This is a genomic window from Streptomyces sp. NPDC032721, from assembly GCF_055579625.1.
The window spans coordinates 95579-204231 of record NZ_JBVIMX010000015.1 but is presented as its reverse complement, the minus strand read 5'-3'; the positions used below and the strand labels follow the sequence as shown (position 1 = coordinate 204231).

The 108653-nt window shown below is 70.4% G+C and carries 116 protein-coding genes and 2 tRNA genes (2 of these 118 running past the window's edge); 79 read left to right on the top strand and 39 right to left on the bottom strand.

The genetic code is table 11. The features are described 5' to 3' along the window. From ACZ5PB_RS29510 to ACZ5PB_RS29480, 7 genes are all read left to right on the top strand, one after another. Positions 1 to 98 carry the 3' portion of a hypothetical protein gene (locus ACZ5PB_RS29510; RefSeq protein ID WP_468695238.1) on the top strand. Its footprint begins 58 nt before the window's first position, so 98 of the gene's 156 nt are visible here — the last part of the coding sequence; its start codon lies off the left edge, out of view; it ends in the stop codon at positions 96 to 98. Positions 99 to 123: 25 nt separating this feature from the next. Further along, the gene (locus tag ACZ5PB_RS29505) at positions 124 to 435 is read left to right on the top strand and encodes a SpdD protein (RefSeq protein ID WP_468695236.1); all 312 of its coding nucleotides are present in this window, start codon (positions 124 to 126) and stop codon (positions 433 to 435) included. 90 nt (positions 436 to 525) lie between these two features. Beyond that, positions 526 to 720, top strand: a complete 195-nt coding sequence (locus ACZ5PB_RS29500) for a hypothetical protein (RefSeq protein ID WP_468695234.1) — start codon at positions 526 to 528, stop codon at positions 718 to 720. Positions 721 to 725: 5 nt separating this feature from the next. Next, positions 726 to 971: a hypothetical protein gene (locus ACZ5PB_RS29495; protein ID WP_468695232.1), complete on the top strand. Its 246-nt coding sequence runs from the start codon at positions 726 to 728 to the stop codon at positions 969 to 971. Positions 972 to 1018: 47 nt separating this feature from the next. After that, positions 1019 to 2353 carry a replication initiator protein RepSA gene (repSA, locus tag ACZ5PB_RS29490; RefSeq protein WP_468695318.1) on the top strand — a complete coding sequence of 445 codons (1335 nt, stop codon included), beginning with the start codon at positions 1019 to 1021 and terminating at the stop codon, positions 2351 to 2353. A 2-nt stretch (positions 2354 to 2355) separates the two neighbouring features. Continuing rightward, on the top strand, positions 2356 to 2580 hold the full coding sequence (locus tag ACZ5PB_RS29485; protein ID WP_468695231.1) for an excisionase family DNA-binding protein: 225 nt from the start codon (positions 2356 to 2358) through the stop codon (positions 2578 to 2580). Then, complete coding sequence (locus tag ACZ5PB_RS29480; RefSeq protein ID WP_468695229.1) at positions 2580 to 3761, top strand: tyrosine-type recombinase/integrase; 1182 nt, start codon at positions 2580 to 2582, stop codon at positions 3759 to 3761. The genes ACZ5PB_RS29485 and ACZ5PB_RS29480 overlap by 1 nt, the downstream gene beginning before the upstream one ends. Positions 3762 to 3812: 51 nt before the next feature. On the opposite strand, the gene ACZ5PB_RS29475 is transcribed toward ACZ5PB_RS29480, so the two are convergent. Continuing rightward, positions 3813 to 3886 (bottom strand) — tRNA-Gly (locus ACZ5PB_RS29475). 124 nt (positions 3887 to 4010) lie between these two features. Between ACZ5PB_RS29475 and ACZ5PB_RS29470 the strand changes: the two genes are divergently transcribed. From ACZ5PB_RS29470 to ACZ5PB_RS29460, 3 genes are all read left to right on the top strand, one after another. Beyond that, positions 4011 to 4217 carry a hypothetical protein gene (locus tag ACZ5PB_RS29470; RefSeq protein WP_468695227.1) on the top strand — a complete coding sequence of 69 codons (207 nt, stop codon included), beginning with the start codon at positions 4011 to 4013 and terminating at the stop codon, positions 4215 to 4217. 88 nt (positions 4218 to 4305) lie between these two features. After that, positions 4306 to 4881, top strand: coding sequence for a dCTP deaminase (gene dcd, locus ACZ5PB_RS29465; protein WP_468695226.1), 576 nt, complete (start codon positions 4306 to 4308; stop codon positions 4879 to 4881). Positions 4882 to 4888: 7 nt separating this feature from the next. Then, on the top strand, positions 4889 to 5386 hold the full coding sequence (locus ACZ5PB_RS29460; protein ID WP_468695224.1) for a phosphoribosyltransferase: 498 nt from the start codon (positions 4889 to 4891) through the stop codon (positions 5384 to 5386). An 84-nt stretch (positions 5387 to 5470) separates the two neighbouring features. On the opposite strand, the gene ACZ5PB_RS29455 is transcribed toward ACZ5PB_RS29460, so the two are convergent. The 3 genes from ACZ5PB_RS29455 to ACZ5PB_RS29445 form a co-directional block, all read right to left on the bottom strand. Beyond that, entirely contained in the window at positions 5471 to 6406 is a 936-nt protein-coding gene (locus ACZ5PB_RS29455) for a Yip1 family protein (protein ID WP_468695223.1), read from the bottom strand. Positions 6407 to 6646: 240 nt separating this feature from the next. Next, positions 6647 to 8914 (bottom strand): (Fe-S)-binding protein, encoded by a 2268-nt coding sequence (locus tag ACZ5PB_RS29450; protein ID WP_468695221.1) that lies wholly within the window; start codon positions 8912 to 8914, stop codon positions 6647 to 6649. A gap of 230 nt (positions 8915 to 9144) precedes the next feature. Continuing rightward, positions 9145 to 9690 (bottom strand): sugar transferase, encoded by a 546-nt coding sequence (locus ACZ5PB_RS29445; protein ID WP_468695220.1) that lies wholly within the window; start codon positions 9688 to 9690, stop codon positions 9145 to 9147. Positions 9691 to 9940: 250 nt separating this feature from the next. Here ACZ5PB_RS29445 and ACZ5PB_RS29440 point away from each other — a divergent pair, with 250 nt between their 5' ends. From ACZ5PB_RS29440 to ACZ5PB_RS29420, 5 genes are all read left to right on the top strand, one after another. Beyond that, positions 9941 to 11035, top strand: coding sequence for an LCP family protein (locus tag ACZ5PB_RS29440; RefSeq protein WP_468695218.1), 1095 nt, complete (start codon positions 9941 to 9943; stop codon positions 11033 to 11035). Between the two features lie 206 nt (positions 11036 to 11241). After that, positions 11242 to 13101: a molecular chaperone DnaK gene (gene dnaK, locus ACZ5PB_RS29435; RefSeq protein ID WP_468695217.1), complete on the top strand. Its 1860-nt coding sequence runs from the start codon at positions 11242 to 11244 to the stop codon at positions 13099 to 13101. Then, complete coding sequence (gene grpE / locus ACZ5PB_RS29430) at positions 13101 to 13751, top strand: nucleotide exchange factor GrpE (protein ID WP_468695215.1); 651 nt, start codon at positions 13101 to 13103, stop codon at positions 13749 to 13751. The genes dnaK and grpE overlap by 1 nt, the downstream gene beginning before the upstream one ends. 45 nt (positions 13752 to 13796) lie before the next feature. Further along, a complete protein-coding gene (gene dnaJ, locus ACZ5PB_RS29425; RefSeq protein WP_468695213.1) occupies positions 13797 to 14975 on the top strand; it encodes a molecular chaperone DnaJ in 1179 nt (392 codons plus the stop codon). Between the two features lie 7 nt (positions 14976 to 14982). Beyond that, the gene (locus tag ACZ5PB_RS29420) at positions 14983 to 15432 is read left to right on the top strand and encodes a heat shock protein transcriptional repressor HspR (RefSeq protein ID WP_468695211.1); all 450 of its coding nucleotides are present in this window, start codon (positions 14983 to 14985) and stop codon (positions 15430 to 15432) included. Between the two features lie 68 nt (positions 15433 to 15500). On the opposite strand, the gene ACZ5PB_RS29415 is transcribed toward ACZ5PB_RS29420, so the two are convergent. Continuing rightward, positions 15501 to 15806 carry an SH3 domain-containing protein gene (locus ACZ5PB_RS29415; protein WP_468695209.1) on the bottom strand — a complete coding sequence of 102 codons (306 nt, stop codon included), beginning with the start codon at positions 15804 to 15806 and terminating at the stop codon, positions 15501 to 15503. 169 nt (positions 15807 to 15975) lie between these two features. On the opposite strand from ACZ5PB_RS29415, the gene ACZ5PB_RS29410 reads away from it, so the two are divergent. Then, positions 15976 to 16323, top strand: coding sequence for a PadR family transcriptional regulator (locus tag ACZ5PB_RS29410; RefSeq protein ID WP_468695207.1), 348 nt, complete (start codon positions 15976 to 15978; stop codon positions 16321 to 16323). 58 nt (positions 16324 to 16381) lie between these two features. Further along, positions 16382 to 17002: an HAAS signaling domain-containing protein gene (locus tag ACZ5PB_RS29405; protein WP_468695206.1), complete on the top strand. Its 621-nt coding sequence runs from the start codon at positions 16382 to 16384 to the stop codon at positions 17000 to 17002. A gap of 3 nt (positions 17003 to 17005) precedes the next feature. Here the strand turns inward: ACZ5PB_RS29405 and ACZ5PB_RS29400 are convergent, their stop codons facing one another. Next, a complete protein-coding gene (locus ACZ5PB_RS29400; RefSeq protein WP_468695204.1) occupies positions 17006 to 17503 on the bottom strand; it encodes a hypothetical protein in 498 nt (165 codons plus the stop codon). Between the two features lie 24 nt (positions 17504 to 17527). Then, positions 17528 to 18505, bottom strand: a complete 978-nt coding sequence (locus tag ACZ5PB_RS29395) for a helix-turn-helix transcriptional regulator (protein ID WP_468695202.1) — start codon at positions 18503 to 18505, stop codon at positions 17528 to 17530. A gap of 356 nt (positions 18506 to 18861) precedes the next feature. On the opposite strand from ACZ5PB_RS29395, the gene ACZ5PB_RS29390 reads away from it, so the two are divergent. Next, entirely contained in the window at positions 18862 to 19224 is a 363-nt protein-coding gene (locus tag ACZ5PB_RS29390; RefSeq protein ID WP_468695200.1) for a (2Fe-2S)-binding protein, read from the top strand. Positions 19225 to 19326: 102 nt separating this feature from the next. On the opposite strand, the gene ACZ5PB_RS29385 is transcribed toward ACZ5PB_RS29390, so the two are convergent. Further along, on the bottom strand, positions 19327 to 19752 hold the full coding sequence (locus ACZ5PB_RS29385; protein WP_468695198.1) for a pyridoxamine 5'-phosphate oxidase family protein: 426 nt from the start codon (positions 19750 to 19752) through the stop codon (positions 19327 to 19329). A gap of 165 nt (positions 19753 to 19917) precedes the next feature. Here ACZ5PB_RS29385 and clpB point away from each other — a divergent pair, with 165 nt between their 5' ends. The 3 genes from clpB (at position 19918) to ACZ5PB_RS29370 (ending at position 23625) form a co-directional block, all read left to right on the top strand. Continuing rightward, positions 19918 to 22518, top strand: a complete 2601-nt coding sequence (clpB, locus tag ACZ5PB_RS29380) for an ATP-dependent chaperone ClpB (protein WP_468695196.1) — start codon at positions 19918 to 19920, stop codon at positions 22516 to 22518. Positions 22519 to 22662: 144 nt separating this feature from the next. Next, a complete protein-coding gene (locus ACZ5PB_RS29375; RefSeq protein WP_468695194.1) occupies positions 22663 to 23199 on the top strand; it encodes a type III secretion system chaperone family protein in 537 nt (178 codons plus the stop codon). A 237-nt stretch (positions 23200 to 23436) separates the two neighbouring features. Further along, positions 23437 to 23625 (top strand): hypothetical protein, encoded by a 189-nt coding sequence (locus tag ACZ5PB_RS29370; RefSeq protein ID WP_468695192.1) that lies wholly within the window; start codon positions 23437 to 23439, stop codon positions 23623 to 23625. Between the two features lie 10 nt (positions 23626 to 23635). On the opposite strand, the gene ACZ5PB_RS29365 is transcribed toward ACZ5PB_RS29370, so the two are convergent. Continuing rightward, positions 23636 to 24856, bottom strand: a complete 1221-nt coding sequence (locus tag ACZ5PB_RS29365) for a pyridoxal phosphate-dependent aminotransferase (RefSeq protein ID WP_468695190.1) — start codon at positions 24854 to 24856, stop codon at positions 23636 to 23638. A gap of 154 nt (positions 24857 to 25010) precedes the next feature. Between ACZ5PB_RS29365 and ACZ5PB_RS29360 the strand changes: the two genes are divergently transcribed. The 16 genes from ACZ5PB_RS29360 (at position 25011) to ACZ5PB_RS29285 (ending at position 41294) form a co-directional block, all read left to right on the top strand. Next, a complete protein-coding gene (locus ACZ5PB_RS29360; RefSeq protein WP_468695189.1) occupies positions 25011 to 25313 on the top strand; it encodes a hypothetical protein in 303 nt (100 codons plus the stop codon). A gap of 333 nt (positions 25314 to 25646) precedes the next feature. Further along, positions 25647 to 26228: a DUF2617 family protein gene (locus tag ACZ5PB_RS29355; RefSeq protein ID WP_468695187.1), complete on the top strand. Its 582-nt coding sequence runs from the start codon at positions 25647 to 25649 to the stop codon at positions 26226 to 26228. A gap of 105 nt (positions 26229 to 26333) precedes the next feature. Then, positions 26334 to 28193, top strand: coding sequence for a polyamine aminopropyltransferase (locus tag ACZ5PB_RS29350; protein WP_468695185.1), 1860 nt, complete (start codon positions 26334 to 26336; stop codon positions 28191 to 28193). A gap of 64 nt (positions 28194 to 28257) precedes the next feature. Further along, on the top strand, positions 28258 to 29193 hold the full coding sequence (locus ACZ5PB_RS29345; RefSeq protein WP_468695183.1) for an SRPBCC domain-containing protein: 936 nt from the start codon (positions 28258 to 28260) through the stop codon (positions 29191 to 29193). Between the two features lie 31 nt (positions 29194 to 29224). After that, on the top strand, positions 29225 to 30058 hold the full coding sequence (locus tag ACZ5PB_RS29340) for an aldose epimerase family protein (protein WP_468695181.1): 834 nt from the start codon (positions 29225 to 29227) through the stop codon (positions 30056 to 30058). Between the two features lie 21 nt (positions 30059 to 30079). Next, positions 30080 to 30619 (top strand): orotate phosphoribosyltransferase, encoded by a 540-nt coding sequence (gene pyrE, locus ACZ5PB_RS29335; RefSeq protein ID WP_468695179.1) that lies wholly within the window; start codon positions 30080 to 30082, stop codon positions 30617 to 30619. Between the two features lie 258 nt (positions 30620 to 30877). Further along, the gene (fbaA, locus tag ACZ5PB_RS29330; RefSeq protein WP_468695177.1) at positions 30878 to 31900 is read left to right on the top strand and encodes a class II fructose-bisphosphate aldolase; all 1023 of its coding nucleotides are present in this window, start codon (positions 30878 to 30880) and stop codon (positions 31898 to 31900) included. A gap of 181 nt (positions 31901 to 32081) precedes the next feature. Then, positions 32082 to 33593: an MFS transporter gene (locus ACZ5PB_RS29325; protein ID WP_468695175.1), complete on the top strand. Its 1512-nt coding sequence runs from the start codon at positions 32082 to 32084 to the stop codon at positions 33591 to 33593. 4 nt (positions 33594 to 33597) lie between these two features. After that, the gene (locus tag ACZ5PB_RS29320; protein ID WP_468695173.1) at positions 33598 to 34011 is read left to right on the top strand and encodes a DUF3151 domain-containing protein; all 414 of its coding nucleotides are present in this window, start codon (positions 33598 to 33600) and stop codon (positions 34009 to 34011) included. A 389-nt stretch (positions 34012 to 34400) separates the two neighbouring features. Next, complete coding sequence (locus ACZ5PB_RS29315) at positions 34401 to 35243, top strand: DUF3152 domain-containing protein (protein WP_468695171.1); 843 nt, start codon at positions 34401 to 34403, stop codon at positions 35241 to 35243. A 120-nt stretch (positions 35244 to 35363) separates the two neighbouring features. Continuing rightward, on the top strand, positions 35364 to 36221 hold the full coding sequence (locus ACZ5PB_RS29310; protein ID WP_468695169.1) for a tryptophan 2,3-dioxygenase family protein: 858 nt from the start codon (positions 35364 to 35366) through the stop codon (positions 36219 to 36221). Beyond that, the gene (gene kynU / locus ACZ5PB_RS29305; RefSeq protein WP_468695167.1) at positions 36214 to 37437 is read left to right on the top strand and encodes a kynureninase; all 1224 of its coding nucleotides are present in this window, start codon (positions 36214 to 36216) and stop codon (positions 37435 to 37437) included. Before ACZ5PB_RS29310 ends, kynU begins: the two co-directional genes overlap by 8 nt. A gap of 193 nt (positions 37438 to 37630) precedes the next feature. Further along, positions 37631 to 38527, top strand: coding sequence for an alpha/beta hydrolase family protein (locus ACZ5PB_RS29300; RefSeq protein ID WP_468695166.1), 897 nt, complete (start codon positions 37631 to 37633; stop codon positions 38525 to 38527). 102 nt (positions 38528 to 38629) lie between these two features. Next, positions 38630 to 40048 carry a sensor histidine kinase gene (locus ACZ5PB_RS29295; RefSeq protein ID WP_468695164.1) on the top strand — a complete coding sequence of 473 codons (1419 nt, stop codon included), beginning with the start codon at positions 38630 to 38632 and terminating at the stop codon, positions 40046 to 40048. Then, a complete protein-coding gene (locus ACZ5PB_RS29290; RefSeq protein WP_468695163.1) occupies positions 40045 to 40707 on the top strand; it encodes a response regulator in 663 nt (220 codons plus the stop codon). The genes ACZ5PB_RS29295 and ACZ5PB_RS29290 overlap by 4 nt, the downstream gene beginning before the upstream one ends. Before the next feature lie 62 nt (positions 40708 to 40769). Further along, on the top strand, positions 40770 to 41294 hold the full coding sequence (locus tag ACZ5PB_RS29285; protein WP_468695161.1) for a tetratricopeptide repeat protein: 525 nt from the start codon (positions 40770 to 40772) through the stop codon (positions 41292 to 41294). Between the two features lie 54 nt (positions 41295 to 41348). On the opposite strand, the gene ACZ5PB_RS29280 is transcribed toward ACZ5PB_RS29285, so the two are convergent. After that, complete coding sequence (locus ACZ5PB_RS29280) at positions 41349 to 42632, bottom strand: adenylosuccinate synthase (protein WP_468695159.1); 1284 nt, start codon at positions 42630 to 42632, stop codon at positions 41349 to 41351. A gap of 217 nt (positions 42633 to 42849) precedes the next feature. On the opposite strand from ACZ5PB_RS29280, the gene ACZ5PB_RS29275 reads away from it, so the two are divergent. The 3 genes from ACZ5PB_RS29275 to ACZ5PB_RS29265 all read left to right on the top strand — a co-directional run bounded on the left by ACZ5PB_RS29275 (position 42850) and on the right by ACZ5PB_RS29265 (position 45776). Next, positions 42850 to 43710, top strand: coding sequence for a diacylglycerol kinase family protein (locus ACZ5PB_RS29275; protein WP_468695316.1), 861 nt, complete (start codon positions 42850 to 42852; stop codon positions 43708 to 43710). A gap of 72 nt (positions 43711 to 43782) precedes the next feature. Beyond that, complete coding sequence (locus tag ACZ5PB_RS29270) at positions 43783 to 44373, top strand: Uma2 family endonuclease (RefSeq protein WP_468695157.1); 591 nt, start codon at positions 43783 to 43785, stop codon at positions 44371 to 44373. A 179-nt stretch (positions 44374 to 44552) separates the two neighbouring features. Then, positions 44553 to 45776 (top strand): serine hydrolase domain-containing protein, encoded by a 1224-nt coding sequence (locus ACZ5PB_RS29265; protein ID WP_468695155.1) that lies wholly within the window; start codon positions 44553 to 44555, stop codon positions 45774 to 45776. Positions 45777 to 45834: 58 nt separating this feature from the next. Here the strand turns inward: ACZ5PB_RS29265 and ACZ5PB_RS29260 are convergent, their stop codons facing one another. Further along, on the bottom strand, positions 45835 to 46269 hold the full coding sequence (locus tag ACZ5PB_RS29260) for an OsmC family protein (RefSeq protein WP_468695153.1): 435 nt from the start codon (positions 46267 to 46269) through the stop codon (positions 45835 to 45837). Between the two features lie 95 nt (positions 46270 to 46364). Next, a complete protein-coding gene (locus ACZ5PB_RS29255; RefSeq protein ID WP_468695151.1) occupies positions 46365 to 46889 on the bottom strand; it encodes a GbsR/MarR family transcriptional regulator in 525 nt (174 codons plus the stop codon). A gap of 92 nt (positions 46890 to 46981) precedes the next feature. Here ACZ5PB_RS29255 and ACZ5PB_RS29250 point away from each other — a divergent pair, with 92 nt between their 5' ends. Beyond that, positions 46982 to 47917, top strand: a complete 936-nt coding sequence (locus ACZ5PB_RS29250) for an ABC transporter ATP-binding protein (RefSeq protein ID WP_468695150.1) — start codon at positions 46982 to 46984, stop codon at positions 47915 to 47917. Then, a complete protein-coding gene (locus ACZ5PB_RS29245; RefSeq protein WP_468695148.1) occupies positions 47914 to 49554 on the top strand; it encodes an ABC transporter permease in 1641 nt (546 codons plus the stop codon). Before ACZ5PB_RS29250 ends, ACZ5PB_RS29245 begins: the two co-directional genes overlap by 4 nt. A gap of 189 nt (positions 49555 to 49743) precedes the next feature. On the opposite strand, the gene ACZ5PB_RS29240 is transcribed toward ACZ5PB_RS29245, so the two are convergent. Together ACZ5PB_RS29240 and ACZ5PB_RS29235 are read right to left on the bottom strand one after the other, a co-directional pair. Continuing rightward, on the bottom strand, positions 49744 to 50418 hold the full coding sequence (locus ACZ5PB_RS29240) for a DUF4232 domain-containing protein (protein WP_468695146.1): 675 nt from the start codon (positions 50416 to 50418) through the stop codon (positions 49744 to 49746). A 194-nt stretch (positions 50419 to 50612) separates the two neighbouring features. Continuing rightward, positions 50613 to 50837 carry a hypothetical protein gene (locus tag ACZ5PB_RS29235; RefSeq protein WP_468695144.1) on the bottom strand — a complete coding sequence of 75 codons (225 nt, stop codon included), beginning with the start codon at positions 50835 to 50837 and terminating at the stop codon, positions 50613 to 50615. A gap of 138 nt (positions 50838 to 50975) precedes the next feature. Between ACZ5PB_RS29235 and ACZ5PB_RS29230 the strand changes: the two genes are divergently transcribed. The 8 genes from ACZ5PB_RS29230 (at position 50976) to ACZ5PB_RS29195 (ending at position 55921) form a co-directional block, all read left to right on the top strand. Further along, on the top strand, positions 50976 to 51599 hold the full coding sequence (locus ACZ5PB_RS29230; RefSeq protein WP_468695142.1) for a TetR/AcrR family transcriptional regulator: 624 nt from the start codon (positions 50976 to 50978) through the stop codon (positions 51597 to 51599). Between the two features lie 70 nt (positions 51600 to 51669). Next, positions 51670 to 52320 (top strand): LysE family translocator, encoded by a 651-nt coding sequence (locus tag ACZ5PB_RS29225; RefSeq protein WP_468695315.1) that lies wholly within the window; start codon positions 51670 to 51672, stop codon positions 52318 to 52320. Between the two features lie 19 nt (positions 52321 to 52339). After that, positions 52340 to 52882: a GNAT family N-acetyltransferase gene (locus ACZ5PB_RS29220; protein WP_468695141.1), complete on the top strand. Its 543-nt coding sequence runs from the start codon at positions 52340 to 52342 to the stop codon at positions 52880 to 52882. A 99-nt stretch (positions 52883 to 52981) separates the two neighbouring features. After that, the gene (locus tag ACZ5PB_RS29215) at positions 52982 to 53410 is read left to right on the top strand and encodes a hypothetical protein (RefSeq protein WP_468695140.1); all 429 of its coding nucleotides are present in this window, start codon (positions 52982 to 52984) and stop codon (positions 53408 to 53410) included. Positions 53411 to 53493: 83 nt separating this feature from the next. Further along, positions 53494 to 54129, top strand: coding sequence for an ADP-ribosyltransferase (locus ACZ5PB_RS29210; RefSeq protein WP_468695138.1), 636 nt, complete (start codon positions 53494 to 53496; stop codon positions 54127 to 54129). A 51-nt stretch (positions 54130 to 54180) separates the two neighbouring features. Further along, positions 54181 to 54621, top strand: coding sequence for a VOC family protein (locus tag ACZ5PB_RS29205; RefSeq protein WP_468695137.1), 441 nt, complete (start codon positions 54181 to 54183; stop codon positions 54619 to 54621). 131 nt (positions 54622 to 54752) lie between these two features. After that, positions 54753 to 55286 carry a cupin domain-containing protein gene (locus tag ACZ5PB_RS29200; RefSeq protein WP_468695135.1) on the top strand — a complete coding sequence of 178 codons (534 nt, stop codon included), beginning with the start codon at positions 54753 to 54755 and terminating at the stop codon, positions 55284 to 55286. A gap of 17 nt (positions 55287 to 55303) precedes the next feature. Then, positions 55304 to 55921: a hypothetical protein gene (locus ACZ5PB_RS29195; protein WP_468695134.1), complete on the top strand. Its 618-nt coding sequence runs from the start codon at positions 55304 to 55306 to the stop codon at positions 55919 to 55921. On the opposite strand, the gene ACZ5PB_RS29190 is transcribed toward ACZ5PB_RS29195, so the two are convergent. Genes ACZ5PB_RS29190 through ACZ5PB_RS29180 form a run of 3 tightly spaced genes read right to left on the bottom strand, consistent with a single transcriptional unit; the run spans position 55864 to position 57484 of the window. Then, on the bottom strand, positions 55864 to 56406 hold the full coding sequence (locus ACZ5PB_RS29190; RefSeq protein WP_468695132.1) for a GNAT family N-acetyltransferase: 543 nt from the start codon (positions 56404 to 56406) through the stop codon (positions 55864 to 55866). The genes ACZ5PB_RS29195 and ACZ5PB_RS29190 overlap by 58 nt on opposite strands. 2 nt (positions 56407 to 56408) lie before the next feature. Continuing rightward, entirely contained in the window at positions 56409 to 56651 is a 243-nt protein-coding gene (locus ACZ5PB_RS29185) for a DUF397 domain-containing protein (protein WP_468695130.1), read from the bottom strand. Next, positions 56648 to 57484 carry a helix-turn-helix domain-containing protein gene (locus ACZ5PB_RS29180; protein ID WP_468695128.1) on the bottom strand — a complete coding sequence of 279 codons (837 nt, stop codon included), beginning with the start codon at positions 57482 to 57484 and terminating at the stop codon, positions 56648 to 56650. The genes ACZ5PB_RS29185 and ACZ5PB_RS29180 overlap by 4 nt, the downstream gene beginning before the upstream one ends. Positions 57485 to 57702: 218 nt before the next feature. Here ACZ5PB_RS29180 and ACZ5PB_RS29175 point away from each other — a divergent pair, with 218 nt between their 5' ends. The 4 genes from ACZ5PB_RS29175 to ACZ5PB_RS29160 all read left to right on the top strand — a co-directional run bounded on the left by ACZ5PB_RS29175 (position 57703) and on the right by ACZ5PB_RS29160 (position 59939). Then, positions 57703 to 58047: a hypothetical protein gene (locus ACZ5PB_RS29175; protein WP_468695127.1), complete on the top strand. Its 345-nt coding sequence runs from the start codon at positions 57703 to 57705 to the stop codon at positions 58045 to 58047. 161 nt (positions 58048 to 58208) lie between these two features. Then, complete coding sequence (locus tag ACZ5PB_RS29170) at positions 58209 to 59138, top strand: hypothetical protein (protein WP_468695125.1); 930 nt, start codon at positions 58209 to 58211, stop codon at positions 59136 to 59138. Positions 59139 to 59286: 148 nt separating this feature from the next. Then, positions 59287 to 59550 (top strand): hypothetical protein, encoded by a 264-nt coding sequence (locus ACZ5PB_RS29165; RefSeq protein WP_468695123.1) that lies wholly within the window; start codon positions 59287 to 59289, stop codon positions 59548 to 59550. Next, positions 59547 to 59939 (top strand): PIN domain-containing protein, encoded by a 393-nt coding sequence (locus ACZ5PB_RS29160; protein WP_468695121.1) that lies wholly within the window; start codon positions 59547 to 59549, stop codon positions 59937 to 59939. The genes ACZ5PB_RS29165 and ACZ5PB_RS29160 overlap by 4 nt, the downstream gene beginning before the upstream one ends. A gap of 83 nt (positions 59940 to 60022) precedes the next feature. On the opposite strand, the gene ACZ5PB_RS29155 is transcribed toward ACZ5PB_RS29160, so the two are convergent. From ACZ5PB_RS29155 to ACZ5PB_RS29140, 4 genes are all read right to left on the bottom strand, one after another. Beyond that, positions 60023 to 60559 (bottom strand): hypothetical protein, encoded by a 537-nt coding sequence (locus tag ACZ5PB_RS29155; RefSeq protein WP_468695120.1) that lies wholly within the window; start codon positions 60557 to 60559, stop codon positions 60023 to 60025. 108 nt (positions 60560 to 60667) lie between these two features. Then, positions 60668 to 62893: a serine/threonine-protein kinase gene (locus ACZ5PB_RS29150; RefSeq protein ID WP_468695314.1), complete on the bottom strand. Its 2226-nt coding sequence runs from the start codon at positions 62891 to 62893 to the stop codon at positions 60668 to 60670. A gap of 114 nt (positions 62894 to 63007) precedes the next feature. Next, positions 63008 to 63532, bottom strand: coding sequence for a MarR family winged helix-turn-helix transcriptional regulator (locus tag ACZ5PB_RS29145; protein ID WP_468695118.1), 525 nt, complete (start codon positions 63530 to 63532; stop codon positions 63008 to 63010). Further along, a complete protein-coding gene (locus ACZ5PB_RS29140; RefSeq protein WP_468695116.1) occupies positions 63529 to 64131 on the bottom strand; it encodes a DJ-1/PfpI family protein in 603 nt (200 codons plus the stop codon). Before ACZ5PB_RS29140 ends, ACZ5PB_RS29145 begins: the two co-directional genes overlap by 4 nt. A gap of 190 nt (positions 64132 to 64321) precedes the next feature. Here ACZ5PB_RS29140 and ACZ5PB_RS29135 point away from each other — a divergent pair, with 190 nt between their 5' ends. The 3 genes from ACZ5PB_RS29135 to ACZ5PB_RS29125 all read left to right on the top strand — a co-directional run bounded on the left by ACZ5PB_RS29135 (position 64322) and on the right by ACZ5PB_RS29125 (position 67272). Next, a complete protein-coding gene (locus tag ACZ5PB_RS29135; protein ID WP_468695114.1) occupies positions 64322 to 65683 on the top strand; it encodes an aminotransferase class III-fold pyridoxal phosphate-dependent enzyme in 1362 nt (453 codons plus the stop codon). 137 nt (positions 65684 to 65820) lie between these two features. Next, on the top strand, positions 65821 to 66510 hold the full coding sequence (locus ACZ5PB_RS29130) for a GntR family transcriptional regulator (protein WP_468695112.1): 690 nt from the start codon (positions 65821 to 65823) through the stop codon (positions 66508 to 66510). 114 nt (positions 66511 to 66624) lie between these two features. After that, positions 66625 to 67272 (top strand): hypothetical protein, encoded by a 648-nt coding sequence (locus tag ACZ5PB_RS29125; RefSeq protein WP_468695110.1) that lies wholly within the window; start codon positions 66625 to 66627, stop codon positions 67270 to 67272. Positions 67273 to 67835: 563 nt separating this feature from the next. Here ACZ5PB_RS29125 and ACZ5PB_RS29120 read toward each other — a convergent pair. Then, positions 67836 to 68639: an SLATT domain-containing protein gene (locus ACZ5PB_RS29120; protein ID WP_468695108.1), complete on the bottom strand. Its 804-nt coding sequence runs from the start codon at positions 68637 to 68639 to the stop codon at positions 67836 to 67838. A 293-nt stretch (positions 68640 to 68932) separates the two neighbouring features. Between ACZ5PB_RS29120 and ACZ5PB_RS29115 the strand changes: the two genes are divergently transcribed. The 3 genes from ACZ5PB_RS29115 to ACZ5PB_RS29105 all read left to right on the top strand — a co-directional run bounded on the left by ACZ5PB_RS29115 (position 68933) and on the right by ACZ5PB_RS29105 (position 70675). Then, entirely contained in the window at positions 68933 to 69268 is a 336-nt protein-coding gene (locus ACZ5PB_RS29115) for a YbaB/EbfC family nucleoid-associated protein (protein ID WP_389249682.1), read from the top strand. A 104-nt stretch (positions 69269 to 69372) separates the two neighbouring features. Next, positions 69373 to 69972 (top strand): recombination mediator RecR, encoded by a 600-nt coding sequence (gene recR / locus ACZ5PB_RS29110; protein ID WP_468695106.1) that lies wholly within the window; start codon positions 69373 to 69375, stop codon positions 69970 to 69972. Then, the gene (locus tag ACZ5PB_RS29105; protein WP_468695104.1) at positions 69965 to 70675 is read left to right on the top strand and encodes a DUF5063 domain-containing protein; all 711 of its coding nucleotides are present in this window, start codon (positions 69965 to 69967) and stop codon (positions 70673 to 70675) included. The genes recR and ACZ5PB_RS29105 overlap by 8 nt, the downstream gene beginning before the upstream one ends. Positions 70676 to 70767: 92 nt before the next feature. Here ACZ5PB_RS29105 and ACZ5PB_RS29100 read toward each other — a convergent pair whose 3' ends face one another. After that, a complete protein-coding gene (locus ACZ5PB_RS29100; protein ID WP_468695103.1) occupies positions 70768 to 71409 on the bottom strand; it encodes a hypothetical protein in 642 nt (213 codons plus the stop codon). A 271-nt stretch (positions 71410 to 71680) separates the two neighbouring features. Here ACZ5PB_RS29100 and ACZ5PB_RS29095 point away from each other — a divergent pair, with 271 nt between their 5' ends. From ACZ5PB_RS29095 to ACZ5PB_RS29080, 4 genes are all read left to right on the top strand, one after another. Then, positions 71681 to 72952, top strand: coding sequence for an aspartate kinase (locus ACZ5PB_RS29095; protein ID WP_468695101.1), 1272 nt, complete (start codon positions 71681 to 71683; stop codon positions 72950 to 72952). Continuing rightward, the gene (locus tag ACZ5PB_RS29090; RefSeq protein WP_468695100.1) at positions 72949 to 74010 is read left to right on the top strand and encodes an aspartate-semialdehyde dehydrogenase; all 1062 of its coding nucleotides are present in this window, start codon (positions 72949 to 72951) and stop codon (positions 74008 to 74010) included. The genes ACZ5PB_RS29095 and ACZ5PB_RS29090 overlap by 4 nt, the downstream gene beginning before the upstream one ends. 289 nt (positions 74011 to 74299) lie before the next feature. Continuing rightward, complete coding sequence (locus ACZ5PB_RS29085; RefSeq protein ID WP_468695099.1) at positions 74300 to 75031, top strand: SigE family RNA polymerase sigma factor; 732 nt, start codon at positions 74300 to 74302, stop codon at positions 75029 to 75031. A gap of 140 nt (positions 75032 to 75171) precedes the next feature. Next, positions 75172 to 76488, top strand: a complete 1317-nt coding sequence (locus ACZ5PB_RS29080; RefSeq protein ID WP_468695098.1) for a hypothetical protein — start codon at positions 75172 to 75174, stop codon at positions 76486 to 76488. On the opposite strand, the gene ACZ5PB_RS29075 is transcribed toward ACZ5PB_RS29080, so the two are convergent. The 3 genes from ACZ5PB_RS29075 to ACZ5PB_RS29065 form a co-directional block, all read right to left on the bottom strand. Further along, entirely contained in the window at positions 76458 to 77360 is a 903-nt protein-coding gene (locus ACZ5PB_RS29075; RefSeq protein ID WP_468695096.1) for an SURF1 family protein, read from the bottom strand. The two genes, ACZ5PB_RS29080 and ACZ5PB_RS29075, sit on opposite strands and share 31 nt — an antisense overlap. Positions 77361 to 77426: 66 nt before the next feature. Next, a complete protein-coding gene (locus ACZ5PB_RS29070; RefSeq protein ID WP_468695095.1) occupies positions 77427 to 79244 on the bottom strand; it encodes a prolyl oligopeptidase family serine peptidase in 1818 nt (605 codons plus the stop codon). A gap of 461 nt (positions 79245 to 79705) precedes the next feature. Beyond that, positions 79706 to 80176 (bottom strand): hypothetical protein, encoded by a 471-nt coding sequence (locus tag ACZ5PB_RS29065; protein ID WP_468695093.1) that lies wholly within the window; start codon positions 80174 to 80176, stop codon positions 79706 to 79708. A gap of 89 nt (positions 80177 to 80265) precedes the next feature. Here ACZ5PB_RS29065 and ACZ5PB_RS29060 point away from each other — a divergent pair, with 89 nt between their 5' ends. The 3 genes from ACZ5PB_RS29060 (at position 80266) to ACZ5PB_RS29050 (ending at position 81923) form a co-directional block, all read left to right on the top strand. Beyond that, the gene (locus ACZ5PB_RS29060; RefSeq protein ID WP_468695092.1) at positions 80266 to 80613 is read left to right on the top strand and encodes a helix-turn-helix transcriptional regulator; all 348 of its coding nucleotides are present in this window, start codon (positions 80266 to 80268) and stop codon (positions 80611 to 80613) included. Further along, entirely contained in the window at positions 80610 to 81293 is a 684-nt protein-coding gene (locus tag ACZ5PB_RS29055) for a permease prefix domain 1-containing protein (protein WP_468695090.1), read from the top strand. The genes ACZ5PB_RS29060 and ACZ5PB_RS29055 overlap by 4 nt, the downstream gene beginning before the upstream one ends. A 63-nt stretch (positions 81294 to 81356) precedes the next feature. Beyond that, on the top strand, positions 81357 to 81923 hold the full coding sequence (locus ACZ5PB_RS29050; protein ID WP_468695089.1) for an EF-hand domain-containing protein: 567 nt from the start codon (positions 81357 to 81359) through the stop codon (positions 81921 to 81923). A 99-nt stretch (positions 81924 to 82022) separates the two neighbouring features. Here the strand turns inward: ACZ5PB_RS29050 and ACZ5PB_RS29045 are convergent. The 3 genes from ACZ5PB_RS29045 to ACZ5PB_RS29035 all read right to left on the bottom strand — a co-directional run bounded on the left by ACZ5PB_RS29045 (position 82023) and on the right by ACZ5PB_RS29035 (position 83905). Further along, a tRNA-Pro gene (locus tag ACZ5PB_RS29045) sits at positions 82023 to 82096 on the bottom strand. Positions 82097 to 82126: 30 nt separating this feature from the next. Continuing rightward, positions 82127 to 82864, bottom strand: a complete 738-nt coding sequence (locus tag ACZ5PB_RS29040) for a Pr6Pr family membrane protein (RefSeq protein WP_468695087.1) — start codon at positions 82862 to 82864, stop codon at positions 82127 to 82129. Positions 82865 to 82966: 102 nt separating this feature from the next. After that, a complete protein-coding gene (locus ACZ5PB_RS29035; protein ID WP_468695085.1) occupies positions 82967 to 83905 on the bottom strand; it encodes a metallophosphoesterase in 939 nt (312 codons plus the stop codon). 88 nt (positions 83906 to 83993) lie between these two features. On the opposite strand from ACZ5PB_RS29035, the gene ACZ5PB_RS29030 reads away from it, so the two are divergent. Continuing rightward, positions 83994 to 84458, top strand: a complete 465-nt coding sequence (locus ACZ5PB_RS29030) for a GatB/YqeY domain-containing protein (RefSeq protein ID WP_468695084.1) — start codon at positions 83994 to 83996, stop codon at positions 84456 to 84458. 225 nt (positions 84459 to 84683) lie between these two features. On the opposite strand, the gene ACZ5PB_RS29025 is transcribed toward ACZ5PB_RS29030, so the two are convergent. Continuing rightward, on the bottom strand, positions 84684 to 86957 hold the full coding sequence (locus ACZ5PB_RS29025; RefSeq protein ID WP_468695082.1) for a transglycosylase domain-containing protein: 2274 nt from the start codon (positions 86955 to 86957) through the stop codon (positions 84684 to 84686). A 364-nt stretch (positions 86958 to 87321) separates the two neighbouring features. Here ACZ5PB_RS29025 and wblA point away from each other — a divergent pair, with 364 nt between their 5' ends. Then, a complete protein-coding gene (gene wblA, locus ACZ5PB_RS29020) occupies positions 87322 to 87669 on the top strand; it encodes a transcriptional regulator WblA (RefSeq protein ID WP_384353923.1) in 348 nt (115 codons plus the stop codon). Between the two features lie 81 nt (positions 87670 to 87750). On the opposite strand, the gene bagB is transcribed toward wblA, so the two are convergent. Then, positions 87751 to 89064: an ATPase BagB gene (bagB, locus tag ACZ5PB_RS29015; RefSeq protein WP_468695313.1), complete on the bottom strand. Its 1314-nt coding sequence runs from the start codon at positions 89062 to 89064 to the stop codon at positions 87751 to 87753. A 137-nt stretch (positions 89065 to 89201) separates the two neighbouring features. Further along, the gene (bagA, locus tag ACZ5PB_RS29010; RefSeq protein ID WP_468695080.1) at positions 89202 to 90287 is read right to left on the bottom strand and encodes an ATPase BagA; all 1086 of its coding nucleotides are present in this window, start codon (positions 90285 to 90287) and stop codon (positions 89202 to 89204) included. Here bagA and ACZ5PB_RS29005 point away from each other — a divergent pair. The 5 genes from ACZ5PB_RS29005 to ACZ5PB_RS28985 all read left to right on the top strand — a co-directional run bounded on the left by ACZ5PB_RS29005 (position 90286) and on the right by ACZ5PB_RS28985 (position 93880). Beyond that, positions 90286 to 90447, top strand: coding sequence for a DUF4177 domain-containing protein (locus ACZ5PB_RS29005; protein ID WP_143608830.1), 162 nt, complete (start codon positions 90286 to 90288; stop codon positions 90445 to 90447). The genes bagA and ACZ5PB_RS29005 overlap by 2 nt on opposite strands. Next, positions 90444 to 90911 (top strand): RidA family protein, encoded by a 468-nt coding sequence (locus tag ACZ5PB_RS29000; protein ID WP_468695078.1) that lies wholly within the window; start codon positions 90444 to 90446, stop codon positions 90909 to 90911. Before ACZ5PB_RS29005 ends, ACZ5PB_RS29000 begins: the two co-directional genes overlap by 4 nt. Before the next feature lie 127 nt (positions 90912 to 91038). Continuing rightward, on the top strand, positions 91039 to 91941 hold the full coding sequence (locus ACZ5PB_RS28995) for an NUDIX hydrolase (protein WP_468695076.1): 903 nt from the start codon (positions 91039 to 91041) through the stop codon (positions 91939 to 91941). Then, positions 91938 to 92768 (top strand): MBL fold metallo-hydrolase, encoded by an 831-nt coding sequence (locus ACZ5PB_RS28990; protein WP_468695074.1) that lies wholly within the window; start codon positions 91938 to 91940, stop codon positions 92766 to 92768. The genes ACZ5PB_RS28995 and ACZ5PB_RS28990 overlap by 4 nt, the downstream gene beginning before the upstream one ends. A 233-nt stretch (positions 92769 to 93001) precedes the next feature. Beyond that, positions 93002 to 93880: a prohibitin family protein gene (locus ACZ5PB_RS28985; protein ID WP_468695072.1), complete on the top strand. Its 879-nt coding sequence runs from the start codon at positions 93002 to 93004 to the stop codon at positions 93878 to 93880. Between the two features lie 84 nt (positions 93881 to 93964). On the opposite strand, the gene ACZ5PB_RS28980 is transcribed toward ACZ5PB_RS28985, so the two are convergent. Beyond that, entirely contained in the window at positions 93965 to 94639 is a 675-nt protein-coding gene (locus ACZ5PB_RS28980; protein ID WP_185033934.1) for a Crp/Fnr family transcriptional regulator, read from the bottom strand. 251 nt (positions 94640 to 94890) lie between these two features. Here ACZ5PB_RS28980 and nth point away from each other — a divergent pair, with 251 nt between their 5' ends. The 4 genes from nth (at position 94891) to ACZ5PB_RS28960 (ending at position 99487) form a co-directional block, all read left to right on the top strand. Further along, entirely contained in the window at positions 94891 to 95718 is an 828-nt protein-coding gene (gene nth / locus ACZ5PB_RS28975) for an endonuclease III (RefSeq protein WP_468695311.1), read from the top strand. A gap of 92 nt (positions 95719 to 95810) precedes the next feature. After that, on the top strand, positions 95811 to 96656 hold the full coding sequence (locus ACZ5PB_RS28970) for an NUDIX hydrolase (protein WP_468695071.1): 846 nt from the start codon (positions 95811 to 95813) through the stop codon (positions 96654 to 96656). Positions 96657 to 96678: 22 nt separating this feature from the next. After that, on the top strand, positions 96679 to 97884 hold the full coding sequence (locus tag ACZ5PB_RS28965) for a MarP family serine protease (protein ID WP_468695069.1): 1206 nt from the start codon (positions 96679 to 96681) through the stop codon (positions 97882 to 97884). A gap of 154 nt (positions 97885 to 98038) precedes the next feature. Next, positions 98039 to 99487, top strand: a complete 1449-nt coding sequence (locus ACZ5PB_RS28960) for a 6-phospho-beta-glucosidase (protein WP_468695067.1) — start codon at positions 98039 to 98041, stop codon at positions 99485 to 99487. A gap of 20 nt (positions 99488 to 99507) precedes the next feature. Here the strand turns inward: ACZ5PB_RS28960 and ACZ5PB_RS28955 are convergent, their stop codons facing one another. From ACZ5PB_RS28955 to ACZ5PB_RS28930, 6 genes are all read right to left on the bottom strand, one after another. Beyond that, entirely contained in the window at positions 99508 to 99696 is a 189-nt protein-coding gene (locus tag ACZ5PB_RS28955; RefSeq protein ID WP_468695066.1) for a hypothetical protein, read from the bottom strand. Between the two features lie 120 nt (positions 99697 to 99816). Further along, complete coding sequence (locus ACZ5PB_RS28950) at positions 99817 to 100797, bottom strand: alpha/beta fold hydrolase (protein WP_468695064.1); 981 nt, start codon at positions 100795 to 100797, stop codon at positions 99817 to 99819. Then, the gene (locus ACZ5PB_RS28945; protein ID WP_468695062.1) at positions 100794 to 101285 is read right to left on the bottom strand and encodes a phage holin family protein; all 492 of its coding nucleotides are present in this window, start codon (positions 101283 to 101285) and stop codon (positions 100794 to 100796) included. Before ACZ5PB_RS28945 ends, ACZ5PB_RS28950 begins: the two co-directional genes overlap by 4 nt. Positions 101286 to 101428: 143 nt before the next feature. After that, positions 101429 to 102922 (bottom strand): Na+/H+ antiporter NhaA, encoded by a 1494-nt coding sequence (gene nhaA / locus ACZ5PB_RS28940; RefSeq protein ID WP_468695310.1) that lies wholly within the window; start codon positions 102920 to 102922, stop codon positions 101429 to 101431. 235 nt (positions 102923 to 103157) lie between these two features. Next, positions 103158 to 105128, bottom strand: coding sequence for an acetate--CoA ligase (gene acs / locus ACZ5PB_RS28935; protein WP_468695060.1), 1971 nt, complete (start codon positions 105126 to 105128; stop codon positions 103158 to 103160). Positions 105129 to 105390: 262 nt separating this feature from the next. Next, positions 105391 to 107784 (bottom strand): bifunctional SulP family inorganic anion transporter/carbonic anhydrase, encoded by a 2394-nt coding sequence (locus tag ACZ5PB_RS28930; protein WP_468695058.1) that lies wholly within the window; start codon positions 107782 to 107784, stop codon positions 105391 to 105393. A gap of 289 nt (positions 107785 to 108073) precedes the next feature. Here ACZ5PB_RS28930 and ACZ5PB_RS28925 point away from each other — a divergent pair, with 289 nt between their 5' ends. Further along, a protein-coding gene (locus tag ACZ5PB_RS28925; RefSeq protein WP_468695056.1) for a polysaccharide deacetylase family protein crosses the window boundary here: on the top strand, positions 108074 to 108653 show its beginning. 719 nt of this gene lie beyond the right edge of the window; only the first 580 of its 1299 coding nucleotides appear in the window; the start codon lies at positions 108074 to 108076; its stop codon lies beyond the right edge, outside the window.

Below are 108653 nucleotides of genomic sequence, written 5' to 3'. Positions count from 1 at the left end.
CCCGCCCGCCGCTCTGGCTCATCGCCCTGCTCCTGCTCGGCGGCTTCCTCCTCGCGGACAGCTTCCTCGCCCCCGCGATCACCCCGTTCACCAAGTAACACCCACTTGAGAAGGAGAAGACCCGTGTTCAAGCCCCGCTACCCCACCCCGGACACCCCCGCCCTGACCGCCCACACCCCTGCCACACCCCCGGACACCACGGACCCGGCCCCTGCGCCGGTGGTGTCCGGTCCGGGACTGGCCGCGCATCTGCCGCGTTCGACCGGTGCCGTGATCGCTCTCGTCACCGGGGGCATCGGCGGGACTCTCGCGCTGGCCTCGGTTGCCGTCTCGCTGCTGCTGGCCGTCGCCGTGACCGCCGTCGCCCTGTCGGTATCTGGGCTGGTCGTGCTCTTCCTCGTCCGCACTCTCCGCAACGAGATCAACCACCACTGAACAGCCCCCGGGGCGGCCTCAACCGCCAAGTTTCCGCCGCCCCGGGCGCCTTCCACCTCCCAGATCACTGACCCGAAAGGCAGTCTCATCATGACGCACCGCCCCGGCCCCGTGGCACGACTCTGCCCGGACTGCGACGGCTTCTCTGTAGTCGCCATCACCACCGGCATCCGCCACCGCGACGGCACCCGTCACGTCGTCCCCGCCATCTGCCGGTCCTGCCACGGCACCGGCACTCGCTCCCACAGCACCGTTCGCCACGTGCACGTACCGGCCGGGAGGTGACGGTCATGGGACTCCTGAACTGGCGCTCGGGTGAGCACTACGACCACATCGGCGACTGCGCTTGTACCCAGTGCGGCAAGCCCACCCCACTGCGCTCGCACCGGGGCGAACCCGTTCACAAGGTCTGCGCAGAGAACTGGAACGACCACAACCCCGGCGCCCCGCGCACCGAGCACGAGGGCCGCGACCTGGGCACTGCGCGCAACCACTCCGACCGCCCGCACAAGAAGCGGACGGAGGACCACGCGTGAACGACACCAGCACCCTGGCGGGCCTGGACCCGATCACCCTGGGCGACATGCTCCGGGTGACCGGGGATCCGGGCTTCGACCGCTGGCAAGACCAGATCCGCCGCACCAGTGGATGCGCCGACCCGGTCCACCTGACTGGCTGGACGCTCACCAAGGACAAGGTGTCCGGAGAGACCCTGCACCACTACACGACCGAGGGTGAACCCGGCGGACGGTTACGGATCGCGTGCGGCAACCGGCGGGCCTCCCGCTGCCCCTCCTGCGCCTGGACCTACGCCGGGGACACCTACCACCTGATCCGCGCCGGACTCGTCGGCAACCCGGCCAAGGACATCCCCGCCACCGTCCGCGACCACCCCCGAGTCTTCGCCACTCTCACCGCCCCGTCTTTCGGCCCGGTCCACAACCGGCCCGGCCCCCGGCCCTGCCGCTGCGGCGTACGCCATGCCGATGACGACCCGGCCCTGGGCACGGCACTCAACCCGGGCACGTACGACTACGCCGGGGCCGTGCTCTTCAACAACCATGCTGGGAACCTGTGGCAGCGCTTCACCAACCGGCTGCGCCGCGAACTCGCTGCCCGTGGCGGCCTGACCCAACGAGAACTCTCCGAGCAACTGCGGCTCTCCTTCGGCAAGGTAGCTGAATTCCAGAAGCGCGGCGCCGTCCACTTTCACGCCGTAATCCGCCTCGACGGACCCAACGGGCCTGACTCCCCGCCGCCGTCCTGGGCCACCGTCGGCGTGCTGGACGACGCGATCCGGGCGGCTGCCGTGCACAGGTACACCTCCGTGTCCATACCGGCTGCCGACGACAACCCCGCCCGCACCTTCCGATGGGGCACCCAACTCGACGTACGCCCGATCCGCGCCTTCGACTCCGGGCAGGACCTCACAGAACAGGCGGTGGCCTCGTACGTCGCCAAGTACGCCACCAAGGCAGCCGAGACCACCGGCACCCTGGACCGCCGGATCGGCGAACTATCCGAACTTGACCGCCACGGTGTCCCGGACCATGCCCGCCGGCTGATCCAAGCCTGCAAGATTCTTGACCCGCTCTACCCGGACCGGCGGCTCTGGGCCTGGGCACACATGCTCGGTTTCCGCGGCCACTTCTCCTCGAAATCCCGCCACTACTCCACCACCCTCGGCGCCCTCCGACAGACCCGCGCCGACTACCGCGCCACCCAAGAGCACGCCGCACTCGGCCTCGACGAACGCGAGCCGGACACCGTGCTCGTCCTCGCCGACTGGCAGTACGCCGGCCATGGCCACACCCCTGGCGAATCCACCCTCGCCGCCACCATCGCCCGGACCATCCAGCTCAACCGCGACACCGCCCGCGAAGCACTCGCCGTACTACCCAACGAACAGGAGTGGTGACCATGGCTGAAGGAATGTTGACGGTGGCGGAGGCGGCCGTCCTGCTCGGTACCTGGAAGACCAGCGGCGAGCGGTTTCCCCGCCGCCTCGTTGCTGAGCGGCGCATCCGCTACGTCAAGGTCGGCTCACACGTGCGTATCCCGGAAAGCGCCATTGAGGAATTCCTCACGGCCCATACCGTCGAACCGGTCCGGCGCCGGCGTTCGGGCTACCGGAGGGCTGCTTGATGGCTAACAAGAAGGGAAAGCGCCGCCTCTTTGGATCGGTACGCAAGCTGCGGTCCGGGCGCTACCAGGCGCGCTATCTCGGGCCTGACGGACTTCTGCGCCCCGCGCCGCAGACCTTCGAAACAGCTCGGGACGCCGACGATTGGCTGTCAGAGACCCGCACGGAGATCCGACACGACCAGTGGATCGACCCGGACGCGGGAGCAGTGAACTTCGAGAAGTACGCCCGGACCTGGGTGGCCGAACGCGAGATCAGCGCGACCACCGAGGAGCTGTACTTGCGGTTGCTACGGCTGCATCTCGTACCCACCTTCGGGGACGCGGACTTGGACGAGATCACCGCGCCCGCGGTCCGTACCTGGCGGGCTGAGAGGAAGGGCGCCACTGGGGCCACCACAGTGGCCAAGACGTACAGGCTCTTGAAGGCCATCATGGAAACGGCTGTGGACGATGAGCTCATCCGCCGGAACCCCTGCCGCATCAAGGGCGCGGGCAAGGAATCAGCAGATGAGCGTCCCATCGCCACCGTGGCCCAGGTGGATGCTCTCGCGACTGCTCTGGGCGCGCGCTGGCGGCTGATGGTCTACATCGCTGCGTACGGTCCGGCTCGCCCCGAGGAGCAAGCCGGGATGCGGCGCTCGGACGTCGACCTGGACACGGTGGGCATCTGGGTACGGCGAGCTGAGCCGGAGCTGACCACCGGCCGGCGCGCCCCAGGGAAGACCAAGTCGAGGGCCGGTATGAGGTTTCTCGCTCTGCCCACCTTCTTGAGGCCGGAGCTGAAGGTGCATCTAGAGCTGTACGCGGAGAAGGCACCCGATGGGCTGCTGTTCGTGGGGGAGCGGGGCAAGCCGTTTCGGCGCTCCACCTTCGGGCGGAAGTGGCGCAAGGCCCGTGCGGACGTCGGGTTGCCGGAGGGTTTCCGCTTCTACGATCTCCGGCACACCGGGCACACCCTGTCTACCCGGGCCGGGGCGACGCTGAAAGACACGATGGTCCGCGCCGGCCAGTCCTCGGAGAAGGCCGCGATGATCTACCAGCACTCGGACCTGGAGCGGCAACGCGAGGTGGCCAAGAAGTTGGAGAAGGCGATTCGCAAGGCCCGCAAGAAGGCGGCACGCGAGGCAGCTCGCCAGGAAGGTGATCAAGCATCTGGCACGGATCTGGCGCGAGAGCCTTGATCCGGTCTAGACAACAACAAAGCCCCGGGCCGCTGGCCTGGGGCTTTCGTGTGGAGCGGGTGACGAGAATCGAACTCGCGCTCTGAGCTTGGGAAGCTCATGTTCTACCATTAAACTACACCCGCTTGAGCGGCCGTTGAGCTGTTGCCGCATCGTCGGACACTGTACCCCATGTCGGGATCCAGTTGTCCGGTGGTGGGGAAGTGGAGTGCGGAGTGCCGCTTGGAGTGAGGTCCTGTTTATCCCCTAATGTGGCAGCTTCGTCCACGCGTGGTTTGGGGAAGGGACTTGATGGATCGCACCGTCGTCCGCTGTGCCGAGGGGCACGTGTTCAGCACCTCTTCGTTCCCGTTGCAGCAGCTCGGAGCGGAGCGGATCGGGCCCGGGCGGCTCATTCGCTGTCCGCGATGTGCTCGGTTGAGGCATGCCGTGCCGGTGGGAGCGCCTAAGCAGTAGTAGGAAGTAGGCAGTAGCAGGGAGTGGTTTTTGGTGCGTGGGGCCGTCCGATTGGGGCGGGCCCACGCGCTCTGCGTATCCTCGGTGGGTGCTTCTCTCAGACAAGGACATCCGGGCCGAGATCGACGCCGGACGAGTACGTATTGATCCGTACGACGAATCCATGGTGCAGCCGTCGAGCATCGATGTGCGGCTGGACCGCTACTTCCGGGTGTTCGAGAACCACCGGTATCCGCACATCGACCCCGCCGTGGAGCAGGCCGACCTCACGCGGCTCGTCGAGCCGGAGGGGGACGAGGCGTTCATCCTGCACCCGGGTGAGTTCGTGCTCGCCTCGACGTACGAGACCATCACCCTGCCCGACAACCTCGCTTCGAGGCTGGAGGGAAAGAGCTCGCTGGGGCGGCTCGGGCTGGTGACGCATTCGACCGCGGGGTTTATCGACCCCGGGTTTTCCGGGCATGTGACGCTGGAGTTGTCGAATCTGGCGACCCTGCCCATCAAGCTGTGGCCCGGGATGAAGATCGGGCAGCTGTGTCTGTTCCAGCTCAGCTCGTCGGCGGAGTTTCCTTATGGATCCGAGCGGTACGGGTCCCGTTACCAGGGGCAGCGCGGGCCGACGGCCTCGCGGTCCTTCCTCAACTTCCATCGGACGCAGGTGTAACAGCGGTATGAGTGACGTACGAGAGAACCTGACGTACGACGGTTTCGGGCATGCGGTGCGCGAGCTGGCGCAGACGATCGCCGACGACGGTTACGAGCCGGACATCGTGCTCAGCATCGCGCGCGGCGGCGTCTTCGTGGCCGGTGGGCTGGCTTATGCGCTGGATGTGAAGAACATTCATCTGGTGAATGTGGAGTTCTACACCGGGGTCGGTACGACCCTGGAAATGCCCGTCATGCTCGCGCCGGTGCCGAATGTCATCGACTTCAGCAATAAGAAGGTGCTTATTGCTGATGACGTCGCCGATACCGGCAAGACGCTGAAGCTGGTGCACGACTTCTGCCTGGAGCACGTTGCCGAGGTGCGCAGCGCCGTCGTCTACGAGAAGTCGCATTCGCTCGTGAAGTGCGAGTACGTGTGGAAGCGGACCGACGAGTGGATCAATTTCCCCTGGTCCGTGGAGAAGCCGGTCGTGCGGCGCGCGGGGCAGGTTCTCGACTCCTGAGTGCTGAGTGCTGAGTGCTGAGTGGTCAGCGAGAAGGGCCCGGGTGAGTGGTTCTCGCCCGGGCCCTTCCGTGTGCCGTCAGCGCTAGATCGTGCCCAGCTTGATCAGCGACAGCAGTGCGACCAGCTGGATCGCCGACGCGCCCAGCGCCTTCGGCCACGGCAGGTCGTGGGACTTGCTGATCATCGAGGTGAACAGGGCGCCTGCGGCCAGCCAGGTCGCCCAGCCGATGATCTGGACCAGGTTGTTGTCACCGCCCAGGAAGAGCGCGAAGAGCAGGCGCGGGGCGTCCGTCATCGACATGATCAGCATCGACAGGCCGACGGTCGGCTGCCAGGAGCCGTCGCCGCCCAGCTGGCGGGCCAGCGTGTGGGTCACCACGCCGAGGACCAGGCCGCAGATGATCATCGCCACGGACGTGGTGAGCACATACGGAATGGCACTCGCGAAGGTCGAGTTGATCGTCTCCTCGCGTGCCTTGTCGAAGCCGAAGACCGCGAGCAGGCCGTAGAGGAACGTGATGATCAGGGCCGGGGCCCAGACCTGGTGGTCGCGCATCTGCAGGAACGTCGCGCCCGGGCGCAGCACGATCCCCGAGAGCAGCTGCTTCCAGTGCAGGCGGGGGCCCGGCGGCGGCGCCGGGGAGTTGCCGGCCCGGTAGGTGTTGCCGTCGCCGTACGGGTCCTCGTTGATGCTGAAGGCCTGGGTGTGACCCGGGTTGTTGGCGTACGGGTCGTGCTGCGGGCTCTGGCCGTACGGGGCCTGGCCGCCGCCCTGCGGGCCGTAGCCGCCCTGGTGGGGGTGCGGGTCGCCGAAGTACTCCGGTTCGTCGGAGCCGCCACCTCCGTATCCCCCTTGGCCACCGTGGCCGCCACCTCCGTACTGGGGGGCCTGCGGCCACTGCTGCTGGCCGTACGGGGGTGGAGGCGATGCCTGCTGTCCCCCGTACGGCTGCTGCTGCCGCTGCGGTTGCTGCTGCGTGCGGTTGTCCCGGCCGCGTCCGATCCTGAATCCAGCCACGCGAACGAACGTACCCGCTCCGGGTGGGCCCGTGGTCGGGGGACGGCGGAGCGGGGGCCTTTGCGGCCGACCTGTGACATCCCCTAGGGGAACCCCGGGGGGCTGTCAGGAGCGGGGTGAGGGGCCGACAACAGCCCGGAACGGCGAGAGCGGCCGGGCCCGCCCCGAAGGGAAGGTCCGGCCGCTCACGCGGCACGCGTGCGTGCGTACCTGCGTACCTGCGTACCTGCGTACGTACTTCTACTTCGCCGGCTCCGGCTCCGGCGCGTCCTCCGACGCCTCCTCGGCCGCCGGGTCCGCCGGGGTCTTGACCGAGTCGAGCAGCAGCTGCGCCACGTCGACCACCGTCAGCGACTCCTTGGCCTTGCCGTCGTTCTTCTTGCCGTTGACCGAGTCCGTGAGCATCACGAGGCAGAAGGGGCAGGCGGTGGAGACGATGTCCGGGTTCAACGAAAGGGCCTCGTCGACGCGCTCCGTGTTGATGCGCTTGCCGATCCGCTCCTCCATCCACATGCGCGCACCACCGGCGCCGCAGCAGAAGCCGCGCTCCTTGTGGCGGTGCATCTCCTGCTGGCGCAGGCCGGGGACGGCGGACATGATCTCGCGCGGGGGCGTGTAGACCTTGTTGTGCCGGCCCAGGTAGCAGGGGTCGTGGTACGTGATGAGGCCCTCGACCGGGGTCACCGGGACCAGCTTGCCCTCGTCGATGAGGTGCTGGAGCAGCTGCGTGTGGTGGATGACCTCGAACTCGCCGCCCAGCTGCGGGTACTCGTTCGCGATCGTGTTGAAGCAGTGCGGGCAGGTCGCGACGATCTTCTTCGACGACTTGGGCTTCTTGGTCGCCGGGTCGTCGTCGTCCTCGCCGTACGCCATGTTCAGCATCGCCACGTTCTCCGCGCCGAGCTGCTGGAAGAGCGGCTCGTTGCCGAGGCGGCGGGCCGAGTCACCGGTGCACTTCTCGTCGCCGCCCATGATCGCGAACTTGACGCCCGCCATGTGCAGCAGCTCCGCGAAGGCCTTGGTGGTCTTCTTGGCGCGGTCTTCGAGGGCGCCGGCGCAGCCGACCCAGTACAGGTACTCCACCTCGGTGAGGTCCTCGATCGTCTTGCCGACGATCGGCACCTCGAAGTCGACCTCCTTGGTCCACTCGACGCGCGCCTTCTTGGCGAGCCCCCAGGGGTTGCCCTTCTTCTCCAGGTTCTTGAGCATCGTCCCGGCCTCGGACGGGAAGGCGCTCTCGATCATCACCTGGTAGCGGCGCATGTCGACGATGTGGTCGATGTGCTCGATGTCCACCGGGCACTGCTCGACGCAGGCGCCGCAGGAGGTGCAGGACCACAGGACGTCGGGGTCGATGACGCCGTTCTCCTCGACGGTGCCGATGAGCGGACGCTCGGCCTCCGCGAGGGCTGCCGCCGGGACGTCCTTGAGCTGCTCGGGCGTGGCCTTCTCGTTGCCCTCCATGTCCTTGCCGCCGCCGGCCAGCAGGTACGGGGCCTTGGCGTGCGCGTGGTCGCGCAGGGACATGATCAGGAGCTTGGGGGAGAGCGGCTTGCCCGTGTTCCAGGCGGGGCACTGCGACTGGCAGCGGCCGCACTCGGTGCAGGTGGAGAAGTCGAGGATGCCTTTCCAGCTGAACTGCTCGACCTGGCTGACACCGAAGACGGCGTCCTCGGCCGGGTCCTCCCAGTCGATCTCCTTGCCGCCGCTGGTCATCGGCAGCAGTGCGCCGAGCGCGACGTCGCCGTCCGCCTTGCGCTTGAAGAAGATGTTCGGGAAGGCCAGGAAGCGGTGCCAGGCGACGCCCATGTCGGTCTTCAGCGCGACCGTGATCATCCAGGTGAAGGAGGTCGCGATCTTCACGCCCGCGAAGAGGTACGTGAGGTTCTGGAGCGTGGCGAGGTCCATGCCGCGGAACCAGGCCAGGACCGGGTACGAGATGAAGAACGACGCCTCGTAGGAGTCCACGTGGTGCTGGGCGCCCTCCAGGGCGTGCAGCGTGAAGATGCAGACGCCGACGATCAGGATGACCGTCTCGACGAAGTACGCCTGGCCGGTGTTGGAGCCCGCGAAACGGGACTTGCGGCCCGCCCCGCCGGGACGGTTCAGCTGCCGGATGACGATCAGGACCAGGATGCCGAGCACGGTCATCGTGCCCATGAACTCCACGTACATGTTGTACGGGGCCCAGTCGCCGATGACCGGCAGGATCCAGTCGGCCTTGAACAGCTGGCCGATGGCGTTGACGATCGTCAGCAGCAGCGTGAGGAAGCCCACCGCCACGAACCAGTGCGCGACTCCGACGACGCCCCACTTGTTCATCCGGGTGTGGCCGAGGAACTCCTTGGCCACGGTGACCGCGCGCTGCCACGGGTAGTCGGTGCGGGTACCGGCGGGTACGGGCTGGCCGAGCGTGACGAATCGGTAGATCTGGAAGATCGCACGGCCGAACAGCGCGACGCCGACTGCGATGAGGACAAGCGACACGATGATCGCGGCGAGTTGCATTTGGGGGCTCCTCGGGCCTGCGAGGGTGGGTATCGGGGGGCCTGGGGCGGGCCCGGGAGTCCCGGAACCTCAGGCTGATTACTAAGCGGTAACTTATCCAGTCGAGCTGAGAGTACCCACTTATGCCGTCGCACAGTATCTACGCGGGCGGTGATCTGCGTCGCTCAGGCAACCCTCAGTGACGATCATTACGTCGCCCCGATGTCCGCCCCGGGTGCGGTGCGGTGCGGTCAGCGGGGCGCCCGCGCGGTCAGGGCCGCGGGGACCGTGCGGGCCAGGATGCCCAGGTCGACGGCGAGGCAGTGCGTGTCCACGTACTCCAGATCGAGCAGCACCATCTCGTCCCAGGGGAGATCGGAGCGTCCGCCGACCTGCCACAGGCCCGTGATGCCGGGGCGGACCTCCAGCCGGCCCCGGGCCAGGCCCGTGCGGCCGGAGTCCTCGACGGGCAGCGGGCGGGGGCCGACGAGGGACATCTCGCCGCGGACGACGTTGACCAGCTGGGGGAGTTCGTCGAGGGCGAGGCGGCGGAGCAGGCGGCCGACCGGGGTGACGCGGTCGGCAGTGGCCGTGTGCGCGACGGTGCGGAAGCTGAGCATGCCGAAGGGCTCGCCGCCCAGACCTGCCCGGGGCCGGCGGAGGATCGGGTCGCCGGGGGAGGTGAGGGCGACGGCTGCGAAGGCTGTTGCCAGTACCGGTGAGAGGAGGGCCAGGAGCAGCAGGCCGCCCGCCAGATCCAGGGCGCGTTTCGTGGACAGGTAGCGCATCTCCCGCATGTGCCGCATCCTTTCGTGGGATCTTTGTCCGACTTCGTACAAATAGTCGGGTTTGTGGATAGGACTCTCGCACGATGAGTGCCGGTCGAGGGGTGTGCCACGCGTGCTGCTCGGCCGTGCGGCGTTCCGTCGGACAGTGCAGGGCAGAGGTCGGAGAGGTGGTTGTGGCATGCGTGCCGTGGTGACAGGAGGGGCCGGACTCATCGGCTCCCACGACGCGCTGGTACGGGGGGCCTGAGGGGTGGGGAAGATGCCGAAACCGTCCGTGCCCGCCCCGCTGGCCGCGTTCGCCGCCCGGTTGTGGGCCCGGCGCACCCTCAAGCTGATCGGTGCCGGCCTCGCCGTGATCGTCGGGCTCACCGCCGTCGCGGGCTGGCTCGCGTACCGGAAGATCGACGGCAACATCCGTACCGACGAGGCGACCGCCGCCGCCCTCGCCAGGTTCGGCGCCGAGCGGCCGACCCGGGCCCCCGGCCGGGCCCAGAACATCCTGCTGCTCGGCTCCGACTACCGGGAGGCGGCGGGCAGCGAGCGCTCGGACACCGTGATGCTCCTGCACCTGGCCGCCGACCGGAAGCGCGCCGAGGTGCTGAGCGTGCCGCGCGACCTGCGGGTGGACATGCCGAGCTGTCTGCGGCCCGACGGCAGCCACAGCCTGGAGCAGAACGCCCAGTTCAACTGGGCGTTCCAGTTCGGCGGCGCGGCCTGCACCATCCGTACGCTGGAGAAGCTCACCGGCATCCGGATCGACCACCACCTGACCGTCGACTTCAAGGGCTTCACGAAGATCATCAACGCGGTGGGCGGCGTCGAGGTCGACCTCAAGAAGCCCGAGCACGACCCCAACGTCGGACTCGACCTCTCCGCCGGACGCCACGTCCTCAAGGGCGAGACCGCACTGAGCTACGTCCGGGCCAGGCAGTACGTCGGCGACGGCAGCGACCTCAACCGGATCAGCCGCCAGCAGGACTTCGTCAACCGGCTCGCCACCAAGATCCGCAGCGACGGCACCCTCACCAACCCGGCCCGGCTCTACCCCGTGCTCGACGCGGCCACGTCCGCACTGACCGCCGACTCCGGACTCGACTCGCTCGGCGAGCTGTACGACGTCGTGCACAGCCTCCAGGAACTGCCGCCCGGGGCACTCACCTTCACGACGCTGCCGCACCACCAGGCGCCGGACCACTGGTACCGGCTCGACCTCGAACAGCCGGAAGCGCGGCGGGTGTTCGACGCGGTGAAGAAGGACGAGCCGGTGCTCGCCGCCCTCAAGGCGGCCGAGAAGGAGCCGGAGGAAGAGCCGGCGGCTCCCGAGTTCGAGCCGGTCCACGACGAGTACGAGTAGCTGCGAGTGGCTGGCGACGACTGGGTACTGGCGACGAGTGGCGGCCAGGCGCGCACGTAAGTGCAGGTCAGGGCCTCGATGCGCAGTGTATGAGCGAGATAAGAGCCGAAGAGTTGAGTCCCCTCCACTCAGCTCTGTTGACGGAGTGGGCCATGTGATGCATCCTTGAGCCAGTTCCACTCAAGTACGTATCTGGAGGATTTGAAATGGCACGTGCGGTCGGCATCGACCTGGGCACGACTAACTCCGTCGTCAGCGTTCTCGAAGGCGGCGAGCCCACCGTCATCACCAACGCCGAAGGCGCCAGGACCACGCCGTCCGTCGTCGCCTTCGCGAAGAACGGCGAGGTCCTCGTAGGTGAGGTCGCCAAGCGCCAGGCGGTCACCAACGTCGACAGGACGATCCGTTCGGTCAAGCGCCACATGGGCACTGACTGGAACATCGAGATCGACGGCAAGAAGTTCAACCCGCAGCAGATGAGCGCCTTCATCCTGCAGAAGCTGAAGCGGGACGCCGAGTCCTACCTGGGCGAGAAGGTGGCCGACGCGGTCATCACCGTCCCGGCGTACTTCAACGACTCCGAGCGTCAGGCGACCAAGGAGGCCGGTGAGATCGCGGGCCTCAACGTCCTGCGCATCGTCAACGAGCCGACCGCCGCAGCCCTGGCGTACGGCCTCGACAAGGACGACCAGACCATCCTGGTCTTCGACCTCGGTGGCGGTACGTTCGACGTTTCGCTCCTTGAGATCGGTGACGGCGTCGTCGAGGTCAAGGCGACCAACGGTGACAACCACCTCGGTGGTGACGACTGGGACCAGCGCGTCGTCGACTACCTGGTGAAGCAGTTCCAGGGCAACCACGGTGTGGACCTGGGCAAGGACAAGATGGCTCTCCAGCGTCTCCGCGAGGCCGCGGAGAAGGCGAAGATCGAGCTGTCGTCCTCCACCGAGACGTCGATCAACCTCCCGTACATCACGGCGTCCGCCGAGGGCCCGCTGCACCTGGACGAGAAGCTCACGCGCTCGCAGTTCCAGCAGCTGACCAGTGACCTGCTGGAGCGCTGCAAGACGCCGTTCCACAACGTCATCAAGGACGCGGGCATCGCGCTCTCCGAGATCGACCACGTCGTTCTCGTCGGTGGCTCGACCCGTATGCCGGCCGTGGCCGAGCTCGTCAAGGAGCTCACCGGCGGCCGTGACGCCAACAAGGGCGTCAACCCGGACGAGGTCGTCGCCATCGGCGCCTCGCTCCAGGCGGGTGTCCTGAAGGGCGAGGTCAAGGACGTACTGCTCCTTGACGTCACCCCGCTGTCCCTGGGTATCGAGACCAAGGGAGGGATCATGACCAAGCTCATCGAGCGCAACACCACGATCCCGACCAAGCGCTCCGAGATCTTCACGACGGCCGAGGACAACCAGCCGTCCGTGCAGATCCAGGTCTACCAGGGCGAGCGCGAGATCGCGGCGTACAACAAGAAGCTCGGGATGTTCGAGCTGACCGGTCTGCCGCCGGCCCCGCGCGGCGTGCCGCAGATCGAGGTCGCCTTCGACATCGACGCCAACGGCATCATGCACGTGGCCGCGAAGGACCTCGGCACCGGCAAGGAGCAGAAGATGACCGTCACCGGTGGCTCCTCGCTGCCGAAGGACGAGGTCAACCGGATGCGCGAAGAGGCCGAGCAGTACGCGGACGAGGACCACAAGCGCCGCGAGGCCGCCGAGACCCGCAACCAGGCCGAGCAGCTCGTGTACCAGACGGAGAAGTTCCTGAAGGACAACGAGGAGAAGGTCCCGGCCGACGTCAAGACCGAGGTCGAGACCGCCGTCACCGAGCTGAAGGAAAAGCTCAAGGGCGAGGACACCGCTGAGATCCGTACGGCCACCGAGAAGGTCGCCGCCGTTTCCCAGAAGCTCGGCCAGGCCATGTACGCCGACGCCCAGGGCGCGCAGGCCGCGGGCGAGGGTGCCCCGGGTGCCGAGGGTGCGGCCCAGGGCCAGCCCGAGGACGACGTCGTCGACGCCGAGATCGTCGACGACGAGAAGGACAAGAAGGGCGGCGCTGCCTGATGCCCGAGGAGACACCGGGCTTCGACGAGAAGCCCGACGTCTCTCCCGGCACGGACGACGCCGAGCCGAAGGCTGCTGAGTCCTCCTCCAAGGAGGAGGGCTCGGCAGCCCCGGCCGGGGACGCGAGTGCCGCGGAGGACGTCGCACTGACGGCCCAGCTGGACCAGGCCAAGATGGCGCTCGCCGAGCGCACGGCCGACCTCCAGCGGCTCCAGGCCGAGTACCAGAACTACCGTCGCCGCGTGGAGCGGGACCGGGTCACGGTCAAGGAGATCGCCGCGGCGAACCTCGTGACCGAGCTCCTCCCGACGCTCGACGACATCGGCCGCGCCCGGGAGCACGGCGAGCTGGTCGGCGGCTTCAAGTCGGTGGCCGAATCGCTGGAGACGGTGGCCGCGAAGATGGGCCTCATGCAGTTCGGCAAGGAGGGCGAGCCCTTCGACCCGACGATCCACGAAGCCCTGATGCACTCGTACGCGCCGGACGTCACCGAGACGACCTGCGTGGCGATCCTGCAGCCCGGCTACCGGATCGGCGAGCGTACGATCCGCCCCGCCAGGGTCGCGGTGGCCGAGCCCCAGCCGGGGGCCGCGGCCGAGAAGTCGGAAGACTCCGATGACAAGGAGAGCGGTGACCCCGAGAAGGGGTAGTGCCGCACTCGGGATCATGGGTCCGAGAGGAGGGACGTCGAGGAAATGAGCACGAAGGACTTCGTCGAGAAGGACTACTACAAGGTTCTCGGCGTCCCCAAGGACGCCACCGAGGCCGAGATCAAGAAGGCGTACCGGAAGCTCGCCCGCGAGTTCCACCCGGACGCGAACAAGGGCAACACCGAGGCCGAGGAGCGCTTCAAGGAGATCTCCGAGGCGAACGACGTCCTCGGTGACGCCAAGAAGCGCAAGGAGTACGACGAGGCCCGCGCGCTCTTCGGGAACGGCGGCTTCCGCCCCGGTCCCGGTGCGGCGGGCGGCGGCTCGTTCAACTTCGACCTGGGCGACCTCTTCGGCGGCGCCCAGGGCGGCTCCACCCAGACCGGCGGCTTCGGCGGCGGCATAGGGGACGTCTTCGGCGGCCTCTTCAACCGGGGCGGTACGGGTGCGCGCACCCAGCCCCGGCGCGGCCAGGACATCGAGTCCGAGGTCACCCTCAGCTTCACCGAGGCGGTCGACGGCGCGACGGTACCCCTGCGCATGTCCTCCCAGGCAGCTTGCAAGGCCTGCTCCGGCACCGGCGACAAGAACGGCACGCCCCGCGTGTGCCCGACCTGCGTCGGCACGGGACAGGTCTCGCGGGGCGGCGGCGGAGGCTTCTCCCTCACCGACCCCTGCGTCGACTGCAAGGGCCGCGGCCTCATCGCCGAGACCCCCTGCGACATCTGCAAGGGTTCGGGCCGCGCCAAGTCGTCCCGCACCATGCAGGTCCGCATCCCGGCCGGGGTGACGGACGGCCAGCGCATCCGCCTCCGCGGCAAGGGCACCCCGGGCGAGCGCGGCGGCCCGGCCGGCGACCTCTACGTCGTCGTCCATGTCGACGCCCACCCGGTCTTCGGCCGCAAGGGCGACAACCTCACCGTCACGGTCCCCGTCACCTTCGTGGAGGCGGCCCTCGGCGGCGAGGTGAAGGTGCCCACCCTGGGCGGCCCTGCGGTCACCCTGAAGGTGCCCGCGGGAACGGCCAACGGCCTCACCATGCGGGCCCGCGGCAAGGGAGCCGTGCGCAAGGACGGCACCCGGGGCGATCTGCTCGTCACGATCGCGGTCGACGTACCGAAGCAGCTCAACGACAAGGCCAGGGAAGCCCTGGAGAACTACCGTGCGGCCACCGAGGACGAGAATCCGCGGGCCGCACTCTTCCAGGACGCGAAGGGAGCGTAGGAGAGCGATGGACGGCCGACGACGCACCAATCCTTATGAGTTGACCGACGAGTCTCCGGTGTACGTCATCTCGGTCGCCGCTCAGCTCTCCGGTCTGCACCCGCAGACCCTCCGCCAGTACGACCGCCTCGGCCTGGTCTCCCCGGACCGCACGGCCGGGCGCGGCCGGCGCTACTCGGCCCGCGACATCGAACTGCTGCGCACCGTCCAGCAGTTGTCGCAGGACGAGGGCATCAACCTGGCCGGCATCAAGCGCATCATCGAGCTGGAGAACCAGGTCGCCGCTCTCCAGTCCCGCGTCGCCGAACTCGCGGCGGCCGTGGACGGCGCGGCGGCCCAGCTCCAGCAACGCGAGGCCCAGGTCCACGCCTCGTACCGCCGCGACCTGGTCCCGTACCAGGACGTCCACCAGGCGAGCGCGCTGGTGGTGTGGCGGCCGAGGAAGGCGGGGGAGTAGGCCAGTTGTACCGAAGGGGCCGGGAGGACGTGACGTCCTCCCGGCCCCTTCGCGTGTGCGCGGTGTGCCTAGCAGTAGTCGAGGTACGCGGTGTGGATCCAGACGCCGGTGGGGCCGCCCCAGAGGTCGCCCATGACCCAGTTGCCCTGCGTGCCGCGGTACTCCAGGTTCTGGCCTCGGTTGACCTTGCCGAGGACCGGGTACTCGGGGCCGGGGCCGCCGCGGAAGTTGACGTCGTTGTCGTTCACGGTGCAGACGTGGTTGATCTTCTGTGCGGCGGGGGCGGCGGCCGGTGCGGCAGTCGCGCTGGTGGCTCCCGTGAGTGCGCACAGGGCGGCGGCGGTGACGACGGCGACGCCGATCTTTCGAATCATTCGGACAGCTCCTTCGGGTACAGCCATTCGGGCATGACTGAAGGTAGTCGAGTGATTGCCATGAGTGATGAGCTCCTGGTCGGATGCCACTCCACCGAGTGAGCGGCGGTCTCTCAAACCCTGGAACCCCCTCTTCCATCTCCTTGCCGCACCAGGTATCTTGCATCGCATGGAACCTGGTGATGCGGCCAAGCAGGCCCGAGCAGCCACCCAACTGCGCAAGGGCGTGCTGGAGTACTGCGTACTCGCCCTGATGCGGGACCGGCCCCGTTACGGCGTGGAGCTCCTCCACGCCCTGGAGCAGTCCGGCGCGCTGGCCACGAGCCAGGGCACGGTCTACCCGCTGCTCTCCAGGCTCCGTCGCGACGACCTGGTCACCACCACGTGGCAGGAGTCCGCGTCCGGACCGCCGCGTCGCTACTACGCGCTCACCGAAAGCGGCCGGGCCGCGCTCGACGAGTTCACCCACGTCTGGCCGGGCTTCCGCGACGCGGTCGACACGTTCCTGACCACCTGACGTCCCCCCCCCCACGCTGCACCTCGCGTCAGCCCAATCCCCCCACCGGAGATCTCGAATGAAGAGCACTGCCGACCCCGTACGCGACTACCTCGCCGCCGTCGAGCGCGAGGGTTCCGCGCTTCCCGCCGACCGCCGCCAGGAGCTCCTCGCCGACCTCGCCGAGCACATCGAGGTGACCCGCGCCGAGCGCCCCGAGGCGGCGGTGGCCGAGATCCTGGCGGAGCTGGGCGACCCCCGTACGATCGCGGCGACCGCGCTGGCCGAGACGGGCGTCGGGGCGGTCGGAGCCCCGGCGGGCAGTGGTGCGGGCGCCGGTGCGACCGGCAAGCGCGGCAAGGTGCACCCGCTGGTGCCGCTGCTGATGCTGGGGGTCTCGATGCCCTTCACGATGATCTTCAACCTGGGGGCGGACGCGGCGTTCAACCCCGGTCCGGTGTTCGGCTTCCTGTTCCGCGTCGTCGGTGCGGTGCTGCTGTGCACCTCGGTGCACTGGACGGCCGTCCAGAAGACCACCGGTGTGCTGCTCGCCGCCGTGGTGCCGATCGTCTTCTTCGTCACCTGGAACGTGATCAGCGGCTGGTCGTCGGGCGACATCCAGGCCCTGCTGGGCAACCTGGGCGGCTTCGCCCTCATCGCCGGCACGTGCGTCTGGCTGTGGCGGGTCCGTCGCGTCTGAGCCCTACGGGAGGGCCTCGCTGACCGTCTCGACCAGCATCATCCAGAACGGCTGGCCGCCGGTGCCGAAGGCGGCGGCGAGGGCGTAGCCGAGGGCGGCGTCCTCGGGGGTGGGGGTGGCGCCCTCGTGCCATTCGGCGATGACGGTCTCGTCGCCGTCGGACGAGAAGTCGCCGACGTGGCTGCCGTTACGGGTGAGACGGCTGGAGGGTACGGAGTCGGGCTGCAGCCGGTAGTGCGCGCCCGCGTGCCGGACGTCGACGCGGTACGTCCGGCGGCGGAGCTTGCCCTTGGCGGGGGTGATGCCGGCCGGGGCGCCGTCGACGGTCAGGACGAGGGCGGCGGGGTCGCGGGTGCCGATGGCGACCAGGGGATCGGGCTCGGCGGAGCCCGGGGTGCGCTCCAGCACCACGGTGGGAATCTGCTCACCCGCCACGGTCACGCGGTCCTGGCCCTCCAGAGTCACGGTGATCTCGCCGAAGTGGGTGTCGGTGGTGCGCATGGGGCGTGTGGGTCCTTCGATGGTTCAGGCGTCGAGGATGTTGGACCGGGCGATCAGGTAACCGAGCTGGGCCCTGCTGCCGCTGCCCAATGAAGTGGCGAGTTTGGCGATGTGGGCGCGGCAGGTGCGGACGTTCATCCCGAGGCGGCGGGCGATGGCTTCGTCCACGTACCCCTCGATGAGGAGCTTGGCGATGGAGCGCTGGACGCCGGAGATGCCCACGGGGGTGGGGTCGTAGGAGACTGGTTCCAGGAGGGGGACGGCATGCTGCCAGAACTGCTCGAAGACCTGGGCCAGATACCCGACCAGGGCGGGGTGCCGGAGTTCCAGGGCGATTTCCTGGTCGTCGCTCACGGGAATGAAGGCAACCGAGCGGTCGAAGATGAACAGCCGGTCGACGAGCTCTTCGAGGGTACGGATCTCGACCTTGGCCTCCGCCATCCGCTCCGCGTAGGCGAGCGTGCCCTGGCTGTGGCGAACCGTGTGCTGGTACAGCGTGCGCATCGAGACGCCCCGCTCGACGAGGGGCCGCCCACGCTCCAGCCCTTGTTCGAGGATGTCCTCGCGGCGCCCGCCCCCCGGCTGGATCGTCAGTACTTCGGTCTGGCACTCCGCCGCCGCGATGTCGAGCGTGGCGTTGATCCGGTTGAGACCCTCAAGGACCGTGATGGCATGGGTGGTTGCCGAGGTTTGCGCGCTCAGCGCGAGGAACGGCTCAAATGCATCGGAGAGTTGAACCGTCAAACGTCTGCGATCCTGTATCTCTCGTTCCAGGGGGTGCAGAAGCTGGCCAAGTGCGGTGGACGGCGGAACCGGGCGGAGCCAGTTCGCGTCGTCCGGATCGGGATGCAACAGCGCGAAGTCCATGAGACAGGGCGCCGGTTCGACCTCGGCACGGCCTATGTGCCCGATGCGTAGAGCCGTGGCGTAAAGCCGTGTTCCGGCTTCACACAAGTCGCTCACGGAGTGTGGATGTGCCGGTATCGCACCTTTTTCAGCCATTTGCCCACCCCCCAGGGTCCTGTACGTACAGGAACATGATGCATCGCTCCGGTGGTGTTGACGTGCCTGTATGGGCGATCGTCTTGTTCACGGGGTCGAGGGAAACCACCAAGTGAGGACGAAGCCGACTATGCGTAAGAGAATGCTTCGCTCAGTGCTTGTCGCCGCTGCTGGTGCGGCGCTCGCACTCGGAGTGGGTGCTGGCTTGAGCAGCGCGCAGTCTGTAACGCCGGATCTCGGCTGGGGCAGTGCGCAGGCCCACAGCGCCGACCTCGGTTGGGGCGTCGCTCCCGTGGCAGGTAATCGTGGATCGGACCTCGGCTGGGGCTTTGTGCCCCGGGGCATGGGTGTTTGACATGGCTTCGGACGATTCTTCCTTCAGACGTGAGGTGGCCCGGGTCATCCGGAGCGGCTGGCATCTCATCGACCTCGTCTCGGCCGTCCCCGAGGCCGGCGACTCGTTGATGGTGACGCTGTTCGGCGATCCGATCCTGATCGTCCGCGAGCAGGACGAGGATGTCCGGGCCTACCGGTGTCTTCGCAAGCCCCGGGGGGCGCCGCAGCCCATCCGGTGCGAGATCAGGTACGGCAATATCTTCGTGAACCTCGACAAGTCCGACCACCAGCTCTTCGAGACGGAAAGCGTTCCGCGCTCCGCCTCGCGCACCACCCGCCGGACCGCCCCGCGGACCGCACAAGCCACCCCCCGCAGTGCCTGAAGCGATTCCCCCGTCGTTGACAATCGCTCAGGCGCTTCCCCCACACAGCGGCGTCCTCGTGAACCTGAACACGAGGGCGCCGCTGTGCTGTCCCCGTATGGATCATGAAGTGGCTCTCGGAGGGTTTCCCGCGTTGCCCATCGCGCGGGTGAGCGTGATCTCGATCAGTACGCGGTCCGGGTTGACCCGGGCCGGTTTGTAGCGCGCGCTGTAGCGGCGTACCGCTTCCGCGATGATCTCGGGTTCCGTACGGACCCGGGCCCGGCCCTCCAGCGTCGCCCATTTCGCGCCGATCACCTGGCACACCGCCGCGAGTGCCCCCTCCTCGCCCGCGGCCAGGACGTTGCGCACCTTGCGGCTGTTCTTGTCGGCCGTCACCCAGGCCGTGCCCGCCCCCGGGTCGTAGGTCACGCCCACGGGCACCACGTGCGGGGTGCCGTTCGGGCGAGGTGTCGTCAGAGTGGAGAAGTGGTACCCGCTCCAGAAGGTCAGGTACTCCGGGTTCGGGTTGCGTACGTCGATGGCCATGGACGGCAGGTTAGCCAGTGGCCGGCGCTCGGATGACCGGGTCCCGGGCTGCCGTGAAGTTGAGTGGAATAGACTCAACTTTGTGCCCGTTGGAAGAGTCATAGAGATGGGTTAGTCGTTGTAGCTGGCTGTATCAGTGTGTGTGCACAGGAGGAGAGAGCGGACGTGGAAGCCGAGCTGACCAACAGGAGCCGGGACGCGATCAACGCGGCCACCAACCGGGCCGTCACCGACGGCCACCCCGATCTGACCCCGGCACATCTGCTGCTGGCGCTGCTGGAGGGCCAGGACAACGAGAACATCGTCGATCTGCTCGTCGCCGTGGAGGCGGACCAGGCCGCGGTGCGCTCCGGGGCCGAGCGGCTGCTCGCGGCGCTGCCCAGCGTGACCGGGTCCACCGTCTCGCCACCGCAGCCCAACCGGGAGATGCTGGCGGTCGTCGCCGACGCGTCGCAGCGCGCCAAGGAGCTCGGCGACGAATACCTCTCCACCGAGCACCTGCTCATCGGCCTCGCGGCCAAGGGCGGCCAGGCCGGTGACGTACTGAAGAACCAGGGCGCGAGCGCGCAGAAGCTGCTCGACGCATTCGAGAAGAGCAGGGGAGGGCGCCGGGTGACCACTCCGGACCCGGAGGGCCAGTACAAGGCCCTGGAGAAGTTCGGCACCGACCTCACGGCGGCGGCGCGCGAAGGCAGGCTGGACCCGGTCATCGGCCGTGACCAGGAGATCCGCCGCGTGGTGCAGGTGCTGTCGCGCAGGACCAAGAACAACCCCGTGCTCATCGGTGAGCCCGGTGTCGGCAAGACCGCCGTGGTCGAGGGGCTGGCGCAGCGCATCGTGAAGGGGGACGTGCCCGAGTCGCTCAAGAACAAGCGCCTGGTCTCGCTGGACCTCGGCGCGATGGTGGCCGGTGCGAAGTACCGGGGCGAGTTCGAGGAGCGGCTGAAGACCGTCCTCTCCGAGATCAAGGAGAGCGACGGGCAGGTCATCACCTTCATCGACGAGCTGCACACGGTGGTCGGCGCGGGCGCCGGCGGCGATTCCGCGATGGACGCCGGGAACATGCTCAAGCCCATGCTGGCCCGCGGCGAGCTGCGCATGGTCGGCGCGACGACGCTGGACGAGTACCGCGAGCGGATCGAGAAGGACCCGGCGCTGGAGCGGCGCTTCCAGCAGGTGCTGGTCGCCGAGCCGACCGTAGAGGACACGATTGCCATCCTGCGCGGGCTCAAGGGGCGGTACGAGGCGCACCACAAGGTGCAGATCGCGGACTCCGCGCTGGTCGCCGCGGCGACGCTGTCCGACCGGTACATCACCTCGCGCTTCCTGCCCGACAAGGCCATCGACCTCGTCGACGAAGCCGCTTCGCGGCTGCGGATGGAGATCGACTCGTCCCCGGTCGAGATCGACGAGCTCCAGCGCTCGGTGGACCGGCTCAAGATGGAGGAGCTGGCGCTGAAGAATGAGACCGACGCCGGTTCCGTACAGCGGCTGGAGAAGCTGCGCCGCGACCTCGCCGACAAGGAGGAGGAGCTGCGGGGGCTGAATGCCCGCTGGGAGAAGGAGAAGCAGGGCCTCAACCGGGTCGGTGAGCTGAAGGAGAAGCTCGACGAGCTGCGCGGCACCGCCGAACGCGCCCAGCGCGACGGCGACTTCGACACCGCCTCCAAGCTGCTGTACGGGGAGATCCCCGGCCTGGAGCGCGAGCTGGAGGAGGCCGCGAAGGCGGAGGCCGAGGTCCGCGAGGTCGACACCATGGTCAAGGAGGAGGTCGGCCCGGACGACATCGCGGACGTGGTCGGCTCCTGGACCGGCATCCCGGCGGGCAGGCTGCTGGAGGGCGAGACGCAGAAGCTGCTGCGGATGGAGTCCGAGCTGGGCAAGCGGCTGATCGGGCAGACCGAGGCCGTGCAGGCGGTCTCCGACGCGGTACGCCGCACCAGGGCGGGCATCGCCGACCCCGACCGGCCGACCGGCTCCTTCCTCTTCCTCGGCCCGACCGGCGTCGGCAAGACCGAGCTGGCGAAGGCGCTCGCGGACTTCCTCTTCGACGACGAGCGCGCCATGGTCCGCATCGACATGAGCGAGTACGGCGAGAAGCACAGCGTCGCGCGCCTGGTCGGCGCCCCGCCCGGTTACGTCGGGTACGAGGAGGGCGGCCAGCTCACCGAGGCGGTACGCCGCCGCCCGTACAGCGTCGTACTCCTCGACGAGGTCGAGAAGGCGCACCCGGAGGTCTTCGACGTACTGCTCCAGGTCCTCGACGACGGCCGGCTCACCGACGGCCAGGGGCGGACGGTCGACTTCCGCAACACCATCCTGATCCTGACCTCCAACCTCGGCAGTCAGTACCTGATGGACCCGACGACCCCCGCAGAGGTGAAGAAGCAGCAGGTCCTGGACGTGGTCCGGGCCTCCTTCAAGCCGGAGTTCCTGAACCGGCTGGACGACCTGGTGGTCTTCTCGGCGCTCTCCCAGGACGAACTGGCGCACATCGCCGAGCTCCAGATCGGCCGCCTGGCCAAGCGCCTCGCCGACCGCAGGCTCACCCTGGACGTCACCCCCGGCGCCCTGGCCTGGCTGTCCGAGGAGGGCAACGACCCGGCGTACGGCGCCCGGCCGCTGCGCCGCCTCATCCAGACGGCGATCGGCGACCTGCTCGCCAAGGAGATCCTGGCGGGCGAGATCAAGGACGGCGACACGGTGCGGGTCGAGCGGGTCGGCGACGGGCTCATCGTGGGCCCGGCCACGGAGAAGAAGTTGTAAGGGGTACGAGGTGCGCCAAGGGGTGCGGTAAGGGGTGCGATTCGCGGCGATTAGTCAGCTCGCAGCGGATCGCCCCCTGTGGGGGTTGCCATCACCCGCCCGGGATGGGAGAGGATGACAGGAACCGTACGAAGGGAAATCACGGTGTCCATCGACCCCTCCTCGATCCCCAATTTCGGGGGTCAGCCCGAACCGCAGTCCGACGGTCCGGCGGGCCCCGTCGTCCCCGACCAGGATCTGGTCAAGCAGCTTCTCGACCAGATGGAGCTGAAGTACGTCGTCGACGACGAGGGCGACCTCGCCGCGCCGTGGGAGGAATTCCGCACGTACTTCATGTTCCGCGGCGAGGACGACCAGCAGGTCTTCTCGGTACGGACGTTCTACGACCGGCCGCACAGCATCGACGACAAGCTCCAGCTCCTGGAGCTCCTCGACGACTGGAACCGCCGCACCCTGTGGCCGAAGGTCTACAGCCACACCCACGACGACGGCTCCGTCCGTCTCATCGGTGAGGCGCAGATGCTGATCGGCACCGGCGTCTCCCTGGAGCACTTCGTGTCCTCCACGGTGAGCTGGGTCCGCGCCTCCATCGAGTTCGACAAGTGGGTCGTCGAGCAGCTCGGCCTGGAGAAGGACGTCGACTCCGCGGTGGAGGACAACGACAAGGGCGACGAGGCCTGAGCCTCCCGCCCCCTGCCCCCGCTCCTTGCGGAACGCATGACGAAAGCCCGGCCCCCGCGGCCGGGCTTTCGTCATGCCGGGCGCCCATCCACTGACGTCGTACCTGGTCAGCCGGGGTGCGTTGCAGCAAGCTGCAGCCCGATCCGCAGGATGTTGCAGCCCTCGGCGGGCGGCCGGACGGCACGGCGATGGCACCGTGGGAGCTCACACGCACACGCTCGACCCAGGGGGAAAACCATGTCCGCACCCGACAACCAGGCCGTCGCCAAGCCCGTGCTGGCCCTCGCTCTGCTGGCCGTCTTCCTCGGCGTCGGGATGAACGTCTTCGAGGGCGGTACGCGCACGGCCGTCGGCATCGTGCTGGGGATCGGGGTCCTGGTCGCCGCCGGATTCGCCGGTGCGGCGATCAAGCGCGCCAAGCAGTGACCCCGCTGCCTCAGCCCAGCGCCAGCGCCTTCAGGCGTCCCACCGCCTCCTCCAGCACCTCGCGCTTCTTGCAGAACGCGAAGCGGACGAAGGGCGCGCCCTCCTCGCGGTGGTCGTAGAAGACCGCGTTCGGGATGGCGACGATCCCGGCGCGGCCCGGCAGCTCCCGGCAGAACTCGAAGCCGTCCGAGGTGCCGCCCAGCGGGCGGATGTCGGTGGTGACGAAGTAGGTCCCGGCCGGGCGGTACACCTCGAAGCCCGCCAGGGCCAGACCGTCCGCCAGCAGGTCGCGCTTGAGCCGCAGTTCGGCCCGCAGACGGTCGAAGTACGTGTCGGGCAGGGCGAGCGCCTCGGCGACGGCGTACTGGAAGGGCCCGGCCGAGACGTACGTCAGGAACTGCTTCGCGGAGCGGATCGCCGCGACCATCTCCCGGCTGCCGGTCACCCAGCCGACCTTCCAGCCGGTGAACGAGAAGGTCTTCCCGCTCGATCCGATCGTCGCCGTGCGCCCGCGCATGCCGGGGAAGGACGCGAGCGGGATGTGCTCGCCGTCGTACACCAGGTGCTCGTAGACCTCGTCCGTGACCACCAGCAGGTCCCGTTCCACCGCGAGTTCGGCGATGGCGGCCAGTTCGGCGCGGGTGAGGACGGTGCCGGTGGGGTTGTGCGGGGTGTTGAGGAGGAGCAGGCGGGTGCGCGGGGTGACCGCGTCGCGCAGCTCGTCGAGATCGAGGTGGTACGCGCCCTCGCGCGGGCGGAGCGTGACCGGCACCCGGCGCCCGCCCGCCATCGCGATGCAGGCCGCGTAGCTGTCGTAGTACGGCTCCAGGGCGATCACCTCGTCGCCCGGCTCGACCAGGGCGAGCAGGGCGGCGGCGATGGCCTCGGTGGCGCCGGCGGTGACCAGGACCTCGGTGTCCGGGTCGTACGGCAGGCCGTACCGCTTCTGCTGGTGTACGGAGACGGCCCGGCGCAGTTCGGGGACGCCGGGGCCCGGCGGGTACTGGTTGCCCCGGCCGTCGCGCAGCGCCCGTACCGCCGCCTCGCGCACCTCCTCGGGCCCGTCCTCGTCGGGGAAGCCCTGGCCGAGGTTGATGGCGCCGGTACGGGCGGCCAGCGCCGACATCTCGGCGAAGATCGTCGTGCCGAACTCGGCGAGACTGCGGTTGAGGAGCGGGCGGGGCGCGTCGGCGGGGTGGGCCTGGCCTGAACTGCCGGAGGTCGGGGTCATGGCGCCATCCTGCGCGGAACCTCTGGACTTGCTCAAGTGTGCTTTGGGCGGGTCGGCGTCCGGGAATCCCCTGTTCACGTCAAGCCCGTGCGAGAAGCGAAACACCTCGCTTCGGGGGAACGGGCTTCGGGGGAACGGAAGGACGGTGCGACCCATGAGCATCATCGGGATCGTGATTCTGATCGGATTCGTGTTCTGTGTGTTCGCCGCGGTGACCGGGGCGCTGGTGATGCGTCACGGACAGGACCGCCGCAAGACGTCGCTCAGCAAGACCTCGCGCAGCAGGCCCGCAGCGCGCCGCAGCAAGAGCCGCAGCAAGGCCGGCAGCGGCAGTTGGTGGGCGGGCGGCTCCGGGGGCGGCGGCGGTGGCTGCGGGGGCGGCTCGTCCTGCGGCAGCTCCTCCTGCGGTGGTGGCGGCGGTGGTGGTGGCGGCGGTGGCTGCGGCGGCGGCAGCTGACACCTGGATACCGCACGCCCGGCGGGATGGAGGACGGTTGCACGACCGCCCTTAACTCCTGCCGGGCGTCCTTTTGTTGAACAGATGAACCGTGTGGCCCCCGGGGGGATGGAAACCACGCCAAGTTGGGTAAAAACGCTAGGTGCGCCGCACACTTCGTGATTCCCTCGCTGTTGAAAATTCCCAGCACCCCAAGGGGTCACCCACCGACCCCTAGACCACGGAAGATCCCTCGGTCCCCGGCGGACCCGAGCGGGCGGTCGCCGGCCCCACCCCGTACCCCTCCGGCGTGCCCCTGGTCCATCCCCCACTGCGTGTTTGCGGAGCCCCCACATGCTCACGACCCTCAAGACCGACTACACCGACACGTGTGCCGCCGATCTGGCCTGGGCACTCGGCCGTCAGCCGTTGCCGGCCCTCGCCGTACTGGACCTCGAACTTGCCGGAGTCACACTCCAGTTGCGTCTGCTCGGCGCCTCCCACCAGGTGATCCTCGACGACGGCGACGGCTGCTGTTCGGAGACGGTGGCCTGCATCCCCGGGAGCAGGACCCCGCTGCCGCTGGGCGTCGCCAAGCAAGTGGGCGAGTGGGACTACGAGTTCGCGGCCCGGGTGGAGACGCTCTCCGACGCGGCCTTCGCGGGGCGCGCGCAGGAGCTCCTCGCCCTGGTCGCCGACCACCCCAACGGCCTTGCCGGTACGTTTCCCGGCTCCCCGCACGCCTTCACCGCGCTGCTTGCCCAGCGCGAGGGCGACGGTCGGTACAGCTGGCGCACCTGGCACGCGTACCCGCAGGAGGGGCAGTTGGTGGTGACCAGGACGCGCGTGCTGACGCGGGCCAGAGCGGGAGCGGTCGCGGGGGCGGCTGCCGCCTCGGTCCCGGCACCCGGGGTGCGGGTGCCTGCCGCGCTCTGAAGCGCCGTGCGCCGGATCGAGAGGGGGAGTTGTATGCCGGTCGCACTCCAGTTGCACCCTTGTGGGTGACAGATAGCGAGCATGTGGTGACGTAGCGTTCCCGTCATGATCCAACCGGCCTCCGCCTCAGCCGGCCCCAACTCCTCCGGCTCCGCCGCCCCGGGCGCCTCCGGCGTTCCCGGCGTTCCGGGGGCGCCGGGTGCTTCCGGCGCTCTCGGTGCGCTCGGCGGCGGACCGGTGCCGTCCGCGCGCGGTGCCGTCGCGGTGCCGCGCGGCCGCAAACCGGCGCCGCTGCCGGTGAGTCCGAGGGCGGCCCGGTTCCTGGTGCTCGGCGTGGTGTTCGTCTGCGCCGCCTGCGGTCTCGTCTACGAACTCGAACTCGTCGCCCTTGCCTCGTACTTGATCGGCGACTCGGTCACCCAGGCGTCCGTCGTGCTGTCCACGATGGTCTTCGCGATGGGCGTCGGCTCACTGCTCGCGAAACGGCTGCGGTGCCGGGCGGCGGTCGGATTCGGGCTGCTGGAGGCGGGGCTGGCGGCGGTCGGCGGGAGTTCGGCGCTGGTGCTGTACGCGTCGTTCGCCTGGTTCGGCGGCGCGCGGTACGTACTGGTGGCGTTCTCGCTGGCCATCGGGCTGCTCATCGGCGCGGAGATCCCGCTGCTGATGACGCTGATCCAGTGGATCGGACGGCAGGACCGCGCGCGCCGCCGCAGACAGGCGGCGGGTGCGGACGACGCCGAGGGCGACGACACCAGCGGCGACGTGGCCGATCTGTTCGCCGCGGACTACGTGGGCGCGCTGGTCGGCGGGCTGGCCTTCCCGTTCTTCCTGCTGCCGATGCTGGGCCAGTTGACGGGCGCGCTGGTCACCGGGGCGGTCAACACCGTGGCCGGGGGCACCCTCGTCCTGTGGCTCTTCCGGCGCGACCTCACGCGCCGGGGGCGCTGGCTGCTGATCGTGGTCAATCTGGCCGTACTCGCCTTCCTCGCCACCGCCACCGTCCTCGTCGACGACTTCGAACGGGCGGCCAGGCGCGCGGTGTACGGGGACCGGGTGCGGGTCGCCGTCCAGACCGACGTGCAGGAAGTGGTCATCACCGGGGGGCCGCAGGGTCCGCTCGACCTCTTCCTCGACGGCCGGCTGCGCGTCTCGGGCCGCGACGAGTACCGCTACCACGAGGCCCTGGTGCACCCCGCGATGCGCGGACCGCACACCCGCGTACTGATCCTCGGCGGCGGCGACGGGCTGGCCGCCCGCGAGGTGCTGCGGTACGGGGACGTCCGCTCGGTGACCCTGGTCGACCTGGACCCGGGCGTGGCCCGGCTCGCCCGCACCGATCCCGCGCTGGTCGCCCTCAACGGCGATGTCCACCGGGATCCCCGGCTGCACTTCGTACAGGGCGACGCGTTCCAGTGGCTGCGCCACGCGCCGCTCGGCGCCCCTCCGTACGACGTGGTGATCTCCGACCTGCCCGATCCCGGCATCACGGCGGCCACCAAGCTCTACTCGCAGGAGTTCTACGGGCTCGCGTCGGCCGTGCTCGCCAGGAACGGGCGGATCGCCGTGCACGCGGGACCGATCGACGCCCGCCCCCGGGTGTTCTGGACCGTCGAGACCACGCTGCGCGCGGCGGGCCTCGCCACCACCCCGTACCGCGCGTCCGGCCGGCTCTCCGGCTTCAGCGCGGGCCCCGACCGCTCCTCGGGGAACACCGCGGCGCCCCGCGACTGGGGCCTCATCCTGGCTTCCCGCGAGCTCCCGGCGGGGCAGGGCGGAGCGGGGCAGGGCGGAGCGGGGCAAGGCGGTCCCGCACGGGCCGGGCCGCCCCTGGGCCTCGCCCCGGACGCGCCCGCCCTGCGCTCGCTCACCGCACCCGTGCTGGCCGCCGACGCCCGCTCGGCGGAGGCCTCCCGCATCGCCGGGCTGCCGGCCTCGACGCTGGTCCATCCTCGGTACGCGCAGTGAGCCGCGTACATCTATCTCGCAGAGTCGGGTGTGAACGCCGCATGCGTGAGTAGGCTCGGGAACCATGGAGCATGAGGTGTTCGTTCCGGTTCTGCCCGCGGCCGTACGGCAGACGCTCGCCGACCCCGCCCGGGTCGCGCGCTGCGTGCCCGGCCTCCAGCAGGACGCCGACAAGACGTCCCCGCCGCTGACCGGCCGGATGAAGGTCCGGGCAGGCGGCCACACCATCACCTACCGGGGTGCCCTGAGCATCACCGCCGCCGAGGGCGCCGACTCCGCCGCCGCGGCCTCCGACCCCACGGCCGCGGCCCCCGCGGTCTTCACCGTCGAGGGCGAAGGCACCGAGGCGCGCGGCAACGGCTCGGTCAAACTCACCCTGACCGTACGTACCGAAGAAGCCGAGGGCGGTACGACGCTGCACTTCAGCGGTACCGCGCACGGCGACGGCCGGATCGCCGAACTCGACGCGCCCGCCGTGGAGTCGGCGGTGCACCGGCTGCTCGACCGGTTCGCCGACAAGCTGGCGACGGCGGCCGGAGCGTTGCCCGAGGCGCCGCCGGGCGCCGCCGGAACCCCGTCCGAGACCCCCGCGGACCCGCCCGCCGAACCGCGTGCCTCCGTCTTCGAGACGGATGTCCCGCCCCCCTCCCTCGACCGGCTCAGCGACGAGGAACTCACCTTCGACGACCCGCTCCCCGGCTCCGGGCCCGACCGCGCGGACGAGGACGAAGCGCTGCGCGAAGCCCTGGAGGACATCCCGGGCGAGCTGCCCGACGCGTTCCCCGACGAGCCGCCCGCCGAGGCCGCGCACGCCCGCCGGACCATGATCGGCCGCAGCGCCGAGGAGGTCGACCACGCACCGCCGCGCGGGCGGTACGCCCCCGTGATGGCGCCCGCGCCGTCCTCGGGCACATTCACGCTGCGCCGGCTCGCCCCAGCGGCGGCCCTCGCGGTGGCGTCCGCGGTGGTCGTCGGGAGGGTGCTGCGCCGCCGCAGGTAGCCGGGGCGGCGCTCGCCAGTAGTGTCGGGGCGTGAGTAGCGAAGAGAAGAAGGATTCCGGCGTCCTGCTGAGCGCGGGCGACGTCGAGGTGACCGTGCACCCGGCCGACGGCTGCCGCGTCGAAAGCCTGCGCATCGGCGGCACCGAAGTGCTGCGCCAGAGCGAGAACGGCAAGCACTTCGGCAGCTTTCCGATGGTGCCCTGGTGCGGCCGGACCGAGAACGGCCGCTTCCGCGACGGCGACAAGGTCCACCAACTCCCGGTGAACTCGCCCCCGCACGCCATCCACGGCACCGGCCGCGGCGTCCGCTGGCGCACCGTGCAGCGGGATACCGCATCGGCCTCGTTCACGTACGAACTCACCAGCCCGTGGCCGTACGCGGGCCTGGTCACGCAGACGTTCACCCTGACGCCGGACGGCCTCACGCTCGCGATGGGCGTCGAGACGTACGACAACTCCTTCCCGGCGCAGGTGGGTTGGCACCCTTGGTTCCGCCGCAACCTGGGCGGCCCGGACGACCCTGCTGCCCCGGACGTCGAGCTCTCCTTCGACGCCGCCTGGCAGGAGGAGCGAGGCGACGACCACCTCCCCACCGGCCGCCGCATCGACCCCTTGCCGAGCCCTTGGGACGACTGCTTCGGCATGCCCGACGGCGTCGACGTCACCCTCACCTGGCCGGGCCAGCTGGAGATCAAGGTGACCAGCCGGGAGGAGTGGGTGGTCGTGTACGACGAGCAGGAGGCCGCGGTGTGCGTCGAACCGCAGACGGGCCCGCCCAACGGGCTGAACACCGCGCCGCGCCTGGTCACGCCGGTGGATCCGCTGGAGGCCTCGACGACGTGGTCGTGGCGGCGGCTCTCCTAGCGGCCACTTAAGCTCATGGCCATGACTGACGTACGCGCTGAGCTGCTCCAGCAGATCAAGGACAAGGCCGTGGTGCACGGCAAGGTGACCCTCTCCTCGGGGATGGAGGCCGACTACTACATCGACCTCCGCCGGATCACGCTGGACGGCGAGGCGGCCCCGCTGGTCGGTCAGGTCATGCTCGACCTGACCGGCGACCTCGACTTCGACTGCGTCGGCGGTCTGACGCTGGGCGCCGACCCGGTCGCCACGTCGATGCTGCACGCCTCGGCGGCGCGCGGTGCGCGGCTGGACGCCTTCGTGGTCCGCAAGGCCCAGAAGGCGCACGGCATGCAGCGCCGTATCGAGGGCACCGAGGTCAAGGGCCGCCGCTGCCTGGTGGTCGAGGACACCTCGACCACCGGCGGCTCCCCGCTGACGGCCGTCGAGGCGGTCCGCGAGGCGGGCGGCGAGGTCGTCGCGGTGGCGACGATCGTGGACCGGGGTGCGGCCAAGGCGATCGCGGACGCGGGGGTGCCGTACCTGACCGGGTACCAGCTGGCGGACCTGGATCTCGCCTGACACGACGCGTTCCGGCTCTCGGAACGAACTGGTGACCTAGGTCCCGGGTCGATGGCTGCACCGCTGTGACCTGCGTGTTTTCGGAAGGGTGGCGTGTTTCACGTGAAACACGCCACCCTTTGCGCATTCCGGGACGCACGGTCGGGACGTCCGCCGGGTGGAGTCCCGTGAAGAGTCTGGAAAGATGGGCGACGACGATGACGTCGCCCCCAGGTCAGGGACCAGCACGCACACCCGCATATCCCAAGGAGCGGACAGATGCCCATCGCAACCCCCGAGGTCTACGCCCAGATGCTCGACCGGGCGAAGGCAGGCAAGTTTGCCTACCCGGCGATCAACGTGACCTCGTCCCAGACCCTGCACGCTGCGCTGCGCGGCTTCGCGGAGGCCGAGAGCGACGGCATCATCCAGATCTCCACCGGTGGTGCGGAGTTCCTGGGTGGCCAGCACAACAAGGACATGGTGACCGGTGCGGTCGCCCTGGCGGAGTTCGCGCACATCGTCGCCGCGAAGTACGACGTCACGGTCGCGCTGCACACGGACCACTGCCCCAAGGACAAGCTGGACGGCTACGTCCGCCCGCTCCTCGACGTCTCCGCCGAGCGCGTGGCCCGCGGCGAGAACCCGCTCTTCCAGTCCCACATGTGGGACGGCTCCGCCGAGACCCTCGCCGACAACCTGGCCATCGGCCAGGAGCTGCTGGCGAAGGCCGCCGCCGCCAAGATCATCCTTGAGGTCGAGATCACCCCGACCGGCGGCGAGGAGGACGGCGTCAGCCACGAGATCAACGACGAGCTGTACACGACCGTCGACGACGCGCTGCGCACCGCTGAGGCGCTGGGCCTGGGCGAGCAGGGCCGCTACCTGCTGGCCGCCTCCTTCGGCAACGTGCACGGCGTGTACAAGCCGGGCAACGTCGTGCTGCGTCCGGAGCTCCTGAAGGACCTCCAGGAGGGCGTCGGCGCCAAGTACGGCAAGACCTCCCCGTTCGACTTCGTCTTCCACGGCGGCTCGGGCTCGACGGCCGAGGAGATCGCCACCGCGCTGGAGAACGGCGTCGTGAAGATGAACCTCGACACGGACACGCAGTACGCCTTCACGCGTCCGGTCGTGGACCACATGTTCCGCAACTACGACGCGGTGCTGAAGGTCGACGGCGAGGTCGGCACGAAGTCGAAGTACGACCCGCGCACGTGGGGCAAGCTGGCGGAGGCGGGGATGGCGGCTCGGGTGACGGAGGCGTGTGCGGCGCTGAGGTCGACGGGCACCAAGCTGAAGTAACCCCTCGGGTTCTCCGGGCCCGGTGTCCCCCTCGACGGGGCGACACCGGGCCTTTTGGCGTCCACTCCAGCGAGGGGGCGGGGGTCCGCTGCGCGGTGGCATCGGACCGTCGTGGCCGTGGGGGACACCCGGGTACGTCGTTGGGGTGGCCGGTGGGGGGAAACGCGGGGAGCATCCAGGTATGGCCGATGGTGCGAGCGCAGGGGGGCTGCGGGTCGGGAGTGGGGTCGGGCGGTGGGTGCTGTTGACCACCGTCCTCGGGTCCAGCATGGCGATGCTCGATTCGACGATCGTCAATGTGGCGCTTCCCCGGATCGGGAAGGACCTGGGGGCCGACCTCGCCGGCCTCCAGTGGACCGTGAACGCGTACATGCTCACCCTGGCCGGGCTGATCCTGCTGGGCGGTGCGCTGGGCGACCGCTACGGGCGGCGGAAGGTGTTCGTCATCGGGGTGGTGTGGTTCGCCGCGGCTTCCCTGTTGTGCGGGCTGGCGCCCAATGCCGGAGTGCTGGTGGGGGCCCGCGCGTTGCAGGGGATCGGCGGGGCCCTGCTCACCCCCGGTTCGCTCGCGCTGATCCAGGCGTCGTTCCACCCGGACGACCGGGCCAGAGCCGTCGGGCTGTGGTCCGGGCTCGGCGGGATCGGGGCCGCGATCGGCCCGTTCCTGGGCGGGTGGCTGGTCGACGGGCCCGGATGGCGGTGGGCGTTCCTGCTGAACGTGCCGCTGGCCGCCCTGTGCGTACCCGTCGCCCTGCGCCACGTACCGGAGTCGAAGGACCCGCAGGCGCACGGCCGGTTCGACGTGCTGGGGGCGGCGCTCGCGGCCCTGGCGCTCGCGCTGGTGACGTACGCGCTGATCGAGGCGCCGGTGCTCGGGATGTCGTCGCCGGTCGTGATCGGGTGCGTGGTGGTGGGGGTGCTGGTGGCGGCCGCGTTCCTCCACGTGGAGCGGACGCGGGCCGATCCGATGATGCCGTTGACGCTGTTCGGCTCACGGCAGTTCACCGCGATCAACGTCGTGACGCTGTGCGTGTACGCGGCGTTCAGTGGCTTCTTCTTCCTGACCGCGCTCCAGTTGCAGGTGGTGGTCGGGTATTCGGCCCTGCAAGCGGGCACCGCGCTGCTGCCGACGACGGTGCTGATGCTGTTCCTGTCCGCACGCTCCGGCGAGCTCGCCCAGCGCATCGGGCCGAGGCTGCCGCTGACGGTGGGGCCGTTGCTGTGTGCGGCGGGGATGCTGCTGATGCTGCGGGTGGGGGAGGGCGCCTCGTACGTACGGGACGTGCTGCCCGCCGTCGTGGTGATGGGCATGGGGATGGTGACCCTGGTCGCGCCGCTGACCGCCACCGTCCTCGCCTCGGTCGACACCGGGCGCGCAGGCCTGGCCTCCGGCATCAACAACGCCGCCGCCCGCGCGGCCGGACTCGTCGCGGTCGCGGCACTGCCCCTGCTGGCGGGGATGGGGCCCGACGCGTACCGGTCGGCGGCGGAGTTCGGGGCGACGTTCCGGCGGGCGATGCCGATGTGCGCCGGGGTACTGGTGCTGGGGGCGGTGATCGCGCTGGCGACCGTACGCAATCCCCGTGCGGGGGCCGGTACGCCGGAGTGCCGCACGCACTGCGGGGTGGCGGCGCCGCCGCTCGAACCGGATCAGGGGGAGGAATCGGATCCGGCGCGGAAGCAGGCAGACTAAGGGCATGGCTATTCACCAGGACCTGCTCGGGGGACCGCCCCCGACCCATCTGCCCGACGACCCGGAGCCGCGTGAGCTGCTCGCGTCCGGTGCGGCGCCGGCCGACGTCGCCGCGAAGTACCCGACGTCCTCGCTCGCGTGGGCGCAGCTCGCCGACGACGCCTTCGAGAAGGGCAGTGTCGTCGAGTCGTACGCGTACGCGCGGACCGGATACCACCGGGGACTGGACTCGCTGCGCCGGGCCGGCTGGAAGGGCCACGGCCCCGTGCCGTGGGAGCACGAGCCGAACCGCGGATTCCTGCGGGCACTGCACGCGCTGGCGCGGGCCGCGCAGGCGATCGGCGAGGAGGGCGAGTACGAGCGGTGCTCGACCTTCCTGCGCGACTCGTCGGAGGCGGCGGCGGAGACGCTGGGCTGAGTACGGCTCGCTAGGGCGTGTCTTTCGGATCAGGCCTGGGTCGCGGGCCTGTGCACGCACATCTGCGGCGTTGTCGTCAATCGACGACGCTCCGCGTCGCCTCAATCCTCCGCCTTGCAGCTGCACGCACCCAGCCCCGCTCGGCCACCTCAGGGAGGCATGGCACCACCAGCCGACCTGATCCGAAAGACACGCCCTAGTTGAGTTGAGCGGGGCGCGGGGGGCGGCGGCCGGATTCGGACACGCCGTCCCCCGCACTCCGATCCCCGACCCCCCGCCCTGGCACGCCTGTACGATCGCCCGGACCGCACCGAAGATCGTTGCCGGCGGCGAGGCCACCCGCCCGCTCCCCCCATGTGCCGGAGACACGGACCAGGGAGGGCTCTGCCGTGAGCCGGAACGACGCCTACCGGAGAGAACCCCGGTCCAGCGCCCGGTCCCGCGCCCGCACCCGTCTCACCCGCCGGGGCCGCATCCTCGTCACGCTCCTCGCCCTCGTCGTCCTCGCCGGTGGCGGCGGCCTCGCCTGGGCCGCCTGGCAGGGCAGCGCCGGTCAGGACCGTACGGACCGAGGGCCGGACCGGGGGCCGCACCAGGGGTCCGACGCGAACCCCCCTGGCGAGGTCTCCTCGAACCCGCCCAGCCGCAAACGGGGCGACACCGACCCGGACGTCCCCGCCTCCGGCACCGGAACCTTCGCCGCCGCCCGCCTCAACGGCACCCCCGTCGGCACCGGCACCCTCCGCCGCTACCAGGTCCAGGTCGAGAACGGCAGCGGCGTCTCCCCGGCCCGCGCCGCCCAGGAGATCCAGGCCATAGTCGCCCACCCGCAAGGCTGGGCCAGGAACGGCCGGGGCCGCTTCCAACTGGTCGACGCCCGCCCCGACTTCGTGATCCGCATCGCCACCCCCGCCACCGCCGACAAGCTCTGCGCGGAAGCGGGCCTGGACACCGGCGGCCAGCTCAACTGCGAGACCGGCAAGGGAGTTGTGGTCAATCTGCGCCGCTGGCTCCAGGGTTCGCCCCAGTTCGACGGCACGCCCGCCACCTACCGGCACCTGATCATCAACCACGAACTGGGCCACGCGCTCGGACTCGGCCACCTCGGCTGTCCGGGCCCCGGACGCCCCGCGCCCGTGATGATGCAGCAGATCAAGGGCCTGGACGGATGCCGCTCCAATGCCTGGCCGTACGCGGCGAACCGGACGTATCTGACCGGCCCCACTCTCTAGCCGGACCTCTGAGGCGCACCTCGCGGGACCCCGGTTTATGATGCCGGGAGGGGACCGGGGCTCCACACTTCCCAGGAAGGGGCGGACCGCTACCTGGAAGTTCGTTTCGAGGAGCATGCGATGACGCACACCCCCGAGGCCCCCGGAACCGAAGGTTCGGACACCCCGAACCTCGATTTCGCGGGCACCACGCCGTACGAGGACTACGTCCAGGCGGACGTCCTCACCCACCTCCAGCACCCCCTCTCCGAAGATCCCGGCGAGATGGTCTTCCTGGTCACCACCCAGGTCATGGAGCTGTGGTTCACAGTCATAGTCCACGAGTGGGAGACGGCCGCCGCCGCGCTGCGCGAGGAGAACATCCCCGTCGCGCTGGACGCGCTCAAGCGTTCCACCCGTGAGCTGGAGGCGCTGAACGCCTCCTGGAAGCCGCTCGCCAACCTCACTCCCGCGCAGTTCAACTCGTACCGCAGCGCGCTCGGCGAGGGCTCCGGATTCCAGTCCGCGATGTACCGGCGGATGGAGTTCCTGCTCGGCGACAAGGCCGCGTCGATGCTCGTCCCGCACCGGGGCGCCCCGCGCGTGCACGCCGAGCTGGAGAAGGCACTGCACCAGCCCAGCCTGTACGACGAGGTGCTGCGGCTCCTCGCCCGGCGCGGTCTGCCCGTGCCGCAGGAGGTCCTGGAGCGCGACCTCTCGCAGAAGTACGAACCGTCGCCCGAGGTCGAGGCCGTCTGGGCGCAGGTGTACGGCGCCGAGCAGGTCGGCACCACCCACTCCGAACTCGTCGTGCTGGGCGAGGCGTTGACCGACGTCGGCGAGCTCGTCTGGCGATGGCGCAACGACCACCTGGTGGCCACCCGCCGCGCGATGGGCTCCAAGGTCGGCACCGGCGGCTCCGCCGGGGTGGCCTGGCTGGAGAAGCGCGCCCGCAAGAACGTGTTCCCCGAGCTGTGGACGGCCCGAAGCCATGTCTGAGACGCAAGGGAACCGCAAGAGCCCGGAAGCCAGGGCCGCAGCACTCGACGCCGCCGACGAACTGGCCAAGTACCGCGAGCTGTTCGCCCTCCCCGAGGGCGTGACCTACCTCGACGGGAACTCCCTTGGCGCCCTGCCGCGCGCCGTCCCCGGACGGCTCCAGGACGTGGCGACCCGTGAGTGGGGCGAGCTGCTGATCCGCTCCTGGGACGAGAGCGGCTGGTGGACCGCGCCGGAGCGGATCGGCGACCTGATCGCGCCCGTCGTCGGTGCGGCGCCGGGGCAGATCGTGGTCGGCGACTCGACCAGCGTCAACGTCTTCAAGGCGCTGGTGGGCGCGGTGCGCCTGGCCACCGAGGGCAGCGGCGGCGACCCCGCCAGGGACGAGATCCTCGTCGACGCGACGACCTTCCCGACCGACGGCTACATCGCCGAGTCCGCCGCCCGGATGACCGGCCGCACCCTGCGCCCCGTCCGCCCGGAAGAGGTACGGGACGCCCTCGGCCCCCGTACCGCGTGCGTGCTGCTCAACCACGTCGACTACCGGTCGGGCCGCCTCCACGACCTGCCCGCACTGACCGCCGCGATCCACGAGGCGGGCGCGCTCGCCGTCTGGGACCTGTGCCACAGCGCCGGTGCCCTGCCCGTCGGCCTGGACGCCCACGGGGTGGACCTGGCGATCGGCTGCACGTACAAGTACCTGAACGGCGGCCCCGGTTCGCCCGCGTACCTCTACGTCGCAGCCCGCCACCAGGACCGCTTCGACTCGCCGCTGCCGGGCTGGACCGGGCACGCCAACCCCTTCGGGATGGCCCCGGACTTCACCCCGGCGGACGGGGCGACGCGCGGCCGGGTCGGCACCCCCGACATCCTCTCGATGCTGGCGCTGGAAACCGCCCTCGACGTGTGGGGCGGGGTCGGCATCGACTCCGTACGGGCGAAGTCCCTCGCCCTCACGGACTTCTTCGTGGAGTGCGTCGAGCGGTACGTGCCCGAGGGCCGGGTCGAGCTGGTCACCCCGCGTGCGCACGGCGAGCGGGGCAGCCAGATCGCCCTGCGCTGTGCGGATGCGGGCGAGGTCATGCGGGCGCTGATCGCACGGGGAGTCGTCGGGGACTTCCGTCACCCGGACGTGCTGCGCTTCGGCTTCACCCCGCTGTACGTCGGATTCAGTGACGTGGAGCGGGCGGCCCGGGTGCTCGCAGAGGTGCTGTAGCCCCTGGCGAGCCCATGGCGGAGCAATGGCCACGTCGGGGGTAACCCACCCCGGCGTGGCCACGCGTGTGCAAAGTGGCTGGTAGCGTCCCCGCTGAATGATCCACATGGATGTTTCACGTGAAACACCGGTCCGCGTGAGCGACCGGTTCGGCTGCGTGAACACCCCGCCAGCGCCCGGAGGTTGAAGCCGTATGCCGAGCATGTCGAGCCGTGCGCCGTTGCCCGACGAGCCGCCCGAGCTTCCCGCCGTCGCACCGGACAGCAGTGCCGCATACGGCGAACACCCCGACCAGGTCATCGACTTCTATGCGCCCCGGGGCGAACTCAGCGGTGCCGCACCGCTGGTGGTCGTCCTGCACGGGGGCGCCTGGCGCGCCCCGTACGACCGGGAGCACATCACCCCGTTCGCGGACTTCCTCGCCCGGCGCGGTTTCGCGGTCGCCAATGTCGAGTACCGGCGCGGGAGTTCGCTGCCGCACCAGGTCTCGGACGAAGCCGCGCGCGAGGGAGGCGAAGGCGGCCCGGTCGCGGGGCGCTGGCCGGAGACCTTCGACGACATCGCCACCGCCATGGACGCACTGCCGGACCTGGTGAAGGACGCGCTGCCCGAGGCGGACGTCCGGCGCACCGTCCTGACCGGGCACTCCGCCGGCGGCCACCTCGCGCTGTGGGCCGCCGCCCGCCACGTACTCCCGGAGGGTGCGCCGTGGCGGCTGCCGTCCCCGCCGCCGTTGCGCGGTGTGGTCGCGCTCGCCCCGATCGCGGACTTCGCGACGGCGGTGGAGAGGGGGGTCTGCGGAGGTGCGGTCATCCAGCTCCTGGGCGGGGAGGCCGGTTACGAGGAGCGGCTCGGGTACGCCGATCCGGCCGCGCTCCTGCCCACCGGCATCGCGACCACCGTCGTCCAGGGCCGCATCGACACGACCGTCCCGCACGAGGTGTCGGAGGCGTACGCGGCGGCTGCCGCCAAGGCGGGCGAGGTCGTCGGGCTGACCCTCCTCGAAGACGTCGGCCACTTCCCGCTGATCGACCCGGCGGCGGACGCGTGCGCGGTGGTGGCGGAGGAGATCGCCCAGCTGGCGTACTGAGGGGCGGGCGCGGCCCCCGTACCTGCGTAGTACTTGGGACGGACGAGGAAGGTCGGTGTCACGGGGGACGACCCCGGGGCCCGGCCTCCTTACGGTAGAGGCATGACCAAGAACAAATCCCGAGTGGGCCGCAGCCCCGAGGCCCAGCTGCTGATGCGGGCGCTGGCGGGCCTGCGGGACGACCTGCTGCGGGGCGCGATGGAGTACAAGCCGCTGCCGCCGGTCCCGACGCACGGTCCGCTGCTGAGCCGGCTGCCCCGGCGGTTGCGGCTCGGCGCGGCCTGGCTGCCGCACGGCGTGATCCTCGTCGCGGCGTTCTTCACGGGGGTGTTCGCCTGGCTCTTCGCCGACGGTGGTGACCGGCCCCTCCAGGCGATCGTGGTGGTGGCGCTGTGTGCCGGTGCGGTGCTGCTGACGCTGGTGCGGCCGGGGGTGGCCTGGTGGCTCTCGCTGGTGGCGATCCCGCTCGCCCAGGGGCTGAGTCCGGAGGTGCGGGGCGGCCCGTGGATCCCCGCCACGGTGCTGATGCACCTGACCGTGGTGACCGTGGTCGCGGCCCGGACCCGGGCCCGTACGGCGGGCTGGATGTGGGTGTTCCTGGTACTGGCCGGGCTGGCGTTCACCCCCGGCAACGACGAGGGGCCCACAAACGCGGGGCCCATGCTGGTGGGCACCGGGATCCTGTTGCTCCTGGTCAGCATCGTCCACATCCGGACGAACGCCAGGCGCGAGGTCGTCGCCGAGCGGACCGTGACCGCCGTCGAGCGCGACCGCCGCACCCTGCTCGAAGAGCGCTCCACCATCGCCCGCGAGCTGCACGACGTGGTCGCGCACCACATGTCGGTCGTCGCCATCCAGGCGGAGGCCGCGCAGTACCGGGTGGAGGACCCGCCGCCCGAGCTCCAGCAGGCCTTCGTCACCATCCGGGAGAACGCGGTGTCCGCGCTGACCGAGCTGCGCCGCGTGCTGGGCGTCGTACGGGCGGCCGACTACGAGGCCCCGGACGCCCCGCAGCCCACCCTCGCCGACCTCCCCAAGCTGCTCGCCAACGTGCGTGACGCGGGGCTGACCGTCGAGCACGTCAGCACCGGGGCGGTCCGCGAACTGCCGCAGGGCGTGGAGCTCTCCGCGTACCGCATCGTCCAGGAGGCGCTGAGCAACGTGCTGCGGCACGCGCCGGGCGCGCAGGCGCGGGTGGAGGTGAGCTACGTGCTCGGCGGGCTCGGGCTGCGGGTGCTCAACGGCCCCGCGATCGGCGAGGTGCCGCCGTCGGAGGGCTCCGGGCACGGGGTGACCGGGATGCGCGAGCGGGTCGCGATGCTGAACGGCGAGATGACCGCAGAACCGACGGCGGACGGGGGCTTCGAGGTCGCGGTGTTCGTACCGCTGCAAGGCGACGAGCCACTGCTGGAGGACGCGATTCCGCAGCAGCGGGTCGAGGTGGAGAAGCCGGGCGAGACGGAGAAGCCGGCCGCGGCTGGGGCCCCGGCCGTGGAACTCACCAAGGACAGCGCCGCATGACCGCGATCCGCGTCCTGATCGTCGACGACCAGATGATGGTGCGCGAGGGCTTCACGGTCCTGCTCAACGCGATGCCGGGCATCGAGGTCGTCGGCGAGGCGGTCGACGGGCGGCAGGCGCTTGCGCAGGTCCGCGCCCTCAAGCCGGACGTCGTACTGATGGACATCCGGATGCCCGAGATGAACGGCATCGAGGCCACTCGCGAGATCGTCGCCTCGGAGACCGAAGCGAAGGTGCTGGTCCTCACCACCTTCGACCTGGACGAGTACGTCTACCAGGCGCTGCGCGCGGGTGCCTCCGGCTTCCTCCTCAAGGACGCCTCCGCACGCCAACTGGCCGACGGCGTACGGATCGTGGCGTCCGGCGAGGCACTGCTCGCACCGACCGTGACGAAGCGGCTGATCACGGAGTTCGCGAAGCGCGCGGTCGAGCCGCGCGGCCCCGGCACGGCCCAGTACGGCGAGCTGACGGAGCGAGAGACGGAGGTCCTGGTCCTCATCGCACAAGGCCTCTCCAACGGCGAGATCGCCGCCCACCTGATCGTCGCCGAGTCGACGGTCAAGACGCACGTGAGCCGGATCCTGGTGAAACTGGGCCTGCGCGACCGGACACAGGCAGCGGTCTTCGCCTACGAGGCGAGGCTGGTACGACCGGGCTAGCGGCTGCACTACCGGCCGGGCTACCGGCCGGGCCGGCCGACGCCTTTGCGAGCATGGGGCACATGACCACCCGTGATGACCGCGACTCGCTCCTCGCCCAAGCCGTCGCCCTGCGCACCGCCGACCGCACGGAAGAGGCCCGCCGACAGCTCCTGGCCCTGGGCGAGCGCTTCCCCAACGACGCGGAGATCGCCTACCAGACGGCCTGGGCCCACGACCGCCTCGGTCTGGAGGCGGAAGCGGTGCCCTTCTATGAGCAGGCACTCCGGGGCACCCTGACCGGCACGGACCGCCGTGGCGCCCTGCTCGGCCTCGGCAGTACGTACCGGGTGCTCGGCCGCTACGACGAAGCCGTCACCACGCTGCGGGCCGGGGCGGCGGAGTTCCCGGAGGACGGCGCGCTGCGCACGTTCCTCGCGATGGCGCTCTACAACACGGGCGAGACCCGCGAGGGCATGCGGCAACTGCTCACGCTCCTGGCGGAGACCAGCGAGGACGCGGGTGTACGCCGCTACCGGGCCGCGATCGAGTTCTACGCGCAGGACCTCGACGGAACGACAACGACGGAGGGGCCGTCCGGCAACTGACTGCCGAACGGCCCCTCCGCCACAGGCCCAACAGGCCCAACAGGCCCAACAGGACTAGATGAACGAGTTGATCTCGATCGTCTCGGTCCGGCCCGGGCCGACGCCGATCGCGGAGATCGGTGCGCCCGACATCTCCTCCAGCGCCTTCACGTAACGCTGCGCGTTCTTCGGCAGGTCGGCGAAGGTCTTGGCCTTGGTGATGTCCTCGGACCAGCCGGGGAGCTTCTCGTAGATCGGCTTCGCGTGGTGGAAGTCGGTCTGCGAGTACGGGAGTTCCTCGACGCGCTTGCCGTCGATCTCGTACGCGACACACACCGGGATCTCCTCCCAGCCGGTCAGCACGTCCAGCTTGGTGAGGAAGAAGTCCGTGAGGCCGTTGACGCGCGTCGCGTACCGCGCGATCGGGGCGTCGAACCAGCCGCAGCGGCGGTCACGGCCGGTGGTGACACCGCGCTCGCCACCGATGCGGCGCAGCGCCTCGCCGTCCTCGTCGAACAGCTCGGTCGGGAACGGACCGGCACCCACACGCGTGGTGTACGCCTTCAGGATGCCGATGACGCGGCTGATCTTCGTCGGGCCCACGCCCGCACCCGTGCAGGCGCCGCCCGCGGTCGGGTTCGAGGAGGTGACGAAGGGGTAAGTGCCGTGATCGACGTCGAGCAGGGTGCCCTGGCCGCCCTCGAAGAGGACCACCTTGTCGTCGTCCAGCGCCTTGTTCAGGACGAGGGTGGTGTCCGTGACGAAGGGCTTGATCTGCTCCGCGTACTGGAGCATCTCCTCGACGATCTTCCCGGCCTCGATGGCGCGCCGGTTGTAGAGCTTCGTCAGCAGCTGGTTCTTGGTCTCCAGCGCCGCTTCGACCTTCTGGGTGAGAATCGACTCGTCGTAGAGGTCCTGGACGCGGATGCCGACGCGGTTGATCTTGTCGGCGTACGTCGGGCCGATGCCACGGCCGGTCGTACCGATCTTCCGCTTCCCGAGGAACCGTTCCGTCACCTTGTCGACGGTGACGTTGTACGGCGTGATCAGGTGCGCGTTTCCGCTGATCAGCAGCTTGGACGTGTCAACACCGCGCTCGTTGAGTCCGCTCAGCTCGGAGAGCAGGACAGCGGGATCGACGACGACACCGTTACCGATGACGGGCGTGCACTCAGGGGAGAGGATTCCGGAAGGGAGAAGGTGCAGTGCGTACTTCTGGTCGCCTACGACAACCGTGTGGCCGGCGTTGTTGCCGCCCTGGTAGCGCACTACATAATCGACGGATCCACCGAGCAGGTCGGTGGCCTTTCCCTTGCCTTCGTCACCCCACTGAGCACCGAGCAGCACAAGTGCGGGCACAGGCGTACACCCCTTCCGGGCGGGGCATGTCCAAGGTCAGGGGCGTGCGCGATGACATGCGTCGACGACTTTGTCGACGTGCATGGCGTCCATCGCGTGCCTTGACCGCTGAACCGCTGCCCCGGAATAGACCAAGCCCCTGGCGCAATAGCGCAAGGGGCTCTTGCACAAAGATGCTACCCGAGGAAGGACCGAGGTGTCGGCTCCCGACCAGCTCATGGTGGTCATCGACCCGGTCGCCCGGCGTACGGACGGCGAGTCCGTGCGTATCGCGAAGGATGTGTTGTGCGCCGGGGCGCGCGCCAAAATTTGTCTTCCGGACACTGCCGAGGAGTTCGCGCGGGCCCTTGCCCGCCGGGGCCGACGCAGGCCCGTGGTGATCGGCGACGACCAGGCGCTGGCACGTGCGGTGGGCCTGCTGCACCGGCACCGCGAGCTCCTCGACGGCAGCCCGCTGGCACTGGTCCCAGTCGGCGCGGAAGTGTCCCTGGCCAGGTCGCTGGGGGTGCCGGAGGGCACGGTCGCGGCCTCCCGCGCGGTCCTGGACGGAACGGTTCGCCGGATGGACCTGCTGGTCGACGACCGCGACGGGGTGGTGCTGGGCGGGGTCCGGGTACCCGCGCCCGCCCCCGTCCCGAGGACGGTGCCGATCCCGGGCGGCGGCGCTGGGCCGTCCGTGTGGTCGGCGTCGTTGTCGGCTTCGTGGTCCGCCTGCCGCTCGCTCGTAAGGACCCTGGTACGCCCGGCCCCCGGCCCCGCCCCGCGCACGTACCGGCTGCGGGTGGAGGCGGACGGGGTGCTGCTCTGCGATCTGGACGAGCCGGTGGAGGGGGTGTCGGTACGTTCCGGGGGCGGCGGACTCGCGGAGGTGGCGGTCGGCCGGGGCGCGGCGGGCACGGCCCCGGTCAGCGCCCGGGCCCTGACCGTCACGGTCTCCGGCCCCGACTTCCGCTACCGCGCGGACGCGTCGGTCGGCGGCCCGGTCAGGACCCGGACGTGGACGGTACGGGAGGGGGCGTGGGGCCTGGTGCTGCCGGAGGGACACGAGGGAACGGCCGCTGGTCACCCCGAGGAGTGATCACCATCCCGAACCGCCCCCACGCACCTCCCTGGCCCGGCACGCTGGTGCTCGCCAGAGGGGAGGCGCACCATGACAGTCATGGTTGAGCGCACGTCCGGCATGTCGGTGGAGGAGTTCGAGGCGATCGCGAAAGCGGCTGCCAAGGCGTCCGACGCCGTCAGGTTCGAGTACATCGACGGACGGGTCAGGGACAAGATCGTGCCGGACGGGGATCACGCCGAGATCATCAGGTGGCTGCAGAAGCGCTGCATGCAGGTGCGTGCGGATCTGTGGCTGTACGGCGGGGAACAGGGGTTGCGCGTCGAGGGCAACCGGAGCGGGCGAGCCCGTCCGGACGGCATTCTCGCGCGGGACGGAGCCTTCGCCGGCAAGGGCGAATGGGCCGACCCCGACGGCGTCCTGATGGTGGTCGAGGTGACCTTGTACGACTCGGACACGGACCGCCGCGACCGCCAGGAGAAGCCCGCCGCGTACGCCGCCGCCGGGATCCCCGTCTATCTGCTGATCGACCGGGACGCCGGAGCGGCCGTCGTGCACAGCGAGCCGTCGGCCACCGGGTACGGCGACATCCACTCCGTGCGCTTCGGCGCATCCGTACGGCTGCCCGATCCGGTCGGCATCGAGCTGGAGACGGAAGTGCTCAAGGAGTACGTCCGCTGAGTGCGCGCGGCTCAGTGCGCGCGGTGCCCCGGGCACGGACCTGACCGTGCCCAGACATGGCCGAAAGCGGGTCAACCCTGTTGGGGCGGGGCAACCCCGGTGGCCGGGCGCCGGTCCTCTCCCGCGACGTGCCGCCGCACCCGTCGCCCGGCACGCACCCGAGTCAGCAGGGACACCGGATGCCCGTACGCACTCGCCCCACTCGCCCCGCTCGTCGCACGCACCGCACCGCCCTCCTCGCCACTCTCGCCGCCGCCGCCCTCGCCGGCACCGCCGCCCTCGCCACCCCCGCCACCGCGCAGGTCAGCGTCAGCGAAGGCGCCGCCCGGTCCGCCGCCCACGACCCGCACGCGCAGACCCGCGCCGCCGTCGACGCCCTCGTGCGGGACGGGGTGCCCGGTGTTGTCGCCCGTGTCGAGGGGCCCGGCGGGTCCAGGGCCTGGGCGGACACCGCCGGGGTGGGCGACCTCTCCAGCGGGCGCGAACGCGGCGCGCAGGACCGGTTCCGGATCGGCTCGATCACCAAGACGTTCACCGCCACGGTGGTGCTCCAGCTGGAGGCCGAGGGCAGGCTCTCGCTCGACGACCGCGTCGAGAAGTGGCTGCCCGGCGTCGTCCGGGGCAACGGCCACGACGGCCGGAGGATCACTTTGCGACAACTCCTCCAGCACACCAGCGGCATCTACGAGTACACGCGCGACCCGGAGTTCGTCCGGCGGCACATGACCGTCGCCTTCCTCCAGCACCGTTACGAGTCCCTCTCCGCGCGGCAGCTCGTGAAGACCGCCATGGGCCACGCCCCCGACTTCGAGCCCGGCGCCAAGTGGCAGTACTCCAACACCAATTACATCCTCGCCGGCATGGTCATCGAGAAGGCGACCGGTGGCCGCTCGTACGAGAGCGAGATCGAGCGGCGGATCCTGCGCCCGCTCGGGCTGCGCGCCACGTCAGCCCCGCACGACGAGCACCGGGTGCCGCGCCCCAGCAGCCGCGCGTACACCCTGTTCGGGGGCGACCCGGCGACCGCGAAGAGGTACGACATCACCGAGCTCAACCCCACTCTGGCCGGTGCGGCGGGTGGCATGATCTCCAGCACCGCCGACCTCAACCGCTTCTACCGCTCCCTGCTCACCGGCAAGTTGCTGCCGAAGCAGCAGCTCAAGGAGATGACGACCACCGTCCCGGTCGCCGCCGAACGCCCCGACATCAACTACGGCCTCGGCATCTACGAGCAGAAGCTGTCCTGCGGCAAGAAGGTCTGGGGCCACACCGGAGGGATCCACGGCTCGTCCTCCCACGCGGGCACGACCGCCGACGGACGCAAGTCCGTCGCCCTGAACCTCAACGGCGACTGGAGCGGGGACACCGGCACGGTGGTGGAGGCCGAGTTCTGCCCCAAGTAGCAAACAGCAAGCAGTAAGTGACAAGCAGCAAGCAGCAAGCAGCGGGCCAGGGAGCCGGTCAGTCGTTCTCGGAGACCGACGTACTGACCGGCGTTCCCGCCTCGACCGTGCGGCTGACCGTGCAGATCCGGTCGTGCGAGCTCTTCACCGCGCGCGGCAGGATCGCCCGGGCGCGGTCGCCCGAAGCGCCCTCCGGGAACGCGACGTCGAAGGCGACCCGGAGGTCCGTCATCCGGTTGCCGCTCTCGTCCTCGACCTTGTTGCCGGTGGTCTCGACGGAGAACGTGGTCGCCTCCGCGTGCCGCCCCGTCGCCGCCTCCACGTCGACCGCCGTGCAGCCGCCGATCGCCGCGAGGAAGAGCTCGACCGGGGTGAAGTCGGCGTCCCCGCCGGTGCCGAAGCTCAGGGTGCCCCCTCGGGCGTTGGTCACGGTGAACCGGCCGGGGCCGGAGCGCTCGACGGTGACGGAGCGCAGGGAGTTGTCAGCAGTCATGGCCACGACGGTAGTCCCACCCCGTACGAAACAACCCGCGAACCGCACGCCCCGGCCGAACCGCACGCCCCGCCCGAACCACACGCCCCGCCCGGTCAGGCGTCCTGCGCCCCGGCAGCCGCCCGACTGTCCTTCAGGGCCCGCCAGCGGTCCATCATCAGCGGGATCTCCTTCTGCACGAAGGCGAAGAAGTCCGCCGACTCGGCGATCCGGCGGCCCGCCGGGGTGTCCGGGCCGAGGAGTTCGGCGCCCTCCAGCAGGACGGCCTCCCAGCGGACCATGACCTGGTCGCGGCGGCCGAAGGCCTCGTACCAGAGCTCGTCGTGCAGCCGGTAGAGGTCGCGGCGGGTGCCGGGCTCGCGCTCGCGGCGGATCATGCTGACGTGGCTGAGGTAGCGGACCGCGCCGGAGATGGCGGCGGGGCTGATCCGCAGCTGCTCGGCCAGTTCGGTGGAGCTCAGCGCGCCTTTGTCGGAGGCCAGGAGCGCGGCGAAGACGCGGGAGGCCATCCGCTGCATGCCGGCCTCGCTCATCTCCGAGGCGAAGCGCTCGACGAAACGGGAGACCACGTCCTCGTCACGGCCCTCGTCCCGGTTCTTACTGCTGTTGTCGCTGGTCACTGGCTCATCGTCTCCCCATGTTCGACCGTGTGGGGAAGTTTATACGATTCCTTAACTTCACAATCTTGTGAAGTGAGCGTACTTTCAGAAACATGACCAACGCAATCAGCGTGGCCGGACTGCACAAGTCCTTCGGCCGCACGCACGCATTGGACGGCCTCGACCTCGGCGTACGAGCAGGCGAGGTCCACGGCTTCCTCGGCCCCAACGGGTCGGGCAAGTCCACCACCGTCAGGGTCCTCCTCGGTCTGCTGCGCGCCGAGTCGGGCGGCGTCACCCTGCTGGGCCGCGACCCGTGGCAGGACGCGGTCGAGCTGCACCGGCGGATCGCCTACGTGCCGGGCGACGTGACCCTGTGGCGCAACCTCTCCGGGGGCGAGGTCATCGACCTGTACGGCAGGCTGCGCGGCGGCCTCGATCCGGCGCGCCGGGCGGAGTTGGTCGAGCGGTTCGAGCTGGACCCGACCAAGAAGGGCCGTACGTACTCCAAGGGCAACCGGCAGAAGGTCGCCCTCGTCGCCGCGTTCGCCGCGCGCGACGTCGACCTCCTGATCCTCGACGAGCCGACCAGCGGACTCGACCCGCTGATGGAGTCGGTGTTCCAGCGGTGCGTGGAGGAGGCGCGGGACGCCGGGCGGACCGTGCTGCTGTCGTCGCACATCCTCAGCGAGGTGGAGGCGCTCTGCGACCGGGTGAGCATCATCCGGCAGGGCCGCACGGTGGAGAGCGGCTCGCTGGCGGAGCTGCGGCACCTCACCCGTACCTCGATCACCGCCGAACTCGCCTCGCCGCCCAACGGCGTCGCCACCCTCCCCGGCGTCCACGACGTCGACGTCCAGGGCAACCGGGTCCGCCTCCAGGTCGACACGGACAAGCTGGACGCGGTGCTCGGCGCGCTCACGGCGTCGGGCGTGCGGTCGCTGACCTGCACGCCGCCGACCCTGGAGGAACTCTTCATGCGGCACTACGGCGAGGGTGAGGGCGAGGGCCCGGGCCCCGCTGCCCGCGAGGAGGTGGCGGCCCGATGAGCACGGTCGCAGTCCGCCCCGCAGGGCCGAGGCAGCCGAGGCAGCAGTCGCGGGCCGGGTCGGGGAAGGGCCGACTCACCGGCACTGGCGCCCTGTTGAGGCTGGCGCTGCGCCGGGACCGGGTCGTCATGCCGGTGTGGGTGCTGGTCCTCGGCGTGATGGTCGCCAGTGGTGCGAACACCATCAAGACGCTGTACGACACCCCGGCGGAGCGGGCGCAGGCCGCCGTCTCGATGGCGTCCAACGGTTCGCTGCGCGCGCTCTACGGGCCGGTGTTCGACCCGTCCGTGGGCGGTCTGGTGGCCTGGCGGTTCGGGGTGTTCGCGGCGGCGCTCGCCGGGGCGATGAGCCTGGTGATCGTCGTACGGCACACCAGGGAGGAAGAGGAGACCGGGCGGCAGGAGCTGATCTCGGCGGCGCGGGTCGGCCGCCACGCACCGCTGACGGCGGCCCTGATCGCCGCCCTGATCGCCAACGCGGCGGTCGCTGTGATCGTGGCGGGCGCGCTCGCCTCGTCGACGGGCGACACGGCGGGCTCACTCGCGCTCGGTCTGGCCATCGCGGGCAGCGGGGTGTTCTTCGCCGGGGTCGCGGCGGTCATGGCACAGCTCACGGAGAGCGCCAGGCTGGCGAAGGGCCTGACGGCGGCGGTACTCGGCGCCGCCTTCGCCCTGCGCGCGGCGGGCGACGCGGGCTCCACGGACGCCTCGTCGGCACTCAACTGGGTTTCCCCGCTGGGCTGGGCGGAGAACGTCCGCCCGTTCGCGGCCGAACGGTGGTGGCTGGTCGCCGTGCTGGGAGCCGCGGCACTGCTTCTGATGGCGGCGGCGCTGGTCCTGTCGGCGCGGCGCGACGTGGGGATGAGCTTCCTGGCGACGCGCCCCGGACCGGCCGGGGGCCGGCTGACGTCGGCGTACGGGCTGGCCTGGCGGCTCCAGCGAGGCAGCGTACTGGGCTGGCTGCTCGGCTTCCTGGCCGCGGGCGTCCTCTTCGGCGGAATGACGGCGGGCGTCGGCGACCTGGTCGGCGGCAGCGCGCAGACCAAGGAGATCTTCCAGCGGATGGGCGGTCAGCAGGGCCTGAGCGAGGCCTTCCTGGCGGCGATGGTCGCAATGCTGGGGATGGTGGCCGCGCTGTACGTCGTCTCGTCCGTGCTGCGCCTGCACGCGGAGGAGACGCAGGGCCGCGCGGAACCGGTCCTCGCGGGCGCGGTCGGCCGCCTCCGCTGGGCGGCCGGCCACCTGGTCATCGCCTTCGGCGGCACGGGGCTGCTGATGGTCGTGGGCGGCCTGGGACTGGCCCTCGGATACGGCCAGGACCTCGGCCCGATCCTCGGCGGGGCACTCGTCCAGCTCCCCGCGATCTGGGTCCTGGGCGGCCTGACCGTCCTGCTGTACGGAGCCTTCCCCCGCGCGGCGGCGGCCAGTTGGGGCCTGGTGGGCCTGTGCCTGGCCATCGGCTGGATCGGCCCCGCCCTGAACCTGCCCGCCGCGGCCATGAACCTCTCCCCCTTCAGCCACCTGCCGAAGATGCCGGGGGACGGGATGACCTGGACACCCGTCCTCCTGCTGACGGCGCTCGCGGTGCTGCTGGTGGGCGGGGGAGCGGCGGCCCTGCGCCGGAGGGACGTGGGCTGAAGGGCGCGGGGCGAGGGGCGCGTGACCCGTGGGTCCCGTGGGCCGAGAGGGCCGAGATGCCCGAGGGCCCGTGGCCCGTGGGCCGGGGCCTGTGGGCCGGGGTCTGTGGGCCACAGGGTGGGGGCCGGGGCCTATGGGCCGAGGGGTGTGGGTCGAGGGGCGTGGGCCTGTGGGCCGGGGACTCGCGGGTCAGCTGCCGCTCTCGCCCTGGCCCGCGCTGCCCATCGGACCGACCTTCACCGGGGTGCCGGAGCTGTCCGTGACGGGAAGGCTGCCGGCGCCCGGCCAGGGCAGCGTGACCGACTTCGTCTCGTCCGGCGGGGTCACCACGAGGCCGGTGATGCGGACGCCGGAGCCGCCGGTCTTGTTCTCCGGGTAGGTGATGCCGAAGTAGGTCGACTTGCCGGGCTGGAGGATGTCCGGGTTGACCGGCTCGCCGCTGCGCTTCGCGGACAGGGGGCCCGCGTTGGTCTTGAGGTCGACACCCGCGTAGCCGGATATGGCGCAGCTCTTGCCGCTGGTGTTCTTGAGCTCGACCGCGACGGTCCGCTCGGCGTCGCCGTCGATGGTGGCGTCGGTCGCCGTGATCTTCAGCCCGCCGGTACGGCACTTGTCCACCTTGGTGCCCTCGCCGGCCGAGTCCTTGCCCTCGTCCTTCGCGCCGTCCTCCTTGCCGCCGTCCTCCTTGCCGCCGCTGGTCGACGAGCCGGACGCGGAGTCCGCCCTGTCGGGGGCCGGGGTGGAGGACGAGGGGCCCTGCGCGCCGCCCGCACCGGCGTCCGTGTCCTGACACGCCGTCATCAGCATGGCGCCGCCGACGATTGCTGCGGAGACGAGAAAGGCCTTGCGACGGCTGGCGGACATGAAGGACCCCTTGATGTCGAGTACGTGAAGTGCGTGCAGCGAACGGGGTCGCAGTGTGTCCGGCCCCTCGGTGCTTGCTTGATCACTATGAGGGGGCTGTGCGCCGGGGGGATACGGGCGTGGTCGATCCACGACAACGCTGTCGCAGAGCAGTGACATGGTGACGGAGTCGTGAAGGGGCGCCCAGGGGGCGGCTATTGCCCCCTGCGCCCTGCCGCTTTCGCCTTGCCGTGTCCCCAGACGGCCGCGATCGCGCCGACGAGTGTGGCGAGTACGTAAATGCTGAGGGCGGGCCCGAATCCCCCCGGCAGCCAGCTGAGTAGACCCTCGTAGTCGTGGTCGATGAGCTTGCGGACGGCGCCCTGCCCGCCGAGGGCGAGCAGGATCATGCCGAGTACTTGAACGACGTCGTACTTCACGGGCAGTGCCCTCCTGAGCTGTGTCCATGGGTCGCGTGGCAGGCTTCGCCGAGGCGATTACAATGCACTTGCACTGTAATACGGTGCGAGGGCTGATGCAATGCAGTTGCATGGCAAAAAGGAGAGGGCTGGCCTGTCGTGCCGAAGATCGTGGACCACGAGGAACGCAGGAAACGCCTGGTCGAAGCCGTCTGGGAGCTGGCGGTACGCGGCGGCGCCGAGCAGGTGACCCTGCGGAAGGTCGCCGAGGAGGCGGGCGTCTCCATGGGGCAGGTCCAGCACTACTACTCCTCGATGCAGGACCTGGTCCGCGACGCCCTGGAACGGGCCGTCCAGGCGGTCAACGCCCGTATCGAGCAAGCCGTCGCCACGGCCGGCGACACCACCCCCGAAGCCCTGCTCCGCACCTGCCTCCTCGCCCTGGTCGTGCCGGACGCGGCGAGCACGCGGCTGATGCGGTTCTCGCTGGCGGTGGCGGGCCGCGCGGTCTCCGACCCGACGATGGCCCGCGTCCTGGCGCCGGGCGACGACGAACTCCTCACCTTCACCGCGACCCTCATCACCGGCTCCCGCCAGGCACGCGGCAGCGAGCCGACCGGCACGGAAATGACCGACGCGGACGTCTGCTGGTCCCTCGCCACAAGCCTCGGCATGGACGTGGCCCTCGGCTACCGGAAGCCGGAGGTGGCGAAGCAGGTGCTGAGCCACTACGTGGACCAACTCCTGCGCGCGGAAGGGCCGCAGCCACCACCGGCCCAGTGAGCACGGTCCCCGCCCAGCCCCCCCGAAAACCCCGGGCACTCACCCCCACGCCCGTGCTTCCATGACTGCCATGGTGTCCGCCGACCGTCTGCTCGCCTTCGCGGCGATGTCGTTCCTGCTGATAGTGATCCCGGGTCCGAGCGTGCTGTTCGTGATCGGCCGGGCCCTGGCGCAGGGCCGCAGGGCAGCCCTGACCACCGTCGCGGGAAACACCCTGGGCGCCTGCGTACTCGTCCTGGCCGTCGCCCTGGGCATCGGCTCGGTCGTGGCGAGCTCGGTCCTGGTCTTCACGGTCCTGAAGCTGGCCGGTGCCGCCTACCTGGTCTGGCTGGGCGTCAAGGCCTGGCGCCAACGCGGCGCGCTCCAGGGCGAGTTCACCGCCGACGGGGCCGGACGGGGGCGGGCGACCGGTACCGCCCGCACCATGTGGGAGGGGTTCGCGGTCGGGGTGGCCAACCCCAAGACCATGGTGTTCTTCGCCGCCGTACTCCCGCAGTTCGTCGACCGCGAGCAGGGTCACGTACCCGTGCAGATGCTGCTGCTCGGCCTGATCTTCAACGTCATCGCGCTCGCCTGCGACAGTGTGTGGGGCCTGCTCGCGGCCACCGGCCGGGAGTGGTTCGCCCGCTCGCCGCGCAGGCTGTCCATGGTCGGCGGCATCGGCGGCCTTACGATGATCGGCCTGGGTGTCACCGTCGCGGCCACCGGCCGCAAGGACTGAAAGAGCTGAGAGGAAGCTGATGCTCAAAGGCACCAAGGTCGGGCTCAGGGCCCGGCACGAGGAAGACATACCGGTTCTGCGCACCGAGTTGTACGACGACGTTGTCAACGGTTCGCGCGCCGAGAGCCGGCCGTGGCGGCCGGTCACGCCCGGACAGGAGAAGCCGCCGCTCACCGTGGACGACACCGAGCACGGGTACGTCCCGTTCTCCGTGATCGAACTGGCCGGCGGCACACTGATCGGCACCGCCTCGCTCTGGGGCATCGACAACCACGCCCGCGCGGCGCACGTCGGCCTCGGCCTGCTGCCCTCGGCCCGGGGCAAGGGCTACGGAACCGACGTCGTCTCGGTGCTCTGCTACTACGGCTTCACCGTGCGCGGCCTCAACCGCCTCCAGGTCGAGACGCTGGCGGACAACCACGCGATGCTGCGCTCCGCCGAACACAACGGCTTCGTCCGCGAGGGCACGCTGCGCAACTCGGCATGGGTGCTCGGCGAGTTCATGGACGAGGTGCTCCTCGGACTCCTCGCCCACGAGTGGAAGCCGGACAAGGCGGTTTAGCCGCTCCGGGCACTCCCGGCGTTCTAGGGTCGGATGCGTACAGGTTCGTCCCGTTCCGGGGCGGACCGTATCCGCGCTGGAAGAAACGGGAGAGACCACGTGAACAGCAGCCGGACCCCACTTCGGACCCCTCTTCGCCCCCGCCGCCGCACCCTGGCAGTGCTCCTCGCCTGCCTCGGGCTGGCCGTGCCCGCGACCCTCACGGCATCGACGGCGTCGGCAGCACCCGCCCAAGTGCGTACCCCTGCCTGCTCGTCGGGGTACGTCTGCATCTACAAGGGCGACATCTTCGACGGCAGCTCCAACCACCCCATGGTCTACAGCTTCTACCGCTACGGCACGTACAACGTCGCCAATCTCATCGGCGACTACACCGTCAAGAACTGCCAGACCGGCGGCGCCGGAGTGAAGGGCTTCACGGGCTACAACGGCACCGGCGGCGTCGCGTGGGACCTCAACGTCAACAACTGTTCCACCGGCCTGTGGACGAGCCTCACCTCGACGAACTCGGTGCGCGTGTACGCCTGATGGAAGTCGCCCCCATGCCGTGAAACGCTCACCTTCGGGTGAGTTGCGCGGACGGCGTCGGCAGGACCGCGATCGTACTTCCCATGATCACAACTGTTGCGCCCCGGCGCGCCACCGTCCTGTCGGCCGCCGTCCTCTCCCTGGCCGCGCTGCTCACCGCCCCGGCGACCGCCGCCGCGCCCGCCCCTGCCGCCGCCCCCGCGTTCGCGGCCGCGCCCACCTGCCCCGTGGTCTTCGACCCGATGGTCGCGGCGGTGGACAAGTCCGTGCAGTTCTCCCGCATCACCCCGACCCCGGTGGTCCGCAAGAGCTGCGGCACCCTCTACCGGGCCGACGGCCGGGGGCCCGACGTCGTCTTCCTCGAAGGCTTCCGCCCCAAGGACGTGGTCAACGGCCAGTACGACGTCGAGAAGTACGTCCTGAAGAACCAGCCGTCGCCCTTCGTCTCCACCACCTACGACCACGACCTCTTCAAGAAGTGGGCGAAGTGGATGAAGCCGGGCGCCTTCAACTACTACATCGACGCTCCCGGTGGCATCGACGTCAACAAGACCATCGGCGACGACCACAAGTTCGCCGACCAGGTCGAGGTCGCCTTCCCCGGCGGGATCAGGTCCGAGTTCATCATCGGCGTCTGCCCGATCGACAAGGAGACCCGTACCGAGATCATGTCGGCCTGCAAGAGCAACCCGAAGTACCGCGCGGCCGACGAAGATTGAGGCAGTAGGCCCCCGGGCGCCCCTGATCAGGGGCGCCCATAGGGTGACCCGATGACAACGACATCGGTCAAGAAGTTCCAGGTCACCTTCGACTGCGCGGAGCCAGAGCGCCTCGCCCGCTTCTGGTGCGAGGTGCTGGGTTACGTCGTACCGGCGCCCCCGGAGGGGTTCGCCACGTGGGACGACTACAAGGACGCGCAGCCCGCCGAGGAGCGGGACTCGTGGTTCGCCTGCACCGACCCCTCGGGCGTGGGCCCCCGGCTGTACTTCCAGCGCGTTCCCGAGGGCAAGGCCGCCAAGAACCGGGTGCACCTCGATGTACGGGTGGGTACCGGGCTCGTCGGCAAGGAGCGCCTCGCCGCACTCGAAGCCGAGTGCGCGCGACTGGTCCCGCTCGGCGCGGTGCATGTGTGCACGCTGTACGAAGACGGCAGCGACGAGTCGTGCATCCCGATGCTCGACATCGAGGGCAACGAGTTCTGCATCGACTGAACCGCCGCCCTGACCCCCGGCGTTCCCAGCACTAAGAATCTCAACGTTGAGATGCTTGACGCTGGGAACGCCGGGGTGTTTTTATCTCAACGTTGAGATTGTCAAGGTTGAGTGACAGGCGGGAGTGCACGATGTCGTACCCGGAGCACCTTCAGTACCCCGAGCCCCGCTACCAGGGAGACCGGGGTGAGGTGAACGCCTCCTTCCGCAGCGCCGATACGCCGCCGGAGCTGACCTCGGCCCGTGGCGACGAGTACCGCTACCTCGCCACACACGCGTCGACCGGCGGCGAATTCGGCCTGTACAAGGTGGACTTGGCGGCGCGGGCCGCCGGAGCCAAGACCCACTTCCACAAGGCGATGTCGGAGTCCTTCTACGTACTCTCCGGACAGCTGGAGCTCTTCAACGGTGAGAAGTGGGTGACCGGCACCGCCGGTGACTTCCTGTACGTTCCGGTCGGCGGCCTGCACGCCTTCAAGAATGTGACGGACGAGCCCATGTCGATGCTCATGCTCTTCTCCCCGGGCGCCCCGCGCGAGGAGTTCTTCGAGCGGATCGCGGAGGTCTCGCAGCGCGGCGACAGCGAGGAACTCAGGAAGTTCCGGGTGCGCCACGACAGTTACTTCGAGGAAGACTTCGACGCGCAGGCACGCGCGAAGGGCTAGAGGAGAGGGGCGGGGCGGTGACATTGCGTTCCGATCTGGTCGCGTTGCTCGCGGAGGCCGGCATCGTCGACGTGGACATCGACGACGCACTGGCGGACGGCCATGTGCGATCGGCCGCGTACCAACGCGTCGTCCTGATGGCCGCTTCCTCGCGGAGCCGCGACCAGGACCGTGCGATCGTGGCCACGATCCTTCGCGATCCCGATGTGATGGCGGCGAAGACGGCGGTGGTTGCCCTCGTGGACAGGGTCGCCTGGAGGTCGTCCGGGCCCGACGGGTTCCGGCAGTGGTCGGCCGGGCTCCTGCCGGAGATCGACCGGCTCGGGGCGGATTCGTACCGCGAGTTCATCCGCCGCCGCATCGACGACTGGCTGTTCAGCCTGTCCGTGGAGGACGGTCACCTGCCGACACCGGTCGAGCTGGCGCAGGTCACGGACTGGATGCAGCGACAGCTCGCCGAGGATTCGACGTCATCGGCGGTGCTGTCCCTGCTCGCCGACTCGGGCAGTACGAGAAAGATCCGCAACATCGCCAAGGAGCGGGCCGGAATCCGCGAGCGCGCGGACGCTGAGGCTGCTCAGGCCTCGGGGTCCCGTAGGCCGACGCAGTCGAAGGCCCAGAAGGTTTCCGAGTAGACGAAGGTGCCGGTCATCCAGGGCTCGTGCGCGGACAACCGGGCCACCTGGAAGGCGGGTTCGGGAATCCGCAGCGAAGGCGAACGGAAGCCCAGTGCGCTCGCGCCCTCGAAGCCGCGCTTGCCGTAGTAGTGCGGGGACCCCTCCAGGAACACCAACGGCACGCCCAGCTCGTCGGCCGCCGAGAGCGCGTGCGCGACGAGTCGGGTGCCGATGCCTTGGCGCTGGAACTCCGGGAGCACGCCCAATGGTGAGAGGGACAGCACGTCCACGATCCGACGCGGCGCGTCCAACCGCCCGGCGCTCAGCAGGACATGGCCGACGACCCGGTCATCAACGGTCGCCACGAAGGACATCGGCGCCAACCCGGCCCGCGCCGTACGAAGTGCCGCCACGAGCCCAGGAACTTGCTCGCCGCCACCGAAGGCCTGCGCATGAACCTCGTGCACCGCCCGGTGATCGTCGGTGGTCTCCTGCCGGATCACCGTCAGCCTCGTGCGTGGTGGAGGAAGGTGTTCCAGCTTGCGGCGGTGACCGTGAGGATGGGGCCGGTGTCGCTCAGCTTGGAGTCGCGGATGTGGATGGTGTGGGGGCAGGCGGCGACCTCTACGCACTCGCCGCCTTCGCCGTCACTGTAGGAGGACTTGTGCCAGTCGTGGGCGACTCCGGTGTGTGCGTCGTTGTTGCACGTGTTGTCGCTCGATGTGAACCATCGGGTGCTCTCGCTCATTTAAGTTCTCCTACCAACTGTTCGAGCAGACCCAGTGATTGACGAGGGGTAAGGGCCTGTTCTCGGATCTTTGCATACCTCTGGGTGTGAACGCTGACTGTCGGGGGATCGTCGATCAGCATGCTGATGTCCAGGATCTCCGTGTAAACGCGATGGTCATGTGTACGCGTTTCAATCAGGGTGAATGGCCCCCGATCACCCGCGTATTCGCCCTCAAGGCCGGCGTCCAGGGGAAGTACTCGCACGGTGACGTTTCGGCGCCTGGCGCACTGGATCAGATGGAGCAGCTGATCCCGCATGGTCTCCTTGCTGCCGATCATGCGGTTGGGGACCGCCTCGTCAAGGATGAGCTCGATCATCGCGATCGGTTCGCGGTCGAGGATCTGCTTGCGTGCCAAGCGCCCAGCGGTCAACTCTTCCACTCGGGACTCAGAGTTCAGCGGGTAGGTTCCGTTGAAGAGCGCGCGCATGTACTCCTCTGTTTGGAAAAGCCCATGGATCGCGTGCATCGAGTAGATGTGCAGTGACACCGCTTCCCGTTCCAAGTCGACGAAGCCCTGGAACTTGGCCGGATACTTCTCACGCTGGATCGCGACCAACGCATTGGTGAAGAAGTCCGACCCCATACCCAGCACCTCTTCCAGCCGCATCAGCATCTGCTCGCTAGGGGGCTGGACCAGCGTCTCCATCGCGCTCACCGCAGCTCCGGAGTAACCGAGCTCCTGGCCGAGCCGAGCCTGGGTCCACCCCCTCTGCTTGCGGATGGAGGTGACCATCCTCGCCACCAGCCGTGCTGTAGGACCTGCCGATTCCTTGTTCTCCGCGCGCGCCATCGCCTCCACCGTTTCCGTCTCAACTGGCCTCAACCAGCCTCAACCAGAGCCCGCCGAATTCAACCGAGTACAACGGAAGTTGGAGGATTCCAACGGTCCGCCGGACCCTATGGAAAACGTAAGGGGCGCCCCAGCAAGCTGTCAGCGTGGATACGCAAAGTCGTGAACTAAACATCAGCTGGATTCCGGCTTCCGGTTTCCAACTCCGCAAAGCAGGCGTGCAATTCGACGCCGTGCGCATCGAGGGGGCGGAGGGGCGGCTCGTCGCCGAGAGACTGGAGGCGATGACCGGTGGGGACCCCGGGCCGATCGTCGTGGAGAGCAAGGGGGTGCGGGCCGTGTACTTCCTGGTGCCGGCCGGGAGCACGTCGTTCCGGTCCTGGCCGCGTGGGGTGGCGACCTTCAACGCCGGGCCGCACAAGGTGAGTTACGTACCCGTGCCCGCGCTCAGCGGGGGGACGTGGCCCGTTGGGTGGTGGTGTCCGCCCACCGGGGAGCACCGGTTCGTGCATCCGATGCTGTTGAAGTGCGTGGCGGAAGGAGTGCTGGCCAAGGCCTCGTAACAGTAAAGACGATGCGTCACCCTAATGGGTGGAAGAAAGCAAGTGAGCTTGCGTCGTGGGGAGTTGATGGTCGCGTAATGGGCACCGACAAAACTTTCATAGAACGGCCCCCGCGGTGTTAGCGCACCCGGGGGCCTGACACCCGGAGGACTCAACTCCCGATGCAGATTCACCGTACCCCGCGCACGCGTGCGTTCACCATCCTCGGCAATGAAGTGCTACAGGATCGCCGCCTTTCCTGGTGCGCGGTAGGCGTACTGGTGTACCTCCTCAGCCTCCCCGAAGCCGCCAGCGCCTCCGTGCGTGCGCTGGCCAAGCAGCGCCACGAGGGGCGGACTCGGATCGCCTCCGCGCTGCGTGAGCTGGAGAAAGCCCGGTACTTGCGGCGCGAGCCCCTCAAGGACCCCGAGACGGGGCAACTCAACACCGTTTACATGGTGTTCGACCGGCCGTACGACGAGAGCGGGCCGGAGCCCGTCGACCCCGGCGGTGAGAGTGAACCCGAAAGTGGCTGGAACCTGGCCTCCGGTAACGGGGCGCCCCCGGATGCGGGCCGGAAACCCTTGGTTTGCAGTACCTCGGTAGAAGAACCTCCCTCCCCTGCGGATCCCGTGGACCCCTCGGCGGGGACAGGGCGGGCCGCGCGGTTCCTGCACGGGCTGGGGCGGCGGGAGCCCGCGCTGTCGCTGGGGGTGGCCGAGGCGTTGAAGCTGGCGCCGATGGTGGAGGTGTGGTGGGAGCGCGGGGCGAGTGACGCGGTGCTGACGCGGGCGCTGACGGCGGGGTTGCCGGAGCGGGTGCATTCGGCGGCGAAGCTGCTGGCCTCGCGGCTGGAGCGGAAGTGTCCGCCGCCGCTGCCCGCGCCGCCGGAGCCGGTGCTGGGGCATGCGTGCGGGGGGTGCGGGGCGAGGCTGTTCGCGGCGGGGCGGTGTGCGGCGTGTGCGCGGGCCGAGGTGGCGGGCGTGGCGGCGGGTGACCGGGAGCCGGTGCCGTTGGCGGAGGGCGTGCTCGGGTTCATCGAGTCGGCCAAGCGGGGTGCGGAGGCGGCGCGGGCGGCGATGCGGGGGCTGGGCGGGGTGGTGCCCGCGTAGGCGGGGGCGGCGGCGGAGGGGTTTGGCCGCATGGACTTCCGGCCCGGTTCAGGGCCGGGGAAACAGATGAGACAGAGATGGGAAAGGGGTCCTTGTGACCACATTGCTCGCACCACCCGAAGTGGTATACCGCAGGTATACTGTGGTGATGGCCGACACCACGATCAAGGTTGACCCCGCTGTTCGCGACCGCCTCATGGTGCTCGCGAGGGAGCGCGGCATGACCATGCGAGACCTGCTCACCGAGCTGGCCGGGGCCACCCCGACCCGCGAGGAACTGCGCAAGCGGTACGAGGAGACCAAGGCGTACTGCGAGACGCACTTCGGTGTCACGCTCACGGACGAGGACCACGACCGCGCGGAGAAGGCGTGGAAGGACCTGGAGGCCGGCCGGCCTGTGGACAGCCTGTGACCCGTTCCGTCGCGGTGGTCTACGACGAGACCGCCCTGCTCGCGCTCGGCCGGGGCAACCGGCTGGCCTCGCAGTTCATGTCCAACACCGAGCACGGACCGACCCGGCACGTCTACGTACCGGCGGTCTGCCTGGCGACGGCCGACGGGCTGCGCAAGGGGATCGCTGAGCATGTGGGCGCCCTGCCCGCCGCCGAGATCGTGGAGCTGGACTTCGCGGGAGCGGCGGCACTGGGCTCGCTGCTCAGGGACGGGATCGAGTTGCGGGTCGGGCACGCGGTCCACCTGTCCCGCCCGAGTCTGGACTGGCCGGACGGCCGGCCCGTGGTGACGACGGAACCGGAGCTGTACGCGGACATGCCGCTGGTGCGGACGATCCGGCTGCCCTGACATGGTGGTGGCGGGGGCACGGAGTGTGGTTCGTGCCCCCGTCGCGGCTCGGGTGCCACGTGTGCCGTGCGGCGCGGAGAAGCTCAGCCGCGTCGGCGGCGCCACCAGTACGCGCCGGTCAGGGCCAGCAGGATCGGGCCCCACAGGACGAACAGGGTGCTGCAGATGTGGGCGAGCGTGTTCCAGCCGGGGGCGTAGGGCGAGGGCTCGGGGCCGAAGGTGCTCAGGAACCAGTCGTACACGAGGTAGAGGCCGCCGAGTCCGGCCACCGTGGCGGGGATGACGGCGGCGGCGACGGGCACGTGCTTGCCGCCGATGAGGGGCAGCCAGTCGGGGAAGACCTCGCCCCAGCCGCGCACCAGGCCGACGGTCAGCAGGACGCCCAGCTCCGAGAGGATGCTCAGGGCGAAGACGTACGGGATCTGCCACCAGGACCACGGGCCGTCCGGCGCCCCCATCTCGAAGCCGAAGGCGATCGGCAGCCGCCAGACGCAGACCGGGGTGACGACCCAGGGGAGTGCCTTGGCGGCGAGAACTGCCCAGCGAGGGACGGGGTGTTCGGTCTCGCGGGGAGACCGGGGAGCCTTCGGCGGGGCCACGGGGAGCGCTTGGGTGGTCATGGGTCCAGCGTGCCGAGAGGGTGCGCGGGACTGATCGGGCGTGCGGATGATCCGTCTCCGCCGTGCGGTGGAGAGCGGAGGACACGGGCTCGTCGTGCGGCAGCCGCCTCAGCCGGACTTGGTGTACGTGACCGATTTGCCGTCCGCCGACGTGCGCTTGAGGGTGCCGTCAGGGAGGAGTTCCACCTCGGAGGTGTCGCCCGGTTTGCAGGAGGCGGCGGGGCCCTGGACGACGCGGGACTTGCCGAGGCGCAGGGGGCCGTCGGGGCCGGGGGCGGCGGTCAGGTCCGCCTCGAAGAGGCAGTGGAAGGAACCGTTCGGGCCGTCGGCGGTGAGCGACATGATGGTGTCGCCGACCTTGCCCTGGCTGAGCGTGAGGTCCCGGGTGCTGTCCAGGACGGTCCCGTGCCAGGTGCCGAGGAAGCCGGTCGGGACGGTGGCGGCACCGGCGTCGGTGGTGGGGTCGTCGGGAGTGGAGGGGGACCCGTTGGGATCGGACGGGTCGGACGGGTCGGAGGGGGTCTGGGATCCCGGGGCCGTGCCCTGTGCGGCAGGGCTGTTGTTGCTGGTGGGGTTGGCGACGGAGTTCTTGTCGTCGTCCGTGCCGCTCATGAACGCGTAGACGGACCCACCGGTGCCGACGGCCACGACGATGGCGACGGCCACGAGAGCGAGGGTGGCGCGCTTGTTGCGGGGCGGTGGAGGGGGCTCGGGGGTGTAACCGGGGTGGTTGTAGTAGCCGGGGCCCTGACTTGGGTGGCCGTAACCGCCGGGCGGGGTGGGGTAGTTGTACGGGTCGCGCGGGGGCTGGGTGGCGCTGTGCGAGGGGTATCCGTAACTGCCGTTGGGGGGCGGCGTGTTGGGGCTGCTCGGAGTACCGGGGTATCCGTACGCCCCGGCGGCGGGGCGCGCGGGCGGCAGGGCGGGGAGCGCGTGCGGCGTGCCGGGGGCGGGCGGTCCGTCGGGAGCCCCTGGACCGCCCGGTGCACCGGGCTGGGGAGTGACGATGTAGGTGGGCAGGGAGTGCATGCCGTTGGGGGGTGAAGTGGGCGGCGGCGTGGGTGAGTTGGGCTCAGGAGGGGTGGGAACAAACTCGGTGGCACCAGGGCCGGACGGAGTGGCGGGTGCGCCGGGCGCAGCGGGTGTGCCTGCGCCACCGGGGCGGCCCGCGCCACCTGCACCGTCCGCGCCACCTGCACCGTCCGCGCTGCCGGGGGTGCCCGAGCCACTTGCGCTGCTCAGCGCGCGTGTGCCGTCTGCGCCGCCCGCATTGCCTGCGCTGTCGGGAGTGCCCGTGCCACCTGCGCCGCCCGGGGTACCCATGTTGCCCGGAGTGTCCACGGTGCCCGCGTCGTCCCGAGCGCTCGCGCCACTTGCGTCGTCCGGGGTGTTCGCGCCCTTCCGCAGTGCCTCCGTCGCGAGGGAGGTCGTCGGGTTTTCCAGGTCGAGCAACTGCACCGCGTGAATGCCCAGTTGGGCCACCAGGGATGCCGGGAGCCACGGGTCGCGTGAGGTGGGGGCGGGGCCCGTGCGGGCGAGGATGTCGTCCAGGGTGGGGCGGGATGGTGGGGGTTTCTGGAGGCAGGACTGGATCAGGTCGTGGAGGCTTTCCGGGACGCCCTCCAGGTTCGGGGGCTCCTGTGCGATGCGGAACATCATCGCGTGCACGCCGCTGTGCGACGTACCGAACGGGAGCCGGCCCGTGGCCGCGTACGAGAGGACCGAGCCGAGGCAGAACACGTCGCAGGCAGGGGTCACCCGCTCGCCCCGGATCTGTTCCGGGGCCATGAAGCCCGGGGAGCCGACCATCGCTCCCGTGCGGGTCAGGCCGCTGTCGGTGACCGTCACCAGTGCGCGCGCGATGCCGAAGTCGATCACGCGCGGGCCGTCGATGGTGATCAGTACGTTCGAGGGCTTGAGGTCGCGGTGGATCAGGCCCGCCGCGTGGATGTCCCTCAGCGCGTGCGCGAGGCCGGTCGCCAGGACCTGGACCGAGCGTTCCGGGAGGGGGCCGTGGCCGCCCGAGACCACCTGCTGGAGCGTGGGCCCGGCGACGTAACCCGTGGCCACCCACGGGACTTCGGCCTCCGTGTCCGCGTCCAGGACCGGGGCCGTCCAGTGGCCGCCGACCTGCCTGGCCGCCCGTACCTCCTGGCGGAACCGGGAGCGGAACTCCTCCTGTTCCGCCAGTTCGCGGCGGACCAGTTTCACCGCGACCGTACGGCCCCGGTCGGAGCGGGCCAGATAGACCTGGCCCATGCCGCCCGCCCCGAGGCGCGCCAACAGGCGGTAGGCACCGATGCGTTGGGGGTCTGAGGCCCCCAGTTTTTCCATGGCCATGACTGCTGCGCCACCCTCCCCCGATGTGCCAGCGATGGCCCGAGGATAGTGCCGTTGTACGACAAAGGGGTCCGCTGCTCGCCACCGTTCCGTAACCGGAAGGGACGCCTACCGCGTGACCGCGTCCATGGCTTCGGAGAGGCGTTCGAGGACGCGGACCGTTTCGGCGAAGGACTCCTCGCCGAGCTCCGCTTTAAGGCGGGCCGCCAGGTCTGCGTGGGACGGGTGGAGGCGGCGGATGGCGTCGTGCCCCGCCGGGGTCGCGCGGAGGAGTTTGGCGCGGCGGTGCGCCGGGTTGTCGGCGTACTCCGCGAGGCCCTTGCCGACCAGCAGGTCCGCGATCCGCTGCACGCTCTGCCGGGTGATGCCCATGGTGCGGGCGATCGAGGCGACCGGGGCGGGGGTGCGGTTGACCGCCCCGAGGACCTGCCACCAGGAGGCGGTCAGGCCCACCTCGCGGGCCATCGCGTCGGAGACGGCGATGAACTGGCCGTTGAGGCGGAAGACGCCGAGGGCGGTACGGGTGAGGAGCTGCTGGGTGGGGGACTCGGAGGAGCCCTGGGGGGCGTGGGTGGCGGGGGAGCCTGCCCCGTGGGGGCCGGCGGTCCCGTCCGTCGTGAGTGGTTCCGTCATGAGGAGAGGATCTCGTAGGCCGTCGGGTCCGAGTCGTGGAAGAGGCGGTACCACGCGTCCAGCTTCTCCCCCTCGTACACCTTGAGCAGCGCGAACACCTCGCGGGCGAAGGCCACCGGCTCCGTCGGGCCCGCCGTGATCAGCAGGCCGTCGGCGGAGGTGACCGCGTCGGCGTCGACGTAGTGGCCGCCGCCCGCGTAGCCGCTGGCCGCGAGGTAGAAGGAGACCGCGCTGGTGTGCGTACGGTCGTCGAGCAGGCCCTCCTGGGCGAGGCCGAGCGTGGCGCCGCAGATCGCGGCGACCGGTACGCCCGCCTCGACGAACTGCCGCGCGGCGGCCGTGAAGGGCGCCAACTCCCGCCCCGAGTCGAAGAGTTCGGCCCCGGTCAGGATCAGCAGCGCACTGTCCGACGGGTCCAGGGCGTCGAGGGCCAGGTCCGGGAGGATCCGCAGGCCGCCCATGGTGGTGACCGGGCGGTCGGCGGCGAGGCCGACGGTCTTCACCTCGTACCCGTGCTGGGTGAGGAAGGCGGTCGTGAGGCCGGTCTCCCAGTCCGAGAAGGTGTCGTAGACGGCGAGGTGCACGGTCTTGCGGGACATGGTCGTCTCCTGGAGATCGTGGTGCGTCCGGACCGCCGTGGCCCGATGACAGAATTCTGTCATTACGACAGCGTGCTGTCAATGAAGAGTGAGGGGAGGCCGGACGGGTCGACACCCTGCCGAACCGTGCGCCGCAACCCGTACAGGGTGGCCATATCGCCCCCCACCTGCGGGTCCCTACCCTGCGACCATGACCCCTCACTTCACCCCCGACCCGGCCAAGGGCGCAGCCGTCAAGGCCGCCGACCGGGCCCATGTGTTCCACTCCTGGTCCGCCCAGGGCCTGATCGACCCCCTGGCCGTGGCCGGCGCGGAGGGCTCGTACTTCTGGGACTACGAGGGCAACCGCTACCTCGACTTCACCAGCGGCCTCGTCTTCACCAACATCGGCTACCAGCACCCCAAGGTCGTCGCGGCGATCCAGGAGCAGGCCGCCACCATGACGACCTTCGCCCCGGCCTTCGCGGTCGAGGCCAGGTCCGAGGCCGCACGTCTCATCGCCTCCCACACCCCCGGCGACCTCGACAAGATCTTCTTCACCAACGGCGGTGCGGAGGCGATCGAGAACGCCGTGCGCATGGCGCGGCTGCACACCGGCCGCCACAAGGTGCTCGCCGCCTACCGCTCGTACCACGGTGCGACGAACACGGCGATCAACCTGACCGGTGACCCGCGCCGCTGGGCCTCCGACAACGGCTCCTCGGGCACGGTCCACTTCTGGGCGCCGTTCCTCTACCGGTCCGCGTTCTACGCGTCGACCGAGGAGGAGGAGTGCGCGCGTGCGCTCCAGCACCTTGAGGACACCATCGCCTTCGAGGGGCCGAGCGCGGTCGCCGCGATCGTGCTGGAGACCGTCCCGGGCACGGCCGGGATCATGACGCCGCCCGCCGGTTACCTCAAGGGCGTGCGCGAGCTCTGCGACCGGTACGGGATCGTCTTCGTCCTCGACGAGGTCATGGCGGGCTTCGGCCGGACCGGCAAGTGGTTCGCGGCCGACCACTACGACGTCGTACCGGACCTGATGACCTTCGCGAAGGGCGTCAACAGCGGTTACGTGCCGCTGGGCGGCGTCGCCATCTCCGGCGAGATCGCCGAGACCTTCGAGAAGCGCGCCTTCCCGGGCGGACTCACCTACTCCGGCCACCCCCTCGCCTGCGCCGCCGCCGTCGCCACCATCCAGGTGATGGAGGAGGAGAAGGTCGTCGAGAACGCCGCCCACATCGGTGCGACCGTCATCGAGCCCGGTCTGCGCGACCTCGCCGAGCGGCACCCGAGCATCGGCGACGTACGCGGCGACGGCATGTTCTGGGCGCTGGAGCTGGTCAAGGACCGCGGCACGCGCGAGCCGCTGGTGCCGTACAACGCCACCGGCGCGGACGCCGCCCCGATGGCCGCCTTCGGCGCGGCCTGCAAGAAGAACGGCCTGTGGCCCTTCATCAACATGAACCGCACCCATGTGGTCCCCGCGTGCAACGTCTCCGAGGCGGAGGCCAAGGAAGGCCTCGCGGCGCTGGACGTGGCGTTGTCGGTGGCGGACGAATACACCGTGTGACGGACCGGTCCGACATGCGGAGTGACGCGGAGTCACGCCGAGTCACGCCGGGCTGCGCGTAACGGAATGTGATCTTCCCCCTTGTCCTGCTCCGGACGCCCCATAAGGTGTGGGGAGCGGACGAAGGGGGAATCACCATGCCCGCGAGCGGCTCCGACACCCGCGGGACCGTGACTCGCAGTACCTTGCGCCAGCAACTCACCGATGCGCTGCGTGACGAGGTACTGGCCGGACGGCTGCAGGGCGGCCGGGAGTTCACCGTCAAACAGATAGCCGAGCAGTACGAGGTGTCCGCGACGCCCGTGCGCGAGGCGCTGGTCGACCTGGCCGCGCAAGGACTGCTCGCCTCCGACCAGCACAAGGGGTTCAAGGTCCGGGAGTACTCGGTCGGCGAGTACCGGGGCATGGTCGAGGCGCGCCAACTCGTCGTCGACGGCGTCCATCACCGCCTCGCCATCGCCGCCGGCGACCTGCCGCCGGACCGGCTCGCGGTGCTCCGGCGCCGCGCCGAGGAGGCCGGACGGGCCGCCAGGGCAGGCGAGTTGGACGTCCTCATCGGCTACGACCTGCGCTTCTGGCGCGAACTCGCCTCGATGATCGGCAACCCCCACATCGGTGCCTTCCTCCACCAACTCCGCGTCAGGTGCTGGGTGTTCTCCGTCCCGCACCTGCGCGCGGAGCGAGATCTGCGGGGGAGCGGTGGGCTGTGGGCCGGTTACGAGGACGTCGTCGCGGCACTCGTACGGTGCGATACGGAAGCGGTGTACGAGGTGCTGGCGGCGCACGACGAGGCGGCGCTGAGGTGGGCGGACCGGCTGGACGCCTGAGCGGCCGCGCACGAGGGCGGCAGGCGCTCTTCGCGCTGCGTGCGCAGGGCATTACGCTGCCTGGACCGGCGTCGGCCACGGGGCCGCGGCGCCCCGGACCGTGGAGGAGCCCCCTTGGCCTGTGACCTGTGGCTGGTGCCCCTTGTCGACGTGCTGTGCCAGAGCCCGGACAACCCCTTTGCCGAAGAGATCGCCGCGTACGACAAGGCGCTGACCGATGCCGGTCTGCCGACGGTGCCGATCTTCCCGTACATGCCGGGACTGTCCGGTGACGTCGCCCCGGTCGCGGGGTTCGACTACGACGCGCTGCACTTCCTGCGGCGGGCGTACCTGCTGTGGGCGCGGGGGCTCGCGGTGACTCCGGTGGACGGACTCGGGGGCGACTACGAGCAGTTGCTGGAGGTCTTCGAGGAGACGGCGCTCGGGTCGCACCTGGTGTGGCACTTCGACCATGCGGGGGCGTACGTGCCGGTGGACTTCGCCGCGCCGCTCTCCAACGACGAACTCCTCGCCGGGGGCGGCCCATTGGGCTCCTCCCAGGGACTCCTGCGTGAACTGGAGTACGTAGCCCCCGCCATCGGCATCGACCCGGCGAACCCGCCGGCCCCGCCACTCCCTCCGGCCGGGCCCACCACCCTGGAGGAACCGGCCCCCGCCCTGGCGGACCCGTCCCCCTTCGCCCGCGAACGCCATGTCTGGCTGGGCCTCCACGCCGCCACCACCCGAAGCCTCGCCCAAGGCTCCATGATCATCTTCAGCTAACCCCCGCCCCCACGGCCGGCGCGCCCCCGCCGAGCCCCCTCGGGCGGCGGAGCCACGATGCCACCCGCCTCCTCGGGCAGCGGGCCCGCCCCCACCCGTTGCCCCGCCCCCTCGGGCGCCGGGGCGGGTACGCCGCCGCCTCCTTGGGCGGCGCGGCCGCCCCTACGCCCCCGCCCTCTTGGGCGGCGGGGCCGCCCCCCGGGGGCGGGACGGGCGGGCAAGGGGGCGGCCCCCGGCGGAGCCGCACCTTCGGGCCCCGCCCCAGCTCCGCCTTGGCCCCGCGCTCCGCATACGAGTGGTCCGCTGCGCGGGGCTTGACCCCACCCCGCCCCTTCCCGAAACCGGGGCGCTGCCCCGGGCCCCGGGCCCGTGTGGGCGGGCAGGGGGTGGGTGGGTGGGTTGCCGGGGCTGCGCCCCGGGCCCCGGGGTGGCAGCCCGGTTGGGGTGGGTGGGGGAGGTGCGGGTGGTTCGTGGCTGGCCGCGCAGTTCCCCGCGCCCCTAAAGGGGCGCACCCTGCGGGGGGGGGGGAGGGGATGACGGGACCCCGCGCGCGGGTGGGAGGGTTACCTCGGGGGTTCCGGGGGGCGTTGGCGGGGCATGTTCGGGCGGGTGCCCGGGGGGAGCGGGAGCCGGCTCGGGTGGCCGGAAGGGCCTTCCGGGCGGGTGGGGGCGGCGCCCAGGGTCTGCATGACCAGAGGGGCCGGGCCGGAGCGGAATTCGACCATCCAGTCGATGGTCTCGACACGGACCAGTTCGGTGACGTCCTCGGTGAACCGCCGCAGCACCAACAGACACCGGTCCGCCGCCTCGCTCGCCGTCCCCTCCGTCGGCCCGAGGATCTCCCGCACACTCTCCGACGCCCAGTCGAACTGGAGCGCCGTCAGCCGCCGCTGCACCGCCTGCGCCGTCGCCATGTCCCGCATCCACCCGGAGGTGAGCCCGAAGTACCGGTCGCAGGCCACGCACGCCGCACCCAGGAGCAGCGCCAGGTACCCCCAGCCCGCCCCGCCCCGTACCGCCCCGATCAGATCGAGGAGGGGCAGCGCGGCACCCGTCACCACGGCCAGCGCCGTCCCCACCCGCAGGGCCCGCGCGCTGCGGCGCTTCCAGCCCCGGTCCGCCAGGTACCACCGGGCGGTGCGCAGCGCGCCCTCCTCGACCCACCGGTAGAGCTCGTCCAGCCGCTCCGCCGGCTCGCCCCAGTCGCCGAGCGGGAACGGCCGCCCGGCCAGGTCCTCGGCACTCCAGCCCCACTCGTCCCCGGAACCAGAGCCGGAACCAGTGCCGGAACCAGAACCGGAACCAGAACCAGAGCCGGCGTCATGCCGGGCCGGCGGCCCCTCGGGCTGCATCTCCGGCTGACTCACCGGGCACTCCTCTGCGTCTGAAAATTCCGGACAGCGGCCCGACGACGGAACTGGTCCGTACGGGTGCGCTTGCCCTTCCTACCGCCGAATGGTGGGTCAGTGGGGCCGTTGTCCCGGTATTTCCCCCCGTAGGGGGGCCGTGATCAGGACGGGAGCCCGTGCGCTCTCACTCGAAAGAGTCGGTCCGTACGGCATGGAGCACGCCGTCGGGCGACCACGTAGGCTCGGAATCACCCGAGACGGAGGCCGAGGCCGAGACCTCGGCGCCCTTCGACGCAACTAGGAGACATGCCGTGATTCCCGGTGGTGGCCAGCCCAACATGCAGCAGCTGCTCCAGCAGGCCCAGAAGATGCAGCAGGACCTCGCCAACGCGCAGGAGGAGCTCGCCAGGACCGAGGTCGACGGCACGGCCGGCGGCGGTCTCGTCAAGGCCACCGTCAACGGCTCCGGCGAGCTGCGCGCCCTGGTGATCGACCCCAAGGCCGTCGACCCGGAGGACACCGAGACGCTCGCCGACCTCGTCGTCGCCGCCGTCCAGGCCGCGAACGAGAACGCGCAGACCCTCCAGCAGCAGAAGCTCGGCCCGCTGACCCAGGGCCTCGGCGGCATGCCCGGCCTGCCTTTCTGAGGCCTGCGCGGGTGGCGGAGGCAGAAGCCTTCTGCACGACCCCCCGCACCAACTAACGTACGTAAGAAGCACCACCGGCCCAGAAGAAGCAGAGAAGGCAATCCGTGTACGAAGGCGTGGTTCAGGACCTCATCGACGAGTTGGGCAGGCTGCCCGGCGTCGGTCCCAAGAGCGCGCAGCGGATCGCCTTCCACATCCTCCAGGCCGAGCCCACCGACGTACGACGGCTGGCGCACGCACTGCTTGAGGTCAAGGACAAGGTCCGCTTCTGCGCGGTGTGCGGGAACGTCGCGCAGGAGGAGCGGTGCAACATCTGCCGCGACCCGCGCCGCGACCAGTCCGTCATCTGTGTCGTGGAAGAGCCCAAGGACGTCGTCGCGATCGAGCGGACCCGGGAGTTCCGGGGCCGTTACCACGTGCTGGGCGGCGCCATCAGCCCCATCGAGGGCGTCGGCCCCGACGATCTGCGGATCCGCGAACTGCTCGCCCGTCTCGCCGACGGTTCCGTCACCGAGCTGATCCTGGCGACGGACCCGAACCTGGAGGGCGAGGCCACCGCCACGTACCTGGCCCGGATGATCAAACCCATGGGTTTGAGAGTCACCCGGCTGGCCAGTGGTCTTCCTGTAGGGGGAGACCTTGAGTACGCCGACGAGGTCACGCTCGGGCGTGCCTTCGAGGGGAGACGATTGCTGGATGTCTGACCACACGACCGACACGACCGCCACCGCCGTGACCGCGTCCGCGCCGGATCTCGTGCCCGGCCGGGTGCCGTCGCAGGAACCCGATTCCTTCGCGGTCCAGATCGCCGACCAGATCGAGAGCTTCATCCTGACCGTCACCGAGGTGGCCAAGGGGGACGAGCCGGACAGTGCGGTGCCCTTCCTCCTGCTGGAGGTGTCCCAACTGCTGCTCGCGGGCGGCCGGTTGGGCGCGCACGAGGACATCGTCCCGGACGAGCGCTACGAGCCGGACCTCGGCCCGGAGCCGGACGTCGACGACCTCCGCATCCGCTTCGCGCGGATGCTGGAGCCGATCGACGTGTACTCCGAGGTCTTCGACCCGTACGAACCGCGCAAGGCGCCGGTCGCCTGCCGCATCTCCGACGACCTCGCCGACGTCGTCACCGACCTGCGGCACGGCCTCGCCCACTACCGCGCGGGCCGTACGTCCGAGGCGCTGTGGTGGTGGCAGTTCTCGTACTTCTCCAACTGGGGCTCCACCGCCTCGGCCACCCTGCGCGCGCTCCAGTCCCTGGTCGCCCACGTCCGCCTCGACCAGCCCCTCCAGGAGCTGGACGGCCTGGACACGGACGAGGACCTGACGGAGGGCGAGCTGGAGGAGGAGGCGGGGCGCGTGATGCTGGAGGAGATCGCGGAACCGCTGGGGATCCGTACGGCGGGCTGAGCCGACAGCCGCAGCCGCAGCCCCGGTCGGTCCGTCCGTACGGACCGGCCGGGGCTTTCCACGTTGCCGGAGGCCGCTGCTGGAGGCCGCCGCTAGAGGTCGCCGCCGAGCGCCTCGACGGGTCCGCTCGCCTCGACCCGTACCGCCATCCCCGCGTCCTTGACGAGCCGTTCGCGGAACTCCTTCGACTTGGCACCGGCGGGGTCGGAGCCGACCGTCAGGCCCGAGCCGTCCGCACTGATCGTGTAGATCGGGAAGGGGTACGAGTCCCAGTCCTGCAGCCGCTCCCGCGCCGCGGCGGCACGCTGGTGCGAGTAGCGCCCCAGGTAGAGGTCCACCCGGGCCGTGTCGATGTCCGGACGCGCCTTCCCGGCCGCCGCCACCCACTCCTTGCCGCGTGCGAGGTCGGTGACGCAGAGGGCGACCCGGCCGGCCGGCTGGTCGACGATGACGTCGCTGTAGATGTCGGCGTACCGGGCGAAGGTGCCGCCGCCGCGCTTGGGCGGTTCGAGGGCGCTGACGAGGGCGGCGGCCTCGGGGGTGTTGGCCTGCATGGTGTGGGCGGCGGGGGAGCGGTCCACCTTGGGGCAGGGCTTGGCGTCCTGGGTCGCGGGCCTGTCCCCGGTGTCGACGCGAGTGGTGCCGGTCTCCGTGCCGCAGCCGGTGGCCAGCAGGGCGGTCGCGCCGACCGTGACGCAGGCGAGGGCGAGTCTGTCCGGGCGTAAGCGGAACATGTGAACTCCCTTGTGTCCGGCGGGTGTTGGAAGTGTGACGCCGGAGGTGGCGCCCGGGTTCCCCCGCCCGCCGCCGCACCCCGCCCCGATGTGAGGCAGCACACCTTTCGCGTACCCCCGCAGGACCGGGGCAGCATCGGTTCGAGCAGCACGAACGCCCGGACCCGTCCGCCCCCTGAGCGGATCGTCTCGCGATGCGATACACACCTGGCGTATACGTGCCGCTCGTTAAACTGAGCCGACCGCAGTAATGACCTAACGAGGAGCGCACGTGGGCCTTGTCGTGCAGAAGTACGGAGGCTCCTCCGTCGCTGATGCCGAAGGCATCAAGCGGGTCGCCAAGCGAGTCGTGGATGCCAAGAAGAACGGCCATCAGGTCGTTGTCGTGGTGTCCGCGATGGGCGACACGACGGATGAGCTGATCGACCTCGCCGGGCAGGTATCGCCGATCCCTGCCGGGCGCGAATTCGACATGCTGCTGACCGCAGGAGAGCGGATCTCCATGGCCCTGCTGGCCATGGCGATCAAAAACCTGGGCCACGAGGCCCAGTCCTTCACGGGCAGCCAGGCCGGTGTCATCACCGACTCGGTCCACAACAAAGCGCGGATCATCGACGTCACCCCGGGCCGCATCCGGACCTCGATCGACGAGGGCAACATCGCCATCGTCGCCGGGTTCCAGGGCGTCAGCCAGGAGGGGAAGAACATCACGACCCTCGGTCGCGGTGGCTCGGACACCACGGCCGTCGCGCTGGCCGCCGCCCTCGACGCGGAGGTCTGCGAGATCTACACGGACGTGGACGGCGTGTTCACCGCCGACCCCCGTGTGGTGAAGAAGGCGAAGAAGATCGACTGGATCTCCTTCGAGGACATGCTGGAGCTGGCCGCGTCCGGTTCCAAGGTGCTGCTGCACCGCTGCGTCGAGTACGCACGCCGCTACAACATCCCGATCCACGTACGCTCGTCCTTCTCGGGCCTGCGCGGTACGTGGGTCAGCAACGAGCCGCAGGGAGACACCAAGGTGGAGCAGGCCATCATCTCCGGAGTCGCCCACGACGTCTCCGAGGCCAAGGTCACGGTCGTCGGGGTGCCGGACAAGCCAGGCGAGGCCGCGGCGATCTTCCGCGCCATCGCGGACGCCCAGATCAACATCGACATGGTCGTGCAGAACGTGTCCGCCGCCTCCACCGGGCTGACGGACATCTCCTTCACGCTGCCCAAGACCGAGGGCCGCAAGGCCACCGACGCGCTGGAGAAGGCGCGCGCGATCATCGGTTACGACTCGCTGCGCTACGACGACCAGATCGGCAAGATCTCGCTGGTCGGCGCCGGTATGAAGACCAACCCGGGCGTCACGGCGGGCTTCTTCGAGGCGCTCAGCGACGCGGGCGTGAACATCGAGCTGATCTCGACCTCCGAGATCCGCATCTCGGTGGTCACCCGCGCCGACGACGTCAACGAGGCCGTGCGCGCCGTGCACACCGCCTTCGGACTCGACACGGACTCCGACGAGGCCGTGGTCTACGGAGGCACCGGCAGGTGACGAAGAAGCCGACGCTCGCGGTCGTCGGGGCGACCGGGGCGGTCGGCCGGGTCATGCTCCAGATCCTGTCGCAGCACGCCGACATCTGGGGCGAGATCCGACTCCTCGCCTCCCCGCGCGCGGCCGGCAACACGCTGGCCGTGCGCGGCGAGGACGTGGAGGTGCGGGCACTCTCCGAGGAGTCCCTGGCGGGCGTCGACGTGGCGCTCTTCGACGTGCCCGACGAGGTCGCCGCGAAGTGGGCGCCCGTCGCCGTCGAGCGGGGCGCCGTCGTGGTGGACAACTCCGCGGCCTTCCGGATGGACCCGGACGTGCCGCTGGTGGTCCCGGAGGTCAATCCGCACTGCGTACGGACCAGGAAGCGCGGCATCGTCGCGACGCCCAACTGCACCACCCTGTCGATGATCGTCGCGCTGGGCGCGCTGCACGCCGAGTTCGGGCTCACCGAGCTGGTGGTGTCCTCGTACCAGGCGGCGAGCGGGGCCGGCCAGGCCGGCATCGACACCCTGCGGGCCCAGCTCTCGCTGCTGGCGGGGGAGCCCGACGCCGGGACCGCGCCCGGCGGGGTGCGGCGGGCCGTCGGTGACGACCTCGGCCCCTTCCCGGCACCGCTCGCGCTGAACGTGGTGCCGTGGGTGGGCTCCGTACAGGACGGCGGCTGGTCGTCCGAGGAGCTCAAGATCCGTGAAGAGTCGCGGAAGATTCTGGGCCTGCCGGAGCTGCGCGTGACGGCGACGTGTGTACGGGTCCCCGTGATCAGCACGCACTCCGCCTCGGTGCACGCCCGCTTCGAGTCCGAGGTGAGCGTCGAACGGGCGGCCGAGACCCTCGCCACCGCCCCTGGCGTGGTCCTTTTCGACGATCCGGCAGCCGGGGACTTCCCCACTCCCGCCGATGTGGTCGGCACCGATCCCACCTGGGTCGGCAGGCTGCGGCGCTCGATGGACGATCCGCAGGCCCTGGAATTGTTCGTCTGTGGCGACAATCTCCGTAAGGGATCTGCCCTGAATACGGTGCAGATCGGCGAATTGGTCGCTTCTGAACTCGCGGCGGAGTAACCGGAACTCTTTGTAGGATCTGTGAACACGCTGTGAGCGAATAACAGGTCTGGACCGCTCACGGGTGGGCGTGGTCATGTTTGATTGATTGCCTCCGGCCTTGTGGGAACCGGGAGTTGGGCGGACCGCGTCTCTGTGGTCGCCCTCGGACGAGGCCACGGGAAAATCGGGGCAATGGGGAGGGGCGGTTACGCATGGGGCAAATCAGTGCGCCGGTTTCACCGGGCACTCCGTCAAAAGCGGTGTCCCGCGCGTACAACCCTGACGGGGAGAAGCGTGTCCAACAGGCGTGGCAGCAGAGGTTCTCGACATCACGGCGGTCTCGCTGCGCGGCGCTTCGGTGCGCCCGCGGCGTACGGCCCGCGCGCCCGGCGGCATGCCGGTGATCGCGCCCATGCCCGCGGCGCGGCCTGCCCGCATAGTGGCGCAGCCTCCGGTGACGCCGGCGGTGGCGCCGCCGCCCGGGGCGCAGAGCTCCGCGACGTACGGTCGTCCGCCCGTGGCCGCTGAGGAGACGACCCTCGCCGAGGGCACGACCGTCGACCACCTCACCGAGACCTACCGCGCGCACTACCGCTCGCTGCTCGGCCTCGCGGCGCTGCTGCTCGACGACACGGCGTCCTGCGAGGACGTCGTACAGGAGGCGTTCATCCGCGTGCACAGCGCGCGCGGGCGGGTGCGGGAGCCGGAGAAGACCCTGGCGTACCTGCGCCAGACGGTGGTGAACCTGTCCCGCTCGGCGCTGCGCCGCCGCATCCTGGGCCTCAAGCTGCTGTCCAAGCCGATGCCGGACATGGCGAGCGCCGAGGAAGGGGCGTACGTCAGCCTGGAGCGGGACGCGCTGATCAAGGCGATGCGCGGGCTCCAGCGGCGCCAGCGCGAGGTGCTGAGCCTGCGCTACTTCGCGGACATGACCGAGGCGCAGGTCGCCGAGACGCTCGGAATATCCCTGGGCTCGGTGAAGGCGTACGGTTCACGCGGGATCGCGGCGCTGCGCGTGGCGATGGAGGCGACCGGATGAGCGGGAGCAGGGACGGGTACGGAAGTGACCGTCACCCGCGTGACGAGTGGGGCGAACGGGGCGAGCGTGGCGAGAGTCATGAGCGCCCGGGGTGGTACGGGCCGGACGGGCCACGAAACGACCGGACTGGAAACGGGACTGTGAACGACGGGTGCAACGGGCGCGAGGAGCGCCACGGGCGAGGTAACCCGCCGAGCGGTAGCGGAAGCAGCGGCAACAGCGGCAGAGCAGGCAGCGGCGGCGGAAGCGGCAGGGCAGACAGCAGCGGCAGAGCAGGCAGCAGCGGCAGCGAGGGGCCCGGCACTCCCTTCTCCGGCACTCCCTTCTCCGACAGCCCCTTCGGCCCCGGCGCCCCCGCCCTCAGCCCCGACGAACTGGCCATCCGCCGGCTGATGCACGGCGCGGTGGAGGAACTGGCACCCTCCGACGGTGCCCTCGACCACCTGCGCAGAGCGGTCCCGGCCCGGCGGGCCCGGCGGCGCCAGGCCGTGGTCGGCATGGCGGCCGCCGCGCTGCTGATAGGCACCGCGGTCCCGGCCTTCCTGCACGTGTCGAACTCCCGTGACTCCGCCACCGCCAACCCCGCGAACGCGGGCCACGCCGAGACCTCCATGGGCACCGACGGCGACTCGCCGGACGCGGGCAGCGGCGGCGGCACCGAGGGCACGGCGGGCGACCCCGAGGACAAGACGCCCGGCAAGTCCCCGGGCGGCCAGGACCCGGAGGGCAAGCAGAAGGAGTCCGAGGCGAGCAGCCCCGACGCGGGCCAGGTCGGCAGCGGTGGCGAGACGGGCAGCGACAGCTCGGGCCCGGACGCGTACGAGCAGGTCAGTGGCGAGCCCCAGAAGCCGGCCTGCGACGGCTCGCAGCTCAAGGTGATCAAGGCCGTCACCGGCACCCCGGACGCCAAGGGACGGGTCTACGGCACCTTCCGCATCGCCAACAAGTCCGGCTCCGAGTGCGCCGTACCGGGCGAGGGCCGGATGAACTTCCAGGCGATGGGCGCCGCCGACCAGTCCCGCATCAAGGTCGTCGAGCACACCTCCGACGACCCGGCGGAGGGCCTGCCCGACCCGGCCAAGGAGGCACGCGCCCTGGTGCTCCCGCCGGAGGCCGCGTACGAGGTGAAGTTCGCCTGGGTCCCGCAGGACACCTGCCCCAGCACGGGCGCTTCCCCCGACCCCACGCCCACCAGCGGCACCGGTGACGTCGGCGGCCAGGGCGCGGGCACCGCCACCGGCGGCGACGCGGGCGGCAAGGTCCCGGAGCCCGACCCCGCGGTCGGTACGGACAACACGGGTGCGGCCCCGCAGCTCGGTGCGGCGGAGGGCGACCCCGCCGACGGCAAGGTCGCGGTGACGCACACGGCGGAACCGGGCGCTCCGAGCGCGGAGACCACGATTCCCAACGCGTGCGCGGGAACGATCTACCGGACGGGCGTGCTGGACGCGCCCTGACCGTCGGCCCCGGCCACCTCGGGCGCGTCGGCGGTACCGGCCGTGGCGGCAGCAGACGTGGCGGTGTCGGCCGTGGCGGCAGCAGACGTGGCGGTATCGGCCGTGGCCGGGCCGTCCACGATCCCCAGCTCCAGGTCCCGCGCCGCCTCCACCTCGCGCCGCATCAGCCGGAACCACATGAAGAGCACGAACCCGGCGAAGACGAACCACTCGCCGGTGTAGCCCAGGTTCTGGAACGCCTTCAGGTCGAGTCCGGTGCCCTGCGCCGCCACCGCGGGCACCGGCTTCAGTCCCGCCTCGCCCGTGCTCTGGGTGATCCACGCGTCCTGGACCGGGTACGGCACGAGGTTGACGAGCGTCCCGGAGCTGATCATTCCGACCTGGCCGTGGGGCAGCCCGCCGGCGACGTCGACCCCGTCCGTCTGCGCGTTCTCCGAGGCCTGGAGGGCACCGGTCACGGTCACTTCACCGGTCGGCGCGGGCGGCGCGGTCGCCCTGCGTGCATCGCCCGGCGCCCAGCCCCGTACGACGGGCAGCGCCTTGCCGCCCCCCGCCTCGGTCCTGAGCATCGCGAGGACGTAGTACCCCTGCTTCTCGTCGAGGGTCCGCCCCGGCACGAGGAACTGCTCGGCGTACCGCCCGGTCACCTTCGCGGGCTTCCCGGAGGTCACCGTGGAGACCGGCAGCAGCTCGTCGAGCGGTGCGGCGGCCTGCTTCGCCGGATCGGGAGCCGCTTCCGCGCTGCGGTGCGAGTCGACCCGGTCCTCGAAGCGGCCGAGCTGCCAGGACCCCATGAAGATGCAGAAGGGGATGGCGAGCACGACGAAGACGTTGATCCCCCACCAGCGCGGGGTCAGCAGAAACCGGTACACGCCCCCACGGTACGTTCCCCGGCCGCCCGGCCGAAGGGCGGGGCGGCCGGGGAACAACGGCGAGACTCACCCCAAGTGCCGCCGCGCGAAGTCGATCTCCAGCCGCACCTGCTTGATCCGCTCCTCCACGACGAGCGAGCCGTGCCCCGCGTCGTACCGGTACACCTCGTGCACGGCGCCGCGCGCGGCCAGCCGGTCGACGTAGTTGTCAATCTGCCGGATCGGGCACCGGGGGTCGTTGACCCCGGCCGAGATGTAGACCGGCGCCCGCACCTCGTCCACGTACGTCAGCGGCGAGGAGGCCGCGAACCGCTCGGGCACCTCCTCGGGCGTCCCGCCGAGCAGCGTGCGGTCCATCGCCTTCAGCGCCTCCATCTCGTCCTCGTACGCCGTGACGTAGTCGGCCACCGGTACGGCGGCCAGCCCCAGCGCCCAGTCGTCCGGCCGCACCCCGAGCCCGAGCAGCGTCAGGTACCCGCCCCACGAACCGCCCGACAGCACGAGCCGCGCCGGGTCGGCCAGGCCGGATGCCACGGCCCACTCCCGTACCGCCGTGATGTCCTCCAGCTCGATGAGCCCGACCCGGTGCTTGAGCGCGTCGGTCCACTCGCGCCCGTAGCCGGTCGATCCCCGGTAGTTGACCCGTACGACCGCGTAGCCGTGGTCCACCCAGGCGGCGGGACCGGCCGCGAACGCGTCGCTGTCGTGCCAGGTCGGCCCGCCGTGGATCTCGAAGACGGTCGGGAAGGGACCCTCGGCCCCGGCCGGCTTCTGCACCAGTGCGTGGATGCGCCCGCCGGGCCCGTCCACCCACACCGTCTCCACCGGCACGGACTCCGGTGCCCTGGCGCCCGGCGGATCGAGCACCACCGCACCGCTGGTGGACCGTACGACGGACGGCTTCGCCGCCGACGACCACAGGTACTCGATGGTGCCGTCGGGCCGGGCGGTGGCCCCGGACACCGAACCGGCGGGCGTCTCGACCCTGGTCAGGGTGCGGCTCTGGATCTCGTACCGCCAGAGCTCGCTGCGTGCCTCGAAGCTGTGCCCGATGAGGAGGGCGGACCCGTCCGGGTACCAGTCGGCGCTGACGTCGCCGGGCAGGTCGACGGCCAGCTCGGTCTCCGTCCCGGCGACCGGGTCCCAGATCATCGGCTCCCAGCGGCCGCGCCGCTGGTGCCCGACCAGCAGCCGGCTGTCCCCGGCCACCGGCGCGAACCCGAGCACCTCAAGGCCCAGCTCCTCCGTACCGCCCTTGGTGTCGTCCAGCTCGGCGAGGGCGGACCCGTCGGGCCGCACCACGCGCAGCGCGGAGTGCATGGCGTCGCCGTGCTCGGTGTGCTCGATCGCGATCAGGCTGCTGTCGTACGACAGATCGCCGACCCCGGCGGACTCCCGGTGCCGGTAGATCTCGACGGGCCCGTCCCCGCCCGGCAGCACCACATGAACGGTCGACCCGTCCTCATCGGTAGACCGCCCCACCACGGCGGCCCCGTCCCGCCCCAGCGCGAGCCCGGCCGGGTACGACGCCGCCAGCCCGGGCACCGCAGCCACGTCTTCCCCGCCCCCGAACGGCTGCCGCCGCCACACCCCGAACTCGTCCCCGTCGGTGTCGTCGAACCACCAGATGTCCTGCCCGTCGGGCGTCAGCACCCCGTCGGTGGTGCCGTTCGGCCGGTCGGTGACCTGGCGCTGGTCCCCGGTGGCGCGGTCCCAGGCGTAGAGCTCGTACGTCCCGGTGGCATTGGACACGAACAGGGCACGGTCCGGCGCCTCGTCCGCCCAGTCGGGCAGCGAAACCCGCGGCGCACGGAACCGCTGCTCCCACACGGGGACGATGGAGCCGGAATCGTTCGTCTTGCCGTCGTCATCTCGATTGCTCATGCCCCCATCAAAGCGGATGGCCCCAACGCCCATTCCCCCTTGGCCACCGAGCCGGCTACGCCGCCCGTCCCCTTTGGGCGGCAGGGCCGCCGCTACGCCCCCGCCCCCTTGGGCGGCGAAGCCGCCCCTACCCCCGAGCCCCCTTGGGCGGCGGGGCCGCCCCCCGGGGGCGGAACGGGCGGGCAAGGGGGCGGCCCCCGGCGGAGCCGAACACCCCGCCCCCGCCCCACCTCCGCCATGGCCCTACACCTACTGACCGACTCCCACCCCTGAACACCCGGCGACAATCCGGTAAAGGCCAGGACTGGCGACGGCAACCCACCGACACCGGGCACGAAAGCAAGCGGCCGGCCCCGGCGGGCGGCGGCACCCGGAGCGAGCCAGGTGGCGACGATGGTGACCAGGTAAGCCGTGCCATGGGTCGGCCCGGCGAGCGAGGCGCACCGACATCGACATCGTCCTCACGCCCCAGTAGTGGAGCCGGGCCGGACGATCATCAGCACGACGACGACGGCCCACAGCAGGTTGAAGACCCCGGTCACCATGCCGAGCCGAGCGGCCCCAGCCCGCCGGTCCACCTCCGAAACCGCATCCGAAACCGCATCCGCACTCGTCTCACCGTCGGGGATCAGCCGCCCCTGCCCCGGCAGGATCACGAAGAGCAGCAGACCCGCAGCGCCAGCCGTCAGAGCGATCGACGCGAGCAACCACACATCGGTCAGAACGCCGAGCTGTATCCCGGTGGCCACACCGAAGACCGGGACCGCGATGCCGACGACGGTGTAACCACGGCAGACCCGGTGCAGCAGACCGGCGGTACGGAGATCCCCCGGCGGTCGCACGAAGCGCGGAAACATCGAGGCCGCGACGGCGACCGGCCCGATCGCGAGGATCGCGGCCAGAACGTGCACGGAGAGCAGAAACTTCGTCACCAAAGCACCCTTCTAGATTGGCAGCCAATAGATTGTCTGCCAACCCATACCTAGCACGTCCCCACCCCCTTTGGGTAGGCTGCCTAACCATGAAGGCAAGCGCGGTACGCGGGCATCTGGACGGACTGCTGCTGTCCGTCCTCGAATCCGGCCCGCTGCACGGGTACGCGGTGATCACCGCCGTACAGGAGCGCAGCAACGGCGTCCTGGAGCTCCGCAAGGGCACCATCTACCCGGCCCTGAACAAGCTGGAGCGGCTCGGACTGCTGCGCAGCGTCTGGGAGTCGGAGGGCGAGCGGCGCAGGCGCTGCTACGAACTCACCGACGCCGGCCGCCGCAGCCTCGCCGAGGAACGCTCGGTCTGGCAGGAGTTCACGACCGCGATCGGCGCCGTGCTCGACCCGCCCCCCGGCACCGCCCCGAAGCACGCGACATGACGGCACCGCCCGCCCACGCGCCCGACCCGGTCGAGGCCCACGTAGCAGACCTCGCGGCGGCACTCCACGGCCCGGCGAGGGCCAAGTCGCGCTTGGTGGGCGAGTTCCGACAGGGCCTGCTGGACGCCGTACAGGACCTGTCGCACGACGCTGCGGGACCGCGCGAGCACGCGGCACGGCAGGCGGTGCGCGAGTTCGGCACGGTGGCCGAACTGGCCCCGAGCTTCCAGCAAGAACTGACCATCGCCCAGGCCCGTCACACCGCCCGTACGGTCATGCTGGTAGCCCCGCTCCTCCTCCTGTGCTGGTACCTGGTTCAAACATGGAACGGCCCGTCCGGAGGCCAACCGCCCACCCCCATCGAGCTGTTGGTCGCGCACCTGGGCGGAGTCGCGGCGTCGGCGGCCGTGGTGGGCGCGGCGACCCTGGTCGCGACCGGCGCACTCGCCCGCCACCTCCCCACCCCGCACCGACTGCCCCTGCTGGTCGCCTGGACGGGCACCACCGCAGCCGCAGCGCTAGCCATAAGCGCGCTCACCCTGGCCCTGGCATCGATCCTCGCCACGAACTGGCCATTGAGCGTGGCCGCCGCCGCAATCGCCCTCACCTTCCACACCAAGGTCGCCGCCTCGGCCCGCACCTGCCGAGAATGCGCCCGCCTACCGGTAGCCACTCGATGACGAGGACCAGCCAAAATCCGGCACCCCGGGCCCGCCCGTCGCAGCCGGTGCCACCATCAATTCATGGCCCGTGACGTATCGCCCTTCCTGGACCTGAAGTTGGCCCGCCGCTTCCGCACGTACGACACCGACGGCGACGGCTACCTCTCCCGCTCCGACTTCGAGAACGCGGCAACCCGCCTGAGCGAGGAGTTCTCCCTCACCCCCACCGACCCGCGCCGCCTGCGCCTGCTCGAACTGTGCACGGGCCTGTGGCACCACTTCCTCGCGGTGGCAGACACCGACGGAGACGGCCGGATCACCGAGACCGAGTACAAGTCAGCCTTCGCACAAGGCCTGCTGGTCACACCAGAAACCTTCGAGGCGGGATACGCCCCCTTCCTGGACGCCATCGTGTCCATCGCCGACACCGACGGCGACGGCCGCCTCACCCCCGAGGACCACGTCCGCTGGACGGGCGCCCTGATGAACCTGCCGGAGTCGGACGCCCGCGAAATCCACCACCGCCTGGACACCGACGACGACGGCTTCGTCACGGCCACCGACCTACTGGACGCGATCCGCACGTACTACTTCGACGAAAACCCGGAGTCCACGGGAAGCTGGCTCCTCGGCCCACTGAAGAACTGACCTCCACTTGCGTGGTTGGCGCCGGTAGATAGACAAGCACGCGAAAACAGGTGAGGGACCTACCGGATTCGGTAGGTCCCTCACCTGCTGTTTTGGCTGTCGGGGTGGCGGGATTTGAACCCACGACCTCTTCGTCCCGAACGAAGCGCGCTGCCAAGCTGCGCTACACCCCGATGTCCACCGCGTTGCCGTGGCGACATCGATTACTTTAGCCCACCCGCGCGCTCACGCGAAATCCGGTTTTTGGGGGCTCGCAGGTCCGGGCGTACGCGGTCCAGGGCGACCAGGGCCAGGGCGAGGGCGTAGAAGGCCAGGCCCAGGAGCAGGGAGTTTGTGGCTACGCCGGCGTAGCCGTGCTGGGCCACGTCCAGGAAGGGGTACGGGTAGCGGGCCGGCGCGTCGGGGGAGAGGGCGGCGCCGCGGACCAGGGCGAAGGTGAGGTATGCGGCGGGGTAGAGGAGCCACTGGGCGGCGTAGCGGAAGAGGAGGCCGCCGGGGGCGGTCAGGAGGAGCCAGTCCAGGGCCGCGCCTAGGGGGGTGACGGTGTGGAGGAGCTGGTTGGAGACCTCGCGCCAGCCGGTGAGGGCGTGGTCCGGGTCGCCGGTCATGGAGAAGCCGCTGGAGGCGTTGGCCAGGATCAGGTGGTAGACGAGACCGGTGATCGCAATGAAGAGCACTGCTCCGCCGGTCAGGCGTGGGGAGAGGGGTGGGCGGCCCTGCCAGGCGCGGACGGCCGACCAGCCGGCGGCGAATGCCAGGAGCGCGTTCGACTGGATCGTGAAGTAGATCGGTACGCGCAACGGGTCGCCGGCGATCAGGTCGATCACGATGCCGGTGACGGCGGCCAGGCACAGCAGCGCGCGGAAGACGGCGGCGTACGGGCGGCGGCGGGGCGGCACGACCACTGACGCGGGCACACCCGTGGGGATCGGGGCGGTCATGATCCCCACGGTACGGGCGCGGAAGTGGGCGGGCGCGGGCAGGATGGGGGACTTTGGTCCCGTGGTCCCGTGGTCCCGTGGGGAGGGGGCCTCTCCCTGCCGTCAGTGCCCTCGTGCCGTGAGGGTCAGCAGGCTCGCCTCCGGCGGGCAGGCGAAGCGCACCGGGGTGTAGCGGCTGGTGCCGCAGCCGGCCGAGACGTGCAGGTGGGAGCGGTGGCCGCCGGCCTCGTGGGTGGAGAGGCCCTTCACCCGGCCGGTGTCCAGGTCGCAGTTGGTGACCAGGGCGCCGTAGAAGGGGATGCAGAGCTGGCCGCCGTGGGTGTGGCCGGCCAGGATCAGCGGGTAGCCGTCGGCGGTGAAGGCGTCCAGTGCCCGGAGGTACGGGGCGTGGACGACGCCGATCGAGAAGTCGGCGGAGGCGTCCGGGCCGCCCTCGACCGCGGAGTAGCGGTCACGCTTGATGTGCGGGTCGTCCAGGCCCGTGAAAGCGAGGTCGAAGCCGTCGGCGGTGGGGAGCTTGAGGCTGCCTCGGGTGTTGGAGAGGTTGAGCCAGCCGGCCGCGTCGAAACCGTCGCGGAGCTCTTCCCACGGGTTGTGGACGGCGCCGACGACGGGCTTGTTGCCGTTCAGGCCGTGCTTGCCCTGGATCTTCTCGATCAGGTAGCGGCCGGGGTTGCGCGGCGTCGGCCCGTAGTAGTCGTTGGAGCCGAAGACGTAGACGCCCGGGAAGTCCATGAGCGGACCGAGCGCGTCCAGTACCTCCGGTACGCCCTCCGGGTCGGAGAGATTGTCGCCCGTGTTGACGACGAAGTCGGGGCGCAGTCCGGCGAGCGACTGGAGCCAGCGCTGCTTCTTGCGCTGGCCGCTCACCATGTGGATGTCCGAGACCTGGAGCACCCGCAGGGGTCGTGCGCCCGGCGGCAGGACGGGGACCGTCACCCGCCGGAGCCGGAAGGAGCGGGCCTCGAACCCTGCTGCGTAGGCGAGGCCGGCCGCTCCAACGGCCGTGATTCCCAGGGGTACTCCGTAACGTGCGCGCATACGCCCATCGTCGCAGACCGTCACGGGGGCGGGCACCGCGGCGGAAATCGGCGGGCGCCGGACCCGTACGACCTGCCACACTTGCGTCATGACCACGCTCAAGTCCCAGCTGAAGGACGAACTCACCGCTGCCATCCGCGCGCGTGACGAACTCCGCTCCTCCACGCTCCGGCTCACCCTCGCCGCGATCCAGGTCGAGGAGGTCTCCGGCAAGGAGGCCCGCGAACTGACCGACGCCGAGGTCGAGAAGGTGATCGCCAAGGAGGCCAAGAAGCGCCGCGAGGCGGCGGACGCCTTCGCCAAGGGCGGCCGGGCCGAGCAGGCCGAGCGCGAGAAGGCGGAGGGCGAGATCCTCGCCGCGTACCTGCCCCAGCAGCTCAGTGACGAAGAGCTGACCGCGATCGTCGCGCAGGCCGTCGCCGAGGCGAAGGCGGCGGGTGCCGAGGGGCCGCGCGCGATGGGTGCGGTCATGAAGATCGTCAACCCGAAGGTCGCGGGCCGCGCCGAGGGCGGCCGGGTGGCCGCCGCGGTGAAGGGCCTGCTGGCCGGCTGAGGTAGCCGCGCGTACGGGGGAGAAAAGGGGAGAGGGGCTGCACCCGTTCGTGGGTGCGGCCCCTCTTTCTGTTCCGGCGGTCCGGCGGTCCGGCAGGCCGGCAGGCCGGCAGGCCAGCAGTCCGGCTGGCCGGCTGGCCGCGGGCTCGGTAGTCCGCCGGCTCAGTGGCCCGCCGGCTCAGTGGCCCGCCGGCTCAGTGGCCCGTCAGCTCAGTGGCTCCGCCGTTTACGGCCAGCCGCCCGCGCCGCCGAGGATGTCCGGCCATCCGCCGTCGTCACCGCCGTCGCCACCACCGTTGTTCCCGCCGTTGTTCCCACCGGGGCGGCCACCGTTACCACCGGCGTCCTGGCCCGGGCCGCCGCCCGGCGGCTTGTTGTCGCCGCCGCCGGGACGGTTCTTGTCCTTGTCCTTGTCTTTGTCCTTGCCCTTGTCGGGCTCGGGGATGTGGACGGTCTGGAAGTCGGGCGAGGGCCTGCCGTCCAGCGCGCCGGTCATCGCGTCCTTCCAGATCGGACCCGGCACCTGACCACCGAACACCTTCGCCTGGTACTCGCCGCCGATGGTGATGTTCTCCATCTTGACCTGCTGCGACGCACTGCCGACCCAGACGGCGCCGGACAGGTTCGGGGTGTAGCCGACGAACCAGGCGTTCCTGCGGGCGTCGGTCGTACCGGTCTTGCCCGCGTTGTCCCGGCCGTTCTGGAGCCCGGCCTGCTTACCCGTACCGGAGTCGACCACTCCGCGCAGCAGTGTGTTGATGGTGTCCGCGGTCTGCTCGGCCATCGCCAGCGAGCAGGAGGTCTTCGGGACCGGGAGTGCCTTGCCGTCCGGGCCCTTGATGGCCTCGATGGCGATCGGCGTGCAGTACGTACCCCGGTTGGCGAAGGCCGCGTACGAGCTGGCCATCCGCAGCGGCGAGACGCCGGTGGAACCGAGGGTCAGCGAGGACGGGACCTGGGGGATCTTGCTGCCGTCGCCCTGCACCAGACCGATCTTGTCGCTCAGCTGCGAGACGGGGCACATCCCGATGTCCTGGAGCATCTGAACGAAGTAGGTGTTGACCGACATGTTCATCGCTTCCTTGAGCGGGTACGGGCCGACCTCCTTCTCGTTCTCGTTCTCCAGCTTCTCGTTGCTGAGGTTGACCCACGGCTTGCCGCTGCACGTGCTGACCCGGTCCGGGTACGGCATCTGGTACGGCGCCGAGTAGACCTGGGTCGGCGGCTTGCCCTGCTCCAGTGCGGCGGCGGCCAGGAAGGGCTTGAAGGTCGAACCGGTCGGGAAGCCGTAGTTCGAGCCGCCCATGCCCTTGTCGACGGAGTAGTTGATCTGGGTCTCGTTGTTGCCGAAGCCGTACGGCTTGGACTGGCCCATCGCGAGGATCTTGCCGGAGCCGGGCTCGACCAGGGTGACGGCCGTGGCGACCTTGTCGCTCTGGTAGACGTGCTCCTTGATCGACGCCTGGGTGGACTGCTGCGCCTTGGGGTCCAGGGTGGTGCGGATGGTGAGACCGCCCTGGTTCCAGACCTTGGCGCGGTCCTCGCGGGACTTGCCGAAGACCGGGTCGTTGAGGAAGACCTCGCGGACGTAGTCGCAGAAGAAGCCGGCGCCGCTGACGGCGGTGATGCAGCCGTTCTTCGCCTTGTTGACCTTCAGCTTCAGCGGGGTCGCCTTGGCGCGGGCGGCCTCGGCGGGCGAGATCGCGCGGATGTCGGCCATCCGCTGGAGCACGATGTTGCGGCGCTTGGTCGCCTCGGCGGAGTCGTTGACCGGGTCGTACCGGGTCGGCGACTGGACGAGGCCGGCCAGCATCGCCGCCTCCTCCAGCTTCAGGTCCTTGGCGTGCTTGCTGAAGTAGCGCTGGGACGCGGCCTCGACGCCGTAGCTCTGCTGCCCGAAGAAGGTGATGTTGAGGTAGTTCTCCAGGATCCGCTTCTTGCCGAGTTCCTTCTCGACCTGGATCGCGTACTTCAGCTCGCGGATCTTGCGGCCGAGGGTCTGCTGGGTGGCCTGGGCGACCTTGTCCGGGTCGTCACCGGCCTCCTCGACGAAGACGTTCTTCACGTACTGCTGGGTCAGGGTGGAGGCGCCCTGCGCCGTGCCGCCCGACTGCACGTTGCGGTTGAGGGCACGCAGGATGCCCTTCATGTCGACCGCGCCGTGCTCGTAGTAGCGGTTGTCCTCGATCGCGACGATCGCCTTCTGCATGTACGGCGAGATGTCCTTGAGCTCGACCACCGTGCGGTTGCGCGAGTAGACGTCGGCGATCTTGCCGCCCTTGTTGTCCAGGATGGTGGTGCGCTGGCTCAGCGGCGGGCGCTTGAGGTTTGCGGGGATGGTGTCGAATCCCTCGACCGTGCCCTTGGCCGCGAGACCGAGCGCACCGGCGGCGGGCAGGGCGATGCCCGCCAGCACGGCTCCGGCGAGCACGCTGACCCCGAGGAATTTGGCGGCCTGCTGGGTCCCCGTGAGACCCCCGCCCGAACGCTTCTTTGCCATGGGGGGCAGCCTACGTGCCGATTCGCCGGACACATGTAAAGGCTCTGGCCTAAGCTGCTCTCAGCTGTCACGCCAGTACGGTTCCGCACCAGCCCCGCGGAGCCGCCGAGAGTGACCCCGCGGTCGGTCCCGAGTCCACCGCGACCCAGCTGAACTGTCCCGATTCGTCGGGTAGATGACGGATGTCCCCCGCTCACTCCCCTGGGTGATCTGCCGCATACGCATAGTCCGTTCGGGCCATTCAAGATTGGGCCCGAAGGGGGTGTTGCGCTGTGCCCACCTTCCGTAACGTCCTCAACTGGCAGCGGTGAATATGCCGCTGCCGCCGTGGGGGAGCCTCGATTCGGGAGAGGACGGCGCCGGGATGGGCTGGGTAACCGACTGGAGTGCGCAGGCAGCCTGCCGCACTACCGATCCGGATGAACTGTTCGTACAAGGAGCAGCGCAGAACCGGGCCAAGGCGGTGTGCACCGGATGTCCGGTGCGGACCGAGTGCCTGGCCGATGCGCTGGACAACCGCGTCGAGTTCGGCGTGTGGGGTGGGATGACGGAGCGGGAGCGCCGCGCACTGCTGCGCAGGCGTCCGACGGTCACCTCGTGGCGCAGGCTCCTGGAGACCGCGCGTACGGAGTACGAGCGCGGTGCGGGAATCCTGCCCGCAGTGCTCGACGACGACGAGGTCTACGAGGAGACGTACGCCGCAGTGGGCTAGGCCAATCGTGATGGCCTGGACCAATTGGGGTGCCGGCCCCGCGAGTGCGGAGCCGGGCGCGAGTGCACGAACTGCCGTCGGCTAGGCCGAAGGTGACGGTGTGGAAGGTGTCGGTCCGGGCGGGGATGCCTGGCCGGTCGCCAGCTGCTCACCGATGGCCCGCAGACCGGCCAGGTCGTGTACGTCCCCGGGCAGGGCGGCGACTTCGGTCACTGCCACCTCGGGGTGGAGTGCGGTGAAGCGGTCGCGCGTTCGCTGTTCACGCGCGAGCACCTGCATGCGTTCGGCATGCAGCCGCAGAAGTCCTGCGGTCAGGTGTGCGACGCCGTCGTCCGGGTCTGCCGGGGTGTCCGTGCCCGCAGGGGAGTCCGGGGTGTCCGTGTCTGCGGGGGAGTGCTCGGGAGGAGTGGCCGTGGAGCCACGAACTCCAGCATTCCCGTCCCGTTGATCCACAATGCCGCGCTCTTCAAGATTTTCCGCGGCGGCGAGCGCCCGCTCGGCCGACAGCTGGGGGGCGCCGCTGCCGTGCACCCGGTTGAGTACGAGTCCGGCCAGCGGCATCTCCTCCGCCGCGAGCCGCTCGACGAAGTACGCCGCCTCGCGCAGCGCGTCCCGCTCCGGGGCGGCCACCACCAGGAACGCCGTACCCGGCGCCTGGAGCAGCCGGTACGTCGCGTCCGCCCGCGTCCGGAACCCGCCGAACATCGTGTCCATCGCCGCCACGAACGTCTGCACGTCGCGCAGCAGCTGGCCGCCCATCAGCTTGCTGAGCGTGCCCGTCATCATCGACATTCCGACGTTGAGGAACTTCATCCCGGCCCGGCCGCCCACCTTCGCCGGAGCCATCAGCACCCGGATGAACTTCCCGTCCAGGAAGGAACCGAGGCGCTTGGGCGCGTCCAGGAAGTCGAGCGCGGAGCGGCTCGGCGGGGTGTCCACGACGATCAGGTCCCACTCGTCGCCCGCGCGGAGCTGCCCCAGCTTCTCCATCGCCATGTACTCCTGCGTACCGGCGAACCCGGCCGACAGGGACTGGTAGAAGGGGTTGTCCAGAATGGCGCGGGCCCGGTCCGCGTCCGCGTGCGCCTCGACGATCTCGTCGAAGGTCCGCTTCATGTCGAGCATCATGGCGTGCAGCTCGCCGCCGGCCGTGTCGTCGATGCCCTTCACCCGGCGCGGCACGTTGTCGAGGGAGTCGATGCCCATCGACTGGGCGAGCCTGCGCGCCGGGTCGATGGTCAGCACCACCGCCCGCCGCCCGCGCTCCGCCGCCCGTACGCCCAGGGCCGCCGCCGTCGTCGTCTTGCCGACACCGCCGGATCCGCAGCACACGATGATGCGGGTCGCCGGATCGTCGAGCAGCGGGTCGACGGCCAGCGCCGGGGAGGCGTCCATCCCGGTCGGAACGCCCTGCGCCGACGCCGGTATCGACACCAGGTCCTGGTCCTGATCCTGATCCTGATCCAGGACCGGGTCCAGGTCCGGCTCCGGGACCGTGTCCCGTTCCGCCGACGCGCCCGTGCTCCTGCCGCTCATGCCGCCGCTCCCTGCGCCCGGTCCGTACTCAGGTGGGTACGGAGTGCCCGCGCCAGCCGGTAGAGGCCGGCCAGGTCCAATCCCTCGCCCAGCAAGGGGAGTTCGTACGTAGAGAGGCCGAGCCCGGCCAGGGCGGCCCGCTGCTCCCGCTCCAGCTCGACCCGCTGCGCGTGCTCCGCCGCCTGGGCGAGCAGCGGGTCCACCAGGCGCTCGGCGAGCCCGCCCCGGCGCGCACCGCCCAGCCCCGCCCGGGACAACGCCTGTGCCACGTCAGCCCGTTGCTCGCCCGCCGCGGTCCGCAGGGCGTTCTCGTCCACCAGGTGCGGGCGGACCATGTTCACGATGACATTGCCGACGGGCAGCTCGGCGGCCCGCAGCTCGGCGATGCCGTCGGCGGTCTCCTGGACCGGCATCTCCTCCAGGAGAGTGACGAAGTGCACTGCCGTCTCGGGGGACTTGAGCACCCGCATCACGGCCTGCGCCTGATTGTGTATCGGCCCGAACTTCGCGAGCCCGGCGACCTCGTCGTTCACATTGAGGAACTTGGTGATGCGCCCGGTGGGCGGCGCGTCCATCACCACGTAGTCGTAGACGTACGCGTTCTTCTTGTCCCGGCGGCGGACCGCCTCGCACGCCTTGCCGGTCAGCAGGACGTCCCGCAGCCCCGGCGCGATGGTCGTCGCGAAGTCGATCGCGCCGAGCTTCTTCAGCGCCCGCCCGGCGCCCCCCAGCTTGTAGAACATCTGGAGGTAGTCCAGGAGCGCGCGTTCGGCGTCGATCGCGAGGGCGTACACCTCCCCGCCGCCCGACGCGACAGCGATCTTGCGCTCCTCGTACGGAAGGGCTTCCGTCTCGAAGAGCTGCGCGATGCCCTGTCTGCCCTCGACCTCCACCAGGAGGGTGCGTTTGCCCTCGGTGGCGAGGGCGAGCGCGAGTGCGGCGGCGACCGTGGTCTTGCCGGTACCGCCCTTGCCACTGACGACCTGGAGCCTGCTCACGCCTCCGAGCCTAACCAGTCGTTCGGCGGCCCAATCAGGAGGCCGTCCTTCCTGTCCGCTTCCACCGGCTACAGTCGGCCGCATGACCAAGTGGGAATACGCGACCGTGCCCCTTCTCGTGCACGCGACGAAGCAGATTCTGGACACCTGGGGCGAGGACGGCTGGGAGCTCGTCCAGGTCGTGCCCGGGCCGAACAACCCCGAGCAGCTGGTGGCCTACCTCAAGCGGGAGAGGTCCGCATGAGCGCTGTCGAGGAGAAGCTCGCCTCGCTCGGCCTGACCCTGCCCGCAGTGGTTCCGCCGCTCGCCGCGTACCAGCCGGCCGTGCAGTCCGGGGTGTACGTGTTCACCGCGGGCCAGCTGCCGATGGTGGACGGCCAGCTGCCGGTCACCGGCAAGGTCGGTGCCGAGGTCACCCCCGAGGAGGCCAAGGACCTGGCGCGGATCTGCGCGCTGAACGCCCTGGCGGCCGTGAAGTCCGTCGCCGGTGACCTGGACCGCATCGCGCGCGTCGTGAAGGTCGTCGGCTTCGTCGCCTCGGCCCCCGACTTCACCGGCCAGCCCGCAGTGATCAATGGCACCAGCGAGCTGCTCGGCGAGGTCCTCGGCGACAAGGGCGTGCACGCCCGCAGCGCCGTCGGCGTGACCGTCCTGCCGCTGGACGCCCCGGTCGAGGTCGAGATCCAGGTGGAGCTCGTCTCCGAGTGACCCGCTGAGCACGGACCCGGCCGGATGGATGCGGGGTACCAGCGGGGTACCTGCGGAGTACCCGCGAGGTACCTGCGAGGTACAACTGCCTCTCGAACATCGAGGCGGTTGCCCGTAGCATCCGGCCATGTCCAATGGTCAGTGGTACCCGCCCGAATGGCCCGACCGCATCCGTGCGCTGGCGAGCGGCGAGCTCACCGCCGCGGTCCCGAAGCGGGCCGCGACGGTGCTGCTGCTGGACGACGGCGCCACCGGCGGCGACGCCGGACTGTCCGTACACATGCTGCGCAGACGCGCCTCCATGGCTTTCGCCGGAGGCGCGTACGCGTATCCGGGCGGTGGCGTCGACCCGCGCGACGACGACTCGCTGGTGCGCTGGGCAGGGCCCTCCCTGGCGGAGTGGGCCGGCCGGCTGGGCCTCGGCGACGACCTGGGCGGCGCCCAGGCGGTGGTCTGCGCCGCCGTGCGCGAGACCTTCGAGGAGGCGGGCGTCCTCCTCGCCGGGCCCACCCCGGACTCCGTGGTCGACGACACCACGGGCGAGGACTGGGAGGCGGACCGGCAGGCCCTGGTGGCCAGGGAGCTCGGCTTCGCGGAGTTCCTCGACCGGCGGAAGCTGGTGCTCCGCTCCGACCTGCTGGGCCCGTGGGCGCGCTGGATCACCCCGGAGTTCGAGCCCAAGCGGTACGACACCTGGTTCTTCGTCGCCGCGCTGCCGGCCGGACAGCGCACCCGCAACGCCTCCACCGAGGCGGACCGCACCGTGTGGATCGCCCCCGGGCAGGCCGCCGCCGGGTACGACCGGGGCGAGCTGCTGATGATGCCGCCCACCATTTCCACCCTGCGCGGGCTCCAGCCGTACGACACGGTGGCAGAGGTCCTGGCGGGCGCTGCGGGCCAGGACATGACGCCCGTGCTCGCACAGGCGCGGCTGGAGGACGGCGAGCTGGTGCTCAGCTGGCCGGGCCACGACGAGTTCACCAAGCACATCCCGGTGGGGCAGGAGCCCGCCGAGGGAGGTGCCCGGTGACGGACGCAGCGGCCCTGCCGGGCCAGCCGAGGGGCGGGGTGCTCTCGGGACCCGCCTCCGCGCGCGCGGTGAACGTGCTCGCCCCCAACCCGTCGGCGATGACGCTCGACGGCACCAACACCTGGATCCTGTCCGAGCCGGACTCCGACCTGGCCGTCGTCGTGGACCCGGGCCCCTTGGACGACGGACACCTGCGGACGGTGATCGGCACGGCGGAGAAGGCGGGCAAGCGCATCGCGCTGACCCTGCTGACGCACGGGCACCCGGACCATGCGGAGGGCGCCGCACGGTTCGCGGAGCTGACCCGCTCCCCGGTGCGGGCGCTCGACCCCGCGCTGCGGCTCGGGGACGAGGGGCTGGGCGCGGGCGACGTCATCACCACGGGCGGCATCGAGCTGCGGGTGGTGCCCACACCGGGGCACACCGCGGACTCGCTCTGCTTCCATCTGCCCGCAGACGGGGCCGTGCTGACGGGGGACACCGTCCTGGGCCGGGGCACGACGATGGTGGCGCACCCCGACGGGCGGCTCGGGGACTACCTCGACTCGCTGCGGCGGCTGCGGTCGCTGACGGTGGACGACGGGGTGGGCCTCGTCCTGCCCGGCCACGGGCCCGTACTGGAGGACGCCCAGGGCGCGGTCGAGTTCTACCTGGCGCACCGGGCGAACCGGCTCGCGCAGGTGGAGACGGCGGTGGAGAACGGGCACGTGAGTGCGTCCGACGTGGTGGCGCACGTGTATGCGGACGTGGACCGGTCCCTGTGGCCGGCGGCCGAACTCTCCGTACGGGCGCAGCTGCAGTACCTGCGCGAGCACGGCCTGATCTGACGCCGTACCACTGGCTGCCCACCGGCAAGCGGTGGATCTTCCCTGTGCAGTTCACAAGCTGCGGGGGCACGAGGCCCGTCGGTCACGCACCGAGATTTTCGATGCACGGAGGGTGAACGGACGGGGTGGCCGCGGAGTTCCCGACGGGGACCCACGACTTCGCGGCACCCCATGGCTTACGCTCCGCCTACATAGCATCGCGCTCGCTGTTCCTGGGGGGAACCACTGTGTTCGTGCTGTCCATTCTGCTTGTCATAGCGGCGGTGGTGCTGTTCCTCGTGGGGCGCGCGCAGGACGCCCGGGGGCTGAAGCTCGGCGCCGTGGGCGCCCTGCTCGCGGGCCTGATCGCGGGGACGTCCAGCTGCCTGTACGTGATGAGCGCGTACGAGGTCGGGGTCCCGGTCACGTTCGGCAAGGTCGGCGGGCCGATGCTTTCGGGGATGCACCTGCGGTCGCCCTTCACGACCGTCACGTCCTTCTCCACCCGCCCCGTGGACCTCAACCTGTCGGACAAGGACGTCGTGGAGGTCCGGTCCTCGCAGGGCGGTGTCATGGAGGTCGAGCTGACCGTGAAGTGGGCCGTGACTCCGGACAAGGTCGTCGAGCTCTACCGGCTGGCGGGCAGCGAGGAGTCCGTGCAGCAGCGTCTGGTGCAGCCGGACAGCCGGGAGATCATCCGCAACGTGTTCGCCCGGCACACGAGCGAGCAGGGCTATTCCTCGGCCCGCGAGAAGATCAACGCCGAGATCAACGACCTGATCAAGGAGCGGCTGGCCCCGCGCGGGATCGCCGTCACCGCCGTCAACCTGCGCAACGTGAAGCCCTCGGCCCAGCTCCAGGGCCAGATCGACCGCAAGATCCAGCAGCAGCAGGCCACCGAGCGGGCCGAAGAGGCGACCAAGACGGCCACCGCCGAGGCCAAGCGCCGCAAGATCGAGGCCGAGGGCGTCGCCCAGGCCAACCGCATCCTGAACAACTCGCTCACCGACAAGGTCCTCACGAACCAGTGCATCGAGGCCTACCGCGAGGCCGCGCAGAAGCACCCGGTGTACGCGGTGCCGTGCGGCAACGGCAGCAAGACCCCGGTGATCGTGGGCGACGGCAAGAACTGACCGCCCGCGGGGCCGTACGGAGACGGGATCGGGCCGCCCCCTCACCGAGGGGGCGGCCCGATCCCGTGCGTACGAAGGGCGGTGTCAGCGCGAGCGCTTCGCCAGGCGCTCCACGTCCAGCAGGATCACGGCCCGCGCCTCCAGGCGCAGCCAGCCGCGGCCCGCGAAGTCCGCGAGTGCCTTGTTGACCGTCTCGCGGGAGGCGCCGACCAGCTGGGCCAGCTCTTCCTGCGTGAGGTCGTGCACGACGTGGATGCCCTCCTCGGACTGCACGCCGAAGCGGCGCGACAGGTCCAGGAGCGCGCGGGCCACCCGGCCCGGCACGTCGGAGAAGACCAGGTCGGACATCTGGTCGTTGGTCTTGCGCAGCCTGCGGGCCACGGCGCGCAGCAGCGCGGTCGCGACCTCGGGGCGTACGTTCAGCCAGGGCTGGAGGTCGCCGTGGCCGAGGCCGAGCAGCTTGACCTCGGTCAGGGCCGTCGAGGTGGCGGTGCGCGGGCCCGGGTCGAACAGCGACAGCTCGCCGATCAGCTCACCGGGGCCGAGTACGGCCAGCATGTTCTCCCGGCCGTCGGGGGAGGTGCGGTGAAGCTTCACCTTGCCCTCGGTCACCACATAGAGGCGGTCACCGGGGTCGCCCTCGTGGAACAGGGCGTCACCGCGTGCGAGGGTCACCTCGCTCATGGAGGCGCGCAGCTCCGCGGCCTGCTCGTCATCGAGCGCCGCGAAGAGCGGGGCGCGCCGCAGAACGTCGTCCACGTGTTCTCTCCTTGTCGACCTGCTCAGGGGACCGTGGTCCCCATGATGCCGGACGGTAAAACAGTGCGATCAATCACTAAGGATGACTTACTGGCGGCGCTGGTCGTGCTTCAGGGGGCTGATTGGGTAGGCATTGGCCCATGACCAAGGCAGATGTCAGTGCCTGCCTCTAGGCTGGCCGGGTGTCCAACAAGCCGGTGAGAGCGCAGGTCAAGGGGGCCGGACAGGTGACTGCAGGCCGTAATTCCGCCGTGGGCGAACAGGCTGTGGCGAAGCCGAAGAAAGTTACGAAAAAGCCCGAGTCGCACCTTGCGATGGTCCGTCGCGCCCGAAAGATCAACCGCGAACTGGCCGAGGTCTACCCGTACGCCCATCCGGAGCTGGACTTCGAGAATCCGTTCCAGCTGCTGGTCGCGACGGTCCTCTCCGCGCAGACCACCGACCTGAGGGTCAACCAGACCACCCCGGCCCTGTTCGCCGCGTATCCGACCCCGGAGGACCTGGCGGCGGCCGAGCCCGAGGCGGTGGAGGAGATCCTGCGTCCGACGGGGTTCTTCCGCGCCAAGACGAAGTCCGCGATGGGGCTGTCCGCGGCCCTGCGGGACCAGTTCGACGGCGAGGTGCCCGGCCGTCTTGAGGACCTGGTGAAGCTGCCGGGCGTCGGCCGCAAGACCGCCAACGTCGTCCTCGGGAACTATTTCGGCGTCCCCGGCATTACGGTCGACACCCACTTCGGGCGCCTGGTGCGCCGCTGGAAGTGGACGGACGAGGAGGATCCGGTGAAGGTCGAGGCGGCGGTCGCCGAGATCTTCCCCAAGAGCGAGTGGACGATGCTCTCGCACCGCGTCGTCTTCCACGGCCGCCGGATCTGCCACGCCCGCAAACCGGCCTGCGGAGCCTGCCCGATCGCCGCACTGTGCCCGTCGTACGGCGTCGGCGAGACGGACCCGGAGAAGGCCGAGAAGCTGCTGAAGTACGAGAAGGGCGGCTACCCGGGGCAGCGGCTGAACCCCCCGCAGTCATATCTGGACGCCGGCGGGAAGCCCGCACAGCCGCTGGGGACGGGGCAGGCGGGGTAGACAGTGCGGGTGCGGCAGGCCGAGAAGTGACCGATCCGGGCGACGGAATCCGGAACGATCGTGGCGGGGGCGGACGTTGGGACAGTACGGGGGTGCCTATGAGACGTGCAGGGGCGGCTAGCGCCGCGAGTGAGGCGTACGGAAGCGGGGCCGGGCCGGCGGCCGCCGGGGCGGGGATTCCACAGCTCGACGGTCCTCAGCTCGACGGTCCGCAGACCGGAGGCCCGCGGTTCGGCGACCCGCAGACGGCAGGCCCGCAGCTCGACGGCCGGCGGATCGACGTCACCGACCGGGGCCTGCCCGGCTGGCTCGACCCGGTGGCCGAGGCGGCCCGCAGCGTCCGGCCCGAGCAGCTCAGCACCTTCCTGCCGCCGGAGAGCGGCGGCGGGCGGCAGTCGGCCGTGCTCGTGCTCTTCGGCGAGGGAGCGCAGGGGCCCGAGGTGCTGCTGATGGAGCGTGCGAGCAGCCTCCGCTCGCACGCGGGACAGATCTCCTTCCCCGGCGGCGCCCTGGACCCCGAGGACGGCGATCCGGAGACCACGGGTCCGCTCAGGGCCGCGCTCCGGGAGGCCGAGGAGGAGACCGGACTCGACCCGTCCGGTGTCCAGGTCTTCGGAGTGCTGCCGCGCCTCTACATCCCGGTGAGCGGCTTCGTGGTGACCCCCGTGCTGGGCTGGTGGCGCGACCCCAGCCCGGTCGGCGCGGTCGACCAGGGCGAGACCGCCCGCGTCTTCACGACCTCGGTGGCGTACCTCACGGACCCGGCGAACCGGGCGACCAGCGTGCACCCGCGCGGTCACCGGGGCCCGGCCTTCCTGCTGGACCACGGGCTGCTGTGGGGATTCACCGCGGGAGTGGTCGACAAGGTGCTGCACTTCGCGGGCTGGGAGCGGCCCTGGGACCGCTCCCGAGAGGTCCCGCTCGACTGGCACGCATGACGGACATGACAGGGTGGCGGGCGTGAACGTCCTGGACATTGTGTTGCTGGTCGCTGCCGTGTGGTTCGCGGTCATCGGGTACCGCCAGGGATTCGTCGTCGGCATTCTGTCGGTGATCGGGTTCCTCGGCGGCGGGCTCGTCGCGATCTATCTGCTCCCGCTGATCTGGGGGTGGTTCGCCGACGGGTCCTCGCTCGGCGACTCCACCACCGGCATCCTGGTGGCGGTGGTGATCGTGATCATCTGCGCCTCGGTCGGTCAGGCCTTCACCACCCACCTCGGCAACAAACTCCGCAGACACATCACCTGGTCACCGGCGCGCGCCCTCGACGCGACCGGCGGTGCCCTGGTGAACGTGGTGGCGATGCTGCTGGTCGCCTGGCTGATCGGCTCCGCCCTCGCGGGCTCCTCGCTGCCCACGCTCGGCAAGGAGGTGCGCAGCTCGAAGGTGCTGCTCGGGGTGTCCCGGGTAGTGCCGGGCGAGGCCGGTACGTGGTTCGCCGACTTCAGCTCCGTACTCGCGCAGAACGGTTTCCCGCAGGTCTTCAGCCCGTTCTCCAACGAGCCGATCACCGAGGTCAGGGCCCCGGACCCGAAGCTGGCCGGCAGTCCGGTCGCGGCGCGCGCCAAGCGGTCCATCGTCAAGGTCGTGGGCACCGCACCGGGTTGCGGCAAGGTCCTGGAGGGCACCGGCTTCGTCTTCTCCGAGCGCCGCGTGATGACCAACGCGCACGTGGTGGGCGGGGTCAGCGAGCCGACCGTGCAGATCGGCGGCGAGGGCAAGCTGTACGACGCGAAGGTCGTGCTCTACGACTGGAAGCGCGACATCGCCGTCCTGGACGTGCCGGACCTGAAGGCGCGCCCGCTGGAGTTCACCGACGGCGACGCCCGCAGCGGCGACGGCGCGATCGTCGCGGGCTTCCCCGAGAACGGCGCGTACGACGTCCGCTCGGCCCGCGTCCGGGGCCGGATCAATGCCAAGGGCCCGGACATCTACAAGCGCGACACCGTCCGCCGCGATGTCTACTCGCTGTACGCGACGGTCCGCCAGGGGAACTCCGGCGGCCCGCTGCTGACCCCCGAGGGCAAGGTCTACGGCGTCGTCTTCGCCAAGTCCCTGGACGACCCGGAGACCGGCTACGCGCTGACCGCCGACGAGATCCGCGACGACATCAAGGTCGGCCGCACGGCCGTCCAGCAGGTGGACAGCCAGGGCTGCGCGCTCTGAACCGCCGGGCGCGCACCGGCACGCAGGCAGGAACGCGCACCGGAGGCACACCGGACGCGCACCGTACGCGTATGGCGGATCAACCCGTGGGTGGAGTCGGAAGACCAACCCACGGGTTGATCCATTGACCGGCCCCCGACTGAGAGGCTGAAGCATGCGACTGACGATCCTGGGCGGCGGAGGATTCCGCGTCCCTCTGGTGTACGGAGCACTGCTGCGCGACCGTGCCGAGGGCCGCGTCACTCACGTCACCCTCCACGACCTCGACCCGGCCCGGCTGACCGCCATCGCCCGGGTCCTCTCCGACCAGGCCGCCAGAGCCCGCGCCGAGGGCGGCCCCGACCTGCCCCCGGCCCCCGAGGTCACGGTCACCACCGAGCTCGACGCGGCCCTGCGCGGTGCCGACTTCGTCTTCTCCGCGATCCGGGTCGGCGGGCTGGCGGGCCGGGCCGCCGACGAGCGGGTGGCCCTGGACGAGGGAGTGCTGGGCCAGGAGACCGTCGGCGCGGGCGGCATCGCGTACGGGCTGCGGACCGTGCCCGTGGCCGCGGACATCGCCCGGCGGGTGGCCCTGCTGGCGCCGGACGCCTGGGTCATCAACTTCACCAACCCCGCCGGTCTGGTCACCGAGGCCATGTCCCACCACCTCGGCGACCGGGTCATCGGCATCTGTGACTCCCCGGTGGGCCTGGCCCGCAGAGTGGCCCGGACGCTGGGCGTGCGCGACCCCGCGTCCACCCACGGCGACTCGGTGGCCATCGACTACGTCGGGCTGAACCACCTCGGCTGGCTGCGCGGGCTGTACGTCGACGACAAGGACGTCCTCCCGGAGCTGTTCGCCGACGAGGGCCGGCTGACCTCCTTCGAGGAGGGCAAGCTCTTCGGCGCCGACTGGCTGCGCTCGCTCGGCTCCGTACCCAACGAGTATCTGCACTACTACTACTTCAACCGCGAGGCGGTGCAGGGCTACCGGCAGGCCGAGCTCACCCGGGGCGCCTTCCTCCAAGGCCAACAGTCACGCTTCTACGACGAGTTGGCGGCCTACGGGACCGCAGGGCGCGCCGAGGCCGGTCCTGGCGCCGCCTGGGACGCCTGGGACCGTACGAGGGCCGAGCGCGAGGCCACGTACATGGCGGAGAACCGGGAGGCGGCCGGTGCGGGCGAGCGCGCGGCCGACGACCTGGAGTCCGGCGGGTACGAGGACGTGGCGCTTGCCCTGATGCGGGCCATCGCCCGCGACGAGCCCGCGAGGCTGATCCTGAACGTCCGCAACCGGCGCAGGGGCAGCTCTCCCGGCGAGAGCGGTGGCCGGGTGATCGGCATCCTGAACGAGGCAGCCGTCATCGAGGTTCCGTGCCTGGTCGACGCGACCGGTGCCCGCCCCCTCGCGGTGTCGCAGCTGGGCGGCCACGAGGCGGGCCTGGTGGCCGCCGTGAAGGCCGTGGAGCGCTGCGTACTGGCCGCGGGGGAGAGCGGGTCGAAGCGGCAGGCGGTGAAGGCGTTCGCGCTGCATCCGCTCGTCGACTCGGTCCAGGTGGCGCACAGGCTGCTGGAGGGCTACCGGCACGTGCACCCGGGACTCGAATACCTCAGGAGGGAGTGAGCCTCAAGAGGGAGTGATCCTCAGGTCCGCTGATGCCTCAGCCGCGCGGACATCCAGCGGGCGCGGCGCCGGAGGATGCGCGGGATACCCATCGCCTGACCGGGGTGTTCATGACCCTCATCGTGCGGGCGTCCCCTCTCGGAGATGATCGGCGCGGTGGCCGAGTGGCGGTTGCGTGCTGAGTCACCGTAGTCGTGCGTCCAGCCCATACCCCGACGTGTGCCCGGGGCCCATGGTCGGTAACCGCCTGACGGGCCGCCAATTGGCGTATGCGGGAGGCATTTGGCTGTTCGTCGCACAAGTGTTCAGCGTGGAGCCGTGGTCCGGGTCTACCGGTCCGGCTCCGGGTCCTGCAGCCAGTTCACCAGTTCCGTGGAGAAGGCCTCCGGGTCCTCCTCGTGGGGGAAGTGCCCGAGGCCGTCGAACAGCCGCCAGCGGTAGGGCGCTTCGACGTACTCGCCGGAGCCCGCCGCGCTGCGGGTGCGCATCACCGGGTCCAGCGAGCCGTGCAGATGCAGCGTCGGCACCCGCACCGGCGTCTTCATCCGGCGGTTGAACTGGAGGCCGTCGGGCCGGGCCATCGACCGGACCATCCACCGGTACGGCTCGATCGAGCAGTGTGCAGTGGAGGGGATCGTCATCGCGCGCCGATAGGTGTCGACGGCCTTGTCGTCGGGCTGTCGCGGGCCCGACCACTCCCTGATGAGCCGCCCCGTCAGCGCCGCGTCGTCCGCGACCAGCTGGCGTTCGGGCACCCACGGCCGCTGGAAGCCCCAGACGTACGAGCCGGACCGCGACTGGGCGAAGTCCGAGAGCATCGCGGAACGCCAGCGTCTGGGGTGCGGCATCGACGAGACGACCAGTCGGCGCACCAGCTTGGGCCGCATCGCCGCCGCCGTCCACGCCAGGTACCCGCCCAGGTCGTGCCCGACGAGCGCGGCGTCCGGCTCGCCCAGGGACCGTACGACGCCCGTGATGTCGAGCGCCAGGTTCGCCGGGTCGTAGCCGCGCGGCGTGCGGTCGCTGCCGCCCACCCCGCGCAGGTCCATCGCCACGGCCCGGTACCCGGCGTCCGCGAGCGCGGTCAGCTGGTGCCGCCACGTCCACCAGAACTGCGGGAACCCGTGCAGCAGCAGGACCAGCGGCCCCTCCCCGAGCTCCGCGATGTGGAAGCGCGCACCGTTGGCGGCCACGTCCCGGTGCGTCCAGGGACCGTCGAGCCGTACGACGGAAGCGGCCGAGGCCCCCGAGGCCGGGGTCGCGGCGGACGAGGTGGGAGTACCGGAGCCGTCGGTATCAAGGGCGGTCATACGGATGAGCGTGCCACAACAGCCGTGTCCTCCTGGCGGGGGTGCGGCCTCGCGTTTCCGAGCACGGCCGCCGTCTCCTTGGCGGACGCCGCGACCTTCTGCGGGCCCTTCCCCTTCTTGGCCTTCTTGGCGAAGACCACGCCGATGAGGCCGATCAGGGCTGCCACCACGACGTTCACGGCGAAGGAGAGCAGGAAGCACCAGGCGAGGTTCCAGCCCGTCCAGGCCTCGAACCCGTACGCCAGGGCGAAGCTGAGCATCGGCAGCGAGAAGACCAGCACCATGCCGGCCGCGCCGAACGCCCCGCCGCTGACCGCCCCCCGCTTCACGTCCTGCCGCAGCTGTGTCTTCGCCAGTGCGATCTCGTCGTGCACCAGCGCGGACATCTCGGTCGTCGCCGTGGCGACCAACTGGCCGAGGCTGCGGTCGGCGCTCTCGACGCCGTGGACGCGCTGCGCGTCGGAGGCGTTGCGGGCGGGGTCGCTCATCGCTCTCTCCCTCTTCTGTTTCATCGTCAAGCCTGTTCGGGGCAGCCGCGCCCCCGCCGGGCCCTGGGGCCCACCGGAGCCGTCACCGACCCGATGTCAGATCATGCCGGACAGCCGCCGCCGTCGCGCGCCGCCCCCGGCACTTAGCCGCGCGTTCCGCTACCGGCGTCGCTGTCGGGTTCCCCGCAGAGCGACGCCAAACGCCGGTGTTCCGCCGCCTTCGCGTCGTGGATCGCGGCCATCCGCAGGTGGTAGTCCGGCTTCCCGACCTCGTAGATGTCGGGGATGCCGTCCATGTCCTCGTCGCGCTCCTCCTCCTCGTAGAGCGCACGGTACTTGCGGACCCGCAGCTTCAGCAGCACCGCGGACAGCACGGCGGCGATCAGCGACCCGATCAGGACGGCCGCCTTGACCTCGTCGGCCAGCTTCAGGTCGTCGGTGAAGGCCAGTTCGCCGATCAGCAGCGACACGGTGAAGCCGATTCCGGCCAGCGTGGCGACCGCGAAGACGTCCGGCCAGACCAGGTCCTCGTTCAGCTCGGCCTTGGTGAACCGGGCCGCCAGCCACGTACCGCCGAAGATGCCCACTGCCTTGCCGACCACCAGACCGAGCACCACACCCAGCGTCTCCGGCTTGGTGAAGACATCCGCGAGCGCACCGCCCGACACCGAGACACCGGCGGAGAACAGGGCGAACAGCGGCACCGCCAGCCCCGCAGACAACGGCCGCACCAGGTGCTCGATGTGCTCGCCCGGCGAGTGCTCCTCGCCCTCGCGCCGGGTGCAGCGCAGCATCAGGCCCATGGCGACACCGGCGATCGTGGCGTGCACGCCGCTGTTGTACATCAGGCCCCAGATGGCCAGGGCCAGCGGTACGTAGACGTACCAGCCGCGTACGTTCGCCCGCAGCAGCAGCCAGAAGACGGCCAGGCCGACGGCCGCGCCGGCGAGCGCCACGAAGTTGATGTCACTGGTGAAGAAGATGGCGATGATCAGGATCGCGAAGAGGTCGTCGACGACGGCCAGGGTAAGCAGGAACGCCCGCAGCGCGGACGGCAGCGAGGTGCCGATCACCGCGAGGACGGCCAGCGCGAAGGCGATGTCGGTCGCGGTCGGCACGGCCCAGCCGTCGGTGCTCCCGTTGCCGAGCACATTGACCAGTACGTAGACGAGGGCCGGCACCGCCATGCCGCAGAGGGCGGCGATCACGGGCAGCGCCGCGGCCTTCGGGTCGCGCAGCTCGCCCGCGACCAGTTCGCGCTTGAGCTCGATGCCCGCGACGAAGAAGAAGACGGCCAGCAGACCGTCGGCGGCCCAGTGCTGGACGGACAGGTCGAGGCCGAGGAAGCCGGGCCCGAAGTGCAGCCCGCGGAACGCCTCGTAACTCGAACCGAAGGTGTTCGCCCAGATCAGCGCGGCGATCGCGGCGACCAGGAGGAGGACGCCGCCGACCGTCTCGGTGCGGAGCGCGTCGGCGACGTACTTCCGCTCGGGGAGCGGGAGCCGGCCGAGTACCTTGCGGCTGACCGGCACCGGGCTGCCGGGCTCGTGCTTGCCGGGCGGGGGCGTCGGTGCGGACGGGGGAGTGGGCGCAGCCACGGGAAAGACCTCCGGTCGGGTGGGCAGCATGAAGCACATTGCCGACCAGACTTCCCGGCGCACCTGTTGAGTTTTGACGCGTTCCTGACGCGCGGACAACTCTACCGGTGGTGCGCAAGGGCGTATCCGGCGATCTTCACTTTAAGAGCAAAAAGGGCACCCGGCGCGGCAGAGCCGCCCGGATGCCCTCCTTGAGAACTCGGGGAAGAACCCAGAGGAAGAACCCAGAGGAAGAACCCAGAGGAAGAACCCAGAGGAAGAACCCAGAGGTGGATCAGTCCTCGCTGCCCGCCGAGCTCGGCAGCTTGGCCTGGATGAGCCCCATCACCGAAGCGTCCGTCAGCGTCGAGACGTCGCCCAGCTCGCGGTCCTCGGCGATGTCGCGCAGCAGCCGCCGCATGATCTTGCCGGACCGGGTCTTCGGCAGCTCGGCCACCGGCATGATCCGCTTCGGCTTGGCGATCGGGCCGAGCGTGGCGCCGACGTGGTTGCGCAGGTCGGCGACGAGCGAGTCGGTCTCGGACGCCGTACCGCGCAGGATCACGAAGGCCACGATGGCCTGACCGGTGGTCTCGTCCGCGGCACCGACCACGGCCGCCTCGGCGACCGACGGGTGCGAGACGAGAGCGGACTCGACCTCGGTGGTGGAGATGTTGTGGCCGGACACCAGCATCACGTCGTCGACCCGGCCGAGCAGCCAGATGTCGCCGTCCTCGTCCTTCTTCGCGCCGTCACCGGCGAAGTACTTGCCCTCGAAGCGCGACCAGTAGGTGTCGATGAAGCGCTGGTCGTCGCCCCAGATCGTACGGAGCATGGAGGGCCACGGCTCCGTCAGCACCAGGTAGCCGCCGCCCCCGTCCGGCACCTCGCGGGCCTCGTCGTCGACGACGGTGGCGGAGATTCCGGGCAGCGCGCGCTGTGCCGACCCGGGCTTCGTCTCGGTCACGCCGGGCAGCGGCGAGATCATCATCGCGCCGGTCTCGGTCTGCCACCAGGTGTCCACGATCGGGCACTTGTCGCCGCCGATGTGCTTGCGGTACCAGACCCAGGCCTCGGGGTTGATCGGCTCGCCGACCGACCCGAGGACGCGCAGCGACGACAGGTCGAACTTCGCGGGGATGTCGTCGCCCCACTTCATGAACGTGCGGATCGCGGTCGGCGCGGTGTAGAGGATGCTCACGCCGTACTTCTGCACGATCTCCCAGAAACGGCCCTGGTGCGGGCTGTCGGGGGTGCCCTCGTACATGACCTGCGTCGCGCCGTTGGCCAGCGGGCCGTAGACGATGTACGAGTGCCCGGTGACCCAGCCGATGTCGGCGGTGCACCAGTAGACGTCGGTCTCGGGCTTGAGGTCGAAGACCGCGTGGTGGGTGTACGCCGCCTGGGTGAGGTAGCCGCCGGAGGTGTGCAGGATGCCCTTGGGCTTACCCGTCGTACCTGACGTGTAGAGGATGAAGAGCGGGTGCTCGGCCTCGAACGCCTCGGGGGTGTGCTCGGCGGACTGACGGCCGACGATGTCGTGCCACCAGACGTCGGTGCGCTCGTTCCACGCGGTGTCCTGGCCGGTGCGGCGTACCACCAGCACGTGCTCCACCTGCGGGCACTTGGCCACGGCCTCGTCGATCGCGGGCTTCAGCGCGGACGGCTTGCCGCGCCGGTAGCCGCCGTCGGAGGTGATGACGAGCTTGGCGTCGGCGTCCTGGATGCGGGAGGCGACGGCGTCGGCGGAGAAACCGCCGAAGACCACCGAGTGCGCGGCACCGACGCGGGCGCAGGCCAGCATCGCGACCGCGGCCTCGGGGATCATCGGGAGGTAGACGGCGACGCGGTCGCCCTTGCGTACGCCCAGCTCGGTCAGGGCGTTCGCGGCACGCGACACCTCGTCCTTGAGCTCCGCATACGTAATGGCGCGGCTGTCGCCCGGCTCGCCCTCGAAGTGGATGGCGACGCGGTCGCCGTTGCCCGCCTCGACGTGGCGGTCCACGCAGTTGTACGCGACGTTGAGTTCGCCGTCCGCGAACCACTTCGCGAAGGGCGGGTTCGACCAGTCGAGCGTCTCGGTGGGCTCGGTGGCCCAGGTGAGCCGGCGTGCCTGCTCGGCCCAGAAGCCGAGACGATCGGCCTTGGCCTGCTCGTACGCCTCCGCAGTGACGTTGGCGTTCGCGGCCAGCTCTGCGGGAGGAGCGAATCGGCGCTCTTCCTTCAACAGATTGGCCAGGCTTTCGTTGCTCACGACATCTCCCATTCCCAGGGCGTCCGATGTGTCCCGTCGCCTAGCTCATCAGTCGAAAGGCCGGGTGACAAGAGCCATCCGGAAATTGGTTTAGACCTATGAGCTGGTGCGACGTCCGTACCGGTGCGCGCCGACGGCCGACGGCATTCGAACGGCCCCCTTCGCGGGATTCCCGCGAGGGGGGCCATCAGGTCTCACGGATGCCGCCCGGGAAGGGTTCAGGCGGTGCGCAGGGCGCTGGCAGGGCGCTGCTCAGGCGCCGCTCAGGCGGTGCTCATGCGGTGAGCCCTTCCAACTCCGTGTGCGACGAGGGCGCCACCCGGTCGAAAACCTCCATGGTCTCCCCGACGCGTGCCCCGTCGACCAGCAGATATGCCTGTGCCTCGGCCACGTGGAAGTACATCCCGTGCAGCTTCAGCTTCCCTTCGGCGAGCTTGCGCTTCACCGCCTCGTGCCGCCGCAGGTGCTCCAGTTGCTGCACCACATTGGTGAGGCAGAGCTGCTCCACCGCGTCGGTGGGCAGCCGCCCGGAGATCCGCGCCCATGCGTGGTGACGGCTCTTCATCCGCTTGAGGCTGGGCAGTCCGTGCCGCAGCCAGCGCCGCAGCGGGGTCGCTTCGGCCCCTGCCGCGGGCCCGTTGAGCAGCGCCTGCATGGCGCCGCAGCCGGAGTGCCCGCAGATCGTGATGGACTCCACCTCCAGCACGTCCACCGCGTACTCGATGGCGGCGGCGACCGAATCGTCCGTGCTCTCCGCACCCGGCGGCGGAACCAGGTTTCCCACGTTCCGTACGGTGAAGAGGTCGCCCGGGCCACTCGACGTGATCATGCTGGTGACCAGCCGTGAGTCCGCGCAGGTGAGGAAGAGCTGGGTCGGCTTCTGTCCTTCGCGCGCCAGCCGGGCCAGTTCGTCGCGCACCAGGGGCGCGGTGTTGCGCTGGAACGCGCTGAGTCCGCTGGCCAGATGGCGCGTCCCGGCCGGGCCCGCGGCCGGCTCGGCGGCGGGGGGAGCGTGCTCGTCGCAGTGGTGGTTGCGCCAGGGGGTCCAGGGGCGGCAGCAGGTGTGCGCGACCGCCGAGGCCGGACCGGAGACCCGGATTCCGGACCTGCCGGTGACCTCGACCTTTCCGCCCTGGGCGACATGGCAGTCCTGCCAGCCCTGGAGGGCTTCGTACGCCGCGTGGTCCATGAACGAGCCGTCCAGCTCCACGACGGTGTGTGCGCCCTGGGGCACCTGGGCCAGCGTGCGGGTCAGCCGGGGCACCGCGAGGAAGGTCAACTGGCCGCGTGCCCTGACGTGATGGACGCCGTCGGCGGTGGTCTCGGTGACGATACGGGTCCTGGCCAGGCGGTGCATCGCGACCGCGACCGCCACCGCGATCCCCAGCGCCACACCCTCCAGCACGCCGAACAGCACGACGCCGCCGACCGTGGTGACGTACACCAGGAACTCCCGGTGCCGGTGCACGTTGCGGATGTGCGCGAAGCTCACCATCTGGATGCCGACCATCATGACCAGGGCGGCCAGCGCCGCCAGCGGAATCCATTCCAGTACGCCGACCAGCAGTCCGGCGGCGAGCAGCACCCACACGCCGTGCAGCACGGTGGCGGCCCGAGTGGTCGCTCCCGTACGGACGTTGGCGGTCGAGCGGACGGCGCCGCCGGAGATCGGCAGCCCGCCGAGCAGCCCGGACACCATGTTGGAAGCACCCTGGCCACGCAGCTCGCGGTCCAGGTCGGAGCGCGGCACGGGCGCCGTCCCCGGCCGGTCGGCGGCGAGCTTGTCCACGGCGACCGCGGACAGCAGCGACTCCAGGCTCGCCACCAGTGTGACGGTCAGTACCGCCGCGACCAGCGCGAGCACCGGTCCCTGCGGCATCTCGGGCAGCGCGTGGCTGCGCCAGGACGGCAGGTCGACCCGGGTGATGTGGGGCGCGGCGACGGCGGCGACCGCGGTGGCGAGGGCCACGGAGGCGAGCGCGGCCGGGACCTTGCGGACGATTCTTCCCGTACGTCCGGGAAGGCGTGGCCACAGCACCAGGACCGCGATGGTGAGCGCACCGATCAGGGGGGCGGCCGGGCCGAGGTGAGCCAACTGCTCGGGCAGGGCGAGGGCGTTGGCGGTGGCGGAGCTCTGCGGTGAGCCGCCGAGCACGATGTGCAGCTGGGCGAGCGCGATGGCGACGCCGATGCCGGCGAGGGTGCCGTGCACGATGGCGGGGCTGACGGCCAGCGCGTTGCGCGCGGCCTTGAGCGAGCCGAGGAGGATCTGCACCAGTCCGGCGCAGATCACGATCCCGCAGGTGGTGCGCCAGCCGTAGCGCTGGATCAACTCGGCCGTCACGACGGTCAGTCCGGCCGACGGGCCGCTGACCTGGAGAGGCGAGCCGCCGAGCAGTCCGCCGACGATCCCGCCGACGGCGGCGCCGATCAGGCCTGCCTGGAGGGGCGCGTCGATGGCGACGGCCAGTCCGAGGGACATGGGTACGGCGATCAGGAACACGGTGATCGACGCGGACAGATCACCGCCGCCGATTTTGAACCGGTGCCGACGGCCGTCGCCCTTCCGGCCGTTGTCCTCCTGCGGCGGGCTGTGCGGCCGCTGGAAGCGCGAGGCGCGGGTGGTGCGAGAGGTGTGGTCGGGACGAGTGGGTACGCAAGCGGACATCTGCTTGTCTCCTCCGGGGCAGCGCGGGTCGCGGACTTGAGTCACGGGACTGAGGGGTCGCGGCCGTGGGTCACGGCGTGCAGCGGGGGACCTAAAACTCTCGGTAAACGAATAGTAATTCAGAGTAAAGAATCGGCAGTGCCTATGGGTGCATGTGGGTCAAGTAATCACCCGAACAAGTGAATAAGCATTTCGGACGGCTTGTCGGATCTGGGGGCGTGTGGGTGCATGCGAGGTTTACCGCACGATTACGGCCGACCGGGCACCAAAAAAGAAAGAGGGTGGGCGCATGCTGGCCGCCAAGAAGAGAGTCACCTTCGGCGTCACCGCCGCCGCACTGTCCCTGGCGACCCTCGCCGGCTGTGGCGGCTCGGCGGACCCGGTCGAGAGCGGCCAGGGCGGTGCCCACGGCGCCAGGAAGAACCCGCCCGTCGCCGCTCCGGGGAGCCCGGCCCGCCTGATCGGCGACGGTTCGACCGCGTACACCGGCACGCAGCCGCTGCAGCCCGTACCGCGCAAGCTGAAGCCCGGTGAGAAGCCGCCGCAGTTCGTCGTCTTCTCCTGGGACGGAGCGGGCGAGGACAGCCAGCGGCTCTTCTCGCACTTCCGCAAGGTCGGCCAGCGGTACAACGCGTCGATGACGTACTTCCTGAGCGGGGTCTACCTCCTGCCCGAGGACAAGAAGAACCTCTACGACCCGCCCCGGCACTCCGCCGGACGCTCGGACATCGGCTTCAACGATGCCAAGGGAATCAGGGACACCGTGGAGCAGATCCGCGGCGCCTGGTTCGAGGGCAACGAGATCGGCACCCACTTCAACGGCCACTTCTGCGGCAAGGACGGCGGAGTGGGCACCTGGTCGAAGGAGG

Coding starts and splice junctions, on each gene's coding strand:
- ACZ5PB_RS29460 (WP_468695224.1), top strand. CDS start 4,889: ATGAGTGACGTACGAGAGAACCTGACGTACGACGGTTTCGGGCATGCG.
- ACZ5PB_RS29130 (WP_468695112.1), top strand. CDS start 65,821: ATGCCCGCGAGCGGCTCCGACACCCGCGGGACCGTGACTCGCAGTACC.
- ACZ5PB_RS29370 (WP_468695192.1), top strand. CDS start 23,437: ATGTCCGCACCCGACAACCAGGCCGTCGCCAAGCCCGTGCTGGCCCTC.
- ACZ5PB_RS29345 (WP_468695183.1), top strand. CDS start 28,258: ATGGAGCATGAGGTGTTCGTTCCGGTTCTGCCCGCGGCCGTACGGCAG.
- ACZ5PB_RS28945 (WP_468695062.1), bottom strand. CDS start 101,285: ATGAGCGACCCCGCCCGCAACGCCTCCGACGCGCAGCGCGTCCACGGC.
- ACZ5PB_RS29410 (WP_468695207.1), top strand. CDS start 15,976: ATGGAACCTGGTGATGCGGCCAAGCAGGCCCGAGCAGCCACCCAACTG.
- dnaK (WP_468695217.1), top strand. CDS start 11,242: ATGGCACGTGCGGTCGGCATCGACCTGGGCACGACTAACTCCGTCGTC.
- ACZ5PB_RS29485 (WP_468695231.1), top strand. CDS start 2,356: ATGGCTGAAGGAATGTTGACGGTGGCGGAGGCGGCCGTCCTGCTCGGT.
- ACZ5PB_RS29030 (WP_468695084.1), top strand. CDS start 83,994: ATGACCACGCTCAAGTCCCAGCTGAAGGACGAACTCACCGCTGCCATC.
- ACZ5PB_RS28955 (WP_468695066.1), bottom strand. CDS start 99,696: ATGGGCTGGACGCACGACTACGGTGACTCAGCACGCAACCGCCACTCG.
- ACZ5PB_RS29390 (WP_468695200.1), top strand. CDS start 18,862: ATGGCTTCGGACGATTCTTCCTTCAGACGTGAGGTGGCCCGGGTCATC.
- ACZ5PB_RS29445 (WP_468695220.1), bottom strand. CDS start 9,690: ATGCGGGAGATGCGCTACCTGTCCACGAAACGCGCCCTGGATCTGGCG.
- ACZ5PB_RS29355 (WP_468695187.1), top strand. CDS start 25,647: ATGCTCACGACCCTCAAGACCGACTACACCGACACGTGTGCCGCCGAT.
- ACZ5PB_RS29180 (WP_468695128.1), bottom strand. CDS start 57,484: ATGGCGCGCGCGGAGAACAAGGAATCGGCAGGTCCTACAGCACGGCTG.
- ACZ5PB_RS29135 (WP_468695114.1), top strand. CDS start 64,322: ATGACCCCTCACTTCACCCCCGACCCGGCCAAGGGCGCAGCCGTCAAG.
- ACZ5PB_RS29500 (WP_468695234.1), top strand. CDS start 526: ATGACGCACCGCCCCGGCCCCGTGGCACGACTCTGCCCGGACTGCGAC.
- ACZ5PB_RS29360 (WP_468695189.1), top strand. CDS start 25,011: ATGAGCATCATCGGGATCGTGATTCTGATCGGATTCGTGTTCTGTGTG.
- ACZ5PB_RS29365 (WP_468695190.1), bottom strand. CDS start 24,856: ATGACCCCGACCTCCGGCAGTTCAGGCCAGGCCCACCCCGCCGACGCG.
- ACZ5PB_RS29140 (WP_468695116.1), bottom strand. CDS start 64,131: ATGTCCCGCAAGACCGTGCACCTCGCCGTCTACGACACCTTCTCGGAC.
- bagA (WP_468695080.1), bottom strand. CDS start 90,287: ATGCGGCCGACTGTAGCCGGTGGAAGCGGACAGGAAGGACGGCCTCCT.
- ACZ5PB_RS29100 (WP_468695103.1), bottom strand. CDS start 71,409: ATGTTCCGCTTACGCCCGGACAGACTCGCCCTCGCCTGCGTCACGGTC.
- ACZ5PB_RS29155 (WP_468695120.1), bottom strand. CDS start 60,559: ATGACCACCCAAGCGCTCCCCGTGGCCCCGCCGAAGGCTCCCCGGTCT.
- ACZ5PB_RS29290 (WP_468695163.1), top strand. CDS start 40,045: ATGACCGCGATCCGCGTCCTGATCGTCGACGACCAGATGATGGTGCGC.
- ACZ5PB_RS29495 (WP_468695232.1), top strand. CDS start 726: ATGGGACTCCTGAACTGGCGCTCGGGTGAGCACTACGACCACATCGGC.
- ACZ5PB_RS29350 (WP_468695185.1), top strand. CDS start 26,334: ATGATCCAACCGGCCTCCGCCTCAGCCGGCCCCAACTCCTCCGGCTCC.
- ACZ5PB_RS29400 (WP_468695204.1), bottom strand. CDS start 17,503: ATGCGCACCACCGACACCCACTTCGGCGAGATCACCGTGACTCTGGAG.
- ACZ5PB_RS29245 (WP_468695148.1), top strand. CDS start 47,914: ATGAGCACGGTCGCAGTCCGCCCCGCAGGGCCGAGGCAGCCGAGGCAG.
- repSA (WP_468695318.1), top strand. CDS start 1,019: ATGCTCCGGGTGACCGGGGATCCGGGCTTCGACCGCTGGCAAGACCAG.
- ACZ5PB_RS29055 (WP_468695090.1), top strand. CDS start 80,610: ATGACGGCACCGCCCGCCCACGCGCCCGACCCGGTCGAGGCCCACGTA.
- ACZ5PB_RS29150 (WP_468695314.1), bottom strand. CDS start 62,893: ATGGAAAAACTGGGGGCCTCAGACCCCCAACGCATCGGTGCCTACCGC.
- ACZ5PB_RS29105 (WP_468695104.1), top strand. CDS start 69,965: ATGTCTGACCACACGACCGACACGACCGCCACCGCCGTGACCGCGTCC.
- acs (WP_468695060.1), bottom strand. CDS start 105,128: ATGGGAGATGTCGTGAGCAACGAAAGCCTGGCCAATCTGTTGAAGGAA.
- ACZ5PB_RS29480 (WP_468695229.1), top strand. CDS start 2,580: ATGGCTAACAAGAAGGGAAAGCGCCGCCTCTTTGGATCGGTACGCAAG.
- ACZ5PB_RS29270 (WP_468695157.1), top strand. CDS start 43,783: ATGACAGTCATGGTTGAGCGCACGTCCGGCATGTCGGTGGAGGAGTTC.
- pyrE (WP_468695179.1), top strand. CDS start 30,080: ATGACTGACGTACGCGCTGAGCTGCTCCAGCAGATCAAGGACAAGGCC.
- dnaJ (WP_468695213.1), top strand. CDS start 13,797: ATGAGCACGAAGGACTTCGTCGAGAAGGACTACTACAAGGTTCTCGGC.
- ACZ5PB_RS29220 (WP_468695141.1), top strand. CDS start 52,340: ATGCTCAAAGGCACCAAGGTCGGGCTCAGGGCCCGGCACGAGGAAGAC.
- ACZ5PB_RS29240 (WP_468695146.1), bottom strand. CDS start 50,418: ATGTCCGCCAGCCGTCGCAAGGCCTTTCTCGTCTCCGCAGCAATCGTC.
- ACZ5PB_RS28995 (WP_468695076.1), top strand. CDS start 91,039: ATGTCCAATGGTCAGTGGTACCCGCCCGAATGGCCCGACCGCATCCGT.
- ACZ5PB_RS29450 (WP_468695221.1), bottom strand. CDS start 8,914: ATGCAACTCGCCGCGATCATCGTGTCGCTTGTCCTCATCGCAGTCGGC.
- ACZ5PB_RS29265 (WP_468695155.1), top strand. CDS start 44,553: ATGCCCGTACGCACTCGCCCCACTCGCCCCGCTCGTCGCACGCACCGC.
- ACZ5PB_RS29285 (WP_468695161.1), top strand. CDS start 40,770: ATGACCACCCGTGATGACCGCGACTCGCTCCTCGCCCAAGCCGTCGCC.
- fbaA (WP_468695177.1), top strand. CDS start 30,878: ATGCCCATCGCAACCCCCGAGGTCTACGCCCAGATGCTCGACCGGGCG.
- ACZ5PB_RS29185 (WP_468695130.1), bottom strand. CDS start 56,651: ATGAGCGAGAGCACCCGATGGTTCACATCGAGCGACAACACGTGCAAC.
- ACZ5PB_RS29025 (WP_468695082.1), bottom strand. CDS start 86,957: ATGGCAAAGAAGCGTTCGGGCGGGGGTCTCACGGGGACCCAGCAGGCC.
- ACZ5PB_RS29205 (WP_468695137.1), top strand. CDS start 54,181: ATGACAACGACATCGGTCAAGAAGTTCCAGGTCACCTTCGACTGCGCG.
- ACZ5PB_RS29260 (WP_468695153.1), bottom strand. CDS start 46,269: ATGACTGCTGACAACTCCCTGCGCTCCGTCACCGTCGAGCGCTCCGGC.
- ACZ5PB_RS29210 (WP_468695138.1), top strand. CDS start 53,494: ATGATCACAACTGTTGCGCCCCGGCGCGCCACCGTCCTGTCGGCCGCC.
- ACZ5PB_RS29415 (WP_468695209.1), bottom strand. CDS start 15,806: ATGATTCGAAAGATCGGCGTCGCCGTCGTCACCGCCGCCGCCCTGTGC.
- kynU (WP_468695167.1), top strand. CDS start 36,214: ATGTCTGAGACGCAAGGGAACCGCAAGAGCCCGGAAGCCAGGGCCGCA.
- ACZ5PB_RS29275 (WP_468695316.1), top strand. CDS start 42,850: ATGGTGGTCATCGACCCGGTCGCCCGGCGTACGGACGGCGAGTCCGTG.
- ACZ5PB_RS29440 (WP_468695218.1), top strand. CDS start 9,941: ATGCCGAAACCGTCCGTGCCCGCCCCGCTGGCCGCGTTCGCCGCCCGG.
- ACZ5PB_RS29250 (WP_468695150.1), top strand. CDS start 46,982: ATGACCAACGCAATCAGCGTGGCCGGACTGCACAAGTCCTTCGGCCGC.
- ACZ5PB_RS29060 (WP_468695092.1), top strand. CDS start 80,266: ATGAAGGCAAGCGCGGTACGCGGGCATCTGGACGGACTGCTGCTGTCC.
- ACZ5PB_RS29420 (WP_468695211.1), top strand. CDS start 14,983: ATGGACGGCCGACGACGCACCAATCCTTATGAGTTGACCGACGAGTCT.
- ACZ5PB_RS29050 (WP_468695089.1), top strand. CDS start 81,357: ATGGCCCGTGACGTATCGCCCTTCCTGGACCTGAAGTTGGCCCGCCGC.
- ACZ5PB_RS29405 (WP_468695206.1), top strand. CDS start 16,382: ATGAAGAGCACTGCCGACCCCGTACGCGACTACCTCGCCGCCGTCGAG.
- ACZ5PB_RS29070 (WP_468695095.1), bottom strand. CDS start 79,244: ATGAGCAATCGAGATGACGACGGCAAGACGAACGATTCCGGCTCCATC.
- ACZ5PB_RS28960 (WP_468695067.1), top strand. CDS start 98,039: ATGCGACTGACGATCCTGGGCGGCGGAGGATTCCGCGTCCCTCTGGTG.
- ACZ5PB_RS29225 (WP_468695315.1), top strand. CDS start 51,670: ATGGTGTCCGCCGACCGTCTGCTCGCCTTCGCGGCGATGTCGTTCCTG.
- ACZ5PB_RS29200 (WP_468695135.1), top strand. CDS start 54,753: ATGTCGTACCCGGAGCACCTTCAGTACCCCGAGCCCCGCTACCAGGGA.
- ACZ5PB_RS29000 (WP_468695078.1), top strand. CDS start 90,444: ATGAGCGCTGTCGAGGAGAAGCTCGCCTCGCTCGGCCTGACCCTGCCC.
- ACZ5PB_RS29395 (WP_468695202.1), bottom strand. CDS start 18,505: ATGGCTGAAAAAGGTGCGATACCGGCACATCCACACTCCGTGAGCGAC.
- ACZ5PB_RS29325 (WP_468695175.1), top strand. CDS start 32,082: ATGGCCGATGGTGCGAGCGCAGGGGGGCTGCGGGTCGGGAGTGGGGTC.
- ACZ5PB_RS29300 (WP_468695166.1), top strand. CDS start 37,631: ATGCCGAGCATGTCGAGCCGTGCGCCGTTGCCCGACGAGCCGCCCGAG.
- ACZ5PB_RS29385 (WP_468695198.1), bottom strand. CDS start 19,752: ATGGCCATCGACGTACGCAACCCGAACCCGGAGTACCTGACCTTCTGG.
- ACZ5PB_RS29170 (WP_468695125.1), top strand. CDS start 58,209: ATGCAGATTCACCGTACCCCGCGCACGCGTGCGTTCACCATCCTCGGC.
- ACZ5PB_RS29005 (WP_143608830.1), top strand. CDS start 90,286: ATGACCAAGTGGGAATACGCGACCGTGCCCCTTCTCGTGCACGCGACG.
- ACZ5PB_RS28950 (WP_468695064.1), bottom strand. CDS start 100,797: ATGACCGCCCTTGATACCGACGGCTCCGGTACTCCCACCTCGTCCGCC.
- wblA (WP_384353923.1), top strand. CDS start 87,322: ATGGGCTGGGTAACCGACTGGAGTGCGCAGGCAGCCTGCCGCACTACC.
- nhaA (WP_468695310.1), bottom strand. CDS start 102,922: ATGTGCTTCATGCTGCCCACCCGACCGGAGGTCTTTCCCGTGGCTGCG.
- ACZ5PB_RS29040 (WP_468695087.1), bottom strand. CDS start 82,864: ATGACCGCCCCGATCCCCACGGGTGTGCCCGCGTCAGTGGTCGTGCCG.
- bagB (WP_468695313.1), bottom strand. CDS start 89,064: ATGGACGCCTCCCCGGCGCTGGCCGTCGACCCGCTGCTCGACGATCCG.
- ACZ5PB_RS29035 (WP_468695085.1), bottom strand. CDS start 83,905: ATGCGCGCACGTTACGGAGTACCCCTGGGAATCACGGCCGTTGGAGCG.
- ACZ5PB_RS29295 (WP_468695164.1), top strand. CDS start 38,630: ATGACCAAGAACAAATCCCGAGTGGGCCGCAGCCCCGAGGCCCAGCTG.
- ACZ5PB_RS28930 (WP_468695058.1), bottom strand. CDS start 107,784: ATGTCCGCTTGCGTACCCACTCGTCCCGACCACACCTCTCGCACCACC.
- ACZ5PB_RS29470 (WP_468695227.1), top strand. CDS start 4,011: ATGTGGCAGCTTCGTCCACGCGTGGTTTGGGGAAGGGACTTGATGGAT.
- ACZ5PB_RS29320 (WP_468695173.1), top strand. CDS start 33,598: ATGGCTATTCACCAGGACCTGCTCGGGGGACCGCCCCCGACCCATCTG.
- ACZ5PB_RS29310 (WP_468695169.1), top strand. CDS start 35,364: ATGACGCACACCCCCGAGGCCCCCGGAACCGAAGGTTCGGACACCCCG.
- grpE (WP_468695215.1), top strand. CDS start 13,101: ATGCCCGAGGAGACACCGGGCTTCGACGAGAAGCCCGACGTCTCTCCC.
- ACZ5PB_RS29165 (WP_468695123.1), top strand. CDS start 59,287: ATGGCCGACACCACGATCAAGGTTGACCCCGCTGTTCGCGACCGCCTC.
- ACZ5PB_RS29145 (WP_468695118.1), bottom strand. CDS start 63,532: ATGACGGAACCACTCACGACGGACGGGACCGCCGGCCCCCACGGGGCA.